The following is a 115,041-nucleotide window of genomic DNA, read 5'->3' on the forward strand; positions in this document are numbered from 1 at the left end:
AGTGAAACGATGCATCGCCGATGGTAGTGTGGGGTTTCCCCATGTGAGAGTAGGTCATCGTCAAGATTAAATTCCGAAACCCCATTTGCGAAAGCAGATGGGGTTTTGTTTTGGGCGCGAGAAAAGTTATTGCGGCTTGGTCGTGAAGTGTATCGTATCGGTTCACTAGCTCATGGCCTTGCCCGGCAACGCTATTCGACGATGCAATACAAAGGGGTACGGCGTGCAGCGTGTCATGATTGTTGGCCAGCCAGGTTCAGGAAAGACTACCCTCGCTCGGGAAATGGGTAAGCGTACCGGGCTGCCAGTCATCCACATCGACACGATTCACTGGCAGTCTGGCTGGGTCGAGCGAAGCAAGGACGAGAAGACGCGCCTCTGTCGCGAGGTTGAGGCGCGTGATCGGTGGATATTTGAAGGGGGGCATTCGGTCACTTGGGACAGCCGTATTGCCCGAGCCGATCTCTTGATATGGATTGATCGTTCGTGGCCGCTGCGATTCTGGCGTGTACTTCTCAGGGCGTTGATTTGTAGAGGCCGCTCTCGGCCTGACCTTCCTGAGAACTGTCCTGAGCGGTTAGGGAATCTCCCGGAGTTTTTCCGCTTCATGTGGGCGACTCGGAAATCGGCGCGTACCAAGATGAAAAGGCTCGTGGCATCGGCCCCATCGACGTGCCGTGTCGTCTGCCTGCGCTCCAATCACCAAGCTAAGCTGTTTCTGGAGAGCATCGAGAAATTGCCTGGCGCAGAGATGCTGCAAAAACACCATCTCTGACACAACCTCCGCGCATATATTCAACTAGCCACTGCGCCTCTCACAGGGCCCCTGTGGCGCGTTTGACGAGCATCGCCTAGGCTGATGCGCCAGGCAGCGTTACAGCCTCGAATCGCCAGCAGAAACGTAATCTTGCCGGAGGGGGTAATCGTAGAAGACTTCTAGATTATGTTGATGCGGGAAGGGGAATCTAGCCAGCGAGGCACTTTTCTGTAGGCGAAAAAAAAAGACCTTGATAATCAAGGTCTTTCTTTAAGATGGTGCCCCGAGGGAGACTCGAACTCCCACTCCTTTCGAAAACGGATTTTGAATCCGCCGCGTCTACCAATTCCGCCATCAGGGCTCAATGGCGGCGAAGTATAGAGATGAGATTACCGTTGGTCAATCACCTTTCATGGTCTATTTTCACTATTTCCGCTAGACTTCCCGGCCCTGCTAGACGAACTCCATCATGCGCGTTGCTGACTTTACTTTTGAACTCCCTGATTCGCTGATCGCTCGCCACCCTTTGGCCGAGCGTCGCGCAAGTCGACTGCTGACCCTGGACGGGGTGAGCGGTGCCCTCGCACACCGTCAATTCACTGATTTGCTTGAGCATTTACGCCCTGGCGATCTGATGGTGTTCAACAATACTCGAGTGATTCCTGCGCGCCTGTTTGGCCAGAAAGCGTCCGGCGGCAAGCTGGAAATTCTGGTGGAGCGGGTGCTGGACAGCCATCGCGTGCTGGCCCACGTACGCTCCAGTAAGTCGCCGAAATCGGGATCGAAGATCCTCATCGATGGTGGTGGTGAAGCTCAAATGCTCGCTCGCCATGACGCGCTGTTCGAGCTCGAGTTCGCCGAAGAGGTGTTGCCGCTATTGGAGCGTGTCGGCCATATGCCGTTGCCGCCCTATATCGACCGCCCCGACGAAGACTCGGACCGCGAGCGCTATCAGACGGTTTACTCCCAGCGCCTCGGTGCCGTTGCCGCGCCGACTGCCGGGCTGCATTTCGACCAGCCGCTGCTGGATGCAATTGCTGCCAAAGGCGTCGAGACCGCCTATGTGACCCTGCACGTGGGGGCCGGCACGTTTCAGCCGGTGCGTGTGGATAACATCGAAGACCACCACATGCACAGTGAGTGGTTGGAAGTCAGCCAGGAAGTCGTCGACGCTGTCGCCGCCTGTAAGACCCGTGGCGGTCGAGTAGTGGCCGTGGGAACCACCAGCGTGCGCTCGCTGGAGAGTGCGGCGCGTGATGGCGTGCTCAAGCCCTTCAGTGGTGATACCGATATCTTCATCTTCCCAGGCCGACCTTTCCATGTGGTCGATTGCCTGGTGACCAATTTCCATTTGCCCGAATCCACGCTGTTGATGCTGGTTTCGGCATTTGCCGGTTACCCGGAAACCATGGCCGCTTACCAAGCCGCCATCGCTAACGAGTACCGTTTTTTCAGCTACGGTGATGCGATGTTCATCACCCGTAATCCGGCGCCACGCGGCCCAGAGGAAACCTTATGAGTCGTATGTCGTTTGAACTGCTCGCCACTGACGGCAAGGCCCGCCGTGGCCGCCTGACTTTCCCGCGCGGCACCGTGGAGACTCCGGCATTCATGCCGGTCGGTACCTACGGCACCGTCAAAGGCATGCTGCCACGCGATATCGTCGCCACCGGTGCCGAGATTATCCTGGGCAATACCTTCCACCTGTGGCTGCGCCCAGGCACGGAAGTGATCAAGAAACATGGCGACCTGCATGACTTCATGAAGTGGCAAGGCCCGATTCTCACTGACTCTGGTGGCTTCCAGGTATTCAGCCTGGGCGCCATGCGCAAGATCAAGGAAGAGGGCGTGACCTTCGCCTCGCCTGTGGACGGTTCCAAGGTATTCATGGGCCCGGAAGAGTCGATGCAGGTCCAGCGCGACCTGGGCTCCGACATCGTGATGATCTTCGACGAGTGCACGCCTTATCCGGCTGATGAGGACGTGGCTCGTATCTCCATGGAGCTGTCGTTACGTTGGGCTCAGCGTTCGAAGAATGCGCATGGCGACAATACTGCCGCGCTGTTCGGCATCGTCCAGGGCGGTATGCATGAAAGCCTGCGCAAGCGCTCGCTCGAAGGCCTCGATAAAATCGGCTTTGACGGCCTGGCCATCGGCGGTTTGTCGGTAGGCGAGCCCAAGCACGAGATGATCAAAGTGCTGGATTATCTGCCAGGTCTGATGCCCGCTGAAAAACCTCGTTACCTTATGGGCGTTGGCAAACCGGAAGATCTCGTAGAGGGTGTGCGCCGCGGTGTGGACATGTTCGATTGCGTGATGCCAACCCGTAATGCCCGCAATGGGCATCTGTTCATCGATACAGGCGTGCTGAAGATCCGTAACGCGTTCCATCGCCATGATGATTCGCCGCTGGATCCCACCTGTGATTGCTACACCTGCCAGAACTTCTCCCGTGCTTATCTGCACCATCTGGACAAGTGTGGGGAAATGCTGGGTAGCATGTTGAATACCATCCACAATTTGCGTCACTACCAAGTCCTGATGGCTGGTTTGCGCGAGGCTATTCAACAGGGTACATTGGCCGCCTTCGTCGATGCCTTCTATGCCAAGCGCGGGCTTCCTGTGCCGCCCTTGGACTGAGTTTTCCGACCCTAAGATTCACTATTTGCAACTGGAGTGCTAAATGAGCTTTTTTATCTCTAACGCCATGGCTGACGCCGCTGCGCCTGCTGCTGCCGGTCCTATGGGCGGTGGTTTCGAGTGGATTTTCCTGGTCGGCTTCCTGGTCATCTTCTACCTGATGATCTGGCGTCCACAGGCCAAGCGCGCCAAAGAGCAGAAAAACCTGCTGGGCAGCCTGCAGAAAGGTGACGAAGTTGTGACCACTGGCGGCATCGCTGGCAAGATCACCAAGGTCTCCGATGCTTTCGTGGTACTGGAAGTCTCCGACACCGTAGAAATGAAGTTCCAGAAAGGCGCCATCGCCGCCACGCTGCCAAAAGGCACGCTCAAAGCGATCTAAGTTCCAACCTTTACCAATCGACGGGGCGCGCAAGGCGCCCCGCGTTATAAGCGGGCGGCGTGATGCTGAACAAATACCCTCTGTGGAAATACGTACTGATCCTGGCGGTGCTGGCGATCGGTTTTATTTATTCCGCTCCCAATCTCTATCCTGATGACCCTGCGATCCAGATCACTGGCGCCAGCACTTCGCTGCAGGTCAATCAGGCTGATCTGGAACGCGCGAGCAAAGCGCTCACCGACGCAGGTATCCAGGTTAAAGCGGCAACATTGGCAGCTGATGCGAAGGGCGGTTTGTTGCGCCTGACCAAGCAAGAAGACCAATTGCCGGCAAAAGACGTTGTGCGCAAAGTCATGGGTGATGACTACGTAGTCGCGCTCAACCTGGCACAGACCACGCCACAATGGTTGCGCAGCATTGGCGCGCACCCGATGAAGCTGGGTCTGGACTTGTCCGGTGGTGTGCACTTCCTGTTGGAAGTGGACATGGACAAGGCGCTGGATGCACGCTTGAAAGTCTACGAAGGCGACGTGAAGAGCCTGCTGCGCAAAGAGAAGTTGCGTTATCGCAGCCTGCCGCAGCTCAACGGTGCCATCCAGCTGGGCTTCTCTGATGAGGCTTCCCGCGAACAGGCCCGTGCGCTGATCCGCAAGAACTTCAACGATTTCGACATCGTGCCGGCTGACCTGAATGGTCAGGCTGTACTGCGCCTGGCAATGAGCCCGGCCAAGATCGCGGAAATCCGCGAGTACTCCATCAAGCAGAACTTGACCACGGTACGTAACCGCGTCAACGAGCTGGGTGTAGCCGAGCCAATCGTTCAGCGCCAGGGTGCCAACCGCATCGTGGTTGAGCTGCCAGGCGTACAGGACACCGCTGAAGCCAAGCGTATCCTGGGCAAGACCGCCAACCTGGAATTCCGCCTCGCGGCCGAGCCGGGTGCTACCCGTGCTACTTCCGAAGAGTTTGAGTTCCGCGAAGGCAACCGTCCTCCTGCGTTGATCGAGCGTGGCTTGATCATCACCGGTGACCAGGTAACGGACGCCAAGGCTGGCTTCGGCGAGCACGGTACTCCTGAAGTGAACATCCGCCTGGATGGCCACGGCGGCGAACTGATGAGCCGCGCTACGCGCAGCAACGTCGGTCGCAGCATGGCGGTGATCTTCATCGAGCAGCGCCCGGTGACCACCTACACCAAGCAGATCGTCAACGGCGTCGAGAAAGACGTGCCGGTGCAGACCTTCAAGGAAGAGAAAAAGATCATCAGCCTGGCGACTATCCAGTCGCCGCTGGGTGCTCAGTTCCGTATCACTGGCCTGAACGGCCAGGGCGAATCTTCCGAGCTGGCCCTGCTGCTGCGTGCTGGTGGCCTGGCTGCGCCGATGTACTTCGCTGAAGAACGTACCATCGGCCCGAGCCTGGGTGCTGACAACATCACCAAGGGTGTCGACGCGGCGTTGTGGGGCATGCTGTTCGTGTCCCTGTTCATCATCGCCATCTACCGCTTCTTTGGCGTCATTGCCACCGTAGCCCTGGCGGGCAACATGGTCATGCTGCTGGCCCTGATGTCTTTGCTGGGCGCTACACTGACCCTGCCAGGCATCGCCGGTATCGTACTCACCATGGGTATGGCGGTAGACGCCAACGTGCTGATCTTCTCGCGGATTCGTGAAGAGATCGCCAACGGCATGACCGTGCAGCGTGCAATCAACGAAGGCTTCGGCCGGGCATTCACCGCGATTCTCGACTCCAACCTGACCACGTTGCTGGTCGGTGGGATTCTCTTTGCCATGGGCACCGGCCCGGTCAAGGGTTTTGCGGTGACCATGTCCCTCGGTATCTTTACCTCGATGTTCACGGCCATCATGGTGACCCGCGCAATGGTCAACCTGATCTATGGCGGGCGTGACTTCAAGAAGTTGTGGATTTAAGGGGCTGCCATGTTACGTACAATCAACTTCATGGGCGTTCGCAACATTGCGTTCGGCGTCACTGTGCTCCTTACCGTTCTGGCGTTGTTCAGCTGGTTCCATAAGGGTTTGAACTACGGTCTGGACTTCACCGGCGGTACGCTCATCGAGCTGACCTACGAGAAGCCCGCCGACGTTACCCTGGTGCGCAACGAGCTGGTCAAGGCTGGCTATCACGAAGCCGTCGTGCAGAGCTTTGGTGCGACCACCGACCTGCTGGTACGTATGCCCGGTGAAGACCCGCAACTGGGTCACCAGGTAGCCGAGGCCTTGCAGAAGGTCGGCGGCGACAACCCGGCGTCGGTCAAGCGTGTCGAGTTCGTGGGCCCACAAGTGGGTGAAGAGCTGCGCGATCAGGGCGGCCTCGGCATGCTGATGGCTCTGGTCGGCATCATGATCTACCTGGCTTTCCGCTTTCAGTGGAAGTTCGGTGTCGGCGCCATTGTGTCGCTGATCCACGACGTGATCGTGACCGTGGGTATCCTGGCGTATTTCCAGATTACCTTCGACCTGACCGTACTGGCGGCCGTACTGGCGATCATTGGTTACTCCCTTAACGACACCATCGTGGTATTCGACCGGGTTCGTGAGAACTTCCGTGTACTGCGTAAGGCCTCGTTGATCGAGAACATCAACATCTCCACCACCCAGACCCTGCTGCGGACCATGGCGACGTCGATCTCCACCTTGCTGGCGATTGCTGCGCTGATGATCTTCGGTGGCGACAACCTGTGGGGCTTCTCCCTGGCGCTGTTCATTGGCGTTCTGGCGGGTACCTACTCGTCGATCTACATCGCCAACGTGGTGCTGATCTGGCTGAACCTCAACAGCGAAGACCTGATCCCTCCGGCCAGCACTGGCAAGGAGGTCGACGACCGTCCTTGATGGGCGATTGTTGATCTGCTGTTACAAGAAAGGCACGAGTATTGAACTCGTGCCTTTTTTTTTGCTCCAAGGCTGGGTATAGCGCGAACGTTTCGGTTCGCATGTGATGGTCAGGAGGTTCACGTGAACAAGTCGTTGCTGGTTGGTGCGGTATTGGGTGCTGTCGGTGTCACTGCCGGGGGTGCTGTTGCCACCTACAGCCTGGTGAAAAGCGGCCCTGAGTATGCGCAAGTGCTGGCTGTGCAGCCGGTGAAAACCCAGATTAAAACCCCACGCGAGGTCTGCAAGGACGTCGCAGTCACCCGGCAGCGCCCGGTGCAGGATCAGCATCAAATCGCCGGTACTGTTGTAGGTGCCCTGGCGGGTGGCTTGCTGGGTAACCAGATTGGTGGTGGTAACGGTAAGAAGCTGGCCACCGTGGCCGGTGCGGTTGGTGGGGGTTATGCGGGTAACAAGGTTCAGGAAGGTATGCAGAACCGCGATACCTACACCACGACTCAGACTCGTTGTAATACCGTCAATGACATCAGCGACAAGGTCGTGGGTTATGACGTGCGTTACAACCTGGATGGCAAGGAAGGTTCGGTACGCATGGATCGCGATCCAGGTGGCCAGATTCCAGTCGACAAAGAAGGTCGCCTGATCCTGGGTCAAAACCAGCAGTAATCCCAGGCCTGGCGTAGATCAGAATGTGGGAGGGGGCTTGCTCCCGATAGCGGCGAGTCAGTCTATATATCTGCTGACTGACACCGTGCAATCGGGAGCAAGCCCCCTCCCACATTTGATTGATGGTGTTGCTGGTCTCTCGGCCAACGCCAAATTCCAGGCAAAAAAAAGCACCCCGAAGGGTGCTTTTTTGTGCTCGCTCGCTTAACGCTTCAGCGAAGCCGGCAGGTGCGGCTGGATCGCCGTCAGCACTGCCTTGAAGCATTTGGTGTTACCAGCAACCACATGCCCCTTCTCAAGGAAGTCGTGACCACCGGTGAAGTCGCTCACCAGGCCGCCCGCTTCTTGAATCAGCAATGCGCCTGCAGCCATGTCCCATTCGGACAGGCCCGACTCCCAGAATGCATCGAAACGACCAGCAGCAACATAAGCCAGGTCCAGGCTGGCTGCGCCAGCGCGACGGATGCCAGCGGTCTGGCCAACCAGGGCGCGGAACATGCCCAGGTAGTTTTCCAGGTTGTCCATCTGGTCGTCACGGAACGGAAAGCCAGTGCCCAGCAGGGCGCCGTCCAGGCTGGTGCGACCGCTGACGCGCAGGCGACGACCGTTCAGTTGGGCGCCACGCCCACGGCTGGCGGTGAATTCTTCCTGGCGAACCGGGTCGAGTACGACCGCGTGTTCCAGGCGGCCACGGTATTTGCACGCGATGCTCACGGCAAAATGCGGGATACCGCGCAGGAAGTTGGTGGTGCCGTCCAGTGGGTCGATGATCCACAGGTAGTCTTCGCCTTCGCCGCTACCTTTGTGCAAGCCGGTTTCTTCACCGAGGATGCCGTGGGTAGGGTAGGCCTTGCGCAGCGCGTCGATGATTTTCTGTTCGGCGGCGCGGTCCACCTCGGATACGTAATCCTTGGCGTCTTTTTCGTCGACCTTGATGGTATCCAGGCGCTCGATGGAGCGGAAGATCAATTCACTGGCGCTGCGGGCGGCGCGCAGCGCGATATTCAGCATGGGCTGCATGGATGTGTCACCTAAGGTTGTTAAAGAAAGCCGAGCATTCTAGCAGAAACTTTCTTCAGGTGAAGGACGACGTTAGCTTTCATGGCATAACCTTAGGCGGTTCTGTAAGATTTGCTCCCCTTTCCCGTGTCCGAGAGCGCCTCCCGTGCTGCAAAACATTCGTGTCGTCTTGGTCAATACCAGTCATCCCGGCAATATCGGCGGGGTGGCGCGAGCCATGAAAAACATGGGCCTGACGCGCCTGGTGCTGGTCGAGCCGCGTGTGTTTCCGCACCACGAGGCTGATGCTCGCGCGTCCGGCGCCAATGACATCCTCGAAAAAGCCCAGGTCGTCGCCACATTGGAAGACGCCTTGGTCGGCTGCAATCTGGTGCTGGGCACCAGTGCGCGCGACCGCCGTATCCCTTGGCCGCTGCTGGACCCGCGTGAGTGCGGCACCAAAGTGGTGGAAGAAGCGGCAGGCGGCGCTGAAATCGCTTTGGTGTTCGGTCGTGAAGACTCCGGCCTCACCAACGAAGAGCTGCAGCGATGTCATTACCACGTGCACATTCCATCAGACCCTGAATTCAGCTCGCTGAACCTCGGGGCAGCGGTGCAGGTGCTGACTTACGAAGTGCGTATGGCCTGGCTGGCCGCTGAAGGTCAGCCGAGCAAAGTGGAAAAGGATGAAGTTGCTTCGACCAAAAGTGGCGAGTTGGCCACTATGGACGAGCTGGAGCGGTTCTATGAGCACCTGGAGCAAACCCTGGTGGCCATCGAATTCCTCGACCCTGAAAAACCACGGCACTTGATGGCGCGCCTGCGTCGCTTGTACGGGCGCAGCTCGGTCAGCCGGGCAGAAATGAATATATTGCGTGGCATCCTCACGGAAACCCAAAAAGCGGCCCGTGGCGAGCTTCTTAAGCGGAAGGATTAAAAATGTTCGAGCGTTTGCGAGAAGATATCCAGAGTGTTTTCCACCGTGACCCGGCGGCGCGCAACGCCTTTGAAGTGCTGACCTGCTACCCGGGTATGCATGCGATCTGGATTCACCGCCTATCCGGTGCCCTGTGGGGTATGGGTTGGAAGTGGCTGGCTCGGCTGGTGTCGAACTTTGGTCGCTGGATGACTGGGATCGAGATTCATCCCGGTGCCAAGGTGGGTCGTCGATTCTTTATCGATCATGGCATGGGCATCGTTATTGGCGAGACGGCTGAAATTGGCGATGACGTGACCCTGTATCAAGGCGTGACCTTGGGGGGCACCAGTTGGAACAAAGGCAAGCGCCACCCAACGCTGGAAGACGGTGTGGTGGTAGGGGCTGGCGCCAAGGTGCTCGGCCCGTTCACTGTGGGTGCAGGCGCCAAGGTTGGCTCCAATGCCGTGGTGACCAAGGCTGTACCGCCCGGTGCGACCGTAGTGGGTATTCCCGGCCGAATCATCGTCAAGCCGGAAGTCGGCGACGAGCAGGAAGCCAAGCGCAAGGCCATGGCCGAAAAAATCGGCTTTGATGCCTATGGCGTCAGTGAAGACATGCCCGACCCGGTGGCGCGCGCTATCGGTCAATTGCTTGACCATCTACAGGCGGTGGACGGCAAGCTGGAAGGGATGTGCGGCGCGCTGAAGGACCTGGGCAGTCCTTACTGTGCGAAAGATCTGCCTGAGTTGCGCGAAGAAGACTTCGCTGAGATCAAGGACGAGGCGGCTACCAAGGCGGGCTAGTTCCAAAGGCTGATGCATGGTCCTGTGGGAGCTGGCTTGTCGGGTCGCCGCATCGCTGCGATAGCGGTGGGTCAGCAACCCAATAGGTGGCTGGCATACCGCTATCGCAGGCAAGCCAGCTCCCACATTTGATCTCCGCTGGTCCTGCAAGCCCAATCCAGTCCTGTTCCCGCTGTTCGATCCCGCCCCATCCTGCTATGATTCTGCGCCCTTTCTACGGGTAATCCCGACTAAAGCACTAGGTCTTATAGTTGACTTAAACAGTCGGGAATCGCATACTTGCCCACATTCTGAAACACCTTGGTAATTGTCCATGAGACTGACTACAAAAGGCCGATACGCGGTGACTGCCATGCTCGACTTGGCCTTGCACGCGCAAACTGGGCCGGTGTCCCTGGCCGATATCTCCGAGCGCCAAGGCATTTCCCTGTCCTATCTCGAGCAACTGTTCGCCAAATTGCGCCGTAGCAACCTGGTCTCCAGTGTGCGTGGGCCAGGCGGTGGCTATCAGTTGTCCCGCGACATGCAGGGCATCCAGGTTGCCCAGGTGATCGATGCGGTCAACGAATCCGTCGACGCTACCAAATGCCAGGGCCTGGGTGATTGCCATGCCGGCGACACCTGCCTGACGCACCATTTGTGGTGCGATCTGAGCCTGCAGATCCATGAGTTTTTGAGTGGTATCAGCTTGGCCGATCTTGTGACTCGCCGTGAGGTGCAAGAAGTAGCCCAGCGTCAGGACCAGCGCCGTTGCAACACCAAGGCGCCGCGTCTGGACAAGATTGAAGCGTCCGCCGTCGAGTGACAGCCGCAGAGCTAACGGCACGCCAGCCAGCCTGATTTAGGAGAAAGTCCATGAAATTGCCGATTTACCTTGATTACTCAGCGACCACCCCGGTTGATCCGCGTGTCGCGCAAAAGATGAGCGAATGCCTGCTGGTTGACGGAAACTTCGGCAACCCGGCCTCCCGTTCCCACGTCTTCGGCTGGAAAGCCGAGGAAGCGGTCGAGAACGCTCGTCGCCAAGTTGCCGACCTGGTTAACGCCGACCCGCGCGAAATCGTCTGGACTTCCGGTGCTACCGAGTCCGACAACCTGGCAATCAAGGGCGCGGCGCATTTCTATGCGACCAAAGGCAAGCACCTGATCACCACCAAGATTGAGCACAAGGCTGTCCTTGACACCATGCGCCAACTGGAGCGTGAAGGTTTTGAGGTTACCTACCTTGAGCCCACCACTGACGGTATCGTCACCCCGGCCATGATCGAAGCCGCGCTGCGTGAAGACACCATCCTGGTTTCCGTGATCCACGTGAACAACGAAATCGGCACCATCAACGACATCGCGGCCATCGGCGAGCTGACTCGTTCGAAGGGCATTCTGCTGCACGTCGACGCTGCTCAGTCTACCGGCAAGGTCGATATCGACCTGTCGAAGCTGAAAGTCGACCTGATGTCGTTCTCTGCCCACAAGACCTACGGCCCTAAAGGCATCGGCGCCCTGTACGTAAGCCGCAAGCCGCGCGTGCGTATCGAAGCCACCATGCACGGCGGCGGTCACGAGCGCGGCATGCGTTCGGGCACCCTGGCGACCCACCAGATCGTTGGCATGGGCGAAGCCTTCCGCGTAGCCAAGGAAGACATGGCTGCCGAAAACATTCGCATCAAGGCTCTGAGCGACCGCTTCTACAAGCAGGTTGAGAACCTTGAAGAGCTGTACATCAACGGCAGCATGACCGCCCGTGTACCGCACAACCTGAATTTGAGCTTCAACTACGTTGAAGGCGAGTCGCTGATCATGGCGCTCAAGGACCTGGCGGTTTCGTCCGGTTCGGCCTGCACCTCGGCGTCCCTTGAGCCTTCGTACGTACTGCGCGCCCTGGGCCGCAACGACGAACTGGCACACAGCTCGATCCGCTTTACGTTCGGCCGTTTCACCACCGAAGAGCAAGTCGACTACGCCGCGCAAAAAGTCTGCGAAGCCGTCAACAAGTTGCGCGTCCTGTCGCCACTGTGGGACATGTTCAAAGACGGTGTTGACATTTCCAAGATCGAGTGGGCGGCACACTAAACAAAGAAGCCGCCACCCAAGCTCTGTAGAAACGTGGCGGAAAACGCAGGCGTTTTTACAGGGTTCCAGAGCGGCCCTGATGAGTGAGGATTCAGTACCATGGCTTACAGCGAAAAGGTCATCGACCACTACGAAAACCCGCGTAACGTCGGCAAGATGGACGCGGAAGACCCAGACGTCGGCACCGGCATGGTCGGCGCCCCGGCGTGCGGCGATGTGATGCGCCTGCAGATCAAGGTCAACGACGCTGGCGTTATCGAAGACGCCAAATTCAAGACCTACGGTTGCGGCTCGGCCATCGCCTCCAGCTCCCTGGCGACCGAATGGATGAAAGGCAAGACCCTGGATGAGGCTGTGACTATCAGCAACACCCAGCTGGCCGAAGAACTGGCGCTGCCGCCAGTGAAAATCCACTGCTCCGTGCTCGCAGAAGACGCCATCAAGGCGGCCGTTCGCGACTACAAGCAGAAGAAAGGCTTGATCTAAGCATTTGGCGACGAGTAAGGAGTCAACGATGGCTATCAGCATGACAGAAGCGGCTGCGCAACACATTCGCCGCTCCCTGAATGGGCGCGGTAAAGGTGAGGGGATTCGTCTGGGTGTTCGCACCACGGGCTGTTCCGGCCTTGCCTACGTGCTGGAGTTTGTCGACGAGGTGGTTGAGGAAGACCAGGTGTTCGAAAGTCACGGCGAGAAAGTGATCATCGACCCTAAGAGCCTGACCTACCTGGACGGCACCGAACTCGATTTCGTCAAGGAAGGGTTGAACGAAGGCTTCAAGTTCAACAACCCCAACGTACGCGGTGAGTGTGGCTGCGGCGAAAGCTTCAACATCTGAGGCTATTCGTGGGTACTCCTTGTCATTTCGCTTTATTCGAGCTGCAGCCGAGTTTTCGGCTGGACCTTGAGCAGCTTGCCACGCGCTACCGAGAATTGGCGCGTGGGGTGCATCCAGACCGCTTTGCTGACGCTTCCGAGCGCGAGCAACGCGTGGCGCTGGAAAAATCGGCCAGCCTCAACGAGGCCTATCAGACCCTCAAGAATCCGCCCAAGCGCGCGCGTTATCTGCTCGCGATGAACGGTGGTGAGCTGCCGCTGGAAGTCACGGTGCACGATCCGGACTTCCTGATGCAGCAGATGCAGTGGCGCGAAGAGCTCGAAGACTTGCAGGACGAGGCTGATCTGGCCGGCGTCGCGGTCTTCAAGCGTCGTCTGAAAACGGCCCAGGATGAACTGAACGAAAGCTTCGCAGCCTGTTGGGATGACGCAGCGCAACGCGAACAGGCCGAACGCCTGATGCGGCGCATGCAGTTCCTCGACAAGCTCACCTACGAAGTGCGCCAGCTAGAAGAGCGCCTCGACGATTAACCCAGTGTGCTGCCCGTGATGCACGCCTGATAGACAGATAAGACCTGATTACCATGGCCCTACTGCAAATCGCCGAACCCGGCCAAAGCCCTCAACCGCACCAGCGTCGCCTGGCGGTCGGGATTGACCTGGGCACCACCAATTCCCTGGTTGCTGCCTTGCGCAGCGGCCTGTCCGAGCCGCTGCCCGACGCCGATGGCCAGGTGATCCTGCCGTCCGCTGTGCGTTACCACGCTGATCGCACCGAAGTCGGTGAGTCGGCCAAGCTGGCGGCGTCTACCGACCCCTTGAATACCGTGCTGTCGGTCAAGCGCTTGATGGGTCGTGGTCTGTCCGACGTCAAGCAATTGGGCGACCAGTTGCCATACCGCTTCGTCGGTGGCGAATCCCATATGCCGTTCATCGACACTGTCCAGGGGCCGAAAAGCCCGGTGGAAGTGTCGGCCGATATTCTCAAGGTGCTGCGCCAGCGCGCAGAAAAAACCCTGGGCGGCGAACTGGTGGGTGCAGTGATCACCGTTCCGGCCTATTTCGATGACGCTCAGCGCCAAGCCACCAAGGACGCGGCAAAACTCGCCGGCCTCAATGTGTTGCGCCTGCTCAACGAGCCGACTGCTGCGGCCGTGGCCTATGGTTTGGACCAACATGCCGAAGGCCTGGTCGCGATTTACGACCTGGGCGGCGGTACCTTTGATATTTCGATCCTGCGCCTGACCGGCGGCGTGTTTGAGGTGCTGGCCACCGGTGGCGACAGCGCCCTGGGCGGCGACGACTTCGACCACGCCATCGCTGGCTGGATCATCAGCAGCGCCGGCTTATCTGCCGACCTGGACCCAGGTGCGCAGCGCAGTCTGCTGCAAACCGCTTGCGCCGCCAAAGAAGCACTGACTGATGCGGCATCCGTTGAAGTGTCCCACGGCGACTGGTCGGCCCAGCTGACCCGTGAAGCCTTCGATGCGTTGATCGAGCCGATGGTCGCCCGCAGCCTTAAGGCTTGCCGTCGTGCCGTGCGTGATTCCGGTATCGAACTGGAAGACGTGGGTGCAGTGGTCATGGTGGGTGGTTCGACTCGCGTGCCGCGTGTTCGCGAAGCCGTCGCCGAAGCCTTTGGCCGTGAGCCCCTGACTGAAATCGACCCGGATCAGGTGGTCGCCATTGGTGCCGCAATCCAGGCCGATACCCTGGCTGGCAACAAGCGTGATGGCGGCGAACTGTTGCTGCTCGATGTGATTCCGTTGTCCCTGGGCCTGGAAACCATGGGCGGCCTGATGGAGAAGGTGATTCCGCGTAACACCACCATCCCCGTCGCCCGCGCCCAGGACTTCACCACTTACAAAGACGGCCAGACGGCCATGATGATTCATGTGCTGCAAGGCGAGCGCGAGCTGATCAGCGACTGCCGCTCCCTGGCGCGCTTCGAATTGCGCGGCATTCCGGCGATGGTTGCTGGCGCCGCGAAGATTCGCGTGACCTTCCAGGTGGATGCCGACGGGCTGCTCAGCGTTGCGGCGCGTGAGTTGGCCTCGGGCGTTGAAGCCAGCATCCAGGTCAAGCCGTCCTACGGTCTCACCGACGGCGAGATCGCCAAGATGCTCAAGGACTCGTTCCAGTACGCCGGTGACGATAAAGTCGCCCGCGTCTTGCGTGAGCAGCAAGTCGATGCCCAGCGCCTGCTCGAAGCGGTGCAGGGCGCCCTTGAGGTCGACGGCGAGCGCCTGCTGGACGCTGAAGAGCGCATGGTCATCGACCTGCAAATGCAGGAGCTGGCCGAACTGATGAAAGGCACCGATGGTTACGCCATCGAGCAACAGACCAAGCGCCTGTCGCAAGTGACTGACGCCTTTGCCGCCCGCCGTATGGACCAGACGGTGAAAGCCGCCCTGGCGGGACGCAACCTGAATGAAATCGAGGAATAATTAATGCCGCAGGTCATTTTTCTGCCACACGCCGAGCATTGCCCGGACGGTATGGTTGTTGAGGCTGAGACCGGCAAGTCCATCCTCGAAGTTGCCCATGACAACCACATCGAGATCGAAAGTGCCTGCGGCGGTGTCTGCGCCTGCACCACCTGTCACTGCATCATCCGTGAGGGTTTCAACACCCTGGAAGAAGCCGACGAGCTGGAAGAGGACTTTCTTGACCGTGCCTGGGGCCTGGAAGCGCATTCGCGCCTAAGCTGTCAGGCAAAGGTCGGGACGGAAGACATCACCGTCGAAATTCCGAAGTATTCCCTCAACCATGCAGCCGAAGCGCCGCATTGATTCAAGGAAATGTCATGAGCCTGAAATGGGTTGATGTACAAGAAATCGCTATACAACTTGCTGAAGCCCATCCTGAGGTCAATCCTCTGACGGTCAACTTCGTTAAGTTGCGCAATCTGGTGCTGGAGCTGCCGGACTTCGACGACATCCCGGATCGGGGTGGCGAAAAGGTCCTGGAGGCGATTCAAGGCCTGTGGATCGAAGAAGCAGACTGAGCCGCCTTTTTACGCAGTTAGGCAATACCCAATAACCCGCGTATAATTCGCGGGTTTAATTTTTCGTAAATTACCGTTTCTGGAGTTACACCATGGCTGTTCAACGTACTTTCTCCATCATCAAGCCTGACGCTGTTGCAAAAAACGTCATTGGCGAGATCACCACTCGTTTCGAAAAAGCCGGCCTGAAGGTTGTAGCTTCGAAACTCAAGCAACTGTCCAAAGCTGAAGCCGAAGGCTTCTACGCTGAGCACAGCGCTCGTGGCTTCTTCGGCGACCTGGTTGCCTTCATGATCTCCGGTCCTGTTGTTGTTCAGGTTCTGGAAGGCGAAAACGCTATCGCTCTGAACCGTGAGCTGATGGGCGCTACCAACCCTAAAGAAGCCGCTGCCGGCACCATCCGTGCTGACTTCGCTGAATCCATCGACGCCAACGCTGTACACGGCTCGGACTCCGAAGCTGCCGCTGCTCGCGAAATCTCGTACTTTTTCGCTGCTACTGAAGTAACCGCTCGCTAAGCATTGGCTTAAAGAGTGAGGGTGAATCCATGACTACATCGACTGTTAAAACCAACCTGCTGGGTCTGACCCAGCCGGAAATGGAGAAATTCTTCGACTCAATCGGGGAGAAGCGTTTCCGTGCCGGTCAGGTAATGAAATGGATTCACCACTTTGGCGTCGACGATTTCGACGCCATGACGAACGTCAGCAAGGCCTTGCGCGACAAGCTCAAGGCCATTGCTGAGGTCCGTGGCCCCGAAGTGGTCAGCGAGGACATCTCCACCGACGGCACCCGTAAGTGGGTGGTGCGCGTGGCATCCGGCAGCTGCGTCGAGACCGTGTACATTCCCCAGGGCAAACGTGGCACATTGTGCGTTTCGTCCCAGGCAGGCTGTGCCCTGGACTGCAGTTTCTGCTCCACCGGCAAGCAAGGCTTCAATAGCAACCTCACCGCCGCCGAAGTCATCGGCCAGGTGTGGATTGCCAACAAATCCTTTGGCAGCGTCCCGGCAACCGTCGACCGTGCCATCACCAACGTGGTGATGATGGGCATGGGTGAGCCGCTGCTGAACTTCGACAACGTCATCGCGGCCATGCACCTGATGATGGACGACCTGGGCTACGGCATTTCCAAGCGCCGCGTGACCCTGTCGACCTCCGGCGTGGTACCGATGATCGATGAGCTGGCCAAGCACATCGACGTCTCCCTGGCGTTGTCGCTGCACGCACCCAATGACGCATTGCGTAACCAATTGGTGCCGATCAACAAGAAATATCCGCTTAAGATGCTGCTCGAATCCTGCCAGCGTTATATGGCGACCTTGGGTGAGAAACGCGTATTGACCATTGAGTACACCATGCTCAAGGACATCAACGACAAGGTCGAACACGCGGTAGAAATGATCGAGTTGCTCAAGAACACCCCGTGCAAGATCAACCTGATCCCGTTCAACCCGTTTCCGCATTCTGGCTACGAGCGGCCGAGCAACAACGCTATTCGCCGTTTCCAGGATCAACTGCATCAGGCCGGCTACAACGTCACTGTCCGCACCACCCGTGGTGAAGACATCGATGCCGCCTGTGGCCAATTGGTAGGGCAGGTAATGGACCGTACCCGCCGCAGCGAACGATATATCGCCGGGCGCGAACTGAACGCCGCCGACGATTTGCCGCTTATCGCTGTGAATCGAATCTGAGAGAGGATCTCTATGCCCTTGCGCCTTGCGCTGCTTTTACTTGTTACCGCCCTCGCGGCAGGTTGTGTTTCATCGGGCTATGACAGCCCTTTGCAAACCGGTAAAGGCCGTGATGAGGCGCGAGCTGCCTATGTGCAGTTGGGCTTGGGTTACTTGCGCCAAGGTATGAACGAGCAGGCCAAGGTGCCGTTGAAAAAGGCTCTTGAACTGGATAGCAACGACGCTGACGCGAACGCCGCACTGGCGCTGGTGTTCCAGGCTCAGGCCGAGCCTGAACTGGCTGACCAGTATTTCCAGAAAGCGTTGGCTGCCCGACCTGCTGACCCACGGTTGCTAAACAATTACGGTAGCTTCCTGTTTGCGCAAAATCGGTATGAGCAGGCCGCCCTTTATTTCCAGCAAGCCAGCACCGATACCCTCTATCCTGAGCGTTCCCGTGTATTCGAGAACCTTGGGGTGACCTCGATACGCCTCGGGCAGCGCGACAGCGCCCGCCAGCAGCTGGAAAAAGCCCTGCATTTGAACAGTCGCCAGCCTCGGGCATTGCTCGAAATGGCTGAGTTATCCTTTGATGACAGGCATTATGTGCCGGCACGTGACTATTACGAGCGTTTTAGCCTGCTCAGCGGGCAAAATGCACGTAGTCTATTGCTCGGTGTGCGCCTGGCGACGGTTCATGAAGAACGCGACACGGCCGCACGTTTTGGCCAGCAACTCGAACGACTCTATCCCGGTACGCCGGAATATCAGCAATACCTGTCGGAGCAATGATGAAAGCGGCGCACCCGGAAGTTGTAGCAGCTAATCGCGTAAACCCAGGCGACACCTTGCGCCAGGCCCGCGAAAGCAATGGTTGGTCTCTGGCGGAAGTGGCCCTCAAGCTCAATTTGACCACCACCTCCCTGGGTAATCTGGAAGCCGGCGCATTCGACAAGCTGCCTGGGCATACCTTTGCCCGCGGTTATATCCGCGCCTATGCCAAGTTGCTGGGCATCGACCAGGCCGTGCTGGTCCAGGAATTCGACCAGTTCACCGGTACCGATTCCCAGGGCAGTAACGTTCATGGCCTAGGGCGTATCGAAGAACCTGTGCGGGTTTCCCACACGATTTTGCGTATTGTCAGCCTGCTGCTGCTCATCGCCGTGATCGGCGGCGGTTTTGTCTGGTGGCAAGACCAGACTTCCCAGCGCACCAAGGACCTGACCAGCAACGCCATGGAGCACGTCGAAGTCGAAAGCGCCGACGGCACCACCCAGATTCACCCGTTGGACGAGCCGGAAGATCAGGCTGTTGCTGAAGGCCAGGCCGCTCCTGAAGCGCCGCTTGCAACCGAGCAGCCAGTGCCCGAAACCGCTCCAACCGCGACTGCCGCTGCGCCTGCCGCTCCTGCAACCTCGGTTGCCCCGGCCCACACTCCGGCCGCGCCCGCGCAAACCCCAGTCGCTCCAGCGCCTGCCGCCCCGGCTGCGCCTGCCATTTCGCCGCCCACCACCCCAGCGTTGATCGCCGGTGATGGCCGTGTACAGATCACCTTCGTCGCCGACTGCTGGACGCAAGTCACCGACGGCAACGGCAAAGTGCTGTTCAGCGGCCTTAAGCGTAAGGGCGATTCGCTCGACCAGGGCGGCAAGCCTCCTTTGACGCTGCGTCTGGGCTTTGCCCGTGGCGCGCAAGTGGCCTACAACGGCCAGCCTGTAGACGTGGCGCCGTTCACCACTGGCGAAACCGCTCGCCTGAAGTTGGGACAATAGTCATGCACGGCGAATCTCCAATCAAACGTCGCGTATCGCGCAAAATCTGGGTCGGCTCCGTGCCTGTGGGTGGCGACGCCCCCATCGCAGTGCAGAGCATGACCAACAGCGACACCAACGATGTGGCCGCCACCGTTGCGCAGATCAACCGTCTGGAAGCCGCTGGCGTAGACATCGTGCGGGTTTCCGTACCCGACATGGACGCTGCCGAAGCCTTCGGCCGTATCAAGCAACTGGTCAAGGTGCCGTTGGTTGCCGACATTCACTTCGACTACAAGATCGCCTTGCGCGTGGCCGAACTGGGTGTGGATTGCCTGCGCATCAACCCGGGCAACATCGGCCGTGAAGACCGTGTGCGCGCTGTGGTCGATGCTGCCCGTGATCGCGGTATTCCAATCCGCATCGGCGTCAACGCCGGTTCCCTGGAAAAAGACCTGCAAAAGAAATACGGCGAGCCTACTCCGGCGGCGTTGGTCGAGTCGGCACTGCGCCACGTTGAACACCTTGAACGCCTGAATTTCCAGGACTTCAAGGTCAGCGTAAAGGCTTCCGACGTGTTTATGGCGGTAGAAGCCTACCGCCTGCTGGCCAAGGAAATCGTGCAGCCGCTGCACCTGGGTATCACTGAAGCGGGCGGTTTACGCTCAGGCACAGTGAAATCTGCGGTGGGTCTCGGTATGCTGCTCGCCGAAGGGATCGGCGATACTATTCGCATCTCCCTGGCGGCAGACCCCGTAGAGGAAGTGAAGGTCGGTTACGACATCCTCAAATCCCTGCGTTTGCGTTCCCGTGGTATCAATTTCATTGCCTGCCCGAGCTGCTCGCGGCAGAACTTCGACGTGGTGAAAACCATGAACGATCTGGAATTGCGCCTCGAAGACCTGCTGGTGCCACTGGATGTTGCGGTGATCGGGTGTGTGGTCAACGGGCCGGGCGAAGCCAAAGAAGCCCATGTGGGTCTCACAGGCGGTACGCCGAACCTGATCTACATCGACGGCAAGCCGGCTCAGAAGTTAACGAATGACAATCTGGTGGATGAGCTCGAAAGACTGATCCGCCAGAAAGCGGCCGAAAAGGTCGCAGCTGACGCAGCGCTGATCGCGCGCGGCTGATTGAACGAATTTAAGGATTTGATGTGAGCAAGTCTCTGCAAGCCATTCGTGGCATGAACGACATCCTGCCGGAGCAGACGCCGCTGTGGCGCTACTTCGAAAGCACCGTCGCGCGCCTGCTGGATAACTACGGTTACAAGCAGATCCGCATGCCGATCGTCGAGTTCACCGAGCTGTTCAAGCGCTCCATCGGTGAAGTGACCGACATCGTCGAAAAAGAGATGTACACCTTTGAAGACCGCAACGGCGACTCCCTGACCCTGCGTCCGGAAGGCACCGCCGCGTGCGTGCGCGCTGTGCTTGAGCATGGTCTGACCGGTGCTGGCCAGCCGCAGAAATTGTGGTACATCGGCCCGATGTTCCGCCACGAGCGCCCGCAGAAAGGCCGTTATCGCCAGTTCCACCAGATCGGCCTCGAAGTATTCAACATCGACGGCCCGGATATCGACGCCGAGCTGATCGTGCTGACCTGGCGCCTGTGGGGCCTGCTGGGCATCCGCGATGCGGTCAAGCTTGAGCTCAACAGCCTGGGCACCAGTGAATCCCGCGGCCGCTACAAAGTGGCCCTGGTCGAGTACCTGTCGGCTCACCTGGACAAGTTGGACGAAGACAGCCAGCGCCGTCTGAAAACCAACCCGTTGCGCGTGCTGGACACCAAGAACGCCGACACCCAAGCCGTACTGGTCGATGCGCCAAAAATGGCCGACTACCTGGACGACGAGTCGCGCATTCACTTCGAAGGCCTCAAGGCTCGGTTGGATGCGGCTGGTATTCCGTTCGTGATCAACACCAAGCTGGTGCGTGGCCTCGATTACTACAGCAAGACCGTCTTCGAGTGGGTCACCGACAAACTTGGCGCCCAAGGCACCGTGTGTGCCGGTGGCCGTTATGACGGCCTGGTCGAGCAGATGGGCGGCAAGCCGACTACCGGTGTGGGCTTCGCCATGGGCATTGAGCGGCTGATCCTGCTGCTCGAAACCCTGGAGAAAGTCCCTGAAGAAATCTCCCGTCAGGTGGACGTGTACCTGTGCGCCTTTGGCGAGGCCGCCGAGCTGGCAGCCCTGGCCCTGAGCGAAAAAGTGCGCGACCAGTTGCCGAACCTGCGCCTGCAAGTCAATGCCGGCGCCGGCAGCTTCAAGAGCCAGTTCAAGAAGGCCGACAAGAGCGGTGCGCTGTATGCACTGATCCTGGGCGATGACGAACTGGCCCAGCAAGTGATAGGTTTCAAACCCCTGCGTGGCCAGGGCGAGCAACAGAACATTGCCTTTGATGCGCTCGCTGCGCACTTGGCCACCTGCGTCGTGCAGGGTTGAAGCTGTCGAACAGCCGAATTTAGCGATTAAGGAGTATTGGGGTGTCGAGTTCTGATGATGATCAACTGGCCGAGTTCAAGGACTGGTGGCAGCGTAACGGCAAGCCCCTGGTTACTGGCGGCCTGCTGGCTTTAGTGGTGGTGTTCGGCTGGCAAGCCTGGACCAAGTATCAGGCCAACCAGTCCCAAGGCGCCTCGATCCTCTATCAGCAATTGCTGGAAACCACGTTGACGCCGGACGGCAAGCCCGACCCTGCACAAGTTGCAGACCTGGCCGGCAAGCTGAAGAACGAATTTGGCGGTAGCACCTACGCCCAATACGGCAGCCTGTTCGTCGCGAAAGTCGCGGTCGACACCGGCAAGCTGGATGATGCGGCTGCAGAGCTCAAAGCCATCGCCGACAAACCGACCAACCCAACCCTGGGTGAAATCGCACGTCAGCGCCTGGCTCAGGTACTGGCGGCACAGAACAAGGCTGACGAAGCACTCAAACTGCTCGACGGCGATGCTGACAAGGCATTTGTAGCCACTCGCGAAGAGCTCAAGGGCGACCTGTTGGTCCAATTGGGTCGTACCGACGAAGCCAATGCTGCGTACCAAAAAGCCAAGGCGGCGCTGTCTGATGAAGCGGCGGTCGGTGGCTTACAAATCAAGCTGGACGACTTGGCCAAAGGGGATGCGTGACGTGATCCGTTGGAAACATGCAGCATTGCTGGCTCTGGCCGTTCTGGCCGCGGGTTGCAGCAGCAACAGCAAGAAAGAACTGCCGCCTGCGGAGCTGACCAGCTTCAAGGAAGAAGTGGTCCTGCAAAAGCAGTGGAGCCGCTCCATCGGTGACGGTCAGGGCGACACCTACAACATGTTGGTACCGGCTATCGACGGTGACAACATTGTCGCCGCTGACGTGACCGGCGTGGTGACGTCCATGGACCGCATGAACGGCGACGTCAAGTGGACCAAGGATCTGGATTTGCCAGTATCCGGCGCGGTAGGCGTGGGTTACGGCATGGTCATGCTCGGTACGCTGAAAGGCGAAGTCGTTGCCTTGGACTCCAGCACCGGTGAAGAGAAATGGCGCGCTCGCGTGACCAGTGAAGTGCTCGCACCGCCTGCCACCAACGGCGATATCGTCGTGGTGCAAACCCAGGACGACCGCGTGATCGGCCTCGACGCCAGCACCGGCGAACAGCGTTGGTTGTACGACAGCACCCCAGCGGTGCTGACCTTGCGCGGTACCAGTGGTCCGGTTGTGACCAACAATCTGGCCGTTGCGGGCCTGTCGACCGGTAAAGTGGTCGCCCTTGATACCCAGAACGGCGTGCCGGCCTGGGAAACCCGTGTGGCTATCCCGCAAGGTCGTTCCGAGCTGGATCGCGTAGTGGACATCGACGGTGGCCTGTTGCTGTCGGGTGAAACCCTCTACGTCGCCACCTACCAGGGCCGTGTTGCGGCGCTTGACCTGCAGACCGGCCGCGTCAACTGGCAGCGTGATGCTTCCAGCTACGCCGGTGTCGCCCAAGGGTTTGGCAGCGTCTACGTAAGCCTGGCGTCCGGCACCGTTGAAAGTGTCGACGAGCGTTCCACCACTGCACTGTGGAGCAACGACTCCCTGGCCCGCCGTCAGCTGTCGGCACCGGAAGTATTCTCCAGCTATGTAGCGGTCGGCGACTTTGAAGGCTACCTGCACCTGCTGAGCCAGGTAGACGGTCGCTTTGTCGGTCGCGAGCGTATCGACAGCGACGGCCTGCGTGCTCGTCCGCTGGTCGTGGGTAACATGCTTTATGTGTTTGGCAACAGCGGCAAGCTGGAAGCCCTGACCATCAAGTAAGAACTATGCTTGGGGTAACACCCAGGCGGCCCCGCTTCGGCGGGGCATGCGGCATTTGATTATGCTGCCCCGAGCACCAGCCGCTGCCCTGCAGCGGCTTTTGTATTTTCTGAAATAACGAAGTGGAGAGCCGCATGGTTCCCGTAATCGCCCTGGTGGGCCGACCTAACGTCGGCAAGTCCACCTTGTTCAACCGCCTGACCAGGACTCGCGACGCCATTGTCGGCGACTTGTCCGGTCTGACCCGTGATCGCCAATACGGTGAGGCAAAGTGGCAAGGGCGCTCCTACATTATTGTCGACACCGGTGGTATCTCCGGTGACGAACATGGCATGGACGAAAAAATGGCCGAGCAGTCGCTGCTCGCCATTGAAGAAGCCGATGTTGTGTTGTTCCTCGTGGACGCCCGCGCGGGCTACACCGCTGCCGACCAGATGATTGGCGAGCACCTGCGCAAGCGCAACAAGCGTTCTTATCTGATCGCCAACAAGATCGACAACATCGACCCTGAAGCGGCCCGTGCCGAATTCAGCCCGATGGGCCTGGGCGACGCGATCCCGGTCGCCGGTGCCCACGGTCGTGGTATCACCCAGATGCTGGAAATCGCCCTGCGCGATTTCCCTAAGGATGACGCCGAGGAAGAAGAGGGCGAAGAAGAGATCGTTGCCGAAGGTGAGGAAGCCAAACGCATTCCTGGCCCAAGCGAAAAAGACGGTATCAAGATCGCCATCATCGGCCGCCCTAACGTGGGCAAGTCCACGCTGGTCAACCGCATGCTCGGTGAAGACCGCGTAATCGTCTATGACCAGCCCGGCACCACCCGCGACAGCATCTACATCCCGTTCGAGCGTAACGACGAGAAGTACACGCTGATCGACACCGCCGGTGTGCGCAAGCGCGGCAAGATCCACGAGGAAGTTGAAAAGTTCTCGGTGGTCAAAACCCTGCAAGCGATCAAAGACGCCAACGTGGTGATCTTTGTGATGGACGCCCGCGAAGGCGTGGTGGACCACGACCTGAACTTGCTGGGTTTTGCCCTGGAAGCCGGTCGCGCCCTGGTGATCGCGATCAACAAGTGGGACGGCATGACGCCGAGCGAGCGCGATTTCGTCAAGATCGAGCTGCAGCGTCGCCTGTTCTTCGTCGAGTTCGCCGATATCCACTTTATTTCGGCACTGCACGGTACCGGCGTGGGTAACCTCTACGCATCCGTACAGAACTCGTTCAAGTCTGCGGTCACTCGCTGGCCGACCAACCGTCTCACCCAGATCCTGGAAGACGCCGTTGGCGAGCACGCGCCGCCGATGGTCAACAACCGCCGGATCAAACTGCGTTACGCCCACTTGGGTGGTGCCAACCCGCCGATTATCGTGATCCACGGTAACCAGATCGAGAAGGTGCCAAAGTCCTACGTGCGTTACCTGGAAAACACCTACCGCCGTGTCTTGAAACTGGTCGGTACGCCGATCCGTATCGAGTTCAAGGGTGGTGACAACCCATACGAAGGCAACAAGAACACACTGACTGACCGTCAGGTGAACAAGAAGCGTCGTTTGATGACTCACCACAAGAAGGCCGACAAGAAGCGCCGTGACAAGAAGTAACGGCAGCTTCATGTTGTAAGCGACACGCTGCAAGAGAGGGCTCCTTTGGAGCCCTTTTTTGTGCGCGACGGTTTGTGCCTTGACCCGATGCAACGGGCAGCTTAAAACTTGGGGCTCACCTGCAGGGGCCTTTCAATGATCACCAGCAAGCTGCCGAATGTCGGCACGACTATTTTCACGACTATGTCGCAACTCGCAGCCGAGACTGGCGCGCTTAACCTGTCCCAGGGGTTTCCGGATTTCAACGGCCCTCAAGCCTTACTCGATGCCGTGGGCAAGCATGTGGCCAGCGGGCACAACCAATATTCCCCAATGACCGGCCTGCCGGCCCTGCGCCAACAAGTGGCAGCAAAGATTGCCCGCAGCTATGGCGCAACGGTGAATGCCGACAGCGAAGTCACCATCACGCCCGGCGCCACTGCGGCGATCTTCTGCGCGATCCAGGCGGTGATCCGCGCTGGCGATGAAGTCATCGTGTTCGACCCTAGCTACGACAGCTACGAGCCCTCCGTCGAGCTCGCCGGTGGCCGCTGCGTGCATGTGCAATTGAGCCTGCAAGGCTTTGCGCTGGATTTTGAGCAGATCAAGGCCGCGCTGTCGCCACGCACACGCATGATCATCCTCAACACCCCACACAACCCCACAGGCGCCTTGATCAGCCGCGCTGAGCTCGACCAGTTGGCTGAATTGATCCGCGACCGCGATATCTACCTGGTCAGCGATGAGGTCTACGAACACCTGGTATTCGACGGCGTGCCCCACGTCAGCGTATTGGCCCATGAGGAGCTGTATCAGCGCGCCTTCGTGGTCAGCTCTTTCGGCAAGACCTACCACGTCACCGGCTGGAAAACCGGCTACGTGGTGGCGCCACCGGCCCTCACTGCGGAGCTGCGCAAGGTGCATCAATACGTCAACTTCTGCGGCGTGACGCCGTTGCAGTTCGCACTGGCCGACTTTATGGCTGAACACCCGGAGCACGTGGACGAGCTGCCCGCGTTTTACCAGGCCAAGCGCGACCTGTTCTGTGACTTGCTGGCGCCGTCCCGCTTCAACTTTACCCGTGTGACCGGCACCTACTTCCAACTGGTGGATTACTCACAGATCCGCCCAGACCTGGACGACGTCGCCATGTCGCTGTGGATGACCCGAGAGCACGGCGTGGCGACGATTCCGGTCTCGGTGTTCTACCAGAACCCACCCCAAGGCCAGCGCCTGGTGCGCCTGTGCTTTGCCAAACGCGAGGAGACGCTGCGCCAAGCAGCCGAGAAACTATGCGTGATCTGAGTGCATTGCCGAACCTGACTATCGCCCTGATCCAGACGACGCTGGCCTGGCACGACCGCCAGGCCAACCTGGAGCATTTCGAGCTGCTGCTGGAACAGGCCAAAGGCGCCGACTTGATCGTGTTGCCGGAGATGTTCACCACCGGTTTTTCCATGGAGTCGGCCACGCTTGCCGAATCGGAGCACGGCCCTACCCACGTCTGGCTCCAGGCTCAGGCGGCGAAATACAACGCAGTGATCACCGGCAGCGTGATCATCCAGGCCGCCGACGGCAGCCACCGCAATCGCCTGTTGTGGGCGCGGCCGGATGGCGAGGTGTTGCACTACGACAAACGTCACTTGTTTCGCATGGCTGGTGAGCACGATCACTACACGCCGGGCGAGCGCCAGGTGCAGTTCGAATTGAAGGGCTGGCGCATTCGCCCGTTGATTTGCTACGACCTGCGTTTCCCGGTGTGGAGCCGTGATGCCCAGGACACCGACCTGCTGTTGTACACCGCCAACTGGCCGGGGGCGCGGCGCCTGCATTGGAACCGCTTGCTGCCGGCGCGGGCTATTGAGAACCTGTGTTATGTGGCCGCTGTGAATCGCGTCGGCACGGACGGCAAAGGGTTTGCCTATACCGGTGACAGCCAAGTGCTGGACTTTCAGGGCGAGACCCTGCTGAGTGCGGGGGAGGCGGATGGGGTGTTTCAGGTGTGTCTGGATGCGGCGGAGCTGGCGGCGTATCGCACACGGTTTCCGGCGAACCTGGATGCCGATATTTTTCAGTTTGTCTGATACACCGCCATCGCGGGCAAGCCCGCGATGAGGCCCTCACAGCCAACAAAAAAGGCCCCTGGACTCACACCCAAGGGCCTTTCACATTTCAGCAGTAGTTACGCCGCCTTGGCTTCCTGCAGGCTCAATGAGCGGTTCAGCGCACTGAACAGTGCCTTGAAGCTGGCAGTAGTGATGTTTTCATCAATACCCACACCATGCACCGGACGCTCACCGTTCACACGCAGCTCAATGTAGGCCGCTGCCTTGGCATTGGTACCCGCGCCAATCGCGTGTTCGTTGTAGTCCATGATCTCTACACCAATCGGCAGGCCGGCGACCAAAGCTTCCAGTGCGCCGTTGCCTTTGCCTTTCCAGTGCAGGTTGGTTTCGCCCTGGCCTTTACCCGAGACTTCCACCTCGACAAAGCTGTTGCCGTTTTCTTCTTGCAGACGATGGCTGACCAGCGCATACGGGGTGTTGGCTTGCAGGTATTCACGTTGCAGCAAGGCGTAGATCTGCGGTGCAGTCATTTCCAGGCCCACGCGATCGGTTTCGGCCTGTACCACTTGGCTGAACTCTATTTGCATGCGGCGCGGCAGGCTGATGTCGTATTCCTGCTCCAGCAAGTAGGCGATGCCGCCTTTGCCCGACTGGCTGTTCACACGAATCACGGCTTCGTAGCTGCGACCGATGTCGGCCGGGTCGATCGGCAGGTACGGCACTTCCCACAGGGCGTCGTCTTTCTGCTGGGTGAAGCCCTTGCGGATCGCATCCTGGTGAGAGCCGGAGAACGCGGTGTGCACCAGGTCTCCCACGTACGGGTGACGTGGGTGAACCTGGATCTGGTTGCACTCCTCAACGACTTTGCGCACGCCGTCGATGTCGGAGAAGTCCAGTTGTGGGTCCAGGCCCTGGGTGTACATGTTCAGTGCCACAGTCACCAGGTCAACGTTACCGGTACGCTCGCCGTTGCCGAACAGGCAGCCTTCAACACGGTCGGCGCCGGCCATCAGGCCCAGTTCGGTAGCGGCCACGCCGGTGCCACGGTCGTTGTGGGTGTGCAGGCTGATGATCACGCTGTCACGGCGGTTGATATGGCGACCGAACCACTCGATCTGGTCGGCGTAGATGTTCGGCGTGGCGCATTCAACCGTGGCTGGCAGGTTGAGGATCATCTTGTGCTCAGGCGTCGGGTTCCACACCTCGATCACGGCGTCACAGACTTCCTTGGCGAATTCCAGCTCCGTGGCGCTGAAGGTCTCAGGGGAGTATTCGAAGGTCCACTGGGTTTCTGGCTGCTGGGCGGCGTATTTGACGAACAGCTTGGCCGCGTTGACCGCGATGGCCTTGATGCCGTCCTTGTCTTGGTTGAACACGATGCGGCGGAAGGACGGCGAGGTAGCGTTGTACAAGTGCACGATGGCTTTCTTGGCACCGCGCAGGGATTCGAACGTGCGTGCGATCAGGTCTTCACGGCCCTGGGTCAGCACCTGGATGGTGGTGTCCTCGGGGATGTGGCCGTCTTCGATCAGCGTACGTACAAAGTCGAAGTCGGTTTGCGAAGCGGCTGGGAACGAAGCTTCGATTTCCTTCACGCCAACGGCGACCAGGGTCTTCCAGAAGCGCAGCTTTTTCACCGCGTCCATCGGTTCGATCAGCGACTGGTTGCCATCACGCAGGTCGGAGCTGCACCAGATCGGCGCTTCGGTAATGGTTTTCGACGGCCAGGTGCGGTCCGGGATATCGATGGTCGGGAACGCGCGGTACTTCGAAGACGGGTCTTTGAGCATGCTCATCGGGAAATCCTTTGTTGTAGGGGCCGAGAAAAGGCGGCCTGCCGTAAAACTGTTTTTGGGGATAAAGCGTGAGGGCGAGGCAGATCGATTCAGCCTGGCAGTCGTGCGCTGACGAGGCACAGGCTGCGGTGCTGGCGTTGCTGAATGAGGGTGTGAGAGGTTTTCATAAGCCCAACCCTAACCGCCGGGGTGAAAGATGGCAAGCAGTGGCTAAAAATTGAGATAAGTTCTGCGTTTTATGTGGGAAACAAGATTTTGTGGTTGGGAATTGATGTGGGGCTTGTTTTAATTGCGCGCCATTTGTATGGCGCGCAATTGACTTGGTCAGGGTTGAAACGCGCCGATAAAGATCGCCGGGTCGACCCGTGCATCGTTCAGGCTGACGTTCCAGTGCATATGCGGGCCGGTCGCACGGCCGGTCGCGCCGACTTTACCCACCACTGCGCCACGCGTCAGTTGATCGCCGACTTTCACGTCGATCTTCGACATATGGCAGAACATGCTGATAAAGCCTTGGCCGTGGTCGACGAATACGGTGTTGCCATTGAAGAAGTAGTTGCCCACCAGGATTACTTTACCGTTTGCAGGCGTCTTGATTGGCGTACCCGCCGGCACGGCGAAGTCCAGGCCGGAATGCGGGTTGCGCTCCTCACCATTGAAGAAACGGCGCACGCCGAACTTGCTCGACAGCGGCCCGTTCACCGGTTTGTCCAATACCAGGTTGCTCGGCAGGTTCGGGCTGAAACTGCGGTAAGCCTTGATCTGCACCGCCAGCTCCGCCTCGATGCGCTTGAGCTGTGCCGGTTCGGGGTTGACCTGGCTTTTATTCTTCAGGGTGATGCGCTGTTCCGGGTACTTCTTGTAGCCAACGATAAACGGCAGGCTGCGAGTGCCGCTGGTGATGCGCTCATTGCCCGGCTTGACGGTGAGCGGGATACCGACAATCGCCAGCCAGTTGTCCGCCTCCTTCACCACCAGTACTGGCTTGCCTTGATAAGTGGCTTTCGGCGCGGTAGCCGAGGGGCCCAGTTCGACCACTGCAACGCCGCCCGGTACCGGTTTGTTCAAGGTGCGGCTGATGTAGCTGTCGGCGTGGGCGTTAAAGGTAAGGCACAGCAGCATCAACAGGCTGAATAGACGAGGCATCAATCAATCCAATAACGAAAGGGTGACGGGTGTCAGGTGGTTGTCTTCCACCCGCACTTGCAATTGGCCTTCACCGAGGCGCGCGGTCAGGCGCTGGCCGGTGTGGGTTTGTGCAGCATTGCGAATCGCCTGGCCGCGTTCATCCAGCAGGATGCTGTAGCCACGGCCGAGGGTCGCAAGCGGGCTGACAACTTGCAGCGTCTGCACCTGGCTTTGCAGTTGCAGCCGGCGTGCCTTGAGGCCTTCGCGCATGGCGCGGGGCAGGCGGTCGGCCAAGCTGTCGAGGCGTTGGCGCAGCAGGGCCAGTTGACGGCCGGGGTGTTGGCCGGCGAGGCGGGTTTCCAGGCGGATCAGGCGCTCGCGACGGGTATTGAGGCTGCGCTCGAAGGCGCGGCGCAGGCGCATATCCAGATCATCCAGGCGCTGGGCTTGCTGGCGCAGGCGTTCGCCGGGGTGACGCAGGCGCCGGGCCATGCCCTCAAGGCGCAGGCGGTCGTGGCTCAGGCGGTTGCGCATCAGCATCACCAGGCGGCGGTGCAGGTTTTCAACCTGGCGCACCAGGTGGCTGGCGTCTGGGGCGAGTAATTCAGCCGCGGCGGACGGGGTAGGGGCGCGCACGTCAGCGACGAAATCGCAGATGGACACATCGGTCTCATGGCCGACCGCGCTGACGATGGGCGTGACGCAGGCGTCCACTGCACGGGCCACGGCTTCTTCGTTGAAACACCAGAGGTCTTCCAGCGAGCCGCCGCCACGGGCCAGGATCAATGCGTCGAAGCCGCGGGCATCCGCCAGTTTCAGCGCTCGCACAATCTGCGGGATCGCTTCGCGGCCCTGCACGGCGGTGGGGATCAATGTCAGTTCAACGTTCGGCGCACGGCGGCGAAACACGCTGATGATGTCGCGGATCACCGCGCCAGTGGGTGAACTGATAATGCCAATGCGCCGAGGATGGGCCGGCAGCGGCACCTTGCGTTCGGCACTGAACAGGCCTTCGGCGCTGAGTTTTTCTTTGAGCGCATCGAAGGCCAAACGCAGCGCACCATCGCCCGCAGGTTCGACGGTGTCGAGAATCAGCTGGTAGTCACCACGGCCTTCAAACAGCGAGACCTTGCCGCGCACTTTCACTGCCAAGCCGTCCTTCAGCGCCTGACGCACCCGCGCCGCGTTGTTGCGAAACAACGCGCAACGCACCTGGGCGCCGCTGTCCTTGAGGGTGAAATACACATGGCCGGAGGCCGGGCGGGCGAGGTTGGAGATCTCGCCTTCGACCCAGATATTGGTGAACACGTCTTCCAGCAACACCCGCGCACGGCCGTTGAGTTGGCTGACAGTGAGGACTTCGCGGTCCAGGCCCAGGCGGGCAAAGGGGTCTTTAATCATGGTGAGGGAGTTTATAGGCATTCGTGCAGGGTTTGGCAGAATTGCTCCACCAGCGCGCTCGGCGTTTGCTGGCAGGCCAGGGCCACAGTGCTCATGCAGTCCGGGTCGGCCAGGGGTAAAAAGCGCACGTTGGAAGGAGCAATGTCCTGCATGGATTTTGGTAACAAGGCAATACCGAAACCCGCTTGGATCAGTTGCAACTGGGTAGTCTTGCGCGACATCACCCGCGCCGCCTTGGGGAAAAATCCCGCCCGCATGCACAACTCGGCTGACAGGTAACTCAGGCCTCCGCGCTGTGGATGGGGGATCGAGATAAACGCTTCATCCTTGAGTTGCTCCAACTCGACAGGTGTTTTGCTGCCCGCCAGCGGATGGTTCGGCGGTACCGCTAGCAACAGTTGTTCACTATATAAAGGCACGACACGCACGCCTTCGCGCTGGCGCAACACCGGCAGGCGCAACAGCCCCACCTCAAGGCGACCGTCGGCAATCTCTTCCAACTGCGCTTCGGAGGACAGTTTGACGATATCCATCGACACGCCGGGGCAGCGCTCCAACCAAGTGCTGATGCCTTGCAGCAACTGGCCGCTCATCGGCACGGTGCTCGAATGGCTTAGGCGCAGGGTGCCGAGCTGGCCATTGCCCACTTGCGTGGCCATCTCACTGGCTTTGAGCAACTCACTCAGCAGGTTGCGTGCTCGCGGGTAAAAGGCTTCGCCGGCCGCTGTAAGGTGGGGCTGGCGTGCGGTGCGTTCAAACAACGGGGTTTGCAGCTGGATCTCCAGCTCCTTGATCTGCCGGCTCAGGGCCGATTGCGCCACGAACAGGCGTTCGGCGGCGGCGCTGAAGCTGCCACTGTCGGCGATTTCGACGAAGTAGCGCAGTTGGCGGGTAGAAATCACACGTCATGCCTTTTCGAGATAGGTGGAGGGCTTTGAAGATATTAGTCGCAACCCTCGTCGATGGCTAAAGTGAAGGGCATCTCTTTAAAGGAATAACCCATGAGCCCGGTTGAGCTGATGAGCCAGTGGTCGTTTGGCGGTGTGGAGTGGCTGGTGATCGGCCTGGGTGTGGTGGTGGCTTATATCGTGTTCGGTATTGCCGGGTTTGGTACGGCGTTGGTGGCGGGGCCGATTCTGCTCCTGTTCATGCCTTTGTCGAAGATCATCCCGCTGCTGGTACTGCTGGATTTTGTCGCGGCGTTCGGCGGCCTGCTGCAAACGCGGCGGGACGTGAACAGGTCGGAACTGTTGCGACTGCTGCCATGCATGGCGATTGGCTGCACGTTGGGCGTGGTGTTTTTGCTCAATCTGCATTCGGATGTGTTGCTGTTGTTGATGGGGTTGTTTATCAGCGCGTATGCCATCTACAACCTGGCGGTAAAGGCGCGGCCGACGCAGCTGGCGACGGGGTGGTCGATTCCCATGGGCACCGTTGGCGGGTTGTTTGGCGCATTGTTTGGCAGCGGCGGCTTTTTATATGCGATCTATCTGAACAGCCGCTTGCCCAAGGACGCGGCCCGCGCGACCCAAAGTGCGCTGATCAGTTGCAGCACCGTGGTGCGCTTGAGCCTGTTCCTGATTGCCGGGGTGTATGCGGATTTGCCGCTGTTGATGTTGGCGGTGTGCCTGTTGCCGGCGATGGTATTGGGGCTGTGGTTTGGGCGCCGGCTGACGATGCGCCTGTCGCGGGAGGCGTTTGTGCGGTTGGTGACCTGGTTGGTGCTGGCCAGTGGGGTTGCGTTGATTGGGCGGTATTTGAGTGCTTGACCTGATTGCTTCAGGGATTAAGCTGCCAGCCTTTAGGGCCTCATCGGGGGCAAGCCCCCTCCCACACTTGAAAGCATTCACAATTCAAATGTGGGAGGGGGCTTGCCCCCGATGGCGTCAGCAGCCACACCGCAGGACTCCCATGAATTCCCAAAGCATCCTTGTTCCGAAAATCTCCACCTTGCCCGTCCACGAACCCCGCGCCCGGGCGATCGTGCGTTGGCTGGTGCGCAAGAACATCATCAAGGAAGAACTCACCACCTGTGGCCGCACCGGCAACCGCATGGGCCACGCCCTGGCCGATGGCGCCCGCGCCGTGGTGCTGCACCCCGAAGCGCTGCCGTTCAACGAGCCGGTCAACGGCCTGGAGATTATCTACAAGCGCTGTATCTATACCCCTGCCAAGGGTTTTCTCGAAGAAGCCGGCTGCCCGGAATGCCGCAAGGAAGTCGGCGAAGCACTGTTCGAAAGCCTGGAAGACTGGATGCCCGGCCACACCGACAACTTCACCTGCCCGCTGTGTGGGCATGAAGACGACATCAACGGGTTTCTGTTCCTACAGGAGTGCGGGTTTTCCAACCTGGGCTTCATTTTCAACAACTGGGCGGAGGCGGGGTTCAAGCAGAGCTTTATCGACGAATTTGCCGATTGGCTGGACCAGAAGATGAGTTGGGTCAAAGTCGAACTTTAATCCATCTATCAGTATTACCAAGTTTGTCAGAGTTTTACATTGAGCCCGACAGGGTGCATGTATATAATGGCGCGCTTCCATTTTCCCGCTCGGGAGCCCCCGCGATGCTGCGTATCAGCCAAGAAGCTCTGACATTCGACGACATTCTCCTAGTGCCCGGTTATTCCGAGGTGCTTCCTAACGAAGTCAGTCTCAAGACCCGCCTAACCCGTGGCATCGAGCTGAATATTCCACTGGTTTCCGCTGCCATGGACACCGTCACCGAAGCCCGTTTGGCAATCGCCATGGCTCAGGAAGGCGGCATCGGCATCATCCACAAGAACATGACCATCGAGCAGCAAGCTGCCGAAGTGCGCAAGGTCAAGCGCTACGAAGCTGGTGTGGTCAAAGACCCCATCACCATCGAAGCCGACGCCACCGTGCGTGACCTGTTCGACCTGACCCGCCTGCACAACATCTCCGGTGTTCCGGTGCTGCATGATGGCGACCTGGTCGGCATCGTCACTTCCCGTGACGTGCGTTTCGAAAACCGTCTTGAAGTCACCGTCCGTGAAGTGATGACGCCCAAAGAGCGTCTGGTCACTGTCAAGGAAGGCGCCGACAAGAACGACGTGCGTGAGCTGCTGCACAAACACCGCATCGAGCGCGTGCTGATCGTCGACGACAAATTCGCCCTCAAAGGCATGATGACCGTCAACGACATCGAAAAAGCCAAGGCTTACCCGCTGGCCAGCAAGGATGACCAAGGTCGTCTGCGCGTCGGCGCCGCTGTCGGCACCGGTAAAGATACCGGCGACCGCGTTGCTGCCCTGGTTGCAGCGGGTGTTGACGTGGTGGTGGTCGACACTGCCCACGGCCACTCCAAAGGCGTGATCGACCGCGTGCGTTGGGTCAAGCAGAACTTCCCTGAAGTCCAAGTGATCGGCGGCAACATTGCCACCGGCGCAGCTGCCAAGGCCTTGGCCGAAGCGGGCGCGGACGCGGTCAAGGTCGGTATCGGCCCAGGCTCGATCTGCACCACCCGTATCGTCGCCGGTGTAGGCGTGCCGCAAATCAGCGCCATCGCCAACGTCGCCGCTGCCCTTGAAGGCACCGGCGTTCCGTTGATCGCTGACGGCGGCATCCGTTTCTCCGGTGACCTGTCCAAGGCCATCGTAGCCGGTGCTTCCTGCGTGATGATGGGCTCGATGTTCGCCGGTACTGAAGAAGCGCCAGGCGAGATCGAACTGTTCCAGGGCCGCTCCTACAAGGCTTACCGTGGCATGGGTTCGCTGGGCGCCATGTCCCAGGCTCAAGGCTCTTCCGACCGTTACTTCCAGGACTCCTCGGCAGGCGCCGAGAAGCTCGTACCGGAAGGCATCGAAGGCCGTGTGCCGTACAAAGGCACCCTGAGCGCGATCATCCACCAACTGATGGGCGGCCTGCGTTCCTCGATGGGTTACACCGGCAGCGCCGACATCGAAGAAATGCGCACCAAGCCAGAGTTCGTGCGGATCACCGGCGCCGGCATGGCTGAATCCCATGTCCACGACGTGCAGATCACCAAAGAAGCGCCAAACTACCGCGTAGGTTGATGCTTTCTGCAAAACGTTAAGTAACCGGGGCTGTTTTCAGCCCCGAGTTGTTTCTGATTTTCTTCACCGAATTGCATAGACGAGACTGACCCCATGGCCCTCGACATTCACGCCCACCGCATCCTGATCCTCGACTTCGGTTCCCAGTACACCCAGCTGATCGCCCGCCGCGTGCGTGAAATCGGCGTGTACTGCGAACTGCACCCGTTCGACATGGACGACGAAGCGATCCGCGAATTCGCACCCAAAGGCGTCATCCTCGCCGGTGGCCCCGAGTCCGTGCACGAAGCCAACAGCCCGCGCTGCCCGCAAGCCGTGTTCGACCTGGGCGTGCCCGTCTTCGGTATCTGCTACGGCATGCAGACCATGGCCGAGCAACTGGGCGGCAAGGTTGAAGGTTCCGAGCTGCGTGAATTCGGTTATGCCCGTGTGGACGTGGTCGGCAAGAGCCGCCTGCTGGACGGCATCGAAGACCACGTCGACGCCGACGGCCTGTTCGGCCTCGACGTGTGGATGAGCCACGGTGACAAAGTCACCAAGATGCCGGAAGACTTCCACATCCTGGCCAGCACCCCGAGCTGCCCGATCGCCGGCATGTTCAGCGACGAGCGTCGTTACTACGGCGTGCAGTTCCACCCGGAAGTGACCCACACCAAGCAAGGCGGGCGCATCCTGTCGCGCTTCATCCTCGACATCTGCGAGTGTGAAGCCCTGTGGACCCCGTCGAAAATCGCTGAAGACGCCATCGCCAACGTGCGTGCACAAGTCGGCACCGACAACGTATTGCTTGGCCTGTCCGGCGGCGTTGACTCCTCGGTAGTTGCCGCGTTGCTGCACAAAGCCATTGGCGACCAGCTGACCTGCGTCTTCGTCGACAACGGCCTGCTGCGCCTGCACGAAGGTGAGCAAGTGATGGCCATGTTCGCTGAGAACATGGGCGTCAAAGTGATCCGCGCCAACGCTGAAGATCAGTTTTTGAACAACCTGGCCGGTGAGTCCGACCCAGAGAAGAAGCGCAAGATCATCGGTCGCACCTTCATCGATGTCTTCGATGCCCAGTCCAACAGCCTGGACAACATCAAGTACCTCGCCCAGGGCACCATCTACCCAGACGTGATCGAGTCGGCTGGCGCCAAGAGCGGCAAGGCCCACGTGATCAAGTCCCACCACAACGTGGGTGGCCTGCCTGAGGAAATGAACCTCAAGCTGGTAGAACCGCTGCGCGAACTGTTCAAGGACGAAGTCCGCCGTCTGGGCTTGGAACTGGGCCTGCCGTACGACATGGTCTACCGCCACCCATTCCCGGGCCCGGGCCTGGGCGTGCGCATCCTGGGTGAAGTGAAGAAGGAATACGCCGACCTGCTGCGTCGCGCCGACCACATCTTCATCGAAGAACTGCGCAAGGCCGACTGGTATCACAAAGTCAGCCAGGCGTTCGTGGTGTTTCAGCCGGTGAAATCGGTTGGCGTGGTAGGCGATGGTCGTCGTTACGCCTGGGTTGTCGCCCTGCGTGCTGTAGAGACCATCGACTTCATGACTGCCCGTTGGGCACACCTGCCGTACGAACTGCTGGAAACCGTCAGCGGCCGTATCATCAATGAGATCGAAGGCATTTCGCGCGTGACGTATGACGTGTCGAGCAAGCCGCCGGCGACGATTGAGTGGGAATGATCCCCGCTCTGACTAATCGTCTGTAATAAGTGAAAGGCCCCGTGAATGTGAGTTCACGGGGCCTTTTGCGTATCAGGCATTTGCAGAAGGCAAGCGCCCCTCGAGCGCCAGGCCCATGCGGTTGAGTGCGTGGGCCAGGCTGAGCAAGTTCGCGTAGGTGACCTGATGAACGCTCGGCCAGGCGGGGCGGTTGATCCGAAAGCCGCTGTCCATCGTTCGCTCAATGGGCGTGCGTACAATCTGGTTCGTGCGGCTACGGTGAATCAGCGTCAAGGTCTCTTCCGACCGTTCGAGGGTGAACATGCCCTGGCGAAATAGCAGTCGATTGATTTGCTCAGTCGTTCTCGACGTTGCCTGGGTTGGTATCTGCAGGTTGATATCGGCGTACAGAGTGTCGACATTGCCGCGCATTTGGCGAGGAGTGCCCACATATTCATAACCTATATCGATGCCATGGTCGATATCCAAGTGCATACGCTGATCAGGTCGGACTTCTTCAATACGCAAACCGATTCCACCCTCGGTTTCGCTGATACCCGCCATTCCCCTGAAGGTGTTGGTACTCTCCTGGTCAGTCAATACCACCCATTTTCCGCCGCCGTTGCGCGCCTGAGTAGCCTGCATGATGGTGTGGGTGAGGTAGGTCTTGACGGATTGCCGCGACAATGCCGTGACGCGTGCATCGGGATAGCGATAGCTGGCCAGGCAGTCGGTAGCCTGGATCCGAATGCCGTTCTGTTGGGCCGTCTTAACCACCTCAAGCGGCGTGTATTGACCTGAGGGATCACCCGGCAGTTTTTCCAGGTATTTCTTGAGCATGCCTTCCATATTCCCCGTTTCTGCGAACTTATTCAGGTCAATTTGATTGAAATCGTTGAGCAGCCGATGCATGTAGAGTGTCTTGACGCCTTGCCTGGCCAGCGTCGGCATGTTCTCGATCAGAAACCGCATGCTGGCAATGCGGTCCTGACTTTCACCGACCACCAGTCCCGGTGCGGACTCGAATACCTTCTCGATGAGTTCGGTTACCGTTGTCGAAGGTGTGATCGCGGGCTGCACCGGCCGGGGAGGCAGGGAGGCGAAAAAACCCTCGGGTGTCTGGAAACTGTTGGCATCCCTGATCAGTACCGTACGACGTCCGGCAACGAATTCGTCGAAAGGAGGGACTCCTCTTAGTTCGCCAGAGGGTGTGACGACGATCTTTGTATGGGTTTCCAGTTTTCCCAGGGCCAGGAAATTCAGTGAGCGTCCATTGGGGGCATCGTATCTCGTCAAGTGTTGAGAATAATCTTCGGGTCGCGTCACAGGCTTGGCCGGTGTGGAGGGGCCGGGCACCGGATCGACAGGTGGCTGCGACGTGTGAGCAGGTGTAGCGGAGCTGCGAGCGGGCTTGCTGAGCTGCTTGCCGCCGCCCGCCAGGCGCAGTTTTGGTGCCAGCTCCCATTCGCCTTTGGCATTCAGGCGTACCGGCAGGGTGCCTGAAGACGCAAGCGGGTTTTGTGGGTCGATGATTGCCCACGTACCGCCGCCGTTAACGTCGGCTTCGTAGCGCACGGAATAAGCCTGATCGTTCATCAAAATGGCTGTAGAGGGATTTGAGTCTAGTTGATAGATGCCCTGGAACTTTCCGCTGGTGGCTAGTGGCGCCTGGCTTTCCAGAATTTCGTTGCTCTGCCAGTGCTCAGGCACCAGAACACCGTCGCTGGATTCTGCGGCAGGGGTGAGCGCGGCTTCGGTTTGCAGGGGGCTTTCTTCGGACTCATCACGCACCTGCGGTTCTTGCGCATCCGCATCCAGTGTCTTGTTCAAGTCGGCCATCTCGCTCGCTTCAGCGGCTTCAGCCGCAGCCCCGACTTCGTCCAGTACGTTGATCTCCTTGAGCATCGGTAGGTTGAATATGGTGTTGATGCCCGCGAGTACCGCGCCAATGACGCCAGCCTTGCGTTCCGCTGCGGTTCTACCATTGACTGCCTTGTCGATGTTCAGCCCCATCGCCGCGATGCTCGCCCCGATGACGGGCAGGGCGATGGGCCAACCGAGCAGGGCCAACGGACCGAAGACCTTCAGGCCAACGGTCAGATACCCCAGCCACAAGTGTTCGCGCATCTGTCCATTGGATATCAGAGTGAGCGTGGCTTCTTCGCGCATCGCGTTTTGCACGGACTGACTCAGCCAAGTGAACACGTCGTCGCTGACAATGATGTTTTTTTGATTGATCAAGCTGTGGTCGTATTTGCCCCAAGTGCCAACAAGTTGGTTCATCAGTGGCGTGATGTTGTCGTGAACCTCCTTGCGTATCGACAGTGGGAAATGGGTCATGAATTCGCGGCGAGGGTTTTCCTCGTTCATCTGCAGCAACACCCACCAATGCATGTCCGTAGGGGATGGGTGCACGTTGAAGGGGATTGCGGCGCCGGGAACGTAGGTGATCTGACGACCGTTCTGGTCGGTGATGTGAAGAATGTCGGTGGCGACACGTCCTGCTACATCCAATGCGCCCACCCGAAGATCGACGGGTGAAACGGTGTGTGAGTGCAGGCTCGCCAGCGTGATCGGCCAGGTCGCGTTACCGGTGACGGCTCTGACAGCGGTCTGGAAATCCGCTTCTTCCAGTTGGCCGCTTTCGCGCGCTTCAACGGCCTTGCTCAGGTAATTACATTTGGCAAGCACCCGGTAGTCATCGAAATGTGTGGCCCAAAAAGCATTGAATCTGGCGTCGTAGCGGCGACTGAGGTCCATCTCCCACAGGTCAGCCAGGACCTTGCTGGGGTACATGCGCACTTCATTGGTTTCGTTGTAGATACTGGCGCTTGCATCTGCGGTGTAGAACCCGCCATTGCTGTTCAATTCGAGGGCATCGTCTTGGTCGGTCACGCGAAATCTATGGATGACCAGTTGCGTCAGCGTGTAGGACTCACACGGTTTGGGCGCATGCTCCCATCCCAGGAACGTCTTGGTGCTGCTGGCCGTGACGTTGTCGAATCGGTGCCACCAGACGTGGTCCGGGTCATGGCCGGTGATGCCGTGTTTTGCCAGGATCTCACTGGCGACGGCATGCGCTTCTCCCAGCAAATCCGGACACGCGGTCACGAGAACGGGCGCGACGAGTTTAAGCGTGTCTCGATCAACGGTGTTGGTGGCAAGTAAAGTAATCGGGTCGCTGGACATAAACGCATTCCTTGGGGAGTCAGGCAACTAAGATTGCCCATCTGCCCAAGGAGGGTGCGTTAAGTATTTAGGGGCTAGCGTGGTTAAGGGGGAGGCTCACCGCCGCGCAATATCCGAAAAGTAAAACTTATCCAACGTATGCCGCGACTCGGTGTACTCGAACTGCCGCCCGTCCTGCAAAAATGTCTGGTTGCTCACCACGATCACATGGCTTTGGCCATCGAGGTCGAGGTGTGCCTGGTCGTCCTTGCTGCGGGGCAGGGCTTCGATGGTGCGTTGGGCGTAGGCGATTTGCAGTTGCAACGTCTGTTCGATAAACGCGTAGATCGACTGCTCGGCAATCGCCTGGTCCAGGCCGGGGATTACTTCGGCGACGAAGTGGTTGATGTCGAGGATCACCCGTTTGCCGCCGATGCGCCGTACCCGTTTTATACGGGTAATCAGCGTGCCGGGTTCGGCTTCGATGTGTTGCAGCAATGAGCCTCCCAGTGGGAACTGGGTGAATTCGACTACTTCGGTGCGTACGTCATCGCCCAGGTCGGCGTGGGTTTCGTGGAAGCTGACGATACCGCCCAGTTGGAACTCGATGGGGTTGGGGGACAACACGAAGGTGCCCTTGCCATGGATCTTTTGCGCAAAGCCACGCTCCTGCAACTGCTCGATGGCCCGACGTACGGTGCCCCGGCTGGCCTGGTAGCTGTCCATCAGTTCGGTTTCGGAGGGAAGGCGCGTACCGCGTTGCAGGCGTTCGGTGGTGATGCTGGCAAGCAGATCCGTGTAGATCTGGTTGTATTTGCTCATGGGGATGGCTCTGTGCCGATTTTCGGTCAAGGCAGGAACCTTAGTGGCCTGACCGGGCTTTGTCCATTGCGCTCACTACGACAAAATACCAATGATTTGTAACTCGTACAGACGAGTTGTTGCTTTAACTCGTCTGTACGAGTACTTTTGCGTTCGTTCCCTCAATAAAAAAATCAAAGTGGAAACCCAGCATGAGCCACGACTATCCCAATATTGCCCGCGAGATTCTCGAACACCTCGGGGGCAGCGACAACCTTGAGCAAGCTGCCCACTGCGTAACCCGCCTGCGCCTGGCGCTTAAAGATCCCAGCCTGGTCAACAGCAGTGCGTTGAACCAAGTCGATCTGGTCAAGGGCTCGTTCTTTACCGGCGGCTTGTTTCAAGTGGTTATCGGCCCCGGTGAAGTGGAAAAGGTCTACGCCGCCCTGCGTGAGCAAACCGGCCTCGCTGCCGCCACCATCGCCGACGTGAAGAAGAAGGGCGCCGACAAGACCAACGCCATGCAGCGTCTGGTGCGGGTGTTTTCCGATGTGTTCATGCCGATCCTGCCCGCGCTGATCATCGCCGGCCTGCTGATGGGCGTGAACAACCTGATGGGCGCCAAGGGCATGTTCATCGAGGGCAAGACGCTGCTGGAGGCGTATCCAAACCTGGATGGCCTGTGGAGCCTGATCAACCTGATGGCCAACACCTCGTTCGTGTTTTTGCCGGCGCTGGTGGGTTGGTCGGCGGCCAAGCGCTTTGGTGGCAGTGAAATCCTCGGCATCGTGCTGGGCCTGATGCTGGTGCACCCGGACCTGCTCAACGCCTGGAACTACGGCAAGGCCGTGGCAGGGCTCGACGGCCAGAGCCTGCCGTACTTCGATATTTTTGGTTGGTTCAAGATTGAAAAAGTCGGCTATCAGGGGCAGATCCTGCCGATCCTCATGGCCGCCTATGTGATGAGCGTGATCGAAAAATGGCTGCGGGCGCGGGTGCCCAACGCGATTCAGCTGCTCGTCGTGCCCATCACCACCATCGTCGTCACTGGCGTGCTGGCCCTGGCGATCATTGGCCCGGTGACCCGTCACCTCGGCATCCTGATCACTGAAGGCGTGGTCACCCTGTTTGACCTGGCACCGATGGTCGGCGGGGCGATTTTCGGCCTGCTGTATGCGCCGCTGGTGATCACCGGCATGCACCACATGTTCCTGGCTGTCGACCTGCAGCTTATCGCTACTCAGGGCGGCACGTTTATCTGGCCGATGATCGTCATGTCCAATCTGGCCCAGGGCAGCGCGGCGTTGGCGGTGTTCTATATGAGCCGCAATGCGCGGGATAAAAGCATGGCCTCCACCTCCGCTATTTCCGCTTATTTCGGCATCACTGAACCGGCGATGTTTGGGGTGAACCTGCGCTTCAAGTTTCCGTTTTATGCGGCGCTGGTGGGGTCGGCGTTGGGCAGTATTTTCCTGTCGCTGAACAAGGTGCAGGCGTCGGCCATCGGGGTGGGGGGCTTGCCGGGGTTTATCTCCATCGTGCCGCAGTCCATCGCGGTGTTTGTTATCGGCATGGTCGTTGCGATTGTGGTGCCGTTTGTTTTGACCTGTGGGTTGAGCATGAAGATTGTTCGGCCTGGGTACAGGGTCGCCTGAACCACCGCTATCGGGGGCAAGCCCCCTCCCACATTTTGATTTGTGAACATATTCAAAGGTGGGAGCTGGCTTGCCTGCGATGAGGCCCTCAAAGCCAACACAAAATTCTACTGAAGGAACCTCTATGCAAACCTGGCAACACTCGGTGATCTACCAGATCTACCCCAAAAGCTTCCACAGCCACGCGGGTAACGCCACCGGTGACCTGCTGGGCATCGTCGACAAGCTCGACTACCTGCAATGGCTGGGCGTCGACTGCCTGTGGATCACCCCGTTCCTGCGTTCGCCGCAGCGCGACAACGGCTACGACATCAGCGACTACTACGCCATCGACCCCAGCTACGGCACCATGGCCGACTGCGACCGGTTGATCAGCGAAGCGGCCAAGCGCGGCATCAAGCTGATGCTCGACATCGTGGTCAACCACACCTCCATCGAGCACGAGTGGTTCCAACAGGCACGCAGCAGCCTCGACAACCCCTACCGCGATTTCTACATCTGGCGCGACCAACCGAACAACTGGGAATCCAAGTTCGGCGGCTCGGCCTGGGAATACGAGGCGCAAACCGGCCAGTACTTTTTGCATCTGTTCGACCACACCCAGGCCGACCTCAACTGGGACAACCCCAAAGTGCGCGCCGAGGTGTTCAAGCTGATGCGCTTCTGGCGTGACAAGGGCGTGGGCGGTTTCCGCCTGGACGTGATCAACCTGATCTCCAAGCCCGCCGATTTCCCCGAAGACAACACCGACGGTCGCCGCTTCTACACCGATGGCCCCAACGTGCATGAATACTTGCAGCAAATGCACCGCGAAGTCTTCGAGGGCCATGACCTGATCAATGTCGGCGAGATGTCCTCCACCAGTCTTGAGCACTGCATCCGCTATTCGCGGCCGGAGTCGAAAGAGCTGTCGATGACCTTCAACTTTCATCACCTGAAAGTCGATTACCCGAACATGCAAAAGTGGGTGAAGGCCGACTTCGACTTCCTGCAACTCAAGCAGATTTTCTCCGACTGGCAACTGGGCATGCAGGCCGGTGGCGGCTGGAACGCGTTGTTCTGGTGTAACCACGACCAGCCGCGGGTGGTCTCGCGCTTTGGTGATGACGGTGAACACCGCGTGGTCTCGGCCAAGATGCTGGCTACGGCGCTGCACTTTTTGCAGGGCACGCCGTATGTGTACCAGGGCGAAGAGTTGGGCATGACCAATCCGGGCTTCGACAGGATCGAACAGTACCGCGATGTGGAGACCCTGAATATCTTTCGCCTCAAGCGCGATGCGGGTGAATCCGAAGCGTCGAGCATGGCGGCAATCATGCAGAAATCGCGAGACAACGGCCGCACCCCGATGCAGTGGAATGCGCAGGCCAACGCCGGTTTCAGCAGCGGCGAGCCGTGGATCGGCACTGCGGCCAACGCTTCGAGCATTAACGTCGAAAGCCAGCTGGATGACCCTGACTCAGTGCTGCATCACTACCGAGCCTTGATCGCCTTGCGTCGTCATGAGCCGCTGATTCAGGACGGCGTTTATCGCGAACTGCTGCAAGGCCACCGGCAGGTCTGGGCCTATCTGCGCGAAGGCCATGGCGAGCGTCTGTTGGTATTGAACAACTTCTACGCCACGCCGTGCGAAATCCAGTTACCCGACAGCCTCGTCAACCCGGCGGCGCAGCAGCGCGTGCTGATCAGCAACTACCCCGACTGCCCGCTGCGTACCGGCACGGTGGTGTTGCGCCCGTACGAATCGTTTGTGCTGCACCTCAAGGACTGAGACCCGTTGTAACCCCGTGTGGGAGCACGGGGCGCTTTGAAAAAACATAATAAAAATATCGGAGTGCTTCATGAAATCAACAATAAAGCTGGGCCTCGTTGCATCCTGCCTGAGCCTGCCGTTTGGTGCCCAAGCCTTGGAGTTCGCCGGTTACTTGCGCAGCGGCGCCGGGACGTCAACCGGCAGTGGCAAGCAACAATGTTTCCAACTGCCGGGGGCGCAATCCAAATACCGCTTGGGCAACGAATGCGAGCAGTACGCCGAGCTGGAATTGCGCCAGGACCTGCTCACCCTCGACGACGGCTCGGTGTTCAGCGTCGATGCGATGGCCTCCCTCTATAACCGTTACGACCGCTCCCCCAGGTTCCAGGGCGAAGACTACGGCACCGCGCGCATGCCGCAGATGTATGCGCAGTGGTCCAACCTGCCCAGCCTCAATGGCGGCTCGCTCTGGGCCGGTCGGCGTTACTACAAGCGTAACGACATCCATATCTCCGACTTCTACTACTGGAACCAGAGCGCCACGGGCGGCGGTATCGAGGACGTGCTGATTGGCGACCTCAAGTACAGCTACGCCATTTCCCGCAAGGACAACCTGGGTCAGAAGGAATACGCCACCCGGCACGACTTCAACGTGGCGGGCTTCAAGACCAACCCCGGCGGTGAGCTGGAATTGGGCCTGAGCTATATCGAAAAAGCCGGCGGGCGCGACACCAACAGCGGTTGGGCGCTCACCGCGCAGCATGTGCAAACGCCCTTTCTGGGCGGCAAGAACAAGTTCGCCTTGCAGTACGGTGAAGGCCCCGGCACGGGCCTGGGGTATACCGGCGATACCTTCCTGGACAAGAGCAGCAAAAGTTACCGCGCCGTGGAATTCTTCGACTGGCAGGTGACCCCGCGTTTCGGCGGGCAGATCGAAGCGGTGTACCAGAAGGATATTCGCCCCGGCAGCCAGGACCAGACCTGGATGTCTGTCGGTGTGCGCCCGGCCTATGCGATCAGCGAGCAGTTCAAACTGGTCACCGAGCTGGGTCATGATCAAGTCGATGCCACGGGCGGGACACGCAAGCTGAGCAAATTCACCTTCGCCCCCACGTGGTCGCCCAAAGGCCCGGATTTCTGGGCGCGGCCGGAAGTGCGTTTGTACTACACCTATGCGAGCTGGAACGAAGCGGCCAAGCGGGCAGCCAATGAGCTGGCGGCGGGTTCGGCGTTGTCGGATACCGGCTCGTACGGTACGGCGCGGCATGGCTCGAATTTTGGTGTGCAGGTTGAGTACTGGTGGAAATAAACATAGGGGTGTACGCGGACTAAATGTGGGAGCGGGCTTGCTCGCGAAGGCGGTGTATCAGTCACCTATGCATCAACTGACAGACTGCATTCGCGAGCAAGCCCGCTCCCACATTTGATCTTCGTCCCCCCCAGGATTTGCATCTACCCAATGATGTTTACAGAACACAACAACAGGTGAAGTCATGACCACAACCCAACCCCTGGAACTGCTGGCGCCGTTATCCGGCGTGCTGCTGGCGCTGGACACGGTGCCCGACCCGGTGTTCTCCAGCCGTGTGATCGGCGACGGCCTGTGCATCGACCCCACCTCGCAGACCCTCTGCGCGCCGCTCGCCGGGGTGATCAGCAATATCCAGGACAGTGGGCATGCCGTCAGCATCACCAGCGATCAGGGCGTGCAGGTGCTGCTGCATATCGGCCTGGATACTGTGAACCTAGCCGGCAAGGGCTTCACCCGCTTGGTCGAGGAAGGCCAGCGAATAGAGGCTGGGCAAGCGCTGATCGAGTTCGATGCGGACTATGTGGCACTCAACGCCCGCAGTTTGCTGACCTTGATGCTGGTGGTCAGCGGCGAGCCGTTTACCCTGCTGGCCGACGGTCTTGTGGCGGTGGGCCAGCCGCTGGTGCAGTTATCCACAAGCGAAACGGTTGACGTGGTAGATGAGGAGGAGGGCGACGCGCTGTTCTCCAAGCCGCTGACCTTGCCCAATGCCAACGGCCTGCACGCACGGCCGGCGGCGGTCCTGGCTCAGGCGGCGAAAGGCTTTGGCGCCAGCATCTACCTTCATAAGCATACTCAAAGTGCCAACGCCAAATCCTTGGTGGCGATCATGGCGCTGCAAACCGCCCAGGGCGATAGCTTGCAAGTGAGCGCGGCAGGGGCAGATGCCGAGGCGGCGATCGCGGCATTGGTTGACTTGTTGGCGCAAGGCTGCGGTGAAACCGTTGCGCCATCGGCTGTGGTGGTTGAGCCCGTGGTGTCGGCCACAGTACTGCGGGGAGTGTGTGCGTCGCCGGGTTCGGCGTTTGGTCAGGTCGTCCAAGTGACCGAGCCTGCGCTGAATATCATTGAACAGGGCGCTGGTGAAACGCCAGAGCGTGCCGCCTTGGAGCATGGCCTGTTGGCGGCGAACAAGGCGTTGCAAACCCTGCAAGACAACGCCGTCGGCAGTGCCCAGGCACAAATCTTCCGCGCCCACCAAGAGCTGCTCGAAGACCCGACTTTGCTCGAACACGCCCATGGCCTGCTGGCCCAGGGCAAGAGCGCCGCCTTCGCCTGGAACAGCGCCACCGCGGCCACCGTCAAACTGTTCCAAGGCCTGGGCAATGCGCTGATCGCCGAACGTGCGGCAGACCTGGCGGATGTCGGCCAGCGTGTGTTGAAGCTGATCCTCGGCATTCAAGACAGCGCCTGGGATTTGCCCGAGGGCGCGATCCTGATTGCTGAGCAATTGACGCCCTCGCAAACCGCCAGCCTGGACACACGCAAGGTGCTGGGCTTTGTCACGGTCGGCGGCGGCGCCACCAGTCACGTTGCCATTCTTGCCCGCGCCCTTGGGCTGCCAGCGGTTTGCGGTGTGCCGTCGCACGTGTTGGCACTCGCCAACGGCAAGCAGGTGCTGCTCGATGCCGACCACGGCGAGCTGCATCTGGCGCCGAACCTGGCCGAGATCGAACAGCTGGAGACGGTGCGCAAACAGCAAGTCCTAAAGCGCCAGCATGAAGTGGCACAGGCTTCACTACCTGCAACCACGCGTGACGGCCATCATGTCGAAGTCACCGCCAACGTTGCTTCGTTGCAGGAAGTAGAGCAATCCCTGGCCCTCGGCGGTGAAGGCGTCGGCCTGCTGCGCTCGGAGTTCCTTTACCTGGACCGCAATCGCGCCCCCAGCCCCGAAGAACAGGCCGGCACCTACACCGCCATCGCCCGCGCGCTGGGCGCCGAGCGCAACCTGGTGGTGCGCACCTTGGACGTTGGCGGCGACAAACCCTTGGCCTACGTGCCGATGGCCGCCGAAACCAACCCGTTCCTTGGCTTGCGCGGCATTCGCCTGTGCCTGGAACGCCCGGAACTGTTGCGCGAACAATTTCGCGCCATCCTCGCCAGTGCCGGTTTTGCGCGGCTGCATATCATGTTGCCGATGGTCAGCCTGCTGTCCGAGTTGCACCTGGCGCGCAAGATCCTTGAGGAAGAAGCGCTGGCCCTCGGGCTTAGCGAGCTGCCGAAGCTGGGCATCATGATCGAAGTGCCCTCTGCCGCGTTGATGGCAGATGTGTTCGCGCCCTATGTGGACTTCTTCTCCATCGGCACCAATGACCTGACCCAATACACCCTCGCCATGGACCGCGACCACCCGCGCCTGGCCAGCCAGGCCGACAGCTTTCACCCAGCGGTTCTGCGCCTGATCGCCACCACGGTCAAGGCCGCCCATGCCCATGGCAAGTGGGTGGGCGTGTGCGGTGCGCTGGCGTCCGAAGCGCTGGCGGTGCCGGTGCTGCTCGGGTTGGGGGTGGATGAGTTGTCGGTCAGCGTACCGTTGATCCCCACCATCAAGGCCACCGTGCGCGAGTTGGACTTGGCCGACTGCCAGATCATCGCCCGCCAGGTACTGGGCCTGGAAGAGGCCGCCCAGGTGCGCGAGGCCGTGCGCCAGTACCACGCAGCGACCGTTGAAACTTCACTGGAGCTTTGAGCATGTTCGAGAAATTGCAGCAGGCGTTCTGGAAGGCGCTGACGCCGGATTTGATCAAGGAAGAGGTGGCCGCGGCGCCGGGGTTATTGTCGGCCGATGTGCTGAGTGCGCTGGGTGGGGCGGACAACCTCAAGTCGCAGCAGCGCGTGGCGCTGACGCGGGTGCGGGTGCAGTTGCGGGATGGGGCGAAGTTGGATGCTGAGGCGTTAAAGGCGGCCGGTGTGCCGGCGGTGATGGTGTTGGCTGGCGGGGTAGTGCATCTGCTCACCGGCCTGAACTCGATCTAGAGATCAATGGAGAACAATGTGGGAGCCGGGCTTGCCCGCGATAGCAGTGTGTCAGGCAGAGGATATTTCGACTGCCAGGCCGCCATCGCGGGCAAGCCGGGCTCCCACAGGGTTTTGTGGTGTTTGATTAACAGTGTTTACAACTTCGGGTTGTCTTCTGGCGGCTTGGTCTTATCCACGCCCGGCACATGCAGGTTGCCTTCAACCACCTGGTTGCCCTCCAGCTGCGGCTGGGTCACCCAGGTCAGAATGTCGTAATACCGTCGGATGTTCGCCACAAAGTGCACCGGCTCACCACCACGGGCATAGCCGTAGCGCGTCTTGCTGTACCACTGCTTCTGCGACAAACGCGGCAGCATCTTTTTAACGTCCAGCCACTTGTTCGGGTTCAGGCCTTCGCGCTTGGCCAAGGTGCGCGCATCGTCCAGGTGGCCACCGCCGACGTTGTAGGCGGCGAGGGCAAACCAGGTGCGATCAGGCTCGACAATGCTGTCGTCCAGCTCTTGCTTGATCTTGGCCAGGTACTTGGCGCCGCCCATGATGCTTTGCTTGGCATCCAGACGGTTGGACACGCCCATGGCCTGGGCGGTGTTCTGGGTCAGCATCATCAGGCCGCGTACACCGGTCTTGGAGGTGACCGCCGGTTGCCACAGCGATTCCTGATAGCCAATGGCGGCCAACAGGCGCCAGTCGACCTTTTCTTCCTTGGCGTAGGCCCTGAAATGCTTTTCGTACTTGGGTAAACGTTGCTGCAAATGCTGGGCGAAGGTGTAGGCACCCACATAACCGAGTACATCCACATGCCCGTAATAGCGGTCTTTGAGCCGCTGCAAGGTGCCGTTTTTCTCGACTTTATCCAGGTAACTGTTGATCTCGTTGAGCAGGCTGTTGTCTTCACCGGCGGCCACGGCCCAACTCTGGTTGCTGGCATCGCCCAGGTCGAAGGCTACGCGCACGTTGGGGAAGTACACCTGGTTCATCGCCACTTCGTTGGAGTCCACCAGGGTCAGGTCGATCTGCCCCTCGTCCACCATGCGCAGCAGGTCGACGACCTCAACGGCGTCGGATTCTTCGTATTCGATTGCAGGGTTCTGTTTTTTCAGCGCCGCCAGTTGTTCGGCGTGGGTGCTGCCCTTGAGCACCATGATCTTCTTGCCCGCGAGGTCTGCCGCGTTGGTCGGCCGGGACTGGCCGTTGCGGTAGATGATCTGCGGGGTCACTTCAAGGTAAGGGTGGGAGAAACGCACCTGCTGCAGACGTTGCTCGCTGCTCACCAGGCCGGCGGCTGCGAGAACCGGGCCGTTGGACTTGCCCAATTGGCCGAACAGGTCATCAAGGTTGTCGGCGGTCTCGATCTCAAGCTTCACGCCCAGGTCATCGGCAAAGCGCTTTACCAGTTCGTATTCGAAACCGGTTTCACCGTTGCGGTCCTGGAAATACGTGGCCGGGCTGTTCCGGGTAATCACCCGCAATACGCCATCCTCCTTGATTCGCTCAAGCGTGCTGGGTTTATCAACACAGGCGCTGAGCATCAGGAAGAGTCCGGTTGCGATCAGCCATCTGGCGTATCGCGGGCGCAAAGCAGTAGGGGAGAACATCTGCGCAGTATACGCAAACGGCCCACGGCGCCATATCTCGACAGCGGGGGACTTGTCTGCTAGCGCGGTGAAAACTGTGCTGCAGCCCGCAGAAACGGGGCTTGGCGGCCGATTGTGACGGTTAAAATAACTGCTGCGAATGCCTACGCGCAGCCCCGCAAAGGGGTCGAATCCGGCCAACTGACGTTCGGCAGCAGCCAGCAGCACCGTTTCGGGTGCCGTTGGCGGCGGTTTACGCTAGAATGCACGGCCTCAAAGCACACCCCCTTCCCGAGGCTGTCCCGAAGATGTTGATCCTGCGCGGCGCTCCTGCCCTTTCTGCCTTTCGCCACAGCAAACTCCTTGAACAACTGAGCCAGAAGGTTCCAGCGGTTACAGGCCTGTATGCTGAATTTGCTCACTTCGCCGACGTTACCGGCGTGTTGACCGCCGACGAACAGCAAGTGCTCGCACGCCTTCTGAAGTACGGCCCAAGCGTTCCCGTTCAAGAGCCGACTGGCCGCTTGTTCCTGGTTCTGCCACGGTTCGGCACCATCTCGCCCTGGTCGAGCAAGGCCAGCGACATCGCCCGCAACTGCGGCCTGTCGAGCATCCAGCGCCTGGAACGCGGTATCGCCTTCTACGTGGCTGGCCAGTTCAGCGACGCCGAGGCCGAGCTGATTGCCAGCAGCCTGCACGACCGTATGACCCAAATCATCGTCAGCCAGTTGGAACAGGCTGCCGGCCTGTTCAGCCACGCCGAACCCAAGCCGCTCACCGCGATTGACGTGCTCGGCGGTGGCCGTGCTGCCCTCGAGAAGGCCAACACCGAGCTGGGCCTGGCCCTGGCCGAAGACGAGATCGACTACCTGGTCAACGCCTTCAACGGTTTGAAGCGCAACCCGCACGACATCGAACTGATGATGTTTGCCCAGGCCAACTCCGAGCATTGCCGTCACAAGATCTTCAACGCCAGTTGGGATATCGACGGCGAGAGCCAGGAAAAAAGCCTGTTCGGCATGATCAAGAATACCTACGTGATGCACAGCGAAGGCGTTCTGTCGGCTTATAAAGACAACGCTTCGGTGATCGTCGGCTCCGTCGCCGGCCGTTTCTTCCCGGACCCTGAAACCCGCCAATACGGCGCGGTGCAGGAACCGGTGCACATCCTGATGAAGGTCGAGACCCACAACCACCCGACCGCGATTGCCCCTTTCCCTGGCGCAGCCACCGGTTCGGGCGGCGAGATCCGCGACGAAGGTGCTACCGGCCGTGGCGCCAAGCCAAAGGCGGGCCTCACCGGTTTCACCGTATCCAACCTGCAGATCCCAGGCTTCGAACAGCCGTGGGAAGTGCCGTACGGCAAGCCTGAGCGCATCGTCACCGCGCTGGACATCATGATCGAAGGCCCGTTGGGCGGCGCCGCGTTCAACAACGAATTCGGTCGTCCGGCCCTGACCGGCTACTTCCGTACCTTCGAACAATCCATCACCACCCCGCGTGGCGATGAAGTGCGCGGTTACCACAAGCCGATCATGTTGGCCGGCGGCATGGGCAACATCCGTGAAGAGCACGTCAAGAAAGGCGAGATTCTGGTCGGCTCCAAGCTGATCGTGCTCGGCGGCCCGGCAATGTTGATCGGCCTGGGCGGCGGCGCGGCTTCCTCCATGGCCACCGGCACCAGCTCGGCCGACCTGGACTTCGCTTCCGTACAGCGCGAAAACCCAGAGATGGAGCGTCGCTGCCAGGAAGTCATCGACCGTTGCTGGCAGTTGGGTGACAAGAACCCGATCAGCTTCATCCACGACGTCGGCGCGGGTGGTTTGTCCAACGCCTTCCCGGAACTGGTCAACGATGGCGACCGTGGTGGCCGTTTCGAACTGCGCAACATTCCAAACGACGAGCCGGGCATGGCCCCGCACGAAATCTGGAGTAACGAATCCCAAGAGCGCTATGTATTGGCTGTAGGCCCTGAAGACTTCGCGCGCTTCCAGGCCATCTGCGAACGCGAGCGCTGCCCGTTTGCCGTGGTTGGCGAAGCCACTGCCGAGCCGCAACTGACGGTCACCGACAGCCACTTCGGCAACAGCCCGGTAGACATGCCGCTTGAAGTACTGCTGGGCAAAGCCCCGCGCATGCACCGTTCGGCCGTGCGAGAAGCTGAATTGGGCGATGATTTCGACCCAAGCAAGCTGGAACTGGCTGACAGCATCGAGCGCGTGCTGCACCACCCGGCTGTGGCGAGCAAAAGCTTCCTTATTACTATCGGCGATCGCACCATCACTGGCCTCGTTGCCCGTGACCAAATGGTCGGCCCGTGGCAAGTGCCGGTGGCTGACGTTGCCGTTACCGCCACCAGCTTCGACGTGTACACCGGTGAAGCCATGGCCATGGGCGAGCGTACCCCGCTGGCCCTGCTGGACGCCCCGGCGTCGGGCCGCATGGCCATTGGTGAAACCCTCACCAACATCGCCGCCTCGCGCATTGGCAAGCTGTCCGACATTAAGCTGTCGGCCAACTGGATGTCGGCTGCCGGTCACCCGGGTGAAGACGCGCGTCTGTATGACACCGTTAAAGCGGTCGGCATGGAGCTGTGCCCTGAGCTGGGCATCACCATTCCGGTGGGCAAGGACTCCATGTCCATGGCCACCCGTTGGAATGAAGATGGCACCGACAAGAGCGTCACTTCGCCGCTGTCGCTGATCGTCACCGGCTTCGCGCCGGTCACCGACATTCGCCAGACCCTGACCCCGCAACTGCGTATGGACAAGGGCACCACCGATCTGATCCTGATCGACCTGGGCCGTGGCCAGAACCGCATGGGCGCCTCGATCCTGGCGCAAACCCACGGCAAGCTCGGCAGCCAGGCCCCAGACGTCGATGACGCCGAAGACCTGAAAGCCTTCTTCGCCGTGATCCAGGGCCTTAACGCCGATGGCCACCTGCTGGCTTACCACGACCGTTCCGACGGTGGTTTGCTCACCAGTGTTGTCGAGATGGCCTTCGCCGGTCACTGCGGCTTGAACATCGTGCTCGACAGCGTTGCCGAGGCGGCTGGCGAAATCAACGGCATCCTGTTCAACGAAGAGTTGGGCGCGGTGATCCAGGTTCGCCAGGACGCTACCCCAGACGTACTCGCCCAATTCAGCGCTGCGGGCCTGGACGACTGCGTGGCGGTGATCGGCCAGCCGATCAACAACGGCGAGATCAACATCTCGTTCAACGGCGACACCGTGTTCGCCGGCCAGCGTCGCTTGCTGCAACGCCAGTGGGCTGAAACCAGCTACCAGATCCAGCGTCTGCGCGACAACGTTGAGTGCGCCGAGCAAGAATTCGACGTGATCCTGGAAGAAGACAACCCGGGCCTGAGCACCAAGCTCAGCTTCGACGTCAACCAGGACATCGCTGCGCCTTACATCAAGAAAGGCATTCGCCCACAAGTTGCCGTACTGCGTGAGCAGGGCGTCAATGGCCAGGTAGAAATGGCGGCTGCGTTCGACCGCGCCGGCTTTAATGCGATCGACGTGCACATGAGCGACATCCTCGCCGGTCGCGTTGACCTCAACGAGTACAAAGGCCTGGTGGCCTGCGGCGGTTTCTCCTATGGCGACGTGCTGGGTGCTGGTGAAGGCTGGGCCAAGTCGGCCCTGTTCAACAGCCGTGCCCGCGATGCTTTCCAAGGCTTCTTCGAACGCAACGACAGCTTCACCCTGGGTGTGTGCAACGGTTGCCAGATGATGTCCAACCTCAGCGAACTGATCCCGGGCAGTGAGTTCTGGCCGCACTTTGTGCGCAACCGTTCCGAGCAGTTCGAAGCCCGTGTCGCCATGGTGCAGGTGCAAGAGTCCAACTCGATCTTCCTGCAAGGTATGGCCGGTTCGCGCATGCCAATCGCCATCGCCCACGGTGAAGGCCATGCTGAATTCGCCAGCGAAGAAGCATTGCTCGAAGCCGACCTGTCCGGCACCGTCGCCCTGCGTTTCGTCGACAACCACGGCAAGGTCACCGAGACCTACCCGGCCAACCCGAACGGCTCGCCGCGCGGGATCACCGGCCTTACCAGCCGCGACGGTCGCGTCACCATCATGATGCCGCACCCGGAGCGTGTATTCCGCGCCGTGCAGAACTCGTGGCGCCCGGAAGAGTGGGACGAGGACGGCGCCTGGATGCGGATGTTCCGCAACGCTCGTGTGTGGGTGAACTAAGACGGTGTTCAAGCTCGCCTTCTTTGTACCCGACAGCCATGTGGAGACGGTGAAAACCGCCGTCTTCGCAGCCGGCGGCGGGCGCATCGGCGACTACGACAGCTGCGCCTGGCAAGTGCTGGGCCAGGGCCAATTCCGCGCGTTGGACGGCAGTAAGCCGTTTATCGGGCAGGTGGGCCAGGTTGAAGTGGTTGAAGAGTGGAAGGTGTAGCTGGTGGTGGCGGATGAATTGATTGTGGCTGTTGTGGCTGCGCTCAAGCTAAGCCACCCGTATGAAACACCGGCTTATGAAGTGTGGCAGTTGGCGGATTATTGATTCGTAGGCTGTAGAAACAAGAAACCCGCTGGGCCTGGACGGTCAGCGGGTTTTTTGTTGCCTGTGAGGGCCTTATCGGGAGCAAGCCCCCTCCCACATTTGACCGAGTTCCAACTTTGGAATGCAATCAAGTGTGGGAGGGGGCTTGCTCCCGATGAGGCCGAGGCAGGCGATGAAGATTTAGGCCCCAGCCCCAATCTGCCGACCACTGACCAACCGCTCCAATACCTCACCCAACCCCGAAGCCTTATCGCCAATCAACAGGTGCCAAACCCCGCTGTCGAGTTGGATGACACCCTGACAGCCAAGCGCCACAAGCTGAACCTCGGACAACACGGAGTCATCCCCCAATTCCACCCGCAACCGGGTGATTGCTACCGCTTCCAACTGCCGCACATTGGCCCGGCCACCCAAGGCGTTCAGCCAATTTTCGGCTTCCTGGACATTCACCGCTGCCAGTTTATCCACAGGCGCAACGGAGGCGGGTTCAGCGGCAACAAAACCCGGCATCGCCAACCGAATCTCATCGGCAATGCTGTCAGCCATCGGCCCGACCACCACCTGCAAACTCCCACCATTGCCCGGCCGCACCACGGCCATGGCACCCAGTGCTTTCAACTCCGCATCCACCGCTTTGTTGCGATCCACCATGTCCAGGCGCAGGCGCGTAGTGCATGCCCCCACACTCAACAGATTCGAAGCACCGCCCAACGCGCGGATGTATGCACTGGCGCGCTGGTTATCGGTCATCACCTCGGCCTGCACCACTTGAATATCTTCACGCCCCGGTGTCTTCAGGTTGAAGCGGCGGATGCAGTAGCTGAACACCGTGTAGTAGATCACCGAGTAGGCCAACCCAACCGGCACCACCAGCCACCCATTGGTGGACTTGCCCCAACCCAGCACCATGTCGATAAACCCACCGGAGAAGGTAAACCCGAGGTGGATATTCAACAGGTTGGTCACCGCCATCGACAGGCCCGTCAGCAACGCATGCAGTAAATAGAGAAACGGCGCCAGGAACATAAACGCAAACTCAATCGGCTCGGTCACCCCAGTCAAAAACGAGGTCAGCGCCATCGACAGGAAAATCCCGCCCATCACTTTGCGCCGCTCCGGCAGCGCATTGCGGTACATCGCCAGGCACGCCGCCGGCAAACCGAACAGCATAACCGGGAACATGCCGGTCATGAACTGGCCGCCTTTCGGGTCGCCGGCAAAGTAGCGGGTGAGGTCGCCCGTCACCACCGCACCGGTCACCGGGTCGGTAAAGCTGCCGAACACAAACCACGCCATATTGTTGAGGATATGGTGCAGCCCGGTGACGATCAGCAGGCGGTTGAACACGCCAAATACAAACGCACCCAGGCTGCCGCTTTCCATCAGCAACACGCCAAAACTGTTGATGCCGTGCTGGATCGGCGGCCAGATCAAACCAAAGATCACCCCCAGCCCAACTGCCGAGAACCCGGTGACAATCGGCACAAACCGTCGCCCACCAAAGAACGCCAAATACTCCGGCAGCTTGATGTCCTTGAAGCGGTTATACAGCCCGCCCGCCATCAAGCCGCTGGCGATACCGGCGAGCATGCCCATGTTGATGGTGGTGTCCATCACCTTGAGGGTGGAGATCATCACCAGGTAACCAATCGCCCCGGCCAGACCCGCCGTGCCATTGTTGTCGCGGGCAAACCCCACGGCGATGCCGATGGCGAAGATCAGCGCCAGGTTGGCGAAGATCGCCTGCCCGGCATCGTGCATCACTGCGATGTTCAACAGGTCTGTGTCGCCCAGGCGCAGCAGCAGGCCGGCGATGGGCAAAATCGCAATCGGCAGCATCAGCGCACGGCCGAGGCGTTGCAGGCCTTCGATAAAGTGTTGGTACATGGCGTGTCTCCTTTTTCTTGTTGTTGTCAGCTCAGCGGCCAGTGGTGTTGACAGGCTTGGCGAACGGCTTTGGCGCTGCTCAGGTCAAGCAGGCTGTGGCTCAGTTGCCGGCAGTGCGCTGCGTCCAGGTGGCGGACGCGGTCCTTGATTTCGCCGATCTGCGGCGGGCTGACCGACAGCTCGCTGACGCCCAGGCCGACCAGTACCGGGGTGGCCAGCGGGTCGGAGGCGAGGGCGCCACACACGCCGACCCAGCGGCCGTGCTTGGCCGCGCCGGCGCAGGTCTGGGCGATCAGCCGCAACAATGCCGGGTGCAGGGCATCGACACGGGCGGCGAGGCCGGCGTGGTCGCGGTCCATTGCCAGGGTGTACTGGGACAGGTCGTTGGTGCCGATGGACAAAAAGTCTGCATGCTTGGCCAGTTGCTCGGCCATCAGTGCGGCAGCGGGCACTTCAATCATTACACCCAGCTCAGGGCGTTGGGTCAGTTCCAACTCGACGCACAGTTCATCCAGTCGCTGGCGAATCTGCAGCAGTTCATCCACTTCGCTGACCATCGGCAGCAGAATGCGGCAACGTTCCAACGGCGAGACTTGCAGCAGCGCACGCAATTGCTGGTCGAGCAACTCAGGCCGCACTTGAGCCATGCGAATGCCGCGCAGGCCCAACACGGGGTTGGCCTCGACAGGCAGCGGCAGGTAATCGAGTTGCTTATCGCCGCCCACATCAATAGTGCGGATGATTACCGACTTGTCGCCCATGGCATCCAGCACGGCTTGGTAAGCCTGACGTTGCTCTTGCTCATCCGGCGCGGTGCGGCGGTCGACGAAGAGAAATTCGGTGCGCAACAGGCCGACGCCATCGGCGCCATTGTTGAACGCCACTTGGGCTTCGGCACTGGAGGCGACATTGGCGGCGACTTCAATATGTACACCATCGGTGGTGCGCGACGGTTCTTGGGCTTGGGCCTGTTGCTGCTGGCGACGCAATTTCTGCGCGTCGCGAATCTGGTGCACTTCGGCGTGGCGAGCGTCGGTGGGCGCCAGCTCCAGACGGCCGTTGGCAGCGTCCAGTACCACGCGTTGGCCTTGGGGCACGTCGAGTAGTTCGGCGCCCAACGCGACCACGCAGGGCAGGCCTTTGCCGCGTGCCAGGATCGCCACGTGGGAAGTGGCACCGCCTTCGGCCATGCAGATACCCGCGGCGTGTTGCGCGCTGAGTTGCAGCAGGTCGGAGGGCGTCAGTTCATGGGCGCTGACAATCGCGCCCGCCGGCAATTCGAAATGCCAGGCTTCACCGAGCAACCCCCGCAGTACCCGTTGTTGCAGGTCGCGCAGGTCATTGGCACGCTCGGCAAACAACGGCTTGCCCAGGGCCAGCAATACCGCGCATTGGGCCTGGATTGCATCACGCCAGGCGTGGGTGGCGGCGCTGCCGTGTTCGATGGCGCGGGTGGCGGCGTCCAACAAGGCCGGGTCTTCCAACAGGGCGAGGTGGGCGGCGAAGATGTCTTCTTCCTCGACGTTCTTGCGCTGGCGAGCGTGGTCCAAGGTTGTGCGGATCTCGCTGCGCACGTGCTCCAGGGCGGCATCCAGGCGTTGCAGCTGCTCATCAGCGACTGTGTTGCCGGTGTCTGCCGGCAGCTCAATACCGGTCAGGCGAAACATCGGCCCGCAGACCAGGCCCGGCGCTGCACACACGCCTTGCAACACACCGGCTTCGGTATTGACGTGGCGTGGTGTGACGACGGCCGGGGCGTGGTGTTCTTCTTTGACGGCGGCGGACAACGCGGCAACCAGTGCCTGCAAAGCCGCCTCGGCATCCTTGCCGCGACAGCTCACACGTACCTCGTCACCTTCGCCAATGCCCAGCCCCATCAAGCCAATCAGGCTGTCGCACGGCGCGCTTTTATCGCCATGGTGCAGCTGCGCCTGGCTGCTGAAACCAAGGGCCGTCTTGCGAATCAGCGCCGCCGGACGCGCATGCAAACCGCCGCGATGGGTGATGCGCACAGTGGCGCTGCACTCAGCGATCGAGTTATCCACAGGTGCTTGAACCGATGCCACCGAGCGAGCAACGATCTGTAGTAATGGCTCGCCCACCTTGACGGTTTTCCCGGCAACGGGCCGTAGCTCAAAGCGCTCGCCGTTCGTAAGAATTATCAGGCTGACCAGGCTGCGGCACTGCCGCGCAATCCGGTCCAGATCAAACTGCACCAATGCCTGGCCCTTGCTCACGCGCGCGCCTTCCTTGACCAGCAGCGCAAACCCTTCGCCATTCAATTCCACGGTGTCGATGCCCACATGCATCAGCACTTCGGCACCGTTGGCAGCACGGATCGTCAGCGCATGCCCGGTGCGGGCGACATGGATGATCACCCCGTCACAGGGTGCGTGCAGGCAATCGTTAAGCGGGTCGATGGCAATACCGTCGCCCAGGGTGCCACTGGCGAACACTTCATCGGGAACGTTGCCCAGGGCCAGCACCGGTCCGCTTAAGGGGGCGCTGAGGGTCAATTCATTATTGTTGTAGGACATGGGCACGGTACTCATCAGGAAAACACGGCAATCGACTCAGTGAGTACGAGTGACTTTGCTCAGGTGGCGCGGTTGGTCCGGGTCCATGCCTCGGGCCACCGCCAAACCTGCGGCCATCACATAGAAACTCTGGATTGCCAGGATCGGGTCCAGGCTCGGGTGTTCAGCACGGCTCAAGGTGAGGTCGCGTTCGGCGATATCATCCGGCGCGGCCAGCAGCACGCGGGCACCCCGTTGGCGCATATCGGCGGCCAGGCTCAGCAGGCCGGCTTGCTCGGCGCCGCGTGGGGCGAAGACCAGCAGCGGGTAGTTGTCGCCGATCAGGGCCATTGGGCCGTGGCGCACTTCGGCGCTGCTGAAGGCTTCGGCCTGGATCGCCGAGGTTTCCTTGAGCTTGAGCGCGGCTTCCTGGGCGATGGCAAAGCCGGCGCCACGGCCGATTACCATCAATTGTTGGCAGCCGCGAAGGGCTTCTATCGCCAGGCTCCAGTCTTGTTTGGCGGCGGCACGCAGGTCATCGGGCAGGGCCTGGCAGGCTTGCAGCAGCTGCGCGTCCTGGTTCCAGTGGCCGATCAACAGCGCGCTGGCGCTGAGGGTGGCGATAAAGCTTTTAGTCGCGGCCACACTGAGTTCTGGCCCGGCGCACAGCGGTACATGGAACTCGCAGGCGGCTTCCAGCGGTGAGTCTTCGGCGTTGACCAACGAGATGCTCAGGGCGCCCCGTTTGCGCAGCAGGCGCAGGCTGTTGACCAGGTCCGGGCTTTGGCCCGACTGGGAAAACCCGAACGCGACCTGGCCGCTGACCTTCATCGGTGCTTGCAGCAAGGTCACCACCGACATCGGCAGCGATGCCACCGGGATGCCCACGTGCTGCATGGCCAAATAGGCGAAGTAACTGGCGGCGTGGTCGGAACTGCCGCGAGCGATGGTCATCGCCACTTGCGGTGGCTGGCGGCGCAGGCGGCCGGCGATTTCTTCCAGCAGCGGCTCAAGGCGTGGCAGTTGGGCGGCGACGGCGTCGCAGGAGGCCAGGGCCTCTTCAAGCATTTTTGAAGTCAATGGTGTCTCCTTCGACCATTACGTCGGTGAGTGTCAGGGAGCGGTCCAGGCGCACGCAGTCGGCAAAGCTGCCGGGTTGCAGGCGGCCGCGTTCTTCCAGGCCCAGGTAGTCCGCAGGAAATTGCGACAAGCGTTGTGAGGCTTCGCTGATGGGCAGCCCGATCTTCACCAGGTTGCGCAGCGCCTGGTCCATGGTCAGCGTGCTGCCGGCCAGGGTGCCGTCGGCCAGGCGTACGCCGCCCAGGCATTTGGTCACGGTGTGGCTGCCCAGCTTGTACTCGCCATCCGGCATGCCAGCGGCGGCGGTGGAATCGGTGACGCAATACAGGCAAGGGATCGAGCGCAGTGCCACGCGCATGGCGCCGGGGTGCACGTGCAGCAAGTCCGGGATGAGTTCGGCGTACTTGGCGTGGGCCAATGCCGCACCGACGATGCCCGGCTCGCGGTGGTGCAGCGGGCTCATGGCGTTGTACAAGTGGGTGAAGCTGGTGGCGCCGGCGGCGAGGGCGGCGACGCCTTCTTCGTAGCTGCCCAGGGTATGGCCGATCTGCATGCGCACGCCGCGTTCACTCAACGCACGGATCAGCGCATCGTGGCCGGCGATTTCCGGTGCGATGGTGATCACGCGAATCGGCGCCAGGCGCAGGTAGGCTTCCACTTCTGCCATCAAGGCGGTGTGGGCGAAGTTGGGTTGGGCGCCGAGTTTTCCGGGGTTGATGTAGGGCCCTTCCAGGTGCACACCGAGTACGCGGGCGCAGCCTGTAGGACGCTGCTCGCAGAAGGTGCCCAGTTGGCCGAGCACGCGGGAGATCTCGTCTACCGGTGCCGTCATGGTGGTGGCCAGCAGTGAGGTGGTGCCAAAGCGCACATGGGTGCGGGTAATGGTTTCGAAGGCGTGCGCGCCTTCCATGATGTCCTTGCCGCCACCGCCGTGTACGTGCAGGTCGATAAAACCCGGCAGCAGGTAGGGCAAGTCGTTGGCCTGCGGGTCGCACGGCGCGCCTTCGATGGCGATCACTTTGCCGTGCTCGTGCACCAGGCGGCCGCGAATCCAGCCGTTGGGCGTGAGGATGTTGTCTTCGGACATGGGCAGTTCTCTAGATTCGCAGTTCAGCGGAATAGTCGTGGCGACGCAGTTCTGCGACGAAGTCGTAGTAGTCGTTGCGGCAGTAGGTGTCGGTGATTTCGATCGGCGTGTTGTCGGCGGTGTAGCCGACCCGGGTCATCAGCAGCATGGCGGTGCCGGGGGCGATACCCACCAGCTTGGCGAACTCATCCGAGGCGTTGATCGCCTGGATGTGCTGCAGGGCACGCACCACAGGTTTGCCGATGCCTTCCAGGTATTCGTACAGCGAGTTGCCAATGGCTTGTGGGTGCGGCAGTACCGACGCGGGCATGGTGGTCATTTCAATTGCCATCACGGTGTCGTCGGCCTTACGCAAACGCTTGAGGCGCGCCACTTTGTCGGCGGGAGATAACCCCAGGCGAATCATTTCTTCGTGGGTCGGCTGAGTGATGTCGCGCTCCAACCATTGGGAGGTAGGCACGAAACCTTTGAGCCGCAGCATTTCGCTGAAGCCCGACAGGCGAGACAGCGGCTGCTCCAAACGTGGCGAAATAAAGGTGCCAGAGCCTTGATTGCGGCGGATCAGCCCTTGGGCAAACAGCACTTCCAGTGCCTTGCGAGCGGTCACTCGCGAGATGCTCAATTGCTCGCTGAGCACGCGTTCTGATGGCAGCGCCTGTTCGGACGTCCACTGGCCAGCATGAATCGCCGCTTCCAGTTTGCGCGCCAATTGCAGGTACAGCGGCGTGGATTGTGTGTCGTCGGGGCGCAGGGCCAGGATAGGGTTCATCTGTCAGGTTTCCGATGCGGTTATTGGAGTGTTGTCGCCCGGTAGTGGCCGGAAATTAATACCACTTAAATACCATGTCAATGCGGCCAAAACGGTGCGGTCAACAGTTTATGGGCACCTTAGTGGGGCCCGGCATGAAGTGGTATTAGAGAGGTCTTTATCGCGTGCAGAACGGCACAGCCCGCCGGGATGAACTGGTATTCACCGGCAGGCATCAGCGGGGAGGAGAATTTTTTTTGAATTAATTTACGAACGGTAGGTGATCACGGCCGAATTTCGATCAGCGTGCCGTCTTTGACCAGGTTCCAGACTTCGCGCATGTCGACGTTGCGCATGCCGATGCAGCCGTCGGTCCAGTCCAGGGTGTGGAACCACTGCTCGGGGTAGTCCTCGGTGTCAGGGGTGCCGTGGATCATGATCATGCTGCCGGGCCTTACGCCTTCGCGGCGGGCGCGTGCGGCGTCGCTGATATTGGGGTAGGAAATGTGCATGGCCAGGTTGAAGCGGTCGCTGGTCTTGCGCCAATCGATCCAGTAGAGGCCCTCCGGCGTGCGGCGGTCGCCCTCGATGAGCTTGTGGCCCTTGGGGTTCTTGCCCAATGAAATGCGATAGGTCTTGAGGGGCTTGCCGTCATTGATCAACTGCAACTGGTGGGCGGATTTGAGCACCAGCACTTTCTCGACAGTCTTGCCGCCCAGGGTTTCCTGGATGGCGGCTGACGACAGGGTGGTAAACGATAGGCAGAGCAGAGCAAGCAACCAACGCATTGAAACGGTATCCCTGATGTTATGGGGCAGGCTTGCCCAGCGGCGGTACCGCTTCGCTGCGCACCGGAAATGACTGCTGCCGACGATCAGCGAAAAAGTACTCCAAGGTACGCCCAACCGTGCGGAAAGCCAGCTCGGACCAAGGGATGTCAGCTTCGTCGAACAACTGCACTTCCAGGCTCTCGGGCCCGGCGGCGAAGTCCAGGTCGACCAGTTCGGCGCGGTAGAAGATATGCACCTGGTTGATATGCGGCACATCGATCAGCGTGTAGATGCTCAGGTTGTGCACGCGGGCGCAGGCTTCTTCGAGGGTTTCGCGGGCGGCGGCCTGTTCGACGGTCTCGCCGTTTTCCATGAAACCTGCGGGCAGGGTCCAGTAGCCCAGGCGCGGCTCAATGGCACGGCGGCACAGCAGCACTTTGTCGCCCCACACCGGCACAGTACCGGCGACGATATTGGGGTTCTGATAGTGGATGGTCGAGCAGTGGTCACACACATAACGCAGGCGGCCGTCGCCTTCGGGGATGCGCTGGGTAACCGATTTACCGCACTGGCTGCAGAAATTCATGCTGGGGTCTCTGGGAAGTGCGCCTATCTTGGCTTGGCGGGCTGGGCCCTGCAAGTTGTCGTTTAGCGACACGGCCCAGGTTTTGGGGTTGGGCGCCCGCACGCTTTGGTGCATGATGCAAGGTAGCCAACAGACCGAGATGACTCATGCTGGACGAGCTACTTCGCCGGGTAAGCAATCACACTCCCCACACGCTGGAAACCGACGGGCGTTTCCCCGAGGCTGCGGTGCTGGTGCCGATCACCCGCAGTGACGAACCTGAGCTGATCCTGACCCTGCGCGCCAGTGGCCTGTCGACCCATGGTGGCGAAGTGGCCTTTCCCGGCGGGCGCCGCGACCCGGAAGACCCTGACCTGGTGTTCACCGCCTTACGCGAAGCCGAAGAAGAAATCGGCCTGCCGCCTGGCCTGGTGGAAGTGATTGGCCCGTTGAGCCCGCTGATTTCCCTGCATGGCATTCGGGTTACGCCTTACGTAGGAATAATCCCTGATTACGTCGAATACCTGGCCAACGATGCCGAGATTGCTGCGGTTTTCAGTGTGCCTTTGGACTTTTTCCGACAAGACCCACGCGAACATACCCACAGGATCGATTACCAGGGCCGCAGTTGGTACGTGCCCAGTTATCGGTTTGGTGAATACAAGATCTGGGGGCTGACAGCGATCATGATCGTCGAGTTGATCAACCTGCTTTATGACGACGCCAAGATCAGCCTGCACCAGCCACCGAAAAGCTTCATCAACATCTAATAAGCCATCGTTTGAATGGCGAGCCGTGAGGAAACACCATGAAATACCGCCTGGGCGACGCCCGCGTCGAGACTCACCCACAGAGCTGGGTGGCCCCCAATGCCACGCTGGTGGGCAAGGTCAAGCTGGAGGAGGGTGCCAACGTCTGGTTCAACGCGGTGTTGCGTGGTGACAACGAACTGATCCTGATCGGCAAGAACAGCAATGTGCAGGACGGCAGCGTGATGCACACCGACATGGGCTACCCGCTGACCCTGGGCACCGGCGTGACCATCGGCCATAACGCCATGCTGCATGGTTGCACGGTGGATGACTACAGCCTGATCGGCATCAACGCGGTGATCCTCAACGGCGCCAAGATCGGCAAGCACTGCATCATCGGCGCCAATTCACTGATCGGCGAGGGCAAGGAAATACCCGATGGTTCGCTGGTAATGGGTTCGCCCGGCAAAGTGGTGCGGGAGTTGACCGAGGCGCAGAAGAAGATGCTTGAAGCCAGCGCCGCGCACTATGTGCATAACTCACAGCGTTATGGGCGTGACTTGGCTGAGCAGGAAGAATGAGCCCGGTTGAACGCCCCGTTGCATCGCCCTGCGTGAGTATTTGCGCGTTGGATGATGATGATGTTTGTACCGGTTGCCAGCGTACGGTGGATGAGATTACGCGCTGGAGCCGCATGGATAACGCCGAGCGCCGGGTGGTGTTGGGGTTGTGTCATCAGCGGGCGGTGGCGGGTGGCTTGGTGTTTATGGTTTCTGGGAAATCTGGCGCCTGATAGGCCGCCATCGGGGGCAAGCCCCCTCCCACATTTTGATTTGTGAACACAGTCAAAGGTGGGAGGGGGCTTGCCCCCGATGAGGCCCTCCCAGACGACATATTTCAAATTGTGAAGTACCCTGTGCGGCATAACCCACAGGTCCACTTCCCCATGCTCTTCCTGATCGCCTACATCAGCAGCGTCGTGCTGATCAACTTCGCCTTTTCCACCGCCCCGCACCTGGACGTCATCTGGTCCGCCTGGGGTGGCCTGGTCTTCATCTTGCGCGACATGGTGCAAACCCGCTTCGGCCACGGCGCTATTCTCGCGATGTTGGCCGCATTGGTGTTGTCGTATATCACCTCCGACCCGTCCATCGCCCTGGCCAGCGCCACCGCGTTCGCGGTGTCCGAATGCATCGACTGGCTGGTGTTCAGCATCACTAAGCGCCCACTCCACGACCGTCTGTGGATAAGTTCGGCGCTGAGCATACCGCTGGATACCTTTATCTTTTTCGGCCTGATCGGCGCGCTCACCCCAGCCGTGGTGGGCACTGCGCTGGCGTCCAAGTTTGCCGGAGTCACCGCGGTGTGGCTGATCATGGCCTGGCGTATCCGCCGGCGAGCCTTCGCCAACTGAGGCCAATTTTTACAGTTCATGTAAAATGCCGGCCTTTCTCCAAACGATCCGCTCCCCTGAGGACCTGAGATGACCCGAATCGGAACTCCATTGTCGCCAACCGCGACCCGCGTTTTGCTGTGTGGCTGCGGTGAGCTGGGCAAGGAAGTGGTAATCGAGCTGCAACGCCTGGGCGTTGAAGTGATTGCCGTGGATCGCTACGCCAACGCCCCTGCCATGCAGGTTGCGCACCGTAGCCACGTGATCAATATGCTTGACGGTGCTGCCCTGCGTGCCGTGATCGAGGCCGAAAAACCGCACTTCATCGTGCCGGAAATCGAAGCCATCGCCACCGCCACCCTGGTAGAGCTGGAAGCCGAAGGCTTTACCGTGATCCCGACGGCGCGTGCCACCTCGCTGACCATGAACCGCGAAGGCATCCGCCGCCTGGCCGCCGAAGAGCTGGACCTGCCAACCTCGCCGTACCACTTCGCCGATACCTTCGAAGACTACAGCAAGGCCGTGCAAGACCTGGGCTTCCCGTGCGTGGTCAAGCCGGTGATGAGTTCGTCGGGAAAGGGTCAGAGCCTGCTGCGCAGCACTGATGACGTGCAGAAAGCCTGGGACTACGCCCAGGAAGGCGGCCGTGCCGGCAAAGGCCGGGTGATCATCGAAGGCTTTATCGATTTTGACTACGAAATCACCCTGCTGACCGTACGTCACGTGGGCGGCACCACATTCTGTGCGCCGGTAGGCCATCGCCAGGAGAAGGGCGATTACCAGGAGTCCTGGCAGCCACAGGCCATGAGCCCGGTTGCGCTGGCTGAATCCGAGCGTGTTGCCAAAGCCGTGACTGAGGCCCTGGGTGGTCGTGGTCTGTTTGGTGTGGAGCTGTTCATCAAGGGTGATCAGGTGTGGTTCAGCGAAGTGTCGCCGCGCCCGCATGACACCGGTTTGGTGACCCTGATTTCCCAAGACTTGTCGCAGTTTGCACTGCACGCTCGCGCGATTCTCGGCCTGCCGATCCCATTGATCCGTCAGTTCGGGCCTTCGGCCTCGGCGGTGATTTTGGTGGAAGGGCAGTCCACACAGACCGCCTTCGCCAACCTGGGCGCAGCCTTGAGCGAGCCGGACACGGCGTTGCGCCTGTTTGGCAAGCCAGAAGTGAATGGTCAGCGTCGGATGGGTGTGGCGTTGGCGCGGGATGAGTCGATTGAAGCGGCTCGGGCTAAGGCGACCCGTGCTTCCAAGGCTGTTGCAGTAGAGCTGTAACCGAGTCGCGCCCTTCGCGAGCAAGCCAGCTCCCACATTTTGACCGCATTCCTACAGGATAAACGCGATCAAATGTGGGAGCTGGCTAGCCTGCGATAGCGATCTATCAGGCCACCTTGTTCAAATCATTATCCCGCGTCTCTTTCAGGCACAGCACAGCAATCAAGCTGAGCAACGCTGCCGCCGACACATACCCGCCGACATAACTCAGCCCACCCATCGCCACCAGCTTGGTCGCGAAGAACGGTGCCGCTGACGCCCCCACAATCCCACCCAGGTTATAAGCCGCCGAAGCTCCGGTATAACGCACGCGCGTCGGGAACAGTTCTGGCAGCATCGCGCCCATTGGGGCGAAGGTCACCCCCATCAAAAACAGCTCCAGCGCCAGGAACAACGCCACGGCCCAGGTCGAACCGTGGGTCAGCAATGGCTCCATGGTAAAGCCTGACAGGATCGCCAGGATCGCGCCGACGATCAGTACGGGTTTGCGCCCGTAACGATCACTGGCCAAGGCTGCCAGTGGCGTCGCCAAACCCATGAACAGCACCGCAAAGCACAGCAAGCCGAGGAAGGTTTCGCGGCTGTAGCCCAGGGTTGAAACCCCGTAGCTCAGGGAAAACGCCGTGGTGATGTAGAACAGCGCATAGCACACCACCATCGACGCGGCGCCCAGCAGTACCGGCAGCCAGTGTTGGCTGAACAGCTCCACCAGTGGCACTTTTACCGGCGCTTCTTTTGCAACCGAATTGGCGAATACCGGGGTTTCGTGCAGCTTCAGGCGTGCGTAGAGGCCAACCATCACCAAGGCTGCGCTGAGGATGAAGGGGATGCGCCAGCCCCAACTGCGGAACTGCTCGTCGCTCAGGCTCATGGCCAGGATCAAAAACAGACCGTTGGCCGCCAAAAAGCCGATCGATGGGCCCAGTTGCGGAAACATGCCGAACCAGCCGCGCTTGCCTTTCGGTGCGTTCTCGGTGGCCAGCAGCGCTGCGCCGCCCCATTCCCCACCCAGGCCAAGGCCCTGGCCAAAGCGCAGTACACACAGCAGGATCGGCGCCCAGGCCCCGATGCTGTCGTACCCCGGCAGCAAGCCAATCAGCGTGGTGCACACGCCCATCAGCAGCAGCGATGCCACCAACGTGGATTTACGCCCGATACGGTCACCAAAGTGGCCGAACAACGCCGAGCCCAGCGGGCGAGCGATAAAGGCGATACCGAAGGTCAGGAACGACGCCAGCATCTGAGCGGTGCCGGAGGTCTGTGGGAAGAACACCGGGCCGATCACCAGCGCAGCGGCCGTGGCGTAGATATAGAAGTCGTAGAACTCGATGGCGGTACCGACGATGCTCGCCGTGGCGACGCGGGCGGTCGAGTTGGTTGGGGCGGCGGCAGGCGCGGCCTCGTTATAAGTGGTGCTCATGGCAGTATCCCTGACGGTCATTGCGCGTTTGGACGCGGATTATTATTGGTCGAACACCCATGGATCAGGGTTGTGCTCGGGGTGGCTCGGGATGGGAGCCAACACCGGTCAGACACGGTAAAGCGGTGCCTGGACGCTTGAAGTGCGGGTAGCACGCGCTCGGGCGGGGCTTGGGTAAGCCGCAGGGATTATAGGAAGGGGTTTTGAAATACAACAAGAGGAACTGATGCACCACAAATCAAATGTGGGAGCGGGCTTGCTCGCGAATGCGGTAGGTCAGTCACTGATGAGTTGACTGATCCGCCGCATTCGCGAGCAAGCCCGCTCCCACATTTTTACCGCGTTGCATCAGATAGTCAGGCCGCGACCGGCATCCGGCTGGTATGCCAAATCAACACCTTGCTCACCCGGTTGTCCTCGGTCTCAAGGATTTCCAGGCGATAGCGCCCAATCTTCAGGCATACCGCGCAATCTGGAATCGTCTCCAACGCTTCCGTCACCAAGCCATTGAGGGTCTTGGGGCCGTCGCTGGGCAGGTGCCAGTTCAGGCTTTTGTTCAGGTCGCGGATCGAGGCGGCGCCGTCGATGATGTAGCGGCCATCCGGCTGGGCTTCGATATGTGGGTTGTCTGCGCTCTGTTCACTCTCGAATTCGCCGACGATTTCTTCGAGGATGTCTTCCAGGGTAACGATGCCCAGTACTTCGCCGTACTCGTCAACCACCATGCCCAGGCGCCGTTGCTGCTTGTGGAAGTTGAGCAGTTGCAATTGCAGGGGCGTGCTTTCCGGGACGAAGTAGGGTTCGTGGCAAGCGGCCAGCAGCGCTTCCTTGGTCAGGCTGGCGTCCGGCAACAGGTGCTGGATCTGCCTCGTATTAAGTACCGCTTCAACCTGGTTGATGTCGCTGTGGAACACCGGCAGGCGGGTGCGCTGGGAGGTGCGCAATTGTTCGATGATCTCGTCGATCGAATCATCCAGGTTGATACCGTCTACTTCGCTGCGCGGCACCAGAATGTCATTGACGGTGATGTTGTCCAGGGCGTGGATGCCGGGCATGCCGGGCGTGCGGCCTTCGTCGGCGTTATGCTCTGGTTCGTCATCATGATCGGGCAGCGGTTCGTCGCTTTTCTTCACCACGCCGGGCTTGCGTGCGAATGGGCGCAGCAGTAGTACAGCGATGCCGTTAAGCAGCCAGGCCAACGGGTAAAGGATTTTCAGCGGCACGCCCAGCAACGTGTTGCCAAAACCCAACACGGCTTGGGGATGGCGTACGGCGAGGGCGCGGGGCAGGTAGTCGGCGAGTATCAGCAAGATGGCACAGGAGATCAGCCAGCCCAGCCATGGGCCGTTTTGCGCCCAGGCATAGATCGCCAGCAATGTGCAGAGAATCACCACCGCAGCTCGGCACAGGCTGTTGCACAGGATCAAACTGTGGCGTGGGAAGTTCAGGCGGGCGGCGGCTTTGTCACCCTGGCGTGTGCCAGGGCGCAGGGCCAGCAAATGTTGCTGGGCGGCTTCGATGGCGGTAAACAGCCCGGCCCATAACACCAGCAAGGCGATTACGGCGAGCATCGGTTCCAGGGGCAGGTTGTCCATGATCGTTGCCCGTCAGATATGCAGGATGTATTCGCGGACCAGCTTGCTGCCAAAATAGGCCAGCATCAGCAGGCAAAAGCCGGCCAGGGTCCAGCGGATTGCCTTGTGCCCACGCCAGCCGAGGCGATTACGGCCCCACAGCAGTACGCTGAACACTACCCAGGCCAGGCACGCCAGCAGGGTTTTGTGTACCAGGTGCTGGGCGAACAGGTTCTCGACGAACAGCCAACCGGAGATTAGCGACAGCGACAGCAACGTCCAACCGGCCCACAGGAAACCGAACAGCAGGCTTTCCATGGTTTGTAGCGGCGGGAAATTCTTGATCAGGCCAGAGGGATGCTTGTGCTTGAGCTGGTGGTCCTGCAACAGCAGGAGCAGGGATTGGAACACCGCGATGGTGAACATGCCGTAGGCCAGGATCGACAACAGAATGTGAGCGAGGATGCCCGGCTCTTCATCAATGACCTGCACCGTGCCGGTGGGGGCGAATTGCGCGATCAGCACCGTCAGCATGCCCAGCGGGAACAGCAGCACCAGCAGGTTCTCGACGGGAATCCGATAACAGGCCATCAAGGTCAGCCCGATGACGGCAGCCGCAATCAGGCTGGCGGCGCTGAAAAAATCCAGGCCCAGGCCGACGGGGGTCATCAGGTGGGTAAACAGGCTGGCAGCGTGAGCCAGCAGGGCAAAGACGCCAAGGCCGACCAACAGGCGTTTGTCCGCCTTGGTGCCTTGGGCCAGACGAGTGCCCTGATAAAGAGTCGCAGCGGCATACAAAAGGGCGGCGGCGAGGCTGGGTAGCAAACTGGGTGACAAAGGGAGCATAAATCCTGTTAGGCAAGCCCGAAAGGCGCTGAGTTTGGCATACCCCTGCGTAACACGAAAGACTCTCAGGCCAGACAGCGGGTGTGCATGGCGGCAGTCTTCGCTATAATCCGCGACCTGCCCACGCCGCAGGCTCGCCGAGCGCTGTTTTTAATAGCGATTTACCACAGCCTGGGCCGTCATTACCTCGGTCTACCACTGCATTTCGATGAGTAGGGCCTGAAAGGATCGCGCATGTTTGAAAACTTGACTGACCGTCTCTCGCAGACGCTGCGCCACGTAACCGGCAAGGCCAAGCTGACCGAGGACAATATTAAAGACACCCTGCGTGAAGTGCGCATGGCGTTGCTCGAAGCCGACGTCGCTTTGCCGGTGGTGAAGGACTTCGTCAACTCGGTCAAAGAGCGCGCAGTGGGCACTGAAGTGTCCCGCAGCCTGACGCCTGGCCAGGCATTCGTGAAGATCGTCCAGGCCGAACTCGAAAGCCTGATGGGCGCGGCCAACGAAGACCTGAACCTCAGCGCCGTGCCACCGGCCGTCGTGCTGATGGCGGGTTTGCAAGGTGCGGGTAAAACCACCACCGCCGGCAAGCTGGCGCGCTTCCTTAAAGAGCGCAAGAAGAAGTCGGTGATGGTGGTGTCGGCCGACGTCTACCGTCCGGCGGCCATCAAGCAGCTGGAAATGCTCGCAGGCGAAGTCGGCGTGACCTTCTTCCCGTCCGACCTGAGCCAGAAGCCGGTCGACATTGCCAACGCGGCTATTAAAGAAGCCAAGCTCAAGTTCATTGACGTGGTCATCGTCGATACCGCCGGTCGCCTGCACATCGACGAAGAGATGATGGGCGAGATCAAGGCGTTGCATGCTGCGATCAACCCGGTCGAGACGCTGTTCGTGGTCGACGCCATGACCGGCCAGGATGCGGCCAACACCGCCAAGGCCTTCGGCGACGCACTGCCGCTCACCGGCGTGATCCTCACCAAGGTCGACGGTGACGCCCGTGGCGGTGCCGCGCTGTCGGTACGTGCCATTACTGGCAAGCCGATCAAGTTCATCGGTATGGGCGAGAAGAGCGAAGCGCTTGAGCCGTTCCACCCTGAGCGTATTGCCTCGCGCATCCTCGGCATGGGCGACGTACTCAGCCTGATCGAGCAAGCCGAAGCCACCCTCGACAAGGACAAGGCCGACAAACTGGCCAAGAAGCTGAAGAAGGGCAAGGGCTTCGATCTTGAAGACTTCCGCGACCAGCTGCAGCAGATGAAGAACATGGGCGGCCTCGGCGGCCTGATGGACAAACTGCCGAACATCGGCGGTGTGAACCTGGCGCAAATGGGCAATGCCCAGGGCGCGGCAGAGAAACAGTTCAAACAGATGGAAGCCATCATCAATTCCATGACCCCGGCTGAGCGCCGTGACCCTGAGCTGATCAGCGGTTCGCGCAAACGCCGGATCGCCATGGGTTCCGGCACCCAGGTGCAGGACATCGGTCGCTTGATCAAGCAGCACAAGCAGATGCAGAAGATGATGAAGAAATTCTCCGCCAAGGGCGGTATGGCCAAAATGATGCGCGGCATGGGCGGTATGTTGCCCGGCGGCGGCATGCCTAAAATGTAAAGTATTCGAGCGCAAGCACGCTTGCGCTCTGACCCACAGGGATGTGGGATCTCCAGCAAACCCGCCGTTGGCGGGGGCTGATTCGCCGTTTTAATCGACGGCTCTATAGCAGATCTGAATGGCACGCTGATAGGCGCCAGAAAAAGACATTTGCAAAAGTCCGGATATTCCTTAGAATATGCGGCCTTTCGGGCACCTATGCCCGCTGTGCATTTAGATTTGCAGCACCGACTACAGGAACGATGTTCACATGCTAACAATCCGTCTTGCCCTTGGCGGCTCCAAAAAGCGCCCGTTTTACCACTTGACCGTAACCGACAGCCGCAACCCGCGCGACGGTTCGCACAAGGAACAGGTTGGTTTCTTCAACCCGGTTGCTCGTGGTCAAGAAGTTCGTCTGTCCGTGAACCAAGAGCGCGTAGCCTACTGGCTGAGCGTTGGTGCACAACCATCTGAGCGTGTTGCTCAGCTGTTGAAGGACTCGGCTAAGGCCGCAGCCTGAGCAATATGAACGCGACGCCAGCTGTTGCTGATGATTTGATCGTTATCGGCAAGATTTACTCTGTTCATGGCGTTCGCGGCGAAGTGAAGGTGTATTCCTTTACTGATCCGACTGAAAACCTGTTGCAGTACAAAACCTGGACGCTCAAGCGCGAGGGTAGTGTGAAACAGGTCGAGCTGGTCAGTGGACGCGGGAGCGATAAGTTCCTGGTCGCAAAGCTCAAAGGTCTTGATGATCGTGAAGAAGCTCGTCTTCTGGCCGGTTATGAGATCTGCGTGCCACGCAACCTGTTCCCTGAATTGACCGACGGCGAGTACTACTGGTACCAGCTGGAAGGTCTGAAGGTTATTGATCAACTGGGGCAATTGCTCGGGAAAATCGATCACCTTCTGGAAACCGGCGCCAATGATGTAATGGTGGTCAAGCCTTGCGCTGGCAGCCTGGATGATCGCGAACGCTTGCTGCCCTATACCGGGCAATGTGTGTTGGCTGTCGACCTGGCCGCAGGCGAGATGAAGGTGGAATGGGACGCGGACTTCTAAGCGTGGCTAATTTGCGCATTGAAGTGATCAGTTTGTTTCCCGAGATGTTCTCCGCCATCAGCGAGTACGGCATCACCAGTCGGGCGGTGAAGCAGGGGCTGTTGCAGCTCACCTGTTGGAACCCGCGAGACTACACGACGGATCGACATCACACTGTGGACGATCGCCCATTTGGCGGTGGCCCGGGCATGGTGATGAAGATCAAGCCCCTGGAAGACGCGTTGGCCCAGGCCAAGGCTGCTGCCGGGGAGAAGGCGAAGGTAATTTACCTGTCCCCTCAAGGCCGTCAGCTGAAACAGGCTGGGGTCCGCGAACTGGCGAATGAGGAAGCACTGATCCTGATTGCCGGTCGCTATGAAGGCATTGACGAGCGTTTTATTGATGCTCATGTCGATGAAGAGTGGTCGATTGGGGACTATGTCCTGTCTGGCGGCGAGCTGCCGGCGATGGTCCTGATAGATGCGGTTACACGACTGCTGCCTGGAGCTTTAGGGCATGCGGACTCCGCGGAGGAAGATTCCTTCACGGATGGTTTGCTGGATTGCCCGCACTACACCCGACCGGAGGTGTATGCGGATCAGCGTGTTCCCGACGTATTGCTAAGTGGCAATCACGCACACATCCGGCGTTGGCGTTTACAGCAGTCCCTTGGTCGGACCTATGAACGACGCGCCGATCTTCTGGAAAGCCGCTCGCTTTCTGGAGAAGAGAAGAAGCTGCTCGAGGAATACATCCTCGCGCGGGACGATAGTTAACAACGTATCGATGGTAGGTCCATTGACTTACCTTAGGAGCACAGCATGACTAACAAAATCATCCTTGCACTCGAAGCAGAGCAGATGACCAAAGAGATCCCTACCTTTGCCCCGGGCGACACTATTGTCGTTCAGGTGAAAGTGAAGGAAGGCGACCGTTCGCGTCTGCAAGCGTTCGAAGGCGTGGTAATCGCCAAGCGTAACCGTGGTGTGAACAGTGCTTTCACTGTTCGTAAAATCTCCAACGGTGTTGGCGTAGAGCGTACTTTCCAGACCTACAGCCCGCAAATCGACAGCATGGCCGTTAAACGTCGCGGTGACGTACGTAAAGCCAAGCTGTACTACCTGCGTGACCTGTCCGGTAAAGCAGCTCGCATCAAGGAAAAACTGGCTTAAGTCCAGCTTCCCGATGCAGAAAAAAGCAGCCTACGGGCTGCTTTTTTGTGCCTGAAATTTGTCTATTTGCCGGTAATTGTTTATGACCACCCGCCTCGAAGAAATCCAGCGTCGTACCGATCTGTCCGTTACTCATGTGACCAAAGCCGTGTTCCCGCCGACCACGAACCATCACAACACCCTGTTTGGCGGCACTGCACTGGCCTGGATGGATGAAGTGTCGTTCATTACCGCCACGCGTTTTTGCCGGTTGCCACTGGTGACGGTGTCTACCGACCGTATCGACTTTAATCATGCGATCCCGGCGGGCTCTATCGTTGAGCTGATCGGCCGGGTGGTCAAGGTGGGTAACACCAGCATGAAGGTTGAAGTGGAGGTGTTCGTGGAAAGCATGAGCGCCGACGGTCGTGAGCGAGCGATCCAGGGTGTGTTCAGCTTCGTGGCCATCGATGCTGACAAGCGGCCGGTGCCGGTGTTGCCTGGGTTTGTAGACTGATCTGAGGCCGAGTTGCGGCTATCGCAGGCAAGCCAGCTCCCACATTTGACCGATGCCTGTCACAAATGAGTGGCCTGACACAAAACCCTGTGGGAGCTGGCTTGCCTGCGATAGGATCTAACAGACACTACAGAAATCCGCCTGAGCCCCCATGCCCGCCATTGACCACCCCCTGATCGACCGATTCCTCGACGCCCTCTGGCTGGAAAAAGGCCTCTCGGACAATACTCGCCAGGCCTATCGCAGCGATCTGGCCTTGTTCAACGGCTGGCTACAGGAAAAAAACCTCGAACTGCTCAACGCCGGTCGAGAGCTGATCCTCGACCACTTGGCCTGGCGCCTGGAGCAAAACTATAAGCCCCGCTCTACCGCGCGATTTCTCTCCGGTGTGCGTGGGTTTTATCGTTATTTGCTGCGGGAAAAACTGGTCGCCCTCGACCCGACCCTACAAGTCGATATGCCGCAGCTCGGTAGGCCGTTGCCCAAATCCTTGTCCGAAGCGGACGTCGAGGCCTTGCTCGCCGCACCAGACTTAAGCGAAGCCATCGGCCAGCGCGACCGCGCCATGCTTGAAGTCTTGTACGCCTGCGGTCTGCGGGTTACCGAGCTGATCAGCCTGACCCTGGAGCAAGTCAACCTGCGCCAGGGCGTGCTGCGGGTAATGGGCAAGGGCAGTAAGGAGCGCCTGGTGCCGATGGGGGAGGAGGCAATTGTATGGATTGAGCGCTACATGCGTGACGGGCGCAGTGAATTGCTCGGCGGGCGCCCCAGTGATGTGCTGTTTCCCAGTCAGCGCGGCGAGCAGATGACCCGCCAGACCTTTTGGCACCGTATCAAGCATCAGGCCAAGGTCGCAGGTATCGGCAAGAGCCTGTCGCCCCACACATTACGTCACGCTTTTGCTACGCATTTGCTCAACCATGGTGCGGATTTGCGGGTCGTGCAAATGCTGCTCGGCCATAGCGACTTATCCACAACCCAGATCTACACCCACGTTGCACGCGCGCGCTTGCAGGATATGCACGCCAAGCACCATCCGCGGGGTTGAAAAACGCCAATTTAAGCCACTGCGGGCTGCCCTGCGGCCCAACTGTGGTAGGCTTTGCCGGTTAGTACAGGGGACGGCCCAGAGCTGTGTTTACAAGCGGTGTACCTTCCCGTCCCTGCATCTGCCTTCAGGAGTTTCCATGCGCTTGACCCAGATTATCGCCGCCGCAGCCATTGCGTTGGTTTCCACCTTTGCCTTCGCCGATGACGCCGCCGAGCAGACCATCCGCAAGAGCCTGGCCAACCTGCAACTCGACACGCCTATCGAGAGCATCAGCGCCAGCCCCATGGCCGGTCTGTATGAAGTCAAACTCAAGGGCAGCCGCGTGCTGTACGCCAGCGCCGACGGCCAGTACATCGTGCAGGGCTATCTGTTCCAGTTGAAAGACGGCAAACCCGTCAACCTGACCGAGAAGGCCGAGCGCCTGGGCGTGTCCAAGCTCATCAACGGTATTCCAGTGGCTGAAACCGTGGTGTACCCGGCCATTGGCGAGACCAAGACCCACATTACCGTGTTCACCGATACCACCTGCCCGTACTGCCACAAGCTGCACGCCGAAGTGCCTGCGCTGAACAAGCTGGGCGTTGAAGTACGCTACGTAGCGTTCCCGCGCCAGGGCCTGGGCTCGCCGGGTGATGAGCAGTTGCAGGCGGTATGGTGTTCGGCCGATAAAAAGGCTGCCATGGACAAGATGGTCGATGGCAAGGAAATCAAGGCGGCCAAATGCGCCAACCCGGTTTCCAAGCAGTTCGCCCTCGGCCAGTCTATTGGCGTGAACGGTACACCGGCCATCGTTTTGGCTGACGGTCAGGTGATTCCGGGCTACCAGCCGGCACCACAAGTTGCCAAACTGGCGCTCGGTGCCAAATAAACCAGCATCGTCGAAGCATCGACGATCAAGGCCCGTTGACGCGTCGACGGGTCGTTAATTGCAAGCCGCAGTCGTGCGGCTGTTTTCCACGGCCGACCTAGCGTCGGCCGTTTCATGGGGAGTTCTTCAGTGAAACCGGTCAAAGTAGGCATCTGTGGGTTAGGGACCGTCGGTGGCGGCACCTTTAACGTACTTCAGCGTAATGCTGAAGAAATTTCCCGCCGCGCAGGCCGTGGGATTGAAGTGGCACAAATTGCCACGCGTTCGCCAAAGCCTCAGTTCGAAACGACCGGTATTGCGATTACCAACGATGTCTTCGCCGTTGCCACCAACCCCGAGATCGATATCGTCATCGAGCTGGTCGGTGGTTACACCGTGGCTCGCGAGCTGGTGCTCAAGGCCATCGAGAACGGTAAGCACGTGGTCACCGCCAACAAAGCGCTGATCGCTGTGCATGGCAACGAGATCTTCGCCAAGGCCCGCGAGAAGGGCGTGATCGTGGCGTTCGAAGCCGCCGTGGCCGGTGGTATCCCGGTGATCAAGGCGATCCGTGAAGGCTTGTCTGCCAACCGCATCAACTGGGTCGCCGGCATCATCAATGGCACCGGTAACTTCATCCTGACAGAGATGCGCGAGAAGGGCCGTACCTTCGAAGACGTGCTGGCCGAAGCCCAGGCTTTGGGTTACGCCGAAGCCGACCCGACGTTCGACGTGGAAGGTATCGACGCCGCCCACAAGCTGACCATCCTGGCGTCCATCGCCTTTGGCATTCCGTTGCAGTTCGACAAGGCCTACACCGAAGGCATCACCAAGCTGACCACCGCCGACGTGAACTACGCCGAAGCCTTGGGCTATCGCATCAAGCACCTGGGCGTCGCGCGCAGCACCCCAGCCGGTATCGAGCTGCGTGTGCACCCGACGCTGATCCCGGCCGATCGCTTGATCGCCAACGTCAATGGCGTGATGAACGCCGTGATGGTCAACGGTGACGCTGCCGGCTCCACGCTGTTCTACGGCGCCGGTGCCGGCATGGAGCCAACCGCTTCGTCGGTGATCGCCGACCTGGTGGACGTGGTTCGCGCCATGACCAGCGACCCGGAAAACCGCGTGCCGCACCTGGCCTTCCAGCCGGATTCGCTGTCGGCTCACCCGATCCTGCCGATCGATGCCTGCGAGAGCGCCTACTACCTGCGCATCCAGGCTCAGGACCACCCGGGCGTGTTGGCCCAGGTTGCCAGCATCCTGTCGGAGCGCGGTATCAACATAGAGTCGATCATGCAGAAGGAAGTCGAGGAGCAAAACGGCCAGGTGCCGATGATCCTGTTGACCCATCGCGTGATCGAGCAGCACATGAACGATGCCATCGCCGCCCTGGAAGCCCTGCAAGGCGTGGTTGGCCCTGTGGTGCGCATCCGCGTCGAGCACTTGAACTAACCGATTTGTTCCAGAGGCCCCGTGCGAGCGGCGGCCTCTGTTCGAGAATGTTTTAGAGGAGCCAGTCATGCGTTACATCAGCACCCGCGGCCAGGCACCGGCCCTGAATTTCGAAGACGTTTTGCTGGCAGGCCTTGCCACTGACGGCGGCCTGTACGTGCCGGAAAACCTGCCACGTTTTACCCAGGAAGAAATCGCTTCGTGGGCTGGCCTGCCGTACCACGAGTTGGCGTTCCGGGTAATGCGCCCGTTCGTCACCGGCAGCATTCCGGACGCGGACTTCAAGAAGATTTTGGAAGAGACGTATGGCGTGTTTTCACACAGCGCCATCGCCCCATTGCGCCAGTTGAATGGCAACGAATGGGTGCTGGAGCTGTTCCACGGCCCGACCCTGGCGTTCAAGGACTTCGCCCTGCAACTGCTGGGTCGCCTGCTCGACTACGTGCTGCAAAAGCGCGGCGAGCGCGTGGTGATCATCGGCGCGACCTCCGGTGATACCGGCTCGGCCGCCATCGAAGGCTGCAAGCACTGCGAAAACGTCGACATCTTCATCCTGCACCCACACAAGCGTGTGTCGGAAGTGCAGCGTCGCCAGATGACCACCATCTTTGGTGAGAACATCCACAACATCGCCATCGAAGGCAACTTCGATGACTGCCAGGAAATGGTCAAGAACAGCTTTGCCGACCAGAGCTTCCTGAAAGGCACGCGCTTGGTGGCGGTGAACTCGATCAACTGGGCGCGGATCATGGCCCAGATCGTCTACTATTTCCACGCGTCCCTGCAGTTGGGCGGCCCGGCGCGTTCAGTGTCGTTCTCGGTGCCGACGGGCAACTTTGGCGATATCTTTGCCGGTTACCTGGCACGCAACATGGGCCTGCCGATCAACCAGTTGATCGTCGCCACCAACCGCAACGACATCCTGCACCGCTTCATGAGCGGCAATCAGTACGTGAAGGAAACCCTGCACGCTACGCTGTCGCCGTCGATGGACATCATGGTCTCGTCGAACTTCGAACGCCTGTTGTTCGACATGCACGGTCGCAACGGCGCGGCGATTGCCGGCCTGATGGACACCTTCAAGAGCGGTGGCGGTTTCAGCGTGGATGAAGAGCGCTGGACCGAAACCCGCAAGCTGTTCGACTCCCTGGCCGTGGACGACGCGCAAACCTGCGAAACCATCGCCGATGTCTACGCCCAGACCGGCGAGCTGCTGGACCCGCACACCGCCATCGGTGTGAAGGCCGCCCGCGAATGCCGTCGCAGCCTGGATATCCCGATGGTGATCCTGGGGACCGCGCACCCGGTTAAATTCCCGGAAGCGGTGGAGAAGGCTGGCGTTGGCAAGGCACTGGAGTTGCCGGTGCACCTGACCGACCTGTTCGAGCGTGAAGAGCGTTGCACGGTGTTGGCCAATGACCTGAAGGCTGTGCAGGCGTTTGTGAGCCAGCATGGCAACCGGGGCAAGCCGTTGTAAGGCGGACCGCGTAGACAAAAACGCCGCTTTCCCTTCCTGGGCCAGCGGCGTTTTTTGTTTCTGGGCGGCCCGATCTGCGTGATGTTCAGGTTAGTATTTTCAGCGCGATCGCCAGCACGCTGCTGAAAACCGTAAACATGGCCATGACGACGCCCATTGGGTACCAGAAATTCTCACGGGTAATCTTGTGAGCTTCGGCGTTGAGTTTGCGTTGCTCGGCGTAGATGCGTGAGATATCAGCGTGAATCTTCTCTAGCGCAGCCTGTTCTTTGTTGTGTTCCAACATCATGTTCATCCTTCGCAATAAGGGCCTTTTGACATGCGCCCCTGCCTACAAGACAGAGTGATCGACGCTCACCGAGTATAGGATTCACCTCGGGCTTCAGCCCTCGGCAAACCCCAAAACAGCCGCCCATTGCGTAAGCATTTATGTGCGCCGTTTTTTCCCTGTCATGTTGCAAGCGCATGCTGGAATCCGTCACCCCCTGACGGCCCCATAAAGACGATAAAGCGAACTTTCCTACGTCACAAACAGTCACTTAGGATAGATGCAGCTCCCGTTGAACCGATTGTTCCCGAACTATTGAGTGGTGATCGAGATGGAAAGTATCAGCCTATTGCTCGAAGAAGCACTGAGCCCTTATCAGGTTACGCTGACCACCGCTGGTGTGCAGGACGAGTGCCTGGTGACCGTGAAGAACCCTGCTGGCGCTATCGTCGTCGAGCGAGAAGTCGACCGGGCGCAATTGATGGATAAGCGCGTGTTGGTGGATGTAGTGGACTGCCTGCTGCGCGACATTAAAATCGCCGAAGGGCGCCTGGAACCCTCAGTCATTGCGGCCCTGCGCAGCGCTGCCCAGACCCGCAGCGCCGCCGCTGCATGAAGAATTGTTTATAGATGGAAACTTCCTACAACGTGGCCGGTCAGATTTCATAACAGCAAGCGCAAACATTGTGCTCCGGTGTTTGTGCCTTGTTGTACTGGTCTTTATTTACAGGCCACGTTTAACCCCGAAGTGTCTCCCCACTCTTCGGGGTTTCTTTTTGCCCGCGATTCGTCACGGTTCCGGCGAGTCCAGGAAAAAACTCGGGTTGTCCTGCAAGTAGCGCTCGCGCATCACCGGGTCCAGCCACGAGGCGTAGGACTGTTGTACCTGCTCCTGTGGGACCTCGCGCATTACCTGGTTGATCCGCTCGATGGCCTGGCGCCCTTGGGGTGTGTCCGAGCAACCGATATGGGTGCGCTGGTAAGGCGCGGAGCCCTTGATGGGGTAGAAGCTCAAGTCTTCGGAAGCGATGCTTTGTTGCATCGCGTGATAGCGGATCTCGGGCCAGTACCCCAACACCGCTTCCAGCCGCCCAAGGCGTTGCATCTGCAACAGGCTGCCCAAGGCATCGTTGCCGTAGTGAAGCGCCAGTTTGTGAGCGTCAGCATATTTGAGGCGCTCATCGATTACCGGCCCATAACTGCGCTCCGCGATGGCACCTACTCGCGCTTTATGAGCGTCGAGAAATGCCTGCAGGTCGAATTGGCCCTGCGCGATGTAAGGGGCCATGGCGTCCTGCTGGTTGCGCCGGATCGTTACCCCATTGCTGGCGACCACAAATGCCTGCCTGGAAAACACCACGTACTTCGCCCGCTCCGGTGTCCACAGCAGCGATGGGTCGCAGGTGAATGAGGGTTCGCGCAACATCTGAGTGCCCCGCGCGCGGTTCACGTGCAACACCTGATGCTGATACTCCGGCAAACGCTCGATCAGCATCGGCAGCAATTGGTCCAGTGCGCCCTGGCCCTTTCGTGGCCCTTCGAAAATAGTCAGCGGCGGCAAATCGCGTAGCAACCAGATCAGCGTGTCCTCGGCGTGCGCGTTCACAGGCCAGCCAACCAGTATCCCGGCGCTGAGGCATAGCTGCATGAGCCAGCGTTTGCATCTTAGGGCCATCAGATCGCGCCTTCCTCACGCAAACGGATAATGGCAGCTGCGTCATAACCCAGCCCGTTGAGCACTACGTTGTTGTGTTCACCCAGTTGCGGCCCCACCCATTCGCAACTGCCGGGCGTTTCGGACAGTTTGGGCACGATGCCTGGCATCTTGAAGTCCTTGCCATCGGGAAGCTGGGCCTTGAGGAACATCTCCCTGGCGAGAAATTGCGGGTCGCCCAGCATGTCCTCGGCACTGTAGATGCGGCTCGCGGGCACCTCGGCTTTGTTCAACGCTTCGACTACCTGGTCCAGCGGCAGTGAGTTGACCCAGCGATCAATGACCCCATACAGCTCGTCACGACGGCCATCACGCCCGTCATTACTGGCAAGCTGCGGATCGTTGGCCAAGTCCTCCCTGCCGATGGCCAACATGAAGCGCTTGAAGATCGCATCGCCGTTGGCACCAATCTGCACGTGCTTGCCGTCGGCGCTGGTGTGGATCGAGGAGGGCGTAATGCCTGGCATGATGTTGCCGGTGCGCTCGCGAATAAAGCCGAACACGTCGAACTCGGGGATCATGCTTTCCATCATGGCGAAGATCGCTTCGTACAGCGCCACATCCACCACCTGACCGAGGCCGCCGTTGACTTCACGGTGACGCAGCGCCATCAGCGCGCCGATCACCGCCCACAGGGCGGCAATGGAGTCGCCGATGGAAATGCCGGTGCGCACGGGCGGGCGGTCCTCGAAGCCGGTGATATAGCGCAGCCCGCCCATGGATTCGCCCACCGCACCAAACCCAGGCTGATCCTTCATTGGGCCCGTCTGGCCAAAGCCGGAGAGACGCACCATCACCAGTTTGGGGTTCAACGCGTGCAGGGTTTCCCAGCTCAGGCCGAGTTTTTCCAGCACGCCAGGGCGGAAATTTTCGATCAGGATGTCGGCGTCTGCCAGCAACTGCTTGAGGATAGCCAGGCCATCCGGGTGCTTGAGGTTTAGCGTCAGCGACTGTTTATTGCGCGCTTGCACAAACCACCACAGCGAAGTGCCCTCGTAGAGCTTGCGCCATTTGCGCAGCGGGTCGCCGCCGTCCGGGGATTCGACCTTGATCACCTCAGCACCGAATTCGGCGCAGATACGCGAAGCGAACGGGCCGGCGATCAGGGTGCCGAGTTCGACGACTTTCAGGCCAGCAAGCGGTTTGGCATTAAACGACATGAGGATCCTTGGCTGCGCAGGGCGAGGGTGTGATGCGTTTTAACATAGGCGAGCGGCGCAGTGATAAGGATGATGCAGCGCAGATTCGTTGAATGGCCCCGCCATCGGTTAGACTGGCCGCCTTTCCCTGTCTCTAGAAGCCCGTTCATGGCCCAGCCGTCCACGACCTACAAATTCGAACTCAACCTCACCGACCTTGATCGTTCGGTGTACGAGAGCGTCAAACAGACCATCGCCCGCCACCCTTCGGAAACCGAAGAGCGCATGACCGTGCGTCTGCTGGCCTACGCCCTCTGGTACAACGAGCAGTTGGCTTTCGGTCGCGGCCTGTCAGATGTAGACGAACCTGCCCTGTGGGAAAAAAGCCTGGACGATCGGGTGCTGCACTGGATCGAAGTCGGCCAGCCCGATGCCGACCGCCTGACCTGGTGCTCGCGCCGCACCGAACGCACCAGCCTGCTGGCCTACGGCAGCCTGCGTGTGTGGGAAGGCAAAGTGGTGCCGGTGGCGAACAACCTGAAAAACGTGCACATCGCTGCCGTACCCCAGGAAATCCTCGAGGTATTGGCCAAGGACATGCCCCGCGTGATCAAGTGGGATGTGATGATCAGCGAAGGCACCATTTTCGTGACCGACGATCGCGGCCAGCATGAAGTGCAACTGCAATGGCTGGTCGGCGAGCGCGGCTGAAGCTGCAGGAACGGGTTTGTGTGGGAGCTGGCTTGCCTGCGATGCGGGCGCCTCGGTGTAACAGTTACGCCGCGGTGATGCTATCGCAGGCAAGCCAGCTCCCACATAGCGCCTGTACCGTTTTCAACATTTCTGTTTAACCGTTGTATCGAAGAGAAGCTCCCGCCACCCCATGCGTATCGATCCCCGCCCGTTGCCCGCCGTCCTGCCATTCCTCGGTGAATTGCCACCGCTGTTGACCCGCCTATATGCCGCACGCGGGGTGCAGTCCGAAGCTGAGCTGGATAAAAGCCTGGCGCGGTTGATTCCCTATCAGCAACTCAAGGGGATCGACGCAGCGGTGGACCTGCTGGTGACGGCTCTGGAGCAGCGCCAGCGCATCCTGATCGTCGGCGACTTCGACGCCGATGGCGCCACCGCCAGTACCGTGGGCACTCTGGGCCTGCGTTTGCTGGGGGCGGCCCATGTGGATTACCTGGTGCCCAACCGTTTCGAATACGGCTACGGCCTGACGCCGGAAATCGTCGCCGTGGCCCTGCAACGCGAGCCGCAGTTATTGATCACTGTGGATAACGGCATCTCCAGCGTCGAAGGCGTGGCAGCGGCGAAAGCGGCGGGGTTGCAGGTACTGGTTACCGACCACCACTTGCCGGGCGATGAGCTGCCGGCGGCGGACGCCATCGTCAACCCGAACCAGCCAGGTTGCGAGTTCCCCAGCAAGGCGCTGGCTGGTGTTGGCGTGATCTTCTATGTGTTGATGGCCCTGCGTGCGCGCCTGCGCAGCCTGGGCTGGTACGAGAACAAACCCCAGCCGAATATCGGCGAACTGCTCGACCTGGTGGCCCTGGGTAGCGTGGCTGACGTGGTGCCGCTGGACGCCAACAACCGCATCCTCGTGCACCAAGGCCTGGAGCGCATTCGCGCCGGTCGTGCGCGGCCGGGGATCAAGGCGATCCTCGAAGTGGCCAAGCGCGACGCCGCACGCATCACGTCGACTGACTTGGGCTTTATCCTCGGGCCCCGCCTGAATGCGGCAGGGCGCCTGGATGATATGAGCCTGGGCATCGAATGCCTGCTCACCACCGACTTTGCCGCCGCACGGGAAATGGCCGCGCAACTGGACGGCATGAACCAGGACCGCAAATCCATCGAGCAAGGCATGCAGCGCGAGGCCTTGGCCCAGCTCAAGGACCTGCCGGTGGAGTCGATGCCTTACGGCTTGTGCCTGTTCGACCCGGAGTGGCACCAAGGCGTGATCGGTATTCTGGCGTCGCGTATGAAAGAGCGTTACTTCCGCCCGACCATCGCCTTTGCCGACGCGGGTGACGGCCTGCTCAAGGGCTCAGGGCGCTCTGTGCAGGGCTTTCATATCCGAGACGCCCTGGCAGTGGTTGCGAGCCAGCATCCCACCCTGATTGCCAAGTACGGCGGTCACGCCATGGCGGCGGGGCTGACACTGCCCGAGGAAAACTTCCCACTGTTTGCCGAAGCCTTTGACGCCGAAGTGCGTCGGCAATTGCGCGAAGAAGACCTGACCGGGCGTTTGCTGTCCGATGGCACCCTGGCGGTGGAAGAGTTTCACCTGGAGCTGGCCCGCGCGTTGCGCCACGCCGGCCCTTGGGGGCAGCACTTTCCCGAGCCGGTGTTTCATGGTGTGTTCCAGTTGGTGGAGCAGCGCGTAGTGGGGGAGCGGCACCTGAAGGTGGTGCTCAAGACCGAATGCGGGTCGGTGAAGCTCGAGGGCATTGCGTTTGGCGTAGATCGCGAGGTGTGGCCGAACCCGACGGTGAAGTGGGTGGAGTTGGCCTACAAGCTGGATGTGAATGAGTTTCGGGGCAATGAAACCGTACAGCTGATGATTGCCCATATCGAACCACGCTGATTATTTGGCGAAACCGGAAACCCAATGTGGGAGGGGGCTTGCCCCCGATAGCTGAGTGTCAGTCACTGAATTGGTTGACTGACACACCGCCATCGGGGGCAAGCCCCCTCCCACATTTTGTATTGCATGCAGCCAGTGATTACTCGGCTTTGGCCTGATGCTTCACAATGATATCCACCAACCGCTTCGCCAGCGCCGGATAGTTCTCATCGAAGTGATGCCCACCTGGCAACTTCAGCGCCTCACCTACGGCAGTCTTGTCGGTGCAACCACTCTCGTCGACCTCTTCCTCACCGTAGATGCACACCACTTTTTCAGGTGGCAGCTTGGCCATTTCCGGCCCGGTGGCGGCTTCTTTGCCCGCGTTGCCCAACCAACCTTCCACTTCGATCTCAAAACTGCCAGTACGCGCAAACGCCAGCAGGATGATTGCGTCCACACGCTGCTGCTCGTTTTCTGGCATGCGGTTGTAGATCGCGGGCAGCACGTCTGCACCGAACGAATAACCGGTCAGCACGAAGCGCTTGGTGCCCCATTTCTGGCGGTAGTGCTGCATCAGTTCGGTCAGGTCTTTGGCACTTTGCTCAGGGGTTTTGTGCTGCCAGTAGTAGCGCAGGGTGTCGATGCCCACCACCGGGTAGCCGATCTTGGCCATCTCGCCGGCCACATCGCGGTCCAGGTCGCGCCAGCCGCCGTCACCGGAGAGAAACAAGGTCACGGTGTCTTTCGCTTGGCCGGCTGGCACTTCGACCACTGGGATCGCCAGGCCGCCGTTGTCCGAGCCCACCAGTTGCTTGCGCAGCTCGTTGTTCAGCACTTGCGGGTAATGAATGTCGTAGTCGCTGATGCTGGTGGTGGCGCGTGGTGTATCGCGTACGAAACTGGCGCTTTCATCGTCAGGGTTGTCGTTCCACGCGACCAGCCAATTGCCGTGGGCAGCCGTTTTCGGCAGTGGGTCTTTACAACCTTCCTGCACCAGGGCGAAGCCGACTGAGATGGCGTTTGCTTTGTCGTCGTTCTGGGTGGCCAGCCAGCGCCATGCCAGCGCTGCGCCAGGGCCGATGCCGCTGACCAGCGTCGCCGGGCCCTTGAGCTGGCCCAAGGCGCCTTGCAGTGCTTGTTCCTGCAGTTTGCAGTCATCTTTAGGCAGGACCACCTGAACAATCTGCGCTTTGCCGCCCTGGCTGAGGGCAACCAGTTGGCTGTCAGTAAGGGTTTCGTCGGCCATTACAGCCACGGCCACGCGTGCTTTTGGCGTACCGTTTGGGGTTACGCGGGTCATCACCGAGCCGTCGGCCTGGGGCAACTGCTCCAGGGTCGGCTGCGGGGCAGGGCGGTTCCAGTACCAAAAGCCGCCAGCCGCAATAAGGGCGAGCAGCACTACAACGGCCAATACATACCGCCAGGAACGTCGAATCATCAGCGTTTCACCAATCCAGTCAAGCCGCCCGCGATCAGGGCGGCGGTATCGGCCAGTGCCACCAGCGGATCAAGTCCTGCGGGCACGGCCATGTAACGGGGTTCCCAGTCAGGCTGGAACTTGTCTTTGAAGCGGCGCAAACCTTGGAAGTTATACAGTTGCTCGCCACGGCGGAACACCATCGAGCCCAGGCGTTGGGTCAACGGTGCGCCTCGGCGCGGTTGCAGGCCCGACAACGGCACCATGCCGAGGCTGAAGCGGGCGTAACCGTGACTCTTATAGTGTTGAATCAGGCCGACCATCATGAACTCCATGGTCAGCTTGGGCGCGTCCGGGTGGGCGCGCATCAGGTCGAGGCTGGCCAGGTCATGGTTGTAGGTTTCGAGCAGGTTGGCGAACGCCACCGGGCGCCCTTCGAAGCGAATGATCGCCATGCGAAAGTGCTTGAGGTAGTCATCGCTGAAGCGACCCAGGGAAAAGCCCTTTTCCCGCACGTTCTTGCCGGTCAGCCAGGCGTCGGAGATGACTTTGAGCTCATCCATCGGCGCCATGCCCGGTTCATGGATCTCCAGGGACAAGCCATCCCGGGTGCCACGGTTCCAGGTGTAGCGCAGGTCTTTCATCTCTTTGCCCTTGGCTTCCAGGTCAAAGCGTTTGAGGTCCACGCGGGCTTCTTCGCCCAGCTTGATCGCGGTGAGGCCGATGTCCATGTAGTACGGCAGGTTCTCTGCCCGCACTTGGTAGAACACCGGGCGCGCATGGTGAATGTCGCACAGGTCGCGGAACTGCCAGATCATCTCGGCCCGTGGTTGGGTCGGCCCGATCGGGTCGTACAAGGCTACCAGGCTGCGCCCGCGGCGGGCGTACATGAGGAAAGCTTCATCATTGGGGTGGAACAGCAGTGCCTTGTCGCCAGTGAGCGCCAGGCCGCCGTCGGGTTGGGACGAGGCCATCAAAATCTTGGTGGCGCGCTCCAGTTCGTCCGGCGTCGGCAGGTGGATCACCGGGCGCGCGGTGCGCAGCAGCCAGGTCAGCGACACGATCACCAGCAGTACGGCGGCACCTAGCAGGGAGCGCAGGCCGCGAGGGGCGTTGGCGTCGAGGGTGAACTGCCACCACAGTTGGTGGCTGTAGGGTACGTCTTGATAGGCAAACAGCAGCAGCCAGATCGAAGCCCCCAGCACGCACACGCTGGCCACCAGGTACAGCGGCGAGAACGGCAATTCGGTCAGGCGGCTGGCGCGGTAGAACGAGCGGCGGAAGATCGCCAGCAGGATCGCGGTCATGGTCATCAGGCTGGCTTCTTCCCAGTCGAAACCCTTGAGCAGCGACAGCAGGGCGCCCACCAGCAGCAACACCATGGTCAGCATCCAGGCCGCCGACAAACGCCGACGCAGGCCCTGGGCCAGCAGCAGGCACAACACGCCGATCAGGCTGGCGCCAAAGTGCGAGGCGTCAATCAGGCGGTGGGGAATCAGGAAACCGATGTTTTCCAGGCGTGAGTCGATTTCGGGCGTGGCGCCGGAAAACAGCAGGACCACGCCGGACAAAAAAACCAGTACGGCCAACACCGGTGCCGCCAGACCCGAGGCCACCCGCAGGCTTTGTTGGGTCTGGAACAGGCGCTGAGCCTCGTTGATCAGCAAGAACACACAAGCGATCAGCAGCGGCAGCACCACGTAGATCATGCGGTACAGCAACAGAGCGGCGGCCAAGGGCGCGGCGCCAAGTTTATCGGCGAAGGCGGCAAGCAAAATCGCTTCGAATACGCCGACACCCCCCGGCACATGGCTGAGCACACCGGCCGCGAGGGCCAGCAGGTACACCAGCAGGAATGGGCCGAAGGGCGGGGCTTCTGGCAGTAGCATATAAAGGACGGTAGCGGCAGCGGCGACGTCCAGGGCGGTGATGATCAGTTGCAGGAAGGTCAGGCGTCGGCCCGGCAGGCGCAGGGTACGACGGCCGGCCTTGACCAGCAGGTTGTCTGGGTAGGGTTGTTCCGGCAGCCGACGGCGATAAATGCCAATGCACAACATGGCCGACAAGGCCAATACGGCACCCGCAATGCCGCCGAGTAAACCTTGGGATAAATGCAGGTAAGTCGAGGCGGCCGGCAGGTTGCTCAGCGTCGCCAATGCAGCCAGCGGCGGCAGGGCGCAGCCCAGGGCCAGGCTGGCGAACACAGTCATGTGGGCAACTTCGGACGCCCCGATGCCATGGCGGGCATATAAGCGATAGCGTACCGAGCCGCCCGAGAGCATCGACAGGCCAATGGCATTGCCGATGGCAAAGGCCGTAAAGCCGCCCATGGCCAGGGTCTTCGCCGGCAATTTCACGCCCGCGTAACGAGCACCGGAAAATTCATAGCCTAATAGAATGATGAACCCGGCGACCCCAGCAGCAAACGCGCCCAACAGGGCAGGCTTGGGCACTTCCAGAATCGAATCGTGGAGCGCGTAGAGATCCAGTTCCAGCAGCAGGTGTCGGCAGGCGATCAGGGCGATTGCGAACAGCAACAAGGTGACGGCCAAACCAATGGGTTGGCGGTACTTGCTCAACAGATCCAGCCAACGCAAGCGGGTGGGAGTGATCGGTTGTTCTGCTGTGACGGTGTCTTGTGGTTCAGACGAGTTGGCGCGCATCAATCACCTCGTGGATTGTGCGCGACAGGATGGAGGTATCCAGCCAAGTTACCAATCCCTATGGACAAAATAATTACAAATATTAACGCGTATCACCGGGTGCGGCGACAGCGGCCATTGGTCGTAGAGGAGTAAGCATAGCTTGCGATGAGATGGACTCTACAAACCGTAAACGGTTTCATGAAAGATGCCATGCCATTGTTTCAGAAGAACTTTTTCGCCGGATACAAAAAAGGCCACTCTTTCGAGTAGCCTTTTTTGATGTTTGGTTGCGGGAGCCGGATTTGAACCGACGACCTTCGGGTTATGAGCCCGACGAGCTACCAGACTGCTCCATCCCGCGTCTGTGGGCGGCATTCTACAGCCAAGTGGCGGGGTGTCAACCGTTAATAGATGTATCGGTCAAATAAGTGCGAATTAATCGTTGATTGCCTGCTGCGTACGTTAAGTGCGCGATAGACAAAGGTTTTTGTCCAACAATCAAAAACAGACACGCACAAAAAAGGCCACTCTTTCGAGTAGCCTTTTTTGATGTTTGGTTGCGGGAGCCGGATTTGAACCGACGACCTTCGGGTTATGAGCCCGACGAGCTACCAGACTGCTCCATCCCGCGTCTGTGTGTCGGCATTCTACAGAGGAACGCGAGTGTGTCAACCTGTGATTCTAAGAAAAGCGCTTGTGGTTCAATCGGTTAGCTCTCCAAGGAGGAGGGTAACAGCCCTCCGGGCCAGTGTGGCCGAGGGTTTCAGCTCTATTGGGAACCCTGATTCGATTGAAAAAATAAATTCATCAACGAAGATTCCTACCTCTTAAGCGGAAGATTCAAACTACTGGTGCTATATACAGGGGTGAGTGCGATACTGGCGATCCGTTGAATCAACCCTCTGTTTATATGACGCAGCGCAAAATCATCCACGTCGACTGTGACTGTTTCTACGCCGCCATCGAGATGCGTGATGACCCGAACCTGGCGCAAAAGCCGCTGGCGGTGGGGGGCTCCGCAGACAGAAGGGGGGTGATCGCTACGTGTAATTACGAAGCACGGGCGTATGGCGTGCGTTCGGCCATGTCATCGCGCCATGCCTTGAAGCTGTGCCCCGACCTGACCATCGTCAAGCCGCGTATGGATGCCTATAAGGAAGCCTCGAAGGAAATCCAGACGATCTTTCGCGACTACACCGACCTGATCGAGCCATTGTCGCTGGATGAAGCTTATCTGGATGTCTCAGACAGCCCGCATTTTGGGGGCAGTGCCACGCGCATCGCCCAGGACATTCGCCGCCGCGTCTCCAACCAGTTGCACATCACCGTGTCTGCCGGCGTGGCGCCGAACAAGTTTCTGGCCAAGATTGCCAGCGACTGGAAAAAACCCAACGGCCTGTTTGTGATTACTCCGGATCAGGTCGAAGACTTCGTCTCCCAATTGCGCGTGAGCAAATTGCATGGCGTAGGCAAGGTTACCGCCGACAAGCTGGCGCGTTTGGGTATCGAAGACTGCCTGCAATTGCGCGAATGGAACAAGCTGGCGCTGGTGCGCGAATTTGGCAGTTTCGGTGAGCGACTCTGGAGCCTGGCCCGTGGGGTTGATGACCGTGTGGTGCAAAACGACAGCCGTCGTCAGTCAATCAGTGTGGAAAACACCTACGACGTAGACTTGCCGGACCTCTCAAGCTGCCTGGCCAAGCTGCCCGAACTGATGGAAACCCTGGCCGGGCGCATTGCGCGCATCGACAGCAGTTACCGTGCAGGTAAGCCGTTTGTGAAGGTGAAGTTTCATGACTTTACCCAGACAACCCTGGAGCAGGCGGGGGCGGGGCGGGATTTGGAGAGTTATCAACAGCTGCTGACGCAGGCGTTTAATCGGGGAGGCAAGCCGGTGCGGTTGTTGGGGATTGGTGTGCGCTTGCTTGACCTGAGCAGCGGCAACGAACAGTTGGAGTTCTCCTGGTAGAAACCGGATAAAACTGTGGGAGCTGGCTTGCCTGCGATGCAGGCACCTCGGAATTTCAGTAACACCGAGGTGATGCCATCGCAGGCAAGCCAGCTCCCACATTTGGATTTGCTGCGTTTGTAAAATGTCAGCGAGCGCCGGGATCTGCCACCAGTCGCCCCGCATCCTTGGTCAGGGCCTGCAAAAACTCTTGCTGCAACTCAGGATCATTGCGGGTCAACTCGATCAAGCTCTGTTCAAGCTCACTGGCCTCTTCTTCCAGCCCCAACTCCGACAGGCGCTTGACCCGGTGAACCCACTGGCTCACTTCGTCATCTTCCAGGTCGTCATAGATCAGGCCGTGGGCTTCCAGCAGCTTGCCACGCAAGGTGCTGCTAATCGCCAGGGTCGAGTCCGAGTGCACATCGTCCTGGCCATCTTCCACGCTGATCTTCAAGGCGCTGACGCGGTTCAAGTCCTGCTCGGCAAATGGGCTGTCCAACAGGTTCAGGCGCAATACGCCGTTACGGTCGGTGGTCAGCTCATGGACGTGCTTGCCAGCAGTGACCTGCACCGGGCGCTCGCTCCAGGGCAGGCTCGAATACTCCGTACGCTTGTCGCGCTGGACTTCATCGATGCCCGCCAGGTTCTGCTGCGCACGGCCATGGGATTGCACGTTCATGAACGGGTTGAGGCCGTCCACGCCGTAGGTGAGCCAGTCGTGAGTCATGCTGCTGGGCAGGTGGCCGAGGGCGAAGATATTCGCCACGTTGGCGCCCGCGCCCGCGACCAGGGCTACCGCTCCCAGCGGCATCTCATAGAGTTTGCGCCAGGGCTGGTAGGGGGTGTAGCGGTCGTAACGACGTGTGACTTCGAACTCGGTGACCTCAAAGGTCTTTTGCTCGTGAATGCGCACTCGACGTTGCGGCAGCTCAAGCACTTTGGGGTCGCCCACATCGATCTGCAGGCTGTGGTCGAGCAACTTACGCTCGACCCGCTCCTCGTGCTCACTGCGTTGCGACATCTGGTTGGCGCAGCCGCTGACCAGCAGGGCGCCGCACAAAGCGGCGCCCCCCAGGGCTCTGGTGTTTCGCTTGAACATGACTTCTCTTGATCTGGTTTTCAGCGACGAATACGCGCCTGAAGGAAAGACAGCACGTCAGCCACCGGCAACGGTTGGGCTTCGGCTTCGGTCCGGCTCTTGTATTCCAGGTTGCCATCGGCCAGGCCGCGGTCACTGACCACGATCCGGTGCGGGATGCCAATCAGTTCCATGTCGGCGAACTTGATGCCAGGGCTGGTTTTCTTGTCCCGGTCATCCAGCAGCACTTCAAAGCCGGCAGCCGTCAGTTCGGCATACAGCTTGTCGGTGGCTTCGCGTACTTGCTCGGTTTCATAACGCAGCGGTACCAGGGCGATCTGGAACGGCGCCAGGGCGTCACTCCAGATAATGCCTTTCTCGTCGTTGTTCTGTTCGATGGCAGCGGCAACCACGCGGGAAACACCGATGCCATAGCAGCCCATGTCCAGGGTGATCGGCTTGCCGTTCTCACCCAGCACTTCGCACTTCATCGCCTTGCTGTACTTGTTGCCCAGCTGGAAGATGTGCCCGACTTCGATGCCACGCTTGATTTCGAGGGTGCCCTTGCCATCCGGGCTTGGGTCGCCGGCCACGACGTTACGCAGGTCGGCCACGGTCGGAACCGGCAGGTCACGCTCCCAGTTCACGCCGAAGTAGTGCTTGTCGTCGATGTTCGCGCCAATGCCGAAGTCGCTCATCAGCTCAACCGAACGGTCGATGATGATCGGCAACGGCAGGTTCAGCGGGCCGAGGGAGCCGGCGCCGGCGCCAATGGCGTCGCGCAGTTCGGCATCGGTGGCCATGACCAGCGGGCTGGCCACGCCAGGTTGCTGGGCGGCCTTGATTTCGTTGAGCTCGTGGTCGCCACGGATGACCAGGGCGATCAGCTTGCCTTCTTCCTCGGCGCGCACGATCAGGGTCTTGATGGTCTTTTCAATCGGCAGATTGAATTTTTCCACCAGGGCCGCGATGGTCTTGGTCTCAGGGGTGTCTACCAGGCGCAGTTCTTCGGCCGGTGCAGGGCGGGAAGTTTCCCGTGGCACGGCTTCGGCTTTCTCGATGTTCGCCGCGTAGTCGGAACCGTTGCTGAAGGCGATATCGTCTTCGCCGGACTCAGCCAGCACGTGGAACTCGTGGGAGCCAGCGCCGCCGATGGAGCCGTTGTCTGCTTCAACCGGGCGGAACTTCAGGCCCAGACGCGTGAACACGTTGCAGTAGGCCTGGTGCATGCGGTCATAGGTAGCCTGCAGCGACGCCTGGTCAGCGTGGAACGAGTAGGCGTCCTTCATGATGAATTCGCGGCCGCGCATCAAGCCGAAGCGTGGGCGAATTTCATCACGGAATTTGGTCTGGATCTGATACAGGTTCAGCGGCAGCTGCTTATAGCTGCTCAGCTCGTTGCGCATCAGGTCGGTAATCACTTCTTCGTGGGTCGGGCCAGCGCAGAAGTCGCGGCCATGACGATCCTTGAAGCGCAGCAACTCAGGGCCGTACTCTTCCCAGCGCCCGGATTCCTGCCACAACTCAGCCGGTTGGGTGCTCGGCATCAACACTTCCAGAGAGCCGGCAGCGTTCATTTCTTCGCGAACGATGGCTTCGACCTTGCGCATCACCTTCAAGCCCATGGGCAGCCAGGTGTACAGGCCGGAGGCCAGCTTGCGGATCATACCGGCGCGCAGCATCAGCTGATGGCTGATCACGACGGCGTCGGAAGGCGTTTCTTTCTGTGTGGCGAGCAAATATTGACTGGTACGCATGGTAGGCCGTTGTCGGTTGCTTGGACTTGAAATGACTTGGGATTGTACGGGCGGTTGCTGCCGGAGTACAGGCGTGAGGTTGTGCGGCGTTTGTGCGGGAAGTGGAGCTTGTGTGGGAGCTGGCTTGCCTGCGATGCAGACGGCGCGGTGTATCTGATGCACCGAGGCGATTGCATCGCAGGCAAGCCAGCTCCCACATTGACAGCGGCGTGTCAGTCTTCAACCGGCGGATTCAACCGCGCCCGCCGATTTTCCTGAAACCAATGCAGCGCAATCAGCACCAGCGTCGGCACGCCTAGCATGCAGGTGATGAGGAAGAAGTTGTGGTAGCCGAACTTCTCGACCATTACCCCCGAATACCCGCCGATCAGGCGCGGCAGCAGCAGCATGATCGAGCTGAGCAGCGCATATTGGGTGGCGGAGAATTTAAGGTTGGTCAGGCTCGACAGGTAAGCCACAAACGCCGATGTGGCCATGCCCGAGCTGAAGTTGTCCAGAGAGATGGTGAAAATCAGCATCTGCAAATCCGGGCCCATATCGGCCAGCGCCACGAACAGCAGGTTGGTGCCGGCAGAGAACACGCCGCCGATAAACAGGATCGGCAGAATGCCAAACCGCACAATCAGCAGCCCGCCCATACCAGCGCCCACCAGGGTCATGATCAGGCCGAAGACTTTGCTGACCCCGGCGATCTGGTCCTTGGTGAAGCCCTGGTCGATATAGAACACGTTGGCCATCACGCCCATCACCGTGTCGGACATGCGATAGGTAGCAATCAGCCCGAGCAGCAGCAAGGCCTGCCAACGGTAGCGCAGGATAAAGTCGTTGACCGGCGTCAGCACCGGCGCCAGGCCGCGGCGGCCCATGGCTGACAGGCACAGCGCGGTGAGGGTGATATAGAGGAGGGCGCGCAGGAAGGCGCGGTCGTCCATCAGCAAGTCCCACAGGCTCATGCCATGGAACAGCACACTTTCGAAATCGGTGTTGAACAGCTGGGTAAACATCGCCGGCACCGACACCAGCAACACGATCAGCACAAACACCGAGACCAATTGGTGCACGAAGCTATAACGCCCGGCCTGCAACTGGGTGCGCAGGGGCACGTTTGGCTCGCGCATGAGCAGGGTCGTTACCAGCGCCGGAATCATCAGCACGCCAAAGAGCACATAGGTGCCGAGCCACGCCGAGTGTTGATAGTTGAACCCGGTGGAGCCGAAGCCTTCGGCAAAAAACAGCGCACCCGCAGTCGCCAGCAGGGCGGCGATGCGGTAGCCGGACATATAACTGGCAGCCAACGCGGCTTGGCGGCTGTCGTCGGCAATTTCCAGGCGATAGGCGTCCACCGCGATATCTTGGGTGGCAGAGGCGAATGCAACGATTACAGCAATGGCGATCAGCCAGGACAGGTGTTTCTGAGGGTCGCAGAACCCCATGCCAATCAATCCGAGGATCACCAGCGACTGGGCCAGCACCAGCCAGGAGCGACGGCGCCCCAGTTTACCGAGCAGCGGCAGGCGCCATTGGTCGAGCAGCGGCGACCAGACCCATTTGAAGGCGTACGCCAGGCCGATCAAGCTGGCATAGCCGATGGTCTCGCGGGCCACACCGGCCTCACGCAACCACACCGAAAGCGTCGAGAACACCAACATGTAAGGCAAGCCGGCGGCAAAGCCGAGCAACAACAGGACTAACGTCGAAGGGCTGGCATAGGCAGCGAGCGCGGCGCGCCAGGTTTTACGGGGCATGGGCTGGAGTCTGCCTCAGGTTTGCGGAAACAAAGCGCGCACTCTAACCGCTGTGCTCTACCGGGCGCCAGCCATGGCGCTGAATATCCACGCGATTGTTGCGGACAGTGACGCCCTCGTCTCGCAAACGCGCGCGTTGTTCGTCGCCCGAAGCGCTGCCTGCTGGCAGGCTTATCCGACCACCGGCACCCAATACGCGGTGCCAGGGTAGCTTCGTGCCCTCAGGCAACTGGCTGAGCGTACGCCCCACCCAGCGCGCGGCGCGGCCAAGCCCGGCCAAGTGGGCCAGCTCGCCGTAACTCACCACGCAACCTTCAGGCACTTGGGCCAGGGTCAGGTACAGCGCCGTTCGGCGCATCTCGGCGGGGCTTTGCGGGGGCTCAATGGGTTGATTCACTGTGGCTATATCCGTTGAGATCGTCGGTCTTTTGTAAGAAACGTCTGTAAACATGCTGATGAGCATTGAACTCAACACAAATCCTTGAGTCAGTCCTAGCTATCTAACACGATAACGCGCCCTTTCCGCCAACCTTGAGCCCCAATCCGCTTATGTTGTCCAGAACCCTGTTGTGCCTTGCTGTTTTCAGCGCCTCCACGCCCTTGCTGGCCGACACCGTCTGGTTAAAGAACGGTGACCGCCTGACCGGCAAGATCAAAGTCTTCGACGGTGGCAAGTTGCTGATTCAGACCGACTACGCAGGCGCCATCCCTGTCGACTGGAAACAGGTGAAAACCCTGGAAAGCGACCAGGAGTTGCTGGTCAAGCAGGATGCCTACACCGGCGAGAAGGCCAAGTCTTTGAAAGCGGCGGACGACGGCAAAGTAGTGCTGGCCAATGGCGAAGCGCCCAAGACCGTGGAGCTGGCGAGTATCCAGCAGATCATCAAGCCCAAGCCTGTGATCGAAGACCTGGTGTGGAAGGGCAACGTCGACCTGGCGCTTGACTACAAACGCGCCGAGAACGACACCAACGACTACGACATCGACTTCAAGACCACTGCGCGCCATGGCCAATGGCGTCATACCGGGCAGGGCGAGTACAACCGCGAGTTCCAGGACGATGTCACCACCACCGACAACTGGGCCCTGGAATATGACCTGGACCGTTTCCTCACTGAGCATTGGTTCTGGCAGGGCCGTTTAACCTACAAGCGCGACAAGGTTGAAGACCTGGCCCGTCAACGTACCGTCGGTACCGGCCCGGGCTACCAGTTCTGGGACGATGAGCTGGGGGCATTCTCCCTTGGTTCGTTGGTCAACCGTACCGACTATGAATATGCCGAAGGCGGTAAGGACAACTTCTATTCGGTGGCCATGAAGTGGAACTACAACCGTTACCTGGTGGGCAAGACCGTCGAGTTCTTTACCAATGGCGAGCTGGGCCGCCCGATCGACGGGCCGGTTGATTACTCGCTGGATGCTGAAATGGGCCTGCGCTACAAAGTCACTGAATGGGCGTCCCTCAATCTCAAGGCCGAGCGCGACATAATCAGTGGTGATTCCGAGAGCAGCCTGAGCAAGACCCGCTACACCGCAGGCTTCGGCGTGGCTTGGTAACAAGCTGCACAAAACCCGCTTGGCAACCTTTGCCGATATTGATTACCTTGTGTTGAGATCCATTCCCATATGCTGTGGGTGGCGCAATTCCCGAGGAGTCATACGTTGAGCACACAGGTTGCCAAGAACGCCCGCGAGCTGTTGCTCAAGGAATACCGTGGGGCGCTTTCCACACTGTCCAAGGCCATGCCTGGCTTTCCTTTCGGCTCGGTCGTGCCTTACTGCCTCGACGAGCAAGGCCGCCCGCTGATTCTGATCAGCCGCATCGCCCAACACACCCACAACCTGCAGAAAGACCCCAAGTGCTCGCTGCTGGTGGGTGAGCGCGAGGCCGATGACGTGCAGGCCGTCGGGCGCCTGACGTACCTGGCCGAAGCTGAAAAGCTGGAGGACGGCGCTGCCATCGAGGCTGCCGCCGAGCGCTATTACCGCTACTTTCCCGACTCGGCCAATTACCATAAGGCCCACGATTTCGACTTCTGGGTGCTCAAGCCGGTGCGCCATCGTTATATCGGCGGGTTTGGCGCTATCCATTGGGTAGATCAACTGACACTGGCCAACCCTTTCGCCGGCAAGGCTGAGCTAAGCATGATCGAGCACATGAACAGCGATCACACCAAGGCGATTGCCCATTACGTCGACCTGGCGGGTTTGCCTAGCACTGAGCCTGCGCAACTGGCCGGTATCGACAGCGAGGGCATGCACCTTCGCATTGGCCAATCGCTGCATTGGTTGCCGTTTGCGCAGACTTGCAACACGCCGACACAAGTACGCGAAGCCTTGGTTTCATTGGCCCACGCACAGGTCTGGCCGAAAAAAGAAGCGGCCAGCGCTTGAATTCACGAAATGGCGACGTCATCTAAGGTGGACTGGCAAGGCATTCTTGCGTTGAGGAACCATTTGATGCGCCCTTTTTTATTGCTCTTTCTGCTGTTCCCGGTGTTGGAGCTGTTCGTATTCGTTCAAGTCAGCGGTGCGATCGGTTTTTTCCCGGCGCTGCTGCTGATCATTCTCGGCTCGATGCTCGGCGTGTTGGTGCTGCGCGTCGCCGGCTTGGCCACGGCGCTGCGTGCCCGTGAAAGCCTGAACCGCGGCGAACTGCCGGCCCAGACCATGCTCGAGGGCCTGATGATGGCCCTGGCCGGCGGCCTGTTGATCCTGCCGGGTTTCATCAGTGATGTCGTCGGTCTGGTCATGCTGCTGCCGTTCACCCGCAAGCTACTGGCCGGCAAGATGCGCCAGCGCGCTGAAGAGGCCGCGCTTCGCCAGCGTGCATTCGCCGATGACCTGCAACCCCGTGGCGGCCCGGCTCCGCGCCAACCGTTGGGGCGAGAAGGTGATGTGATCGAAGGCGAATTCGAGCACCGCGACAGCAAATAACCGCTTCACTGGCACGGCACCTTCGGGTGCCGTGTTGCTTTTGGCCGTCGGCACAGGTAAAAAATTTCCGCCGCGGCCCCTTGTAATAAGCTTATGCGCCCTTATGTAACGGTCACCGCAAGGTTTCTGGTGGCGACACCAGACAGACTTCCGCGTCTTGCTTGGCGAGCCGCGACCGGCACAGCCGGAATACAACCTGCCGGTACTGACACCGGCCGATGAAAAACACAATTAGGAGAGATCGACAATGAGCAAGCTTCGTCCTCTGCACGACCGCGTCGTTATCAAGCGCAGCGAAGAAGAAAAGAAAACCGCTGGCGGTATCGTTCTGCCAGGTTCGGCTGCTGAAAAAGCCAACCACGGTGTGATCGTCGCTGCTGGCCCAGGCAAAACCCTGGAAAACGGTGAAGTGCGTGCTCTGGCCGTTAAAGTCGGTGACAAGGTTGTATTCGGCCCTTACTCCGGCAGCAACACTGTGAAAGTCGACGGCGAAGACCTGCTGGTTATGGCTGAGAACGAGATTCTCGCTGTTCTGGAAGACTGATTTCCCCGCTCATTTTCCCGTTACTACAAAGTATTTAAGGAATATCGATCATGGCTGCTAAAGAAGTTAAATTCGGCGATTCCGCCCGCAAAAAAATGCTCACCGGTGTCAACATCCTGGCTGACGCAGTAAAAGCGACCCTGGGCCCTAAAGGCCGTAACGTGATCATCGAGAAGAGCTTCGGCGCTCCGACCATCACCAAGGACGGCGTTTCGGTAGCCAAAGAAATCGAACTGGAAGACCGTTTCGAAAACATGGGCGCGCAGCTGGTCAAAGATGTTGCCTCCCGTGCCAACGATGACGCAGGCGACGGCACCACCACCGCTACCGTTCTGGCTCAAGCCATCGTCAACGAAGGCTACAAAGCCGTCGCTGCCGGCATGAACCCAATGGACTTGAAGCGCGGCATCGACAAGGCGACCATCGCCATCGTTGCTGAGCTGAAAAACCTGTCCAAGCCATGCGCTGACACCAAGGCAATCGCTCAGGTAGGTACTATCTCTGCCAACTCCGACAGCTCCATCGGCGACATCATTGCCGAAGCCATGGAAAAAGTCGGTAAAGAAGGCGTGATCACCGTTGAAGAAGGCACTGGCCTGGAAAACGAACTGTCGGTTGTTGAAGGCATGCAGTTCGACCGTGGCTACCTGTCCCCGTACTTCGTCAACAAGCCAGAAACCATGGTTGCCGAGCTGGACAGCCCGCTGATCCTGCTGGTTGACAAAAAGATCTCCAACATCCGCGAAATGCTGCCAGTACTGGAAGCCGTGGCTAAAGCCGGCCGCCCACTGCTGATCGTTTCCGAAGACGTTGAAGGCGAAGCCCTGGCGACGCTGGTTGTGAACAACATGCGTGGCATCGTTAAAGTCGCAGCCGTCAAGGCTCCAGGCTTCGGCGACCGTCGCAAGGCCATGCTGCAGGACATCGCCGTATTGACCGGCGGTACCGTTATCTCCGAAGAGATCGGCCTGAGCCTGGAAAGCGCCACCCTGGAAAACCTGGGTAGCGCCAAGCGCGTGACCATCTCCAAAGAAAACACCATCATCGTTGACGGTGCTGGCGTAGAGCAGGACATCCAGGCTCGCATCACTCAGATCCGTGCCCAGGTTGCCGAAACTTCGTCTGACTACGACCGTGAAAAACTGCAAGAGCGTCTGGCCAAGCTGTCCGGCGGCGTTGCAGTGATCAAGGTTGGCGCTGGTTCCGAAGTTGAAATGAAAGAGAAGAAAGCCCGCGTTGAAGACGCCCTGCACGCAACCCGCGCAGCCGTTGAAGAAGGCGTGGTACCTGGCGGTGGCGTTGCGCTGATCCGTGCTCTGGAAGCCCTGACCAACCTGACCGGCGACAACGCTGACCAGAACGTCGGTATCGCTGTACTGCGTCGTGCTGTTGAAGCACCACTGCGTCAGATCGCTGCCAACTCCGGCGACGAGCCAAGCGTTGTGGTCAACGAAGTCAAGAACGGCAAAGGTAACTACGGTTACAACGCTGCGACTGGCGTCTACGGCGACATGATCGAAATGGGCATCCTGGACCCTACCAAGGTGACTCGTTCGGCGCTGCAAGCTGCTGCTTCCATTGGTGGCCTGATCCTGACTACCGAAGCTGCAATCGCTGACAAGCCAAAGGCTGAAGGCGCTGGCGGTGGCGGTATGCCAGACATGGGCGGCATGGGTGGCATGGGCGGCATGATGTAAGCCAGCCTTACCCCCGCTCTGAAAAAGCCCCGCCTGCAGTGATGCAGGCGGGGCTTTTTTGTGGGAGACCGGATAGCTGAGTACACCGCTAACCCCTGTGGGAGGGGGCTTGCCCTAATGCCAGTCAGTTAAGGGTGAACACTGCACCTGTGGCGAGGGAGCTTGCTCCCGCTGGACTGCGTAGCAGTCCCATTTTTTATAAACAAAGAGCGGGGCCGCTTCGCGGCCCAACGGGAGCAAGCTCCCTCGCCACAGGTTATTTTTTAGCCTTTCAACTTCTTAACTGACTGGTATTAGGGCTTGCCCCCGATGGCTGAGGGTCAGTTTTTGCAGATGCTGGCTGTCACACCGCCATCGTGGGTAAGCCCACTCCCACAGTTGGGTCTGCACCAGAACTAGCGTCCGCTCAATTGCGGGCTCGCCTCCCTCGGCGCCTTCCAACTCAACAACTGCTGCTTGAACCCATAACTGGCCGCCTGGTAATAGGTGATCGCCCGCTGAATCAACGGGTCATCACTGCCCACCCGCGACTCCTGACTCTCGCCTAATGCCTGGTCATGGCGCCGCAATCCCAAGCGTGGGCTGAGGATCGCCAGGTCCGTGCCGTCAAACAAACCCAGGTGTTGATAATTACCGACTACCACGCGCGGCGGCAGTGGGTTGTCTTGCAGCAGGTTGCGGCCAAAGAAGGTCGACTCATAGCTCAGGTTGATCAGCCCCAGCAACGTCGGCGCGATGTCGATCTGGCTGGCCAGTTGCGCGGTTTCCCGGGCCTCAATCAGCTTGGGTGCATAGATGAACAACGGAATCTGGTAGTTGGTGATGGGCAGGTCTTCCTTACCCGCGCTGCCGGCGGTGTGGTCGGCGACGAACACGAAGATCGTATTGTCGAACCAGGGTTTCTGGCGCGCAGCGGTGAGAAATTCACCGATGGCGTGGTCGGTGTATTTCACCGCGCCGTCCCGACCGTTGCCGGATTTGATGTCGATGCGCCCGTCCGGGTAGGTGTAGGGGCGATGGTTGGAGGTGGTCATCAGTTGCAGCAGGAACGGCTGCTGCTTGGCGTAGTCGGCATCGGCCAGTTTTAGGGTTTGCTTGTAGAGGTCTTCGTCAGCCATGCCCCAGGCGTTTTTAAATGAGATGTCGGATTCTGCCACGCTGCTCTGGTCGACAACCCGGTAGCCGTTGCCACTGAAGAACGCATTCATGTTGTCGAAGTAACCGCGCCCGCCGTAGACAAATACGCTGTCATAGCCGATGGCGCTGAGCTGTTGGCCCAAGCTGGCGAAACCGCTTTCACGGCCGATGCGCTTGACGATCGAACGCCCCGGCGTCGGAGGAATTGCCAGGGTAATGGCCTCCAGGCCGCGATCTGTGCGGGTACCGGTGGCGTAGAAATTATTGAAGTACAGGCTCTGTTTACGTAACGCATCCAGGTTGGGCGTGAGGTTGCGCCCATCGCCGTTGCTGCCCATGTACTTGGCGCTGAAACTTTCGATGGTCACTAGCACGATATTGGGTTTGCGCAAGGTGTCGGGGTTGTCGATGGCGCGGCGGATATCCAGTGGGTCCTTGCCGATAAAGCGTGCGTTCGGCTCGCTGAGTTCGGCGCGCAGTTGTTTAGCCACAACGTCTGTCGGCAGGCTTTTGTAGAACTGGCTGTAGTCCAGTTCGTTGTTACGGAACGCGGCGAAAAACTGATACGGGCCGTTGCTGGCCAGTTCATTCATGTAGGCGTTACCGCCTTGGGCGCGGGGGCTGTCCTGGCTGATCAGTTGCAGGCTGAGGCCAGCCATCACCAGCAGGCCCAAGGCATTCAACAAGCGGCCACGCAGGGGCGGCAGTGGTGCGTTCAACGCGGCATTGAACGGCTTGCGCAGGGCCAGGCTCAACACAACGGCCAGCATCGCCAGCAAGCTGAGGAGCTTGCCGATCGGGTAGGACTCCAGCAGGTTGTTCAGCACTTCATCGGAATACACCAGGTAATCGACGGCGATGAAGTTGAAGCGCACGCCGAATTCATCCCAGAACAGCCATTCGGCCACCGACGTAAACAGCATGGCGAACAGGCTGACGGTCAGCACCGCTTGCAGGAACCAACGGTGGCCACGGCGGCGCCACAGCGCGGGCGGGCACAACAGCAGATACAGGCCCAGGGGCAGGGCGGCATAGGCCAAAAAGCCCAGGTCGTAAAGCAAGCCCACGCCAAATACCGGCAGCACATTGGCGCCGACTTCATCCAGGTGGGTGATAAGCAGCACGCTGCGGGTGAGCAGGAAAACCAGGAGCCAGGCACCGGTGACCAACAACAAATAGCGCATAGGCGCCGTTTTGATAAACCCCATATCCAAGTTCCTTATATCAATGGGCGGCGATCTTCGCCCTGACGCTGTAGTCAGTTTGTGAAGCTATAGTGAAAATCTCGTTCAGCTGAAATATCGGTTGTAAACCTTTATCGACGGGGCTTCCAGGTCTATCCCTGAGCCCCGCTTGGCCTTAAGCTGCGCGAGCCAACACGGCCGTTACCGCGTACGGAGACACTGCCCATGCGAATTTTATTGGTTGAAGACAACCGCGATATTCTGGCCAACCTGGCCGATTACCTGGGGCTCAAAGGCTATACCGTGGACTGCGCGCAGGACGGTCTGTCGGGCCTGCACCTGGCCGCCACCGAGCATTACGACTTGATCGTGCTCGACATCATGCTGCCCGGCATCGATGGCTACACCTTGTGCAAACGCCTGCGCGAAGACGCGCGCCGCGACACGCCGGTGATCATGCTCACCGCACGCGACCAGTTGGATGACCGGCTACAGGGCTTCAAGTCCGGCGCCGATGACTACCTGCTCAAGCCTTTTGCCCTGTCGGAACTGGCCGCTCGCATCGAAGCGGTGCTGCGCCGTGCCCAGGGTGGCGGGCGCCGTGCCCTGCAAGTGGGTGACCTGAGCTACGACCTCGATACGCTGGAAGTCACCCGCGAAGGGCGCCTGCTCAAGCTCAACCCGGTCGGCCTGAAACTGCTGGCGGTGCTGATGCAAAAGAGCCCCCACGTACTGCGCCGTGAAATCCTCGAAGAAGCCCTGTGGGGCGATGACTGCCCGGACAGCGACAGCCTGCGCAGCCACGTCCACCAATTGCGCCAGGTGATCGACAAGCCATTTGCCAAGCCGTTGCTGCAAACGGTGCACGGCGTGGGTTATCGCCTGGCCGAGGGTCGTGATGGAGTTTAAGCAAAGCCTTGCCCAACGGATCATCATCGCCTTTGCCTTGATGAGCGCGTTGGTGGCGGGGGCCTTCGCCATGGGCATCGTCGCAACCGTGCACCTGGTAGAAGAGAAGTTGATCTCGGCGGGCTTGGGCGGTGACTTGCAACGTCTGCTGCTGATGGACACCGTCGAGGACTGGCGGCACCGACCTGAGCCGGACCAACTGTTTTACTTCAGTGGTGGGCCGGGGGATTTCGAATTACCCAAGGACCTGCGGCACCTTGAGCCCGGCTTTCACGAAGTATTCCGCGAGTCGCTGTCGTACCACGCCATGGTTGAAGTGGTAGACGGGCGGCGCTACGTGCTGCTGCAGGACCAGAGCGATTTCGAAGAGCGCGAGCGCGTACTGTTTGCCGTGGTGCTGGTGGGCTTTGTGCTCAGCCTGGCATTGGCCGTGTTCCTGGGTTGGGTATTGGCCCGTAAAGTGATGGCGCCGGTCGTGCGCCTGGCTCGCCAGGTGCGCCATCGTGACCAGTTGCTTGGCTTGGCCCCACCGTTGGCGCCGGATTACGCGGCCGATGAAGTCGGTGAATTGGCGGTTGCCTTCGATGCTACCCTGGGCCGATTGCGCCAGGCATTGTCCCGTGAGCAGTTGTTCACTAGCGATGTCAGCCACGAATTGCGTACACCCTTGATGGTGCTGGCCAGCTCCTGCGAGCTGCTGCTGGAAAACCCCGCCATTGATCAGCGTGGGCGCAACCAAGTGGAACGCATCGCCCGCGCCTGCGAAGAAATGCGCGAGCTGGTGCAGACCTTCCTGATGCTGGCCCGTGCCCAGCATGACGATGCTTCCATGTCACCCCAAGTCACCCTGACCCAGGTCGCCGAGGATTTGCTCGGCATCTGGCGCGACCCTATCCAGCACAAGGGCCTGGAGCTTATCTTCCAGCCGGGCAACCCGCTGGATACTCGCTACAACACCACCTTCCTGCATGCGGTAATGGGCAATCTGTTGCGCAATGCTCTGCATTACACCGAACACGGCTTTATCCGGTTGACGCTGGAACCGAGTGGTTTTGTGGTGGAAGACTCAGGTGTCGGCATTCCTGAGGAAAAACGTGAAGCCATGTTCGAGCCCTTCGTACGGGGTGCCGAGAAACGTGGCGACGGCCTGGGGCTTGGCCTGTCGCTGGTGCAACGCATCTGTGAAAACCAGGGCTGGAGCGTAAGCCTTAGCACCATGGAGCCCAATGGTTGCCGCTTTCATGTTGAGCTGAGCCAGGTCAACGCCTAATCCCCGGGCTTGTCGTTATGCTGCGACACGCCCGCGTCGATTTTCGGCGAAGATGGCTACATGATACTGAATGTGTCCGTAAAGTCTTGAAATGTATGGGATTCGACAGGACACCTTTTTCACAAAGTGTTGACTGAGTGATCACAGTTGGGTGCTTAAGGTTGTAGGCATCAGTAACTGGAGAACCGTTGATGTCTACCCCGATCAAGCTTGAATTTTCTGATAAGTACGACGATCAGCACGCCGAGGAGTATTTGCTCAAGCACAAGGACAATCTGTCTCGGCGCTTGTCCCATAAGCGCGACGAGCAATTGGCCCGTGGTGCGCTGGCCATGGCCGGTGAGCCAGGCCTGGTGCTCGACCTGCCTTGCGGGGCGGGGCGTTTCTGGCCGCTGCTGGCCGAAAAACCCAATCGCGTGATCATTGGCGCCGACAATTCAGCCTCGATGTTGAAGGTTGCCACAGCCGCCCAACCGGCCGATGTGGTGAAACGGGTACGGCCCTTGCAGACATCTGCCTTTGATATCGACTTGCCGGACAACTCGGTCGACAGCATTTTCTGCATGCGCCTGCTCCATCACATCGGCGATCCGGCGCACCGGCTGGCGATACTCCGTGAGTTTCAGCGTGTTACACGCGACAGCGTGATCATTTCGTTGTGGGTGGACGGCAACTTCAAGGCTTGGAAGCGCAAGCGTCTTGAGGGGCAGCGTCGCAAGAAAGGTGAGCAGGAAAGTTACCAAAATCGTTTTGTGTTACCAGCTGCTACTGTTGAAGACGAATTCGAGCAGGCTGGTTTCCGCGTTCAGGAGTCTCTGGACTTCATGCCGCTGTACGCCATGTGGCGAGTGTATGTATTGCGAAAGAGGTAACAGGATGGCAGTTGAGTGCGTAGCAGGCAGTCACGTAGCTCCCGAAGAACGGTTTGATTATTTCTGGCGCCAACAGGGCGAGTGGGTCGAAGAGCCCAACCGCCGACGCGGTGGTGAGAGTGGTGTGCAGCGGGTGATGAGCGCCAATGGCAACTTGCTCTACAGCAAGCGCCAGACGGGGCATATCTATCGCAGTTGGCTTCACCCGTTTGGTCGTCCCACTGTATTGCGCGAGCGGGATGCTATCAAAGGCCTGCGCTTGTTGGATGTGCGCGTCCCAGACATGGTCTTTTGCGAGGCGCGCCGCGACCCGCAGCACCAATGGAAGGCATTGCTGGTCACTGCAGCTTTGGATGGCTTCGACGAAATCGAGAACTGGTACGCAACCGGTGGCCGCGAACGGTACGGTGAGTGGGTGCACGAGCGCGTACTCAAGGAATTGGCCGGCACATTGGCCCGTATGCACAAGGGGCGCTGGCAGCATGGTTGCCTGTACGCCAAGCACATTTTCGTACGGGTCACCGGCGAAGGTGATTCAGCCAATGTGGAAATTGCGTTGCTGGATTTCGAGAAATGCCGTCAGCGCCTGACCGCCCATCGGGCCGCATCCCACGACATGCAGCAACTGCGACGCCATTCGTCGTGGAGCAGCGATGACTGGAACAAACTCAGCTACTTTTACGAGACGGCGTTTGGCAGCGCTATCAAGGGTTTAACCAGATGAAGCTAGAAATAGCACGAGGTGTGTTCCTGGTCGGGGCGTTGGGCGTTGCAGCCTTGGCGTTGGCGGCGTGGGAACAGCCTCGCACACAGGTGCTCAGTGCGACGCAGAGTAGCGGGCAATGCCTGCTGCCGCGTGTCGCCAAGACGAATGTGGCGGTCAAGCCTGATCATGAGTTATTGCTGTTCATGTTTGGCATGTCTCAAGGGATGAGGCCACAGAGTTGAAACGATTCAAACCTCCGAGAAAGGGCCTTGCGATGCGAGGCCTTTTTTTTCGTCTGTGGTCTGTGGTGAGCTAATACCAGTCAGTCAAGGCGCAACACTGTGCCTGTGGCGAGGGAGCAAGCGCCCTCGCCACAGGTACAGCGCACTGCGCTCTCCAGCGCCCGCAAGCCCCCACCTTTAGATCAGTGCCCTTCATGCCCTGTCTGGTTTGGCCAGCAAGGTGTACACGCAGGGCAACACAAACAGCGTAAACAGCGTGCCAATCGACATCCCCGTCGCAATCACCATCCCGATGTCAAACCGGCTCACCGCCCCCGCGCCCGTAGCCAGAATCAACGGCACCATGCCAAACACCATCGCGGCAGTGGTCATCAACACCGGACGCAGGCGAATAGCCGCAGCCTCTTCCACGGCCTGACGTGCGGTCAGGCCCTTGTCCTTGCGCAGTTGATTGGCGAACTCGACGATCAGAATCCCGTGTTTGCTGATCAAGCCGATCAACGTCACCAAGCCGACCTGGGTGTAGATATTCATGCTCGACCAGCCGAGGAACAACGGAATCAACGCGCCGCAGATCGATAACGGCACCGTCACCAAAATCACCAACGGGTCGCGAAAACTTTCGAACTGCGCGGCCAGCACCAAAAAGATGATCGCCAGGGCCAAGCCAAACGTTACCCACAACGCCGAGCCTTCCTGGACGAATTGCCGGGATGCGCCGCTGTAGTCGAAGGCATAACCGGGTGGGGTTTCTTCAATGGCAATCTGGCGCACCGTCTCGATGGCTTCACCCATGCTGACGATGGGAAAGCCTGAGATCAACGCCGAGTTGAGTTGCTGGAACTGGTTCAACTGGCGAGGCCGGGCGCGGTCAGACACGGTGATCAGGGTCGACAGCGGCAGCAGTTCGCCCTGGGCGTTTTTTACGTAGTAGTTGTTGAGCCAGTCGGGGTTGTCGCGGTACGCACGCTCCACCTGGGCGATCACCTTGTAGCTGCGCCCATCCAGGGTGAACCGGTTGATTTCCGCCTCTGCCAGCAACGTTGCCAGCGTGCCACCGAGGTCTTGCATCGACACGCCCATTTGCGCCGCCTTGGCACGGTCGATGTCCACCACCACTTCGGGCTTATCGAACGCCAGATCGATATCGACGAAGGCAAACTTGCCCGACTCCATCGCACGTTTTTTTACCCGGTTGGCCACTTCCAGCAGCGATTCATAGTCGTTGGCGGTGTTGATCACAAAGCCGAACGGCAAACCTTCGCCCGTACCCGGCAATGAGGGCAGGTTAAAGCCGAACACCTGTAAGCCTGGGATCTGCTCCAAGCGGCTTTGCACCTCGGGCAGGATCTGCATCTGCGTGCGCTCGCGCTCGTTCCACGGTTTGAGCAGGAAGCCGCCAATACCGGACTGCACGCCGTTGAACCCGTTGATCTGGAACGATGAGTAGTACTCCGGGAACTCCTTGAAGATCTTGATGAACTCGTCGGTGTAGGTGTTGAGGTAGTCCAGGTTGGTCGGTTGCGGCGCGCTGGCAATCATGAAAATGATGCCCTGGTCCTCATCGGGTGCCAGCTGCGACTGGGTGAACTTGAGAAACACCGGGATCAGGCACAACACGATCAATGCAAACACGATTACCACCGGCCGCGTGTTCAAGGTGCCGTGCAACATGCTCTGGTAGCGGCGCTTGAGGCTGTCGAAGATACGGTCGAGGCGATGGGCCAGGCCTGTGGGGTTCTCATCGTGGCGCAACAGCAGCGCGCACATCATCGGTGACAGGGTCAGCGCAACGATCCCGGAAATGATCACCGCCCCGGCCAGGGTCAGGGCGAACTCCTTGAACAGCGCGCCGGTGAGCCCCTCCAGAAAACCGATAGGCGCATACACCGCCGCTAGGGTGACAGTCATCGAAACCACCGGCAGGGCGATTTCCCGTGCGCCTTCGAGCGCCGCATCCAATGGGGTTTTGCCTTGCTCGATATGCCGGTGAATGTTTTCCACCACCACAATCGCGTCGTCCACCACCAACCCGATGGCCAACACCATCGCCAGCAGGGTCAGCAGGTTGATCGAGTAACCCATCAGTTGCATGAAAAACAGCACGCCGATCATCGACAGCGGAATGGTGACCACCGGGATCACCACCGAGCGCAAGGCGCCGAGGAACAGGAACACCACCACAATCACGATCAGCACTGCTTCAAACAGGGTCTTGACCACTTCGTTGATGGACGCCTGGATGAACAGCGTGGCGTCGTAGGCAATTTCGGCCTTGAGGTTGGGCGGCAACTGGGACTCCAGCTCCGGCATGATCTTGCGCACTTCCTTGATCACATCCAGGGGGTTGGCGCTGGGGGTGGCCTTGATGCCGATATACACCGACGGCGTACCGCCGAACGAACTGATGGCGTTGTAGTTTTCCGCGCCCATTTCGACCCGTGCCACGTCCCGCAGCAGTACCCGGCTGTCGCCATCGGTTTTCACCGCAATGGCGCCAAAGGCGTCGGCCGACTTGAGATCGGTGTTGGCATTGATGCTGGTGACCACGAACTCGCCTTTCACTTCGCCGGCGGCAGAGAGGAAGTTATAGCGGCGCACGGCGTCGGTGATGTCACTGGCACTCAGGCCAAAGCCTGCGAGCTTCACCGGGTCGAGCCAGATACGCATGGCGAACACCTGGTTGCCGAGGATCTCCGCTTCGGCCATGCCCGGCAGCGTGGCGAGCTTGGGCTGGATCACCCGTGACAGGTAGTCGGTGATCTGCGGGTTGTTCAGTTGCTGGCTGGAGAAACTGATGTACATCAGTGCCGAGGCATCGGCGGCTTCTTTGCTCAGCACCGGGTCTTCTGCATCTTGGGGCAGTTGGTTCTTCACCTCGTTGGCCTTGGCCAGCAACTCGGTAAACAGCCGGTCGCTGTTGGCACCAATGCGTGCGTAGATCGAGATCACCGAGAAGTTCTGGCGACTGACCGACGTCATGTAGTCAATGCCCTCGGCGCTCGCCAGGCTTTGTTGCAAGGGTTGGGTGATATAGCCCTGGATCGTCTCGGCATTGGCACCGGGGTAGGCGGTGGTCACCGTGATGAGGGCGTTTTCCATGCTGGGGTATTGGCGCAGTGGCAGCTTGCTGTAGGCCTGGAAACCCAGGAGCACAATCAGCAGGCTGACCACCAAGGCCAGCACCGGACGGCGGATAAACACGTCTGTGAACTTCATGACTCAATGCCCTGCCGGCAGGTTTTTGTCTGCGCTGATGGCGATGGGCGTACCGTTGTCCAGTTTCAACTGGCCGGCGCTGACTACCTGTTCACCGGCTTTCAGACCTTTGCTCACCAGCACCAGGCCACCGCGTCGTTCGCCGGTTTCCACAAAGCGCCGCTCGGCAATCAATACAGGCTGGCCGTTGGCGTCTTCTTCCACCTCGCCGCTCTCGGACTTTTTCTCGGCCACGGCATACACCGAGTTGCCGTAGAGGGTGTAGGTGATTGCGCTTTCCGGCACCACGATCTGTGCAGTCGGGTTGGGCAGCAACACGTCCAGGCTGGTGAACATGCCGGGTAGCAGTTTGCTCTCGGGGTTGGCCAGTGTGGCGCGCACCAGCACGTTGCGTGTGCTGTCCTCAACCTTGGGGTTGATCGCACTGATGCTGCCGGGGAACTGCTGGCCAGGGTAGGCCGAAACCAGCACCTGCACGCTTTGCTTAAGGGCGACTTTGGGCACGACATGTTCGGGGATATAGAAGTCGACGTAGAGGCTGCTAATGTCTTGCAACGTGGCGATCACCGTGCCGCTGGCCAGGTAGTCGCCCACGTCTACCTGGCGAATGCCGATGGTGCCGCTGAACGGCGCCACGATATGTTTCTTTGCCAGGGATGCCTTGAGCTGGTTGACCGTCGCTTTGTACTTTTGCAACTGCGCGCTGAGGCGGTCGAACTCGCCCTTGGAGATCGCCTGACTGCCCACCAATTGGCTGCCACGCCCGTAATCGAGCTGCGCCAGGCCCAGGTCGGCCTGGGCTGTTTCCAGCAGCGCGCTTTCCACGGCGCTGTCGAGTTGCACCAAGGGTTGCCCGGCCTTGACCTTCTGCCCGGACTCGAACTGCACGTCTTTCACGGTGCCGGCCACCTCCAGGCTCAAGTTGACGCCTTGCAGGGCTTTGAGCGTACCGACTGACGGCAAGCGTTGTTGCCAGGGTTGCTCGACCGCCGTCGCGACCGCCACGCTGACCGCCGGTTTTGGCTGTGAAAAGACCTGGATCTGCTGGTAGATGGAAAAGGCCTTGTAGCCCCCCAGCAGCAGGATGATTAACAGGACGACACCCAACATGATCAGCATGCGACGGCGCAGCATATTTCCGATTCCTTGGAAAAACTGAGACAGACGAAGACAGACAAGCCCGGAACATTACTCCGAGTGTAGTGGGGTTTCCAGCCGGTAATTTTGACAGGTGACAGGGCCAATACTGGCCCTGTGGGTGAGGCGGGGGTTAGATCAGATGCAGATGGTTATCCCAGAGCCCTGCGGGTAATTCCAATGGCTTTGCTACCAACTGTTTCTGGCGGCAATCGTAGAAGCGGCATCGCCCTTGACCTGAGGTCACCACAAATCCGTCGGCCACTGCGCCTACACCGGCACAGTCTGGCAAGGGGCCGTCCAGGCGCAGCTCGCCGCTGTCCATGTCCCAGATAAAGAAACGGTTGCCCCGTGGTGCGGTCAACGCCACCAGGCGCAATTCGCTGTGCACGGCGACGCTGGCGGTGTAATGCCCCATCGCCTGCAATTGCTCATCGGCCACCGGGAACGCCACGAACGGTTGCCCGGGACGCTTGATCGCCAGCAACTCGGAACGCTCCTGGGACGGCCCCATGAATTGCTGGCCCGTGAGGATGGTGCCATCGCTGGCGATGCCCATATGGCGCACGCTGTTCATCTGCTGGGCCAGGGCTTCCTTGCTGATGAGGCTGCCATCACGGTGCATCAGCACCAGGCTCGGTTCCATGGCGTTGAGGTTCATTTCCACGCGGCTTTCGGCTTCGGTGCGAATGCCGCCGTTGGCCACCACCAGGGTTTCACCGTCGGGCATCCATGACACCTGGTGCGGGCCGATGCCGTGGGTGGAAATCTCGCCGGTGTGCACCAGCCGTTCGCCTTCGAACTTGTACACGCCGAGCAGGCCACGGCCGGGGTCGGACGTGTCGTTCTCGGTGGCATACAGCCAGTCGCCGCTCTTGTGGATCACCGCGTGGCCATAGAAGTGGCGATTGGCCTGGGACGTGATCGTTTGCAGCAACGTGCCATCACGCAGATCGATCAGGTAACTCTCGGAACCGGGGCGACGTGCGACAAACAGCGCAATCGGCAGGGTGGGGTGGTTGATGATGTCGTGGCAACGCTGGCCGACCTGGGTAGCAAACACCTGCTTACCGTCCAGGCGGTAGCCCACGGCGTAGTGCTTGCCGTCGGCATCATCGCGGGCCGACAGCAGCAACGGGCCCTTGTCTTTCCCCTTGAACAGCGTCCAGCCGCCCAGCGTAATCGCACTGAGCAGCACGCTGCCAACTGCCAAAGCCTGTCGCCTGAGCATCATCAGTCACCGTCGTTGGCGTTAAAGCCCAGTTGAATGCCCAGCGCCTTGGCCAACTCGCCTTCGTGCAGGCGGTGGACAACGTTGAGGCTGTCGTAGATGTCGTTGAGTTGCTGGCGCCCGGCGTCGTCGCTCAACAGTTCGTTGAGGGTGCGCTGGTTGCTGGCGAACAGTTTAAGCGACGCAGCGTAGGCGGCGTCGATCTTGTCGGCCAACGGCTTCTGATCGGACGGCAGCAGGCCACGCAAGCCTTTGTTGTCGACGCCGACCCACACGGTCTGGGCCGCCGCGAGGCTGGCTTCGAGGCTTTGCAGGGACGATTGGCTGCGCCAGGCATCGGCCTGGAACGGCTGCGGGATGCCCTTGGTCTGGCGGCCCATCGGCGTGCCGAGTTTCTTTTTGAGGGTGTCCAGTGCGGTCACCTGGACGCGCAGCAGATCGGCGATGGCTTCGTGGGAATCGGCGTAGCGTTGGTTCGGAAACTTGGTCATCTGCGCGAGCATGCCGTCGGTGCTGTTCCAGCTCGCCAGGATCTCTTCGGCCAACGCCTGCTGGCGCTCGCCAATGGCGATCAACAGCGGGCAGTAACGGGCCTTTTGAGCCGCGTCGGCAACGTCGGGCTTGGCGTCGTAGAGGATGTATTCGTAAGCCGACAGGCCCTGAACCACAACGCTGGACTTGGCAAGGGCGGCGCCGTCGATCTGCGGCTGGGCGCTCACCAACTGTTCAACCTGGCGACCCACCAGGTTCTTTTTGTCTGGCCAGAACTGCACCTGCCACGAGCGGTTGCCCTCGGCCAGCGGGCCGATCAGCAGCGGTTGCAACTCGGCCCAGGCTTTTTGCGCGTGCAGGAAGTCGGCGCGGGCGGTGTCCAGGCTCTCTTTACCCTGGCAGTAGGCCAGGGCGCTGACGGCCAGTTGGCGGTCAGCTTCGACCCAACGGCTGTAAGTCGGCAGGATCACTTGCTTGGCGATGGCCGCCGAGGTCACCGCTTGCGGGTCTTGTGGCGAGCAGGCGCCCAGGGCGAGGGCGGCAAGGCTGGTGAACAACAACTTGGGACGGAACATGTCGAGCTCCCTTCTGTAAGTGGGGCAAAGCTTATAAAGAATTCAGGAACGCCAGCAACGCAGCGCGCTGCTCGGCATTAAAGGACAACACATGCTGCTGCGCCGCTTGTGCTTCACCGCCGTGCCACAGCACGGCTTCCAGCAGGTTGCGGGCGCGGCCATCATGCAAGAACTGGGTGTGGCCATTCACGGTCTGCGTCAGGCCAATGCCCCACAACGGCGCGGTGCGCCAGTCGCGGCCACCGGCCTTGAACTCGCTGCGGTTGTCGGCAAGGCCTTCGCCCATGTCGTGCAGCAACAAGTCGCTGTAGGGGCGGATCACTTGGCTGGCCAGTTCAGGTTCGGCAGCGTTGGCAGCCGTGGTGAACGCGGGTGTGTGGCAACCCTGGCAACCGGCTTGATAGAACAGGTTTTTGCCGGCCAGCACTTGCGGCGTGTTAACGCCACGGCGAGCCGGCACTGCGAGGTTACGGGTGTAGAACAGCACCAAGCGCAGGATG

The 115,041-nt window shown here is 59.8% G+C and carries 100 protein-coding genes, 3 tRNA genes and 1 pseudogene (1 of these 104 only partly in view); 68 read left to right on the forward strand and 36 right to left on the reverse strand.

What is annotated here, in order from left to right; translation table 11 throughout:
* Positions 1-223 precede the first annotated feature (223 nt).
* Positions 224-775: an AAA family ATPase gene (locus ICY20_RS19065; RefSeq protein ID WP_194938361.1), complete on the forward strand. Its 552-nt coding sequence runs from the start codon at positions 224-226 to the stop codon at positions 773-775.
* A 258-nt stretch (positions 776-1,033) separates the two neighbouring features.
* Here ICY20_RS19065 and ICY20_RS19070 read toward each other — a convergent pair.
* Positions 1,034-1,118: transfer RNA gene (locus tag ICY20_RS19070), tRNA-Leu, on the reverse strand.
* 108 nt (positions 1,119-1,226) lie between these two features.
* Here ICY20_RS19070 and queA point away from each other — a divergent pair.
* From queA to ICY20_RS19100, 6 genes are all read left to right on the forward strand, one after another.
* Positions 1,227-2,276: a tRNA preQ1(34) S-adenosylmethionine ribosyltransferase-isomerase QueA gene (gene queA, locus ICY20_RS19075; RefSeq protein ID WP_159955274.1), complete on the forward strand. Its 1,050-nt coding sequence runs from the start codon at positions 1,227-1,229 to the stop codon at positions 2,274-2,276.
* Between the two features lie 5 nt (positions 2,277-2,281).
* Positions 2,282-3,397 carry a tRNA guanosine(34) transglycosylase Tgt gene (gene tgt / locus ICY20_RS19080; protein WP_162303237.1) on the forward strand — a complete coding sequence of 372 codons (1,116 nt, stop codon included), beginning with the start codon at positions 2,282-2,284 and terminating at the stop codon, positions 3,395-3,397.
* 43 nt (positions 3,398-3,440) lie between these two features.
* Complete coding sequence (gene yajC, locus ICY20_RS19085; protein WP_003175975.1) at positions 3,441-3,779, forward strand: preprotein translocase subunit YajC; 339 nt, start codon at positions 3,441-3,443, stop codon at positions 3,777-3,779.
* 62 nt (positions 3,780-3,841) lie between these two features.
* A complete protein-coding gene (gene secD / locus ICY20_RS19090; RefSeq protein ID WP_122489142.1) occupies positions 3,842-5,710 on the forward strand; it encodes a protein translocase subunit SecD in 1,869 nt (622 codons plus the stop codon).
* A 9-nt stretch (positions 5,711-5,719) separates the two neighbouring features.
* A complete protein-coding gene (gene secF, locus ICY20_RS19095) occupies positions 5,720-6,634 on the forward strand; it encodes a protein translocase subunit SecF (RefSeq protein WP_159955276.1) in 915 nt (304 codons plus the stop codon).
* A 123-nt stretch (positions 6,635-6,757) separates the two neighbouring features.
* Positions 6,758-7,300, forward strand: coding sequence for a glycine zipper 2TM domain-containing protein (locus tag ICY20_RS19100; RefSeq protein ID WP_003175972.1), 543 nt, complete (start codon positions 6,758-6,760; stop codon positions 7,298-7,300).
* 204 nt (positions 7,301-7,504) lie between these two features.
* Here ICY20_RS19100 and suhB read toward each other — a convergent pair whose 3' ends face one another.
* Positions 7,505-8,320 carry a type III secretion system regulator SuhB gene (gene suhB / locus ICY20_RS19105; protein WP_003175971.1) on the reverse strand — a complete coding sequence of 272 codons (816 nt, stop codon included), beginning with the start codon at positions 8,318-8,320 and terminating at the stop codon, positions 7,505-7,507.
* A gap of 145 nt (positions 8,321-8,465) precedes the next feature.
* Between suhB and trmJ the strand changes: the two genes are divergently transcribed.
* The 21 genes from trmJ to ICY20_RS19210 all read left to right on the forward strand — a co-directional run bounded on the left by trmJ (position 8,466) and on the right by ICY20_RS19210 (position 27,301).
* Entirely contained in the window at positions 8,466-9,236 is a 771-nt protein-coding gene (gene trmJ / locus ICY20_RS19110) for a tRNA (cytosine(32)/uridine(32)-2'-O)-methyltransferase TrmJ (protein ID WP_159955278.1), read from the forward strand.
* 2 nt (positions 9,237-9,238) lie between these two features.
* Complete coding sequence (gene cysE, locus ICY20_RS19115; RefSeq protein ID WP_159955280.1) at positions 9,239-10,021, forward strand: serine O-acetyltransferase; 783 nt, start codon at positions 9,239-9,241, stop codon at positions 10,019-10,021.
* A gap of 313 nt (positions 10,022-10,334) precedes the next feature.
* Entirely contained in the window at positions 10,335-10,826 is a 492-nt protein-coding gene (gene iscR / locus ICY20_RS19120; protein WP_003194020.1) for a Fe-S cluster assembly transcriptional regulator IscR, read from the forward strand.
* 50 nt (positions 10,827-10,876) lie between these two features.
* Positions 10,877-12,091, forward strand: coding sequence for an IscS subfamily cysteine desulfurase (locus ICY20_RS19125; protein WP_159955282.1), 1,215 nt, complete (start codon positions 10,877-10,879; stop codon positions 12,089-12,091).
* A 99-nt stretch (positions 12,092-12,190) separates the two neighbouring features.
* A complete protein-coding gene (gene iscU, locus ICY20_RS19130) occupies positions 12,191-12,577 on the forward strand; it encodes a Fe-S cluster assembly scaffold IscU (protein WP_028617851.1) in 387 nt (128 codons plus the stop codon).
* A 28-nt stretch (positions 12,578-12,605) separates the two neighbouring features.
* Positions 12,606-12,929 (forward strand): iron-sulfur cluster assembly protein IscA, encoded by a 324-nt coding sequence (iscA, locus tag ICY20_RS19135; protein ID WP_003209680.1) that lies wholly within the window; start codon positions 12,606-12,608, stop codon positions 12,927-12,929.
* 8 nt (positions 12,930-12,937) lie between these two features.
* Positions 12,938-13,459 (forward strand): co-chaperone HscB, encoded by a 522-nt coding sequence (gene hscB, locus ICY20_RS19140; protein WP_038848811.1) that lies wholly within the window; start codon positions 12,938-12,940, stop codon positions 13,457-13,459.
* Between the two features lie 53 nt (positions 13,460-13,512).
* Positions 13,513-15,375, forward strand: coding sequence for a Fe-S protein assembly chaperone HscA (gene hscA / locus ICY20_RS19145; protein WP_159955286.1), 1,863 nt, complete (start codon positions 13,513-13,515; stop codon positions 15,373-15,375).
* Positions 15,376-15,378: 3 nt separating this feature from the next.
* A complete protein-coding gene (gene fdx, locus ICY20_RS19150) occupies positions 15,379-15,720 on the forward strand; it encodes an ISC system 2Fe-2S type ferredoxin (protein WP_017736823.1) in 342 nt (113 codons plus the stop codon).
* 14 nt (positions 15,721-15,734) lie between these two features.
* Positions 15,735-15,935, forward strand: coding sequence for a Fe-S cluster assembly protein IscX (gene iscX / locus ICY20_RS19155; protein WP_122489134.1), 201 nt, complete (start codon positions 15,735-15,737; stop codon positions 15,933-15,935).
* Positions 15,936-16,027: 92 nt separating this feature from the next.
* Positions 16,028-16,453: a nucleoside-diphosphate kinase gene (gene ndk, locus ICY20_RS19160; RefSeq protein WP_003175956.1), complete on the forward strand. Its 426-nt coding sequence runs from the start codon at positions 16,028-16,030 to the stop codon at positions 16,451-16,453.
* 29 nt (positions 16,454-16,482) lie between these two features.
* On the forward strand, positions 16,483-17,631 hold the full coding sequence (gene rlmN, locus ICY20_RS19165) for a 23S rRNA (adenine(2503)-C(2))-methyltransferase RlmN (protein WP_049711635.1): 1,149 nt from the start codon (positions 16,483-16,485) through the stop codon (positions 17,629-17,631).
* Between the two features lie 12 nt (positions 17,632-17,643).
* Positions 17,644-18,402 carry a type IV pilus biogenesis/stability protein PilW gene (gene pilW, locus ICY20_RS19170; RefSeq protein ID WP_194938362.1) on the forward strand — a complete coding sequence of 253 codons (759 nt, stop codon included), beginning with the start codon at positions 17,644-17,646 and terminating at the stop codon, positions 18,400-18,402.
* Positions 18,402-19,382, forward strand: coding sequence for a RodZ domain-containing protein (locus tag ICY20_RS19175; protein WP_159955290.1), 981 nt, complete (start codon positions 18,402-18,404; stop codon positions 19,380-19,382). Before pilW ends, ICY20_RS19175 begins: the two co-directional genes overlap by 1 nt.
* Positions 19,383-19,384: 2 nt before the next feature.
* Positions 19,385-20,494, forward strand: coding sequence for a flavodoxin-dependent (E)-4-hydroxy-3-methylbut-2-enyl-diphosphate synthase (ispG, locus tag ICY20_RS19180; RefSeq protein ID WP_017736818.1), 1,110 nt, complete (start codon positions 19,385-19,387; stop codon positions 20,492-20,494).
* 23 nt (positions 20,495-20,517) lie between these two features.
* Positions 20,518-21,807 carry a histidine--tRNA ligase gene (hisS, locus tag ICY20_RS19185; RefSeq protein ID WP_017736817.1) on the forward strand — a complete coding sequence of 430 codons (1,290 nt, stop codon included), beginning with the start codon at positions 20,518-20,520 and terminating at the stop codon, positions 21,805-21,807.
* Between the two features lie 41 nt (positions 21,808-21,848).
* The gene (locus tag ICY20_RS19190) at positions 21,849-22,490 is read left to right on the forward strand and encodes a YfgM family protein (protein ID WP_016977673.1); all 642 of its coding nucleotides are present in this window, start codon (positions 21,849-21,851) and stop codon (positions 22,488-22,490) included.
* Complete coding sequence (gene bamB, locus ICY20_RS19195) at positions 22,483-23,634, forward strand: outer membrane protein assembly factor BamB (protein ID WP_159955292.1); 1,152 nt, start codon at positions 22,483-22,485, stop codon at positions 23,632-23,634. The genes ICY20_RS19190 and bamB overlap by 8 nt, the downstream gene beginning before the upstream one ends.
* A 134-nt stretch (positions 23,635-23,768) precedes the next feature.
* Positions 23,769-25,238: a ribosome biogenesis GTPase Der gene (gene der / locus ICY20_RS19200; RefSeq protein ID WP_159955294.1), complete on the forward strand. Its 1,470-nt coding sequence runs from the start codon at positions 23,769-23,771 to the stop codon at positions 25,236-25,238.
* Between the two features lie 135 nt (positions 25,239-25,373).
* Entirely contained in the window at positions 25,374-26,522 is a 1,149-nt protein-coding gene (locus tag ICY20_RS19205; protein WP_159955296.1) for a pyridoxal phosphate-dependent aminotransferase, read from the forward strand.
* Entirely contained in the window at positions 26,510-27,301 is a 792-nt protein-coding gene (locus ICY20_RS19210) for an amidohydrolase (protein WP_194938363.1), read from the forward strand. The genes ICY20_RS19205 and ICY20_RS19210 overlap by 13 nt, the downstream gene beginning before the upstream one ends.
* Positions 27,302-27,399: 98 nt before the next feature.
* Here ICY20_RS19210 and leuA read toward each other — a convergent pair whose 3' ends face one another.
* From leuA to ICY20_RS19230, 4 genes are all read right to left on the reverse strand, one after another.
* Positions 27,400-29,079 carry a 2-isopropylmalate synthase gene (gene leuA, locus ICY20_RS19215; protein ID WP_159955300.1) on the reverse strand — a complete coding sequence of 560 codons (1,680 nt, stop codon included), beginning with the start codon at positions 29,077-29,079 and terminating at the stop codon, positions 27,400-27,402.
* 324 nt (positions 29,080-29,403) lie between these two features.
* Positions 29,404-30,225, reverse strand: a complete 822-nt coding sequence (locus tag ICY20_RS19220; protein ID WP_194938364.1) for a M23 family metallopeptidase — start codon at positions 30,223-30,225, stop codon at positions 29,404-29,406.
* Between the two features lie 3 nt (positions 30,226-30,228).
* Positions 30,229-31,608: an exodeoxyribonuclease VII large subunit gene (gene xseA, locus ICY20_RS19225; protein ID WP_159955304.1), complete on the reverse strand. Its 1,380-nt coding sequence runs from the start codon at positions 31,606-31,608 to the stop codon at positions 30,229-30,231.
* Positions 31,609-31,619: 11 nt separating this feature from the next.
* Positions 31,620-32,510: a LysR family transcriptional regulator gene (locus ICY20_RS19230; protein ID WP_159955306.1), complete on the reverse strand. Its 891-nt coding sequence runs from the start codon at positions 32,508-32,510 to the stop codon at positions 31,620-31,622.
* 99 nt (positions 32,511-32,609) lie between these two features.
* Here ICY20_RS19230 and ICY20_RS19235 point away from each other — a divergent pair, with 99 nt between their 5' ends.
* From ICY20_RS19235 to guaA, 4 genes are all read left to right on the forward strand, one after another.
* A complete protein-coding gene (locus ICY20_RS19235) occupies positions 32,610-33,377 on the forward strand; it encodes a sulfite exporter TauE/SafE family protein (RefSeq protein ID WP_159955308.1) in 768 nt (255 codons plus the stop codon).
* Positions 33,378-33,519: 142 nt separating this feature from the next.
* Entirely contained in the window at positions 33,520-34,068 is a 549-nt protein-coding gene (locus ICY20_RS19240; RefSeq protein ID WP_194938365.1) for a sugar ABC transporter ATPase, read from the forward strand.
* A gap of 104 nt (positions 34,069-34,172) precedes the next feature.
* Positions 34,173-35,642, forward strand: a complete 1,470-nt coding sequence (gene guaB, locus ICY20_RS19245) for an IMP dehydrogenase (protein ID WP_017478674.1) — start codon at positions 34,173-34,175, stop codon at positions 35,640-35,642.
* Positions 35,643-35,735: 93 nt separating this feature from the next.
* Positions 35,736-37,313, forward strand: a complete 1,578-nt coding sequence (guaA, locus tag ICY20_RS19250) for a glutamine-hydrolyzing GMP synthase (RefSeq protein ID WP_122489116.1) — start codon at positions 35,736-35,738, stop codon at positions 37,311-37,313.
* A gap of 72 nt (positions 37,314-37,385) precedes the next feature.
* Here the strand turns inward: guaA and ICY20_RS19255 are convergent, their stop codons facing one another.
* Positions 37,386-40,481, reverse strand: coding sequence for a membrane-targeted effector domain-containing toxin (locus tag ICY20_RS19255; protein WP_194938366.1), 3,096 nt, complete (start codon positions 40,479-40,481; stop codon positions 37,386-37,388).
* A 96-nt stretch (positions 40,482-40,577) separates the two neighbouring features.
* A complete protein-coding gene (treR, locus tag ICY20_RS19260; RefSeq protein ID WP_194938367.1) occupies positions 40,578-41,282 on the reverse strand; it encodes a trehalose operon repressor in 705 nt (234 codons plus the stop codon).
* A 191-nt stretch (positions 41,283-41,473) separates the two neighbouring features.
* Between treR and treP the strand changes: the two genes are divergently transcribed.
* The 5 genes from treP to ICY20_RS19285 all read left to right on the forward strand — a co-directional run bounded on the left by treP (position 41,474) and on the right by ICY20_RS19285 (position 48,960).
* The gene (treP, locus tag ICY20_RS19265; protein ID WP_159955323.1) at positions 41,474-42,916 is read left to right on the forward strand and encodes a PTS system trehalose-specific EIIBC component; all 1,443 of its coding nucleotides are present in this window, start codon (positions 41,474-41,476) and stop codon (positions 42,914-42,916) included.
* 124 nt (positions 42,917-43,040) lie between these two features.
* Positions 43,041-44,687, forward strand: a complete 1,647-nt coding sequence (gene treC / locus ICY20_RS19270) for an alpha,alpha-phosphotrehalase (protein WP_194938368.1) — start codon at positions 43,041-43,043, stop codon at positions 44,685-44,687.
* 70 nt (positions 44,688-44,757) lie between these two features.
* Positions 44,758-45,978: a maltoporin gene (locus ICY20_RS19275; RefSeq protein ID WP_194938369.1), complete on the forward strand. Its 1,221-nt coding sequence runs from the start codon at positions 44,758-44,760 to the stop codon at positions 45,976-45,978.
* Positions 45,979-46,162: 184 nt separating this feature from the next.
* Positions 46,163-48,673 carry a phosphoenolpyruvate--protein phosphotransferase gene (ptsP, locus tag ICY20_RS19280; protein WP_194938370.1) on the forward strand — a complete coding sequence of 837 codons (2,511 nt, stop codon included), beginning with the start codon at positions 46,163-46,165 and terminating at the stop codon, positions 48,671-48,673.
* A 2-nt stretch (positions 48,674-48,675) separates the two neighbouring features.
* Entirely contained in the window at positions 48,676-48,960 is a 285-nt protein-coding gene (locus ICY20_RS19285; RefSeq protein WP_159955331.1) for a PTS transporter subunit EIIB, read from the forward strand.
* Positions 48,961-49,097: 137 nt separating this feature from the next.
* Here the strand turns inward: ICY20_RS19285 and mltF are convergent, their stop codons facing one another.
* A complete protein-coding gene (mltF, locus tag ICY20_RS19290) occupies positions 49,098-50,558 on the reverse strand; it encodes a membrane-bound lytic murein transglycosylase MltF (RefSeq protein WP_159955333.1) in 1,461 nt (486 codons plus the stop codon).
* A 287-nt stretch (positions 50,559-50,845) separates the two neighbouring features.
* Between mltF and purL the strand changes: the two genes are divergently transcribed.
* Together purL and ICY20_RS19300 are read left to right on the forward strand one after the other, a co-directional pair.
* Positions 50,846-54,742 (forward strand): phosphoribosylformylglycinamidine synthase, encoded by a 3,897-nt coding sequence (purL, locus tag ICY20_RS19295; RefSeq protein ID WP_159955335.1) that lies wholly within the window; start codon positions 50,846-50,848, stop codon positions 54,740-54,742.
* Between the two features lie 4 nt (positions 54,743-54,746).
* Positions 54,747-55,058 (forward strand): annotated as a pseudogene (locus ICY20_RS19300) (NGG1p interacting factor NIF3).
* Positions 55,059-55,238: 180 nt separating this feature from the next.
* Here ICY20_RS19300 and nagE read toward each other — a convergent pair.
* The 7 genes from nagE to ICY20_RS19335 all read right to left on the reverse strand — a co-directional run bounded on the left by nagE (position 55,239) and on the right by ICY20_RS19335 (position 63,732).
* On the reverse strand, positions 55,239-56,945 hold the full coding sequence (gene nagE / locus ICY20_RS19305; RefSeq protein ID WP_194938371.1) for an N-acetylglucosamine-specific PTS transporter subunit IIBC: 1,707 nt from the start codon (positions 56,943-56,945) through the stop codon (positions 55,239-55,241).
* A gap of 26 nt (positions 56,946-56,971) precedes the next feature.
* The gene (gene ptsP / locus ICY20_RS19310; protein ID WP_194938372.1) at positions 56,972-59,482 is read right to left on the reverse strand and encodes a phosphoenolpyruvate--protein phosphotransferase; all 2,511 of its coding nucleotides are present in this window, start codon (positions 59,480-59,482) and stop codon (positions 56,972-56,974) included.
* A gap of 36 nt (positions 59,483-59,518) precedes the next feature.
* On the reverse strand, positions 59,519-60,529 hold the full coding sequence (locus ICY20_RS19315) for an SIS domain-containing protein (RefSeq protein WP_407692636.1): 1,011 nt from the start codon (positions 60,527-60,529) through the stop codon (positions 59,519-59,521).
* Positions 60,522-61,628 (reverse strand): N-acetylglucosamine-6-phosphate deacetylase, encoded by a 1,107-nt coding sequence (gene nagA, locus ICY20_RS19320; protein ID WP_159955343.1) that lies wholly within the window; start codon positions 61,626-61,628, stop codon positions 60,522-60,524. The genes ICY20_RS19315 and nagA overlap by 8 nt, the downstream gene beginning before the upstream one ends.
* A gap of 10 nt (positions 61,629-61,638) precedes the next feature.
* Complete coding sequence (locus tag ICY20_RS19325) at positions 61,639-62,397, reverse strand: GntR family transcriptional regulator (RefSeq protein WP_159955345.1); 759 nt, start codon at positions 62,395-62,397, stop codon at positions 61,639-61,641.
* Between the two features lie 263 nt (positions 62,398-62,660).
* Positions 62,661-63,164 carry a L,D-transpeptidase family protein gene (locus ICY20_RS19330; protein ID WP_159955347.1) on the reverse strand — a complete coding sequence of 168 codons (504 nt, stop codon included), beginning with the start codon at positions 63,162-63,164 and terminating at the stop codon, positions 62,661-62,663.
* A gap of 19 nt (positions 63,165-63,183) precedes the next feature.
* Complete coding sequence (locus tag ICY20_RS19335) at positions 63,184-63,732, reverse strand: NUDIX hydrolase (protein ID WP_194938374.1); 549 nt, start codon at positions 63,730-63,732, stop codon at positions 63,184-63,186.
* A 146-nt stretch (positions 63,733-63,878) separates the two neighbouring features.
* Here ICY20_RS19335 and ICY20_RS19340 point away from each other — a divergent pair, with 146 nt between their 5' ends.
* From ICY20_RS19340 to purT, 5 genes are all read left to right on the forward strand, one after another.
* The gene (locus ICY20_RS19340) at positions 63,879-64,481 is read left to right on the forward strand and encodes a CoA pyrophosphatase (protein ID WP_122489094.1); all 603 of its coding nucleotides are present in this window, start codon (positions 63,879-63,881) and stop codon (positions 64,479-64,481) included.
* 38 nt (positions 64,482-64,519) lie between these two features.
* On the forward strand, positions 64,520-65,044 hold the full coding sequence (locus ICY20_RS19345) for a gamma carbonic anhydrase family protein (protein WP_194938375.1): 525 nt from the start codon (positions 64,520-64,522) through the stop codon (positions 65,042-65,044).
* Positions 65,041-65,256 (forward strand): DUF1289 domain-containing protein, encoded by a 216-nt coding sequence (locus ICY20_RS19350; protein WP_194938376.1) that lies wholly within the window; start codon positions 65,041-65,043, stop codon positions 65,254-65,256. The genes ICY20_RS19345 and ICY20_RS19350 overlap by 4 nt, the downstream gene beginning before the upstream one ends.
* 153 nt (positions 65,257-65,409) lie before the next feature.
* Entirely contained in the window at positions 65,410-65,877 is a 468-nt protein-coding gene (locus tag ICY20_RS19355) for a VUT family protein (protein WP_194938377.1), read from the forward strand.
* Positions 65,878-65,946: 69 nt separating this feature from the next.
* Positions 65,947-67,128 (forward strand): formate-dependent phosphoribosylglycinamide formyltransferase, encoded by a 1,182-nt coding sequence (gene purT, locus ICY20_RS19360; protein ID WP_159955355.1) that lies wholly within the window; start codon positions 65,947-65,949, stop codon positions 67,126-67,128.
* A 106-nt stretch (positions 67,129-67,234) separates the two neighbouring features.
* On the opposite strand, the gene ICY20_RS19365 is transcribed toward purT, so the two are convergent.
* The 3 genes from ICY20_RS19365 to ICY20_RS19375 form a co-directional block, all read right to left on the reverse strand.
* A complete protein-coding gene (locus tag ICY20_RS19365) occupies positions 67,235-68,548 on the reverse strand; it encodes an MFS transporter (RefSeq protein ID WP_159955357.1) in 1,314 nt (437 codons plus the stop codon).
* A 356-nt stretch (positions 68,549-68,904) separates the two neighbouring features.
* Positions 68,905-70,143, reverse strand: coding sequence for a transporter associated domain-containing protein (locus tag ICY20_RS19370; RefSeq protein ID WP_159955368.1), 1,239 nt, complete (start codon positions 70,141-70,143; stop codon positions 68,905-68,907).
* A gap of 12 nt (positions 70,144-70,155) precedes the next feature.
* Positions 70,156-70,968, reverse strand: coding sequence for a cytochrome C assembly family protein (locus ICY20_RS19375; RefSeq protein ID WP_407692635.1), 813 nt, complete (start codon positions 70,966-70,968; stop codon positions 70,156-70,158).
* A 234-nt stretch (positions 70,969-71,202) separates the two neighbouring features.
* Here ICY20_RS19375 and ffh point away from each other — a divergent pair, with 234 nt between their 5' ends.
* The 10 genes from ffh to thrC all read left to right on the forward strand — a co-directional run bounded on the left by ffh (position 71,203) and on the right by thrC (position 80,100).
* Positions 71,203-72,579 carry a signal recognition particle protein gene (gene ffh / locus ICY20_RS19380; RefSeq protein WP_003193965.1) on the forward strand — a complete coding sequence of 459 codons (1,377 nt, stop codon included), beginning with the start codon at positions 71,203-71,205 and terminating at the stop codon, positions 72,577-72,579.
* Between the two features lie 250 nt (positions 72,580-72,829).
* Positions 72,830-73,081 (forward strand): 30S ribosomal protein S16, encoded by a 252-nt coding sequence (rpsP, locus tag ICY20_RS19385; RefSeq protein ID WP_045059142.1) that lies wholly within the window; start codon positions 72,830-72,832, stop codon positions 73,079-73,081.
* Positions 73,082-73,086: 5 nt separating this feature from the next.
* Positions 73,087-73,623, forward strand: a complete 537-nt coding sequence (gene rimM / locus ICY20_RS19390; protein ID WP_056858695.1) for a ribosome maturation factor RimM — start codon at positions 73,087-73,089, stop codon at positions 73,621-73,623.
* Positions 73,605-74,378, forward strand: coding sequence for a tRNA (guanosine(37)-N1)-methyltransferase TrmD (gene trmD / locus ICY20_RS19395; RefSeq protein ID WP_172681501.1), 774 nt, complete (start codon positions 73,605-73,607; stop codon positions 74,376-74,378). The genes rimM and trmD overlap by 19 nt, the downstream gene beginning before the upstream one ends.
* Before the next feature lie 45 nt (positions 74,379-74,423).
* Positions 74,424-74,774 carry a 50S ribosomal protein L19 gene (gene rplS / locus ICY20_RS19400; protein WP_003175895.1) on the forward strand — a complete coding sequence of 117 codons (351 nt, stop codon included), beginning with the start codon at positions 74,424-74,426 and terminating at the stop codon, positions 74,772-74,774.
* Positions 74,775-74,856: 82 nt separating this feature from the next.
* Complete coding sequence (locus tag ICY20_RS19405) at positions 74,857-75,270, forward strand: acyl-CoA thioesterase (protein ID WP_194938378.1); 414 nt, start codon at positions 74,857-74,859, stop codon at positions 75,268-75,270.
* 151 nt (positions 75,271-75,421) lie between these two features.
* A complete protein-coding gene (xerD, locus tag ICY20_RS19410; RefSeq protein ID WP_159955374.1) occupies positions 75,422-76,318 on the forward strand; it encodes a site-specific tyrosine recombinase XerD in 897 nt (298 codons plus the stop codon).
* Positions 76,319-76,457: 139 nt separating this feature from the next.
* Positions 76,458-77,189 (forward strand): thioredoxin fold domain-containing protein, encoded by a 732-nt coding sequence (locus tag ICY20_RS19415; RefSeq protein WP_124525023.1) that lies wholly within the window; start codon positions 76,458-76,460, stop codon positions 77,187-77,189.
* 129 nt (positions 77,190-77,318) lie between these two features.
* Positions 77,319-78,623 carry a homoserine dehydrogenase gene (locus ICY20_RS19420; RefSeq protein WP_194938379.1) on the forward strand — a complete coding sequence of 435 codons (1,305 nt, stop codon included), beginning with the start codon at positions 77,319-77,321 and terminating at the stop codon, positions 78,621-78,623.
* 67 nt (positions 78,624-78,690) lie between these two features.
* On the forward strand, positions 78,691-80,100 hold the full coding sequence (gene thrC / locus ICY20_RS19425; protein WP_159955380.1) for a threonine synthase: 1,410 nt from the start codon (positions 78,691-78,693) through the stop codon (positions 80,098-80,100).
* A gap of 85 nt (positions 80,101-80,185) precedes the next feature.
* On the opposite strand, the gene ICY20_RS19430 is transcribed toward thrC, so the two are convergent.
* The gene (locus ICY20_RS19430) at positions 80,186-80,386 is read right to left on the reverse strand and encodes a hypothetical protein (protein ID WP_122514192.1); all 201 of its coding nucleotides are present in this window, start codon (positions 80,384-80,386) and stop codon (positions 80,186-80,188) included.
* Between the two features lie 313 nt (positions 80,387-80,699).
* Between ICY20_RS19430 and ICY20_RS19435 the strand changes: the two genes are divergently transcribed.
* Complete coding sequence (locus tag ICY20_RS19435) at positions 80,700-80,984, forward strand: DUF3509 domain-containing protein (protein ID WP_159955382.1); 285 nt, start codon at positions 80,700-80,702, stop codon at positions 80,982-80,984.
* 174 nt (positions 80,985-81,158) lie between these two features.
* On the opposite strand, the gene ICY20_RS19440 is transcribed toward ICY20_RS19435, so the two are convergent.
* Complete coding sequence (locus ICY20_RS19440; RefSeq protein WP_194938380.1) at positions 81,159-82,043, reverse strand: TIGR02285 family protein; 885 nt, start codon at positions 82,041-82,043, stop codon at positions 81,159-81,161.
* The gene (locus ICY20_RS19445; protein ID WP_159955386.1) at positions 82,043-83,242 is read right to left on the reverse strand and encodes a CaiB/BaiF CoA transferase family protein; all 1,200 of its coding nucleotides are present in this window, start codon (positions 83,240-83,242) and stop codon (positions 82,043-82,045) included. The genes ICY20_RS19440 and ICY20_RS19445 overlap by 1 nt, the downstream gene beginning before the upstream one ends.
* A 147-nt stretch (positions 83,243-83,389) precedes the next feature.
* On the opposite strand from ICY20_RS19445, the gene ICY20_RS19450 reads away from it, so the two are divergent.
* Complete coding sequence (locus ICY20_RS19450) at positions 83,390-83,932, forward strand: YaeQ family protein (protein WP_003238901.1); 543 nt, start codon at positions 83,390-83,392, stop codon at positions 83,930-83,932.
* A 172-nt stretch (positions 83,933-84,104) separates the two neighbouring features.
* Positions 84,105-85,814, forward strand: a complete 1,710-nt coding sequence (gene recJ / locus ICY20_RS19455; RefSeq protein WP_194938381.1) for a single-stranded-DNA-specific exonuclease RecJ — start codon at positions 84,105-84,107, stop codon at positions 85,812-85,814.
* Positions 85,815-85,953: 139 nt separating this feature from the next.
* Here the strand turns inward: recJ and ICY20_RS19460 are convergent, their stop codons facing one another.
* The 4 genes from ICY20_RS19460 to ICY20_RS19475 all read right to left on the reverse strand — a co-directional run bounded on the left by ICY20_RS19460 (position 85,954) and on the right by ICY20_RS19475 (position 90,489).
* On the reverse strand, positions 85,954-87,234 hold the full coding sequence (locus ICY20_RS19460; protein ID WP_159955390.1) for a virulence factor family protein: 1,281 nt from the start codon (positions 87,232-87,234) through the stop codon (positions 85,954-85,956).
* Positions 87,234-89,876, reverse strand: coding sequence for a bifunctional lysylphosphatidylglycerol flippase/synthetase MprF (mprF, locus tag ICY20_RS19465; protein WP_194938382.1), 2,643 nt, complete (start codon positions 89,874-89,876; stop codon positions 87,234-87,236). Before mprF ends, ICY20_RS19460 begins: the two co-directional genes overlap by 1 nt.
* Positions 89,877-90,142: 266 nt before the next feature.
* A tRNA-Met gene (locus ICY20_RS19470) sits at positions 90,143-90,219 on the reverse strand.
* Positions 90,220-90,412: 193 nt separating this feature from the next.
* Positions 90,413-90,489 (reverse strand) — tRNA-Met (locus ICY20_RS19475).
* Between the two features lie 279 nt (positions 90,490-90,768).
* Between ICY20_RS19475 and dinB the strand changes: the two genes are divergently transcribed.
* Positions 90,769-91,827 (forward strand): DNA polymerase IV, encoded by a 1,059-nt coding sequence (gene dinB, locus ICY20_RS19480; RefSeq protein WP_159955790.1) that lies wholly within the window; start codon positions 90,769-90,771, stop codon positions 91,825-91,827.
* Positions 91,828-91,954: 127 nt separating this feature from the next.
* Here the strand turns inward: dinB and ICY20_RS19485 are convergent, their stop codons facing one another.
* The 4 genes from ICY20_RS19485 to ICY20_RS19500 all read right to left on the reverse strand — a co-directional run bounded on the left by ICY20_RS19485 (position 91,955) and on the right by ICY20_RS19500 (position 96,747).
* Positions 91,955-92,908: a hypothetical protein gene (locus ICY20_RS19485; protein WP_159955394.1), complete on the reverse strand. Its 954-nt coding sequence runs from the start codon at positions 92,906-92,908 to the stop codon at positions 91,955-91,957.
* Positions 92,909-92,928: 20 nt separating this feature from the next.
* Positions 92,929-94,644: a proline--tRNA ligase gene (locus ICY20_RS19490; protein WP_159955396.1), complete on the reverse strand. Its 1,716-nt coding sequence runs from the start codon at positions 94,642-94,644 to the stop codon at positions 92,929-92,931.
* Positions 94,645-94,856: 212 nt separating this feature from the next.
* A complete protein-coding gene (locus ICY20_RS19495) occupies positions 94,857-96,389 on the reverse strand; it encodes an AmpG family muropeptide MFS transporter (protein ID WP_159955398.1) in 1,533 nt (510 codons plus the stop codon).
* A gap of 43 nt (positions 96,390-96,432) precedes the next feature.
* The gene (locus ICY20_RS19500) at positions 96,433-96,747 is read right to left on the reverse strand and encodes an MGMT family protein (RefSeq protein ID WP_407692637.1); all 315 of its coding nucleotides are present in this window, start codon (positions 96,745-96,747) and stop codon (positions 96,433-96,435) included.
* 191 nt (positions 96,748-96,938) lie between these two features.
* Between ICY20_RS19500 and ICY20_RS19505 the strand changes: the two genes are divergently transcribed.
* The 5 genes from ICY20_RS19505 (at position 96,939) to groL (ending at position 101,567) form a co-directional block, all read left to right on the forward strand.
* A complete protein-coding gene (locus ICY20_RS19505; protein ID WP_159955402.1) occupies positions 96,939-97,946 on the forward strand; it encodes a DUF481 domain-containing protein in 1,008 nt (335 codons plus the stop codon).
* A 105-nt stretch (positions 97,947-98,051) separates the two neighbouring features.
* Positions 98,052-98,783, forward strand: a complete 732-nt coding sequence (locus ICY20_RS19510; protein ID WP_194938384.1) for a HugZ family pyridoxamine 5'-phosphate oxidase — start codon at positions 98,052-98,054, stop codon at positions 98,781-98,783.
* A gap of 66 nt (positions 98,784-98,849) precedes the next feature.
* Positions 98,850-99,326, forward strand: a complete 477-nt coding sequence (locus tag ICY20_RS19515; RefSeq protein WP_027605478.1) for an FxsA family protein — start codon at positions 98,850-98,852, stop codon at positions 99,324-99,326.
* A 247-nt stretch (positions 99,327-99,573) separates the two neighbouring features.
* The gene (locus tag ICY20_RS19520; protein ID WP_159955406.1) at positions 99,574-99,870 is read left to right on the forward strand and encodes a co-chaperone GroES; all 297 of its coding nucleotides are present in this window, start codon (positions 99,574-99,576) and stop codon (positions 99,868-99,870) included.
* A 50-nt stretch (positions 99,871-99,920) separates the two neighbouring features.
* Positions 99,921-101,567 (forward strand): chaperonin GroEL, encoded by a 1,647-nt coding sequence (gene groL / locus ICY20_RS19525; protein ID WP_159955408.1) that lies wholly within the window; start codon positions 99,921-99,923, stop codon positions 101,565-101,567.
* A 395-nt stretch (positions 101,568-101,962) separates the two neighbouring features.
* On the opposite strand, the gene ICY20_RS19530 is transcribed toward groL, so the two are convergent.
* The gene (locus ICY20_RS19530) at positions 101,963-103,912 is read right to left on the reverse strand and encodes an LTA synthase family protein (protein WP_194938385.1); all 1,950 of its coding nucleotides are present in this window, start codon (positions 103,910-103,912) and stop codon (positions 101,963-101,965) included.
* Positions 103,913-104,113: 201 nt separating this feature from the next.
* On the opposite strand from ICY20_RS19530, the gene colR reads away from it, so the two are divergent.
* From colR to ICY20_RS19555, 5 genes are all read left to right on the forward strand, one after another.
* A complete protein-coding gene (gene colR, locus ICY20_RS19535; RefSeq protein WP_003175870.1) occupies positions 104,114-104,797 on the forward strand; it encodes a two-component system response regulator ColR in 684 nt (227 codons plus the stop codon).
* Positions 104,787-106,067 (forward strand): sensor histidine kinase, encoded by a 1,281-nt coding sequence (locus tag ICY20_RS19540; protein WP_159955412.1) that lies wholly within the window; start codon positions 104,787-104,789, stop codon positions 106,065-106,067. Before colR ends, ICY20_RS19540 begins: the two co-directional genes overlap by 11 nt.
* Positions 106,068-106,258: 191 nt before the next feature.
* Entirely contained in the window at positions 106,259-106,939 is a 681-nt protein-coding gene (locus tag ICY20_RS19545; protein ID WP_159955414.1) for a class I SAM-dependent methyltransferase, read from the forward strand.
* Positions 106,940-106,943: 4 nt separating this feature from the next.
* The gene (locus ICY20_RS19550; RefSeq protein ID WP_159955416.1) at positions 106,944-107,663 is read left to right on the forward strand and encodes a lipopolysaccharide kinase InaA family protein; all 720 of its coding nucleotides are present in this window, start codon (positions 106,944-106,946) and stop codon (positions 107,661-107,663) included.
* Positions 107,660-107,887: a hypothetical protein gene (locus tag ICY20_RS19555; protein WP_194938386.1), complete on the forward strand. Its 228-nt coding sequence runs from the start codon at positions 107,660-107,662 to the stop codon at positions 107,885-107,887. The genes ICY20_RS19550 and ICY20_RS19555 overlap by 4 nt, the downstream gene beginning before the upstream one ends.
* 192 nt (positions 107,888-108,079) lie before the next feature.
* Here ICY20_RS19555 and ICY20_RS19560 read toward each other — a convergent pair whose 3' ends face one another.
* From ICY20_RS19560 to ICY20_RS19580, 5 genes are all read right to left on the reverse strand, one after another.
* Positions 108,080-111,106, reverse strand: coding sequence for a multidrug efflux RND transporter permease subunit (locus tag ICY20_RS19560; protein WP_194938387.1), 3,027 nt, complete (start codon positions 111,104-111,106; stop codon positions 108,080-108,082).
* Between the two features lie 3 nt (positions 111,107-111,109).
* Entirely contained in the window at positions 111,110-112,240 is a 1,131-nt protein-coding gene (locus ICY20_RS19565; protein ID WP_194938388.1) for an efflux RND transporter periplasmic adaptor subunit, read from the reverse strand.
* A gap of 136 nt (positions 112,241-112,376) precedes the next feature.
* Positions 112,377-113,474: a DUF1513 domain-containing protein gene (locus ICY20_RS19570; protein ID WP_194938483.1), complete on the reverse strand. Its 1,098-nt coding sequence runs from the start codon at positions 113,472-113,474 to the stop codon at positions 112,377-112,379.
* 2 nt (positions 113,475-113,476) lie between these two features.
* Complete coding sequence (locus ICY20_RS19575; RefSeq protein ID WP_159955424.1) at positions 113,477-114,541, reverse strand: imelysin family protein; 1,065 nt, start codon at positions 114,539-114,541, stop codon at positions 113,477-113,479.
* 31 nt (positions 114,542-114,572) lie between these two features.
* A protein-coding gene (locus ICY20_RS19580) for a di-heme oxidoreductase family protein (protein ID WP_194938389.1) crosses the window boundary here: on the reverse strand, positions 114,573-115,041 show its 3' portion. The gene runs 959 nt beyond the window's last position; the window shows 469 of its 1,428 coding nt (coding positions 960-1,428); its start codon lies beyond the right edge, outside the window — the gene reads right to left on this strand; its stop codon occupies positions 114,573-114,575.

Origin of the sequence: Pseudomonas pisciculturae (assembly GCF_015461805.1) — a bacterium.
In the GTDB taxonomy this organism is placed as follows: domain Bacteria; phylum Pseudomonadota; class Gammaproteobacteria; order Pseudomonadales; family Pseudomonadaceae; genus Aquipseudomonas; species Aquipseudomonas pisciculturae.

What these genes read in the sequence shown, in the direction of transcription:
- groL (WP_159955408.1), top strand. Translation starts at nt 99,921, where the DNA reads ATGGCTGCTAAAGAAGTTAAATTCGGCGATTCCGCCCGCAAAAAAATG.
- ICY20_RS19415 (WP_124525023.1), top strand. Translation starts at nt 76,458, where the DNA reads ATGCGCTTGACCCAGATTATCGCCGCCGCAGCCATTGCGTTGGTTTCC.
- purL (WP_159955335.1), top strand. Translation starts at nt 50,846, where the DNA reads ATGTTGATCCTGCGCGGCGCTCCTGCCCTTTCTGCCTTTCGCCACAGC.
- ICY20_RS19575 (WP_159955424.1), bottom strand. Translation starts at nt 114,541, where the DNA reads ATGTTCCGTCCCAAGTTGTTGTTCACCAGCCTTGCCGCCCTCGCCCTG.
- ICY20_RS19235 (WP_159955308.1), top strand. Translation starts at nt 32,610, where the DNA reads ATGAGCCCGGTTGAGCTGATGAGCCAGTGGTCGTTTGGCGGTGTGGAG.
- ICY20_RS19175 (WP_159955290.1), top strand. Translation starts at nt 18,402, where the DNA reads ATGAAAGCGGCGCACCCGGAAGTTGTAGCAGCTAATCGCGTAAACCCA.
- treC (WP_194938368.1), top strand. Translation starts at nt 43,041, where the DNA reads ATGCAAACCTGGCAACACTCGGTGATCTACCAGATCTACCCCAAAAGC.
- ICY20_RS19210 (WP_194938363.1), top strand. Translation starts at nt 26,510, where the DNA reads ATGCGTGATCTGAGTGCATTGCCGAACCTGACTATCGCCCTGATCCAG.
- ICY20_RS19485 (WP_159955394.1), bottom strand. Translation starts at nt 92,908, where the DNA reads ATGTTCAAGCGAAACACCAGAGCCCTGGGGGGCGCCGCTTTGTGCGGC.
- iscR (WP_003194020.1), top strand. Translation starts at nt 10,335, where the DNA reads ATGAGACTGACTACAAAAGGCCGATACGCGGTGACTGCCATGCTCGAC.
- ICY20_RS19275 (WP_194938369.1), top strand. Translation starts at nt 44,758, where the DNA reads ATGAAATCAACAATAAAGCTGGGCCTCGTTGCATCCTGCCTGAGCCTG.
- ICY20_RS19445 (WP_159955386.1), bottom strand. Translation starts at nt 83,242, where the DNA reads ATGTCGTTTAATGCCAAACCGCTTGCTGGCCTGAAAGTCGTCGAACTC.
- secF (WP_159955276.1), top strand. Translation starts at nt 5,720, where the DNA reads ATGTTACGTACAATCAACTTCATGGGCGTTCGCAACATTGCGTTCGGC.
- suhB (WP_003175971.1), bottom strand. Translation starts at nt 8,320, where the DNA reads ATGCAGCCCATGCTGAATATCGCGCTGCGCGCCGCCCGCAGCGCCAGT.
- guaA (WP_122489116.1), top strand. Translation starts at nt 35,736, where the DNA reads ATGGCCCTCGACATTCACGCCCACCGCATCCTGATCCTCGACTTCGGT.
- ICY20_RS19450 (WP_003238901.1), top strand. Translation starts at nt 83,390, where the DNA reads ATGGCCCAGCCGTCCACGACCTACAAATTCGAACTCAACCTCACCGAC.
- ICY20_RS19375 (WP_407692635.1), bottom strand. Translation starts at nt 70,968, where the DNA reads ATGCTCCCTTTGTCACCCAGTTTGCTACCCAGCCTCGCCGCCGCCCTT.
- ICY20_RS19495 (WP_159955398.1), bottom strand. Translation starts at nt 96,389, where the DNA reads ATGCCCCGTAAAACCTGGCGCGCCGCGCTCGCTGCCTATGCCAGCCCT.
- rlmN (WP_049711635.1), top strand. Translation starts at nt 16,483, where the DNA reads ATGACTACATCGACTGTTAAAACCAACCTGCTGGGTCTGACCCAGCCG.
- ICY20_RS19285 (WP_159955331.1), top strand. Translation starts at nt 48,676, where the DNA reads ATGTTCGAGAAATTGCAGCAGGCGTTCTGGAAGGCGCTGACGCCGGAT.
- recJ (WP_194938381.1), top strand. Translation starts at nt 84,105, where the DNA reads ATGCGTATCGATCCCCGCCCGTTGCCCGCCGTCCTGCCATTCCTCGGT.
- nagE (WP_194938371.1), bottom strand. Translation starts at nt 56,945, where the DNA reads ATGTACCAACACTTTATCGAAGGCCTGCAACGCCTCGGCCGTGCGCTG.
- ptsP (WP_194938372.1), bottom strand. Translation starts at nt 59,482, where the DNA reads ATGTCCTACAACAATAATGAATTGACCCTCAGCGCCCCCTTAAGCGGA.
- nagA (WP_159955343.1), bottom strand. Translation starts at nt 61,628, where the DNA reads ATGTCCGAAGACAACATCCTCACGCCCAACGGCTGGATTCGCGGCCGC.
- queA (WP_159955274.1), top strand. Translation starts at nt 1,227, where the DNA reads ATGCGCGTTGCTGACTTTACTTTTGAACTCCCTGATTCGCTGATCGCT.
- trmD (WP_172681501.1), top strand. Translation starts at nt 73,605, where the DNA reads ATGGGACGCGGACTTCTAAGCGTGGCTAATTTGCGCATTGAAGTGATC.
- guaB (WP_017478674.1), top strand. Translation starts at nt 34,173, where the DNA reads ATGCTGCGTATCAGCCAAGAAGCTCTGACATTCGACGACATTCTCCTA.
- ICY20_RS19515 (WP_027605478.1), top strand. Translation starts at nt 98,850, where the DNA reads ATGCGCCCTTTTTTATTGCTCTTTCTGCTGTTCCCGGTGTTGGAGCTG.
- xerD (WP_159955374.1), top strand. Translation starts at nt 75,422, where the DNA reads ATGCCCGCCATTGACCACCCCCTGATCGACCGATTCCTCGACGCCCTC.
- ICY20_RS19340 (WP_122489094.1), top strand. Translation starts at nt 63,879, where the DNA reads ATGCTGGACGAGCTACTTCGCCGGGTAAGCAATCACACTCCCCACACG.
- ICY20_RS19430 (WP_122514192.1), bottom strand. Translation starts at nt 80,386, where the DNA reads ATGTTGGAACACAACAAAGAACAGGCTGCGCTAGAGAAGATTCACGCT.
- ICY20_RS19330 (WP_159955347.1), bottom strand. Translation starts at nt 63,164, where the DNA reads ATGCGTTGGTTGCTTGCTCTGCTCTGCCTATCGTTTACCACCCTGTCG.
- ICY20_RS19315 (WP_407692636.1), bottom strand. Translation starts at nt 60,529, where the DNA reads ATGCTTGAAGAGGCCCTGGCCTCCTGCGACGCCGTCGCCGCCCAACTG.
- ICY20_RS19490 (WP_159955396.1), bottom strand. Translation starts at nt 94,644, where the DNA reads ATGCGTACCAGTCAATATTTGCTCGCCACACAGAAAGAAACGCCTTCC.
- purT (WP_159955355.1), top strand. Translation starts at nt 65,947, where the DNA reads ATGACCCGAATCGGAACTCCATTGTCGCCAACCGCGACCCGCGTTTTG.
- cysE (WP_159955280.1), top strand. Translation starts at nt 9,239, where the DNA reads ATGTTCGAGCGTTTGCGAGAAGATATCCAGAGTGTTTTCCACCGTGAC.
- yajC (WP_003175975.1), top strand. Translation starts at nt 3,441, where the DNA reads ATGAGCTTTTTTATCTCTAACGCCATGGCTGACGCCGCTGCGCCTGCT.
- rplS (WP_003175895.1), top strand. Translation starts at nt 74,424, where the DNA reads ATGACTAACAAAATCATCCTTGCACTCGAAGCAGAGCAGATGACCAAA.
- mltF (WP_159955333.1), bottom strand. Translation starts at nt 50,558, where the DNA reads ATGTTCTCCCCTACTGCTTTGCGCCCGCGATACGCCAGATGGCTGATC.
- treR (WP_194938367.1), bottom strand. Translation starts at nt 41,282, where the DNA reads ATGAGCAAATACAACCAGATCTACACGGATCTGCTTGCCAGCATCACC.
- ICY20_RS19530 (WP_194938385.1), bottom strand. Translation starts at nt 103,912, where the DNA reads ATGGGGTTTATCAAAACGGCGCCTATGCGCTATTTGTTGTTGGTCACC.
- ICY20_RS19205 (WP_159955296.1), top strand. Translation starts at nt 25,374, where the DNA reads ATGATCACCAGCAAGCTGCCGAATGTCGGCACGACTATTTTCACGACT.
- ICY20_RS19220 (WP_194938364.1), bottom strand. Translation starts at nt 30,225, where the DNA reads ATGCCTCGTCTATTCAGCCTGTTGATGCTGCTGTGCCTTACCTTTAAC.
- rpsP (WP_045059142.1), top strand. Translation starts at nt 72,830, where the DNA reads ATGCTAACAATCCGTCTTGCCCTTGGCGGCTCCAAAAAGCGCCCGTTT.
- ispG (WP_017736818.1), top strand. Translation starts at nt 19,385, where the DNA reads ATGCACGGCGAATCTCCAATCAAACGTCGCGTATCGCGCAAAATCTGG.
- ICY20_RS19335 (WP_194938374.1), bottom strand. Translation starts at nt 63,732, where the DNA reads ATGAATTTCTGCAGCCAGTGCGGTAAATCGGTTACCCAGCGCATCCCC.
- dinB (WP_159955790.1), top strand. Translation starts at nt 90,769, where the DNA reads ATGACGCAGCGCAAAATCATCCACGTCGACTGTGACTGTTTCTACGCC.
- ICY20_RS19345 (WP_194938375.1), top strand. Translation starts at nt 64,520, where the DNA reads ATGAAATACCGCCTGGGCGACGCCCGCGTCGAGACTCACCCACAGAGC.
- ICY20_RS19545 (WP_159955414.1), top strand. Translation starts at nt 106,259, where the DNA reads ATGTCTACCCCGATCAAGCTTGAATTTTCTGATAAGTACGACGATCAG.
- der (WP_159955294.1), top strand. Translation starts at nt 23,769, where the DNA reads ATGGTTCCCGTAATCGCCCTGGTGGGCCGACCTAACGTCGGCAAGTCC.
- ndk (WP_003175956.1), top strand. Translation starts at nt 16,028, where the DNA reads ATGGCTGTTCAACGTACTTTCTCCATCATCAAGCCTGACGCTGTTGCA.
- ICY20_RS19355 (WP_194938377.1), top strand. Translation starts at nt 65,410, where the DNA reads ATGCTCTTCCTGATCGCCTACATCAGCAGCGTCGTGCTGATCAACTTC.
- ICY20_RS19520 (WP_159955406.1), top strand. Translation starts at nt 99,574, where the DNA reads ATGAGCAAGCTTCGTCCTCTGCACGACCGCGTCGTTATCAAGCGCAGC.
- ptsP (WP_194938370.1), top strand. Translation starts at nt 46,163, where the DNA reads ATGACCACAACCCAACCCCTGGAACTGCTGGCGCCGTTATCCGGCGTG.
- xseA (WP_159955304.1), bottom strand. Translation starts at nt 31,608, where the DNA reads ATGATTAAAGACCCCTTTGCCCGCCTGGGCCTGGACCGCGAAGTCCTC.
- ICY20_RS19240 (WP_194938365.1), top strand. Translation starts at nt 33,520, where the DNA reads ATGAATTCCCAAAGCATCCTTGTTCCGAAAATCTCCACCTTGCCCGTC.
- ffh (WP_003193965.1), top strand. Translation starts at nt 71,203, where the DNA reads ATGTTTGAAAACTTGACTGACCGTCTCTCGCAGACGCTGCGCCACGTA.
- ICY20_RS19405 (WP_194938378.1), top strand. Translation starts at nt 74,857, where the DNA reads ATGACCACCCGCCTCGAAGAAATCCAGCGTCGTACCGATCTGTCCGTT.
- bamB (WP_159955292.1), top strand. Translation starts at nt 22,483, where the DNA reads ATGCGTGACGTGATCCGTTGGAAACATGCAGCATTGCTGGCTCTGGCC.
- ICY20_RS19570 (WP_194938483.1), bottom strand. Translation starts at nt 113,474, where the DNA reads ATGCTCAGGCGACAGGCTTTGGCAGTTGGCAGCGTGCTGCTCAGTGCG.
- pilW (WP_194938362.1), top strand. Translation starts at nt 17,644, where the DNA reads ATGCCCTTGCGCCTTGCGCTGCTTTTACTTGTTACCGCCCTCGCGGCA.
- ICY20_RS19505 (WP_159955402.1), top strand. Translation starts at nt 96,939, where the DNA reads ATGTTGTCCAGAACCCTGTTGTGCCTTGCTGTTTTCAGCGCCTCCACG.
- thrC (WP_159955380.1), top strand. Translation starts at nt 78,691, where the DNA reads ATGCGTTACATCAGCACCCGCGGCCAGGCACCGGCCCTGAATTTCGAA.
- ICY20_RS19540 (WP_159955412.1), top strand. Translation starts at nt 104,787, where the DNA reads ATGGAGTTTAAGCAAAGCCTTGCCCAACGGATCATCATCGCCTTTGCC.
- ICY20_RS19565 (WP_194938388.1), bottom strand. Translation starts at nt 112,240, where the DNA reads ATGCTGCGCCGTCGCATGCTGATCATGTTGGGTGTCGTCCTGTTAATC.
- ICY20_RS19325 (WP_159955345.1), bottom strand. Translation starts at nt 62,397, where the DNA reads ATGAACCCTATCCTGGCCCTGCGCCCCGACGACACACAATCCACGCCG.
- treP (WP_159955323.1), top strand. Translation starts at nt 41,474, where the DNA reads ATGAGCCACGACTATCCCAATATTGCCCGCGAGATTCTCGAACACCTC.
- iscU (WP_028617851.1), top strand. Translation starts at nt 12,191, where the DNA reads ATGGCTTACAGCGAAAAGGTCATCGACCACTACGAAAACCCGCGTAAC.
- secD (WP_122489142.1), top strand. Translation starts at nt 3,842, where the DNA reads ATGCTGAACAAATACCCTCTGTGGAAATACGTACTGATCCTGGCGGTG.
- ICY20_RS19460 (WP_159955390.1), bottom strand. Translation starts at nt 87,234, where the DNA reads ATGATTCGACGTTCCTGGCGGTATGTATTGGCCGTTGTAGTGCTGCTC.
- ICY20_RS19435 (WP_159955382.1), top strand. Translation starts at nt 80,700, where the DNA reads ATGGAAAGTATCAGCCTATTGCTCGAAGAAGCACTGAGCCCTTATCAG.
- fdx (WP_017736823.1), top strand. Translation starts at nt 15,379, where the DNA reads ATGCCGCAGGTCATTTTTCTGCCACACGCCGAGCATTGCCCGGACGGT.
- ICY20_RS19560 (WP_194938387.1), bottom strand. Translation starts at nt 111,106, where the DNA reads ATGAAGTTCACAGACGTGTTTATCCGCCGTCCGGTGCTGGCCTTGGTG.
- ICY20_RS19125 (WP_159955282.1), top strand. Translation starts at nt 10,877, where the DNA reads ATGAAATTGCCGATTTACCTTGATTACTCAGCGACCACCCCGGTTGAT.
- colR (WP_003175870.1), top strand. Translation starts at nt 104,114, where the DNA reads ATGCGAATTTTATTGGTTGAAGACAACCGCGATATTCTGGCCAACCTG.
- ICY20_RS19440 (WP_194938380.1), bottom strand. Translation starts at nt 82,043, where the DNA reads ATGGCCCTAAGATGCAAACGCTGGCTCATGCAGCTATGCCTCAGCGCC.
- rimM (WP_056858695.1), top strand. Translation starts at nt 73,087, where the DNA reads ATGAACGCGACGCCAGCTGTTGCTGATGATTTGATCGTTATCGGCAAG.
- ICY20_RS19350 (WP_194938376.1), top strand. Translation starts at nt 65,041, where the DNA reads ATGAGCCCGGTTGAACGCCCCGTTGCATCGCCCTGCGTGAGTATTTGC.
- ICY20_RS19550 (WP_159955416.1), top strand. Translation starts at nt 106,944, where the DNA reads ATGGCAGTTGAGTGCGTAGCAGGCAGTCACGTAGCTCCCGAAGAACGG.
- ICY20_RS19555 (WP_194938386.1), top strand. Translation starts at nt 107,660, where the DNA reads ATGAAGCTAGAAATAGCACGAGGTGTGTTCCTGGTCGGGGCGTTGGGC.
- ICY20_RS19500 (WP_407692637.1), bottom strand. Translation starts at nt 96,747, where the DNA reads ATGCGCCGAACGGCGCTGTACCTGACCCTGGCCCAAGTGCCTGAAGGT.
- ICY20_RS19365 (WP_159955357.1), bottom strand. Translation starts at nt 68,548, where the DNA reads ATGAGCACCACTTATAACGAGGCCGCGCCTGCCGCCGCCCCAACCAAC.
- ICY20_RS19255 (WP_194938366.1), bottom strand. Translation starts at nt 40,481, where the DNA reads ATGTCCAGCGACCCGATTACTTTACTTGCCACCAACACCGTTGATCGA.
- ICY20_RS19370 (WP_159955368.1), bottom strand. Translation starts at nt 70,143, where the DNA reads ATGGACAACCTGCCCCTGGAACCGATGCTCGCCGTAATCGCCTTGCTG.
- leuA (WP_159955300.1), bottom strand. Translation starts at nt 29,079, where the DNA reads ATGAGCATGCTCAAAGACCCGTCTTCGAAGTACCGCGCGTTCCCGACC.
- iscA (WP_003209680.1), top strand. Translation starts at nt 12,606, where the DNA reads ATGGCTATCAGCATGACAGAAGCGGCTGCGCAACACATTCGCCGCTCC.
- hscA (WP_159955286.1), top strand. Translation starts at nt 13,513, where the DNA reads ATGGCCCTACTGCAAATCGCCGAACCCGGCCAAAGCCCTCAACCGCAC.
- iscX (WP_122489134.1), top strand. Translation starts at nt 15,735, where the DNA reads ATGAGCCTGAAATGGGTTGATGTACAAGAAATCGCTATACAACTTGCT.
- tgt (WP_162303237.1), top strand. Translation starts at nt 2,282, where the DNA reads ATGTCGTTTGAACTGCTCGCCACTGACGGCAAGGCCCGCCGTGGCCGC.
- mprF (WP_194938382.1), bottom strand. Translation starts at nt 89,876, where the DNA reads ATGCGCGCCAACTCGTCTGAACCACAAGACACCGTCACAGCAGAACAA.